We start from the raw sequence: 111,359 nt of genomic DNA on the forward strand, positions 1-111,359 counted from the left end.
GCACAAACGAGTCAGCATGACGGAAGGGGCGAGCGACGGACACAACCTTCCCAACCGTCACCCTGAACTTGTTTCAGGGCCCATCCCGCCACCCGCACGGAGCTATCGGCTCAAGCGGCGTGGCCCCGCTTCGCCGGCGGGCACCGAAAGCGCGGCGCGATGGATGCTGAAACGAGTTCAGCATGACGAGAGGGGCAAGCGTTCGTGCCGAGCGACGTCGAGACACGCGGCGCGGCGTGTCTCGACTACGCTCACACAAACGGAGAGGGTTGCCTAAGAGATAGCTGTCAGAGCCGCGCCGGAGCCCCGTCCAGCAGGATCGTCTTGGTCTCGAGATATGGCCAGAGCCCTTCCTCGCCGCCTTCGCGGCCGATGCCGGACTGCTTAAAGCCGCCGAACGGCATGCCGAACTCCATGCGCATGCCGTTCTGCCCCATCACGCCGGTGCGGACGCGCCGGCTGATGTCGTAAGCGGCCTGCGGATCGGCGGTGAAGACCGAGCCGTTGAGGCCGAAGCTGCTCTCGTTGGCGATGCGGATCGCGTCTTCCTCGTCCTCCGCCGGGATCAGGCAGAGCACGGGGCCGAAGATTTCTTCCTGAGCAATGCGGCTCTGGTTGTCGACGTTGGCGAACAGGGTCGGCTCGATGAAGTAGCCCTTGTTCATATGCGCCGGACGCTGGCCGCCTGTCACGAGGTCGGCGCCGGACTTCTTGCCTTCCGCGACGTACATCTCGACCCGTTCGAGCTGGCGCTTCATCGCCAGCGGCCCAAGCTGCGTTTCTGGGTCGTCGGAGTTGCCGATCTTGATGCCCTTCATCACCTTGGCGATGGCCTCGGCCAGTTCGTCGTGCCGATCGCGGGTGACGATCGCGCGGCTGAGCATGGCGCAGACCTGGCCGCTCATCACGGTGATCGTGTTGCCGAGAATGTTCGCCGCTGCCTCGATCGGGAAATCGTCGCGCACGATCGCGGCCGACTTGCCGCCGAGCTCCAGCGAGCAGCGGGCGATGCGGCTGGCGCAGACTTCGGCGATGCGCTTACCGGCCACGGTCGAGCCGGTGAAGCTGACTTTGTCGATACCGGGGTTGTGGACCAGGTGGTCCGACGCGTCGCGGTCGGCCGGCACCAGGTTGACCACGCCCGCGGGCAGGCCGGCCTCTTCGGCGGCTTCGGCGATGATGTAGGCTTCCAGCGGGGTTTCCGGCGAAGGCTTCATCACGATCGTGCAGCCGGCGATCAGCGAATAGGCGACCTTGTTGAGCATGATGCCGAACGGCGCGTTCCACGGCGCGATGCCGGCCACGACGCCGACCGGCTCGCGCGCGATGATCGCCGTATCGACCGCCTGGCCCTTCTTCTGCTCGACCCAGTCGAAGCTTTCTCCCAGAGCTGCGATGCCCTTCATCTGCATCACCGCGCCGCCGTGCATCATCGGCGCGAAGCTGGCGAGGCCGCCGACTTGCGCGGTCCACGCGGCGGCCAGTTCGGGCACGCGCCGTTCCAGGAGCTCGGCCATCTTCATCAGCATGGCGCCGCGTTCGGCGGGCGGGGTGGTCGGCCAAGGGCCGTGGTCGAACGCCTGGCGCGCGGCCTCGACCGCCCGATCCATGTCGGCCTTGCCGGCCTCGCCGACGCGGGCGACGACTTCCTCGCTGTTCGGGTTGACGATCTCGATGGAGTCGCCGCTGAGCGGGGCGACCCACTCGCCGCCGATGAACAGCTTGTCGGGGTGCCGGATGAAAACGCCTTCGGGGGTCATCTGAAGTCTCCTGTCGTACGCCAGCAAGGAATGGCGCCGGGTTCGGTCCTAGTAATTGCTCAAGATGGTCAGGCTGCGGGAATCGAGCGGTTCGCCCCGCCGCTGCAGTTCCAGTTCGCGCGTCCGCAAGTCGCCCTGAAGGCTGATCAGGTAGGCGTGGATCGCCCGCACCTGTTCCGGACTCAGCCGGTCGTCCCAGCGCGGCATTCCGTTCGGCAGCAGCAGGCCTTCGAGCACGATCTGGTCGAATACCTCGTGGATGTTCGGCGCCATGCGGCGGAGATCGGGCAGGCCGGCGCGCGGCTGGTTGGAATGGCAGATCGAGCAGTTCTCGGTGAACAGCGCCTGCCCTTGCGCCAGCATCGCGGGCGTGACGCCTGCGAGTTGCGAGGGCGGGGGTGGCGCGGGCTCGATCGGCGGTAGTGGCTTGGGCATCGGCACTTCGCCGCCGCCCAGCTTGAACACCAGCAGGCGGTTGGCATTGCCGCGCTGATAGGCGGCCGAATAGCCCGGCACGAAGCCCCAGCCGCCGCCGCCGAAGCCGGTCTGCACGGCGACGTACTGCACGCCGTCGACGCGGTAGGTCATCGGCGCGGCCATGATCGAACTGCCGGTGTCGACCTTCCAGAGCTCTTCGCCGGTCTCCGCATCGCGGGCGACGAGCTCCCCGGCGAGGTTGCCGTGGAACACCAGGCCCGCGGCCGTGGCGAGCACCCCGTAGCGGTCCTGCCACCCGGCGCCGGGCACGGCCCACTTCGTCCTGCCGGTCATCGGGTCGATCGCGCGCAGTTCGTTACTGAACGGCTTGTCCTGGACCCACTGCCACTGCTCGGTCGCCTCCAGCGCCTCGCGCACCGGCGGCGGCAGGCCCGGAGCGGCTGCCTCCAGGTCCGAGGTGAAGATCAGCGCCGAGCCGGCGTTGAGCATCTTCTGCTGGCGCGTCGCGCCCTCAGGTGGCCCGGTCAGGAACATCAGGTTCCCCATGTCGAGCACGTGCGCGAAGTAAGTGTTGCGGCCGGGATCGTAGGCCGCCGGGTACCAGTTGCGGGCGCCCGGGGAGCCGGGGAAGACGATCTTCGCGCCGTCAGTGTAGTCGGATGCTTCGGGCGTCAGGTTCGGCTTGCCAGTCTCCAGGTTCCACCCGTCGGCCCAGCTCGTGCGGACGATTGCGTTCGCGGCCAGCGGCTTGCCGGTCTCCCGGTCGACCACGAAGAAGAAGCCGTTCTTCGGCGTGTGCAGCACCACCGGGCGGACATTTCCGCCGCCGGTGTCGACTTCGGCCAGGATCATCGGCTGGGTGGCCGTGAGGTCCCAGTTGTCTTGTGGCGTCTCCTGGAAATGCCACTTGAGCTCGCCGGTTTCACGGTCGAGCGCGACCAGCGAGTTGAGGTAGAGGTTGTCGCCCCCGCCCGGCGAGCGGATCGCCTGCGGATAAGGCCCGCCGTTGCCGACGCCGACGATCACCTGGTCGAACACCGGATCGTAAGTGATCGCGTCCCAGGCCGTCCCGCCCAGGCCGATGTCCCAGGCGCTGTCCTTGCTCCAGGTCTTCAGCGCGGCTTCCAGCGCCTTGCTTTCCTGCGGCCCTTCGGCCGGGTTGCGGGGCACCGTGTAGAAGCGCCACTCCTCGTCGCCGTCGCTCGTATCGTAGGCGGTGACATAGCCGCGGGTGTCGTATTCCGCACCAGCATTCCCGATGATCACCAGGTCCCCGGCGATCTCCGGCGCGCCGGTGATCGTGTAGCCGCGGCTCTTGTCGACGATCGTATCGACTTGCCACTCCACGGCCCCGGTCTTGCCGTCGAGCGCGTAGAGCACGCCGTCCAGCGCGGCGACGAACACCTTTCCGTCATGCACCGCCACGCCGCGGTTGGCCTGGTCGCAGCAGGCCCAGCGGTTCACTTGCATGTCCACTTCAGGGAGGAAGGTCCACAGCTCCTCCCCGGTCGCGGCGTTCAGCGCGTAGACCCGCCCGAGATTGCCGGAGGTGTACATCACCCCGTCGATCACCACCGGCGTGGCTTCCTGCACGCGCGAGGTGCCGAGGTCGTACTCCCAGGCAAGGCCGAGCTCGCCGACGTTCGCTGCCGAGATATCCGTCAGGCGCGAGAAATGGCTTTCCGCCCAATCGCCACCGGGATTGTTCCAGTCGTCGCCGGCGCCATAGACGCTGGTGTCGATGTCCGGCGCCGAGCTGCCCGAGCAGGCGGCCAGCGCGAGCGACGCCGCAAGAAAAAGCGCCCTCATATCGGCCAGGTGCTCCGGTACTGCTCCATGACCGACCGCAAAGTGCGCGGCTTGCGGCCGGTAATGCGCTCGACGTCGTCGGACTCGATGTCCATGAAGCCTTCGCGGATCGACTGGCCGAACGTGACCATGCCCTCGCTCGCCCACGGGATCGGCCCGTCCGGCACGACGTCGGACGCTTTGCGCGCCACGCCGAGCGAGTCGAAGTAGGCGTACATGCCTTCGTCGTCGACCATCTCGACTTCGATCGGCTTGCCCGCCATGTCGGAGACTAGCGCCATCGCATCGGGCAGGGTCCAGAGCTCCGGCCCGGTCACGTCGTAGGCCTTGTTCTCGTGCCCCTCCTGGGTCAGCACGCCGACCGCGATCGCCACGCAGTCGTCGCGGCTAACGATCGGCACGCGGCCTTCGCCGGCGTTCTCCGGCTTGTGGCCGGCCTGAAGCGCCGGGATCGCCATCGCCGTGGCCACGGCTTCGGCGTAGAGACAGTTGCGCAAGTGCGTCCAGGCCAGGCCGGACTGCTCGATCATCCGCTCGGTCGCGAGGTGGTCGAACTGCTCCACCGAAGGGTTGTTCGGCGCACCGCAGCCCAGGATCGACGTGTAGACGACGTGCTTCACGCCCTCCGCCGCGGCCGCCTCGACCGCATTGGTGTGCTGCTCGACCCGCGTGCCGACCCGCGTGGTCGAGATCAGCAGCATCCGCTCGCCGCCCGCCATCGCGGAGCGCAAGCTGGCAGGATCGTCGAAATCGGCGCGGCGCACATCCGCGCCCTGCTCGGCGAACTCGCTGAGGCTCTCCGGCGTGCGCGTCAGGAGGATCAGGTCCTCGGCCGCGACCTTCTCCAGCAGCAGCCTGGCTGCCGCAGTTCCGAACTGCCCGGACGCCCCGGTGACGATGATCTTGCCCAACGAATCTCTCCCGTGCGGACATCCCAAGCCCGCTTGGCGGCAATCATAACGAGTGTTACGGTTGAGGCAACTGGAGGAGGATAGCCGTGACCAAGATCGCCATCGAAGACCGCCTTGCCCTGCAGGACCTGATCGCCGCCTATAGCTGGGCGCTCGACACCGGCGATACCGACGCGCTGGTCGAATGCTTCACCGAAGACTGCGTCATGAGCGAAGAAGTCTTCGAAGATCCCGACATCTGGGAAGGGCACGAGGGCATCCGCGGACTGATGAACCACTACGCGGGCGCCCCCGGCTTCCCCGGCCGCCAGCACCACGTGACCCAGGTGCAGTACGTCCCGCAAGACGACGGCAGCGTGAAGATGCGCGGCTTCGCTTTCGTCACCGAATGCGAAGGCGAACCGCCCTACGTCCTGCGCTTCACCGGCTGGTACGACGACCACGCGGTCAAAGGCGCTGACGGCCAGTGGCGCTTTCGCCGCCGCACGGTGCGCCTGTGGGATGGCGAAGTGCTGCAGAACTTCCCCGGCCGCGGGCAGTGGGTCGCGAGGAAGCGGCCGGAGTCGCTGATCATTCGGAAGTAGATGGGTCCGAAACAGAGGCGATAGCGCTCGGAGCAGCGGTAGGTTCGGTTATCGTGATGCGATGCCGATCCACCGGATCAGTCCTCATGCTCGCGTCTTGCGCCGCAACCCCACTGAGGTGGAGAAGCGGCTCTGGCGGCACTCGCGCAATCGCGGGCTCGGCGGGTTCAAGTTCCGCTTTCAGGCGACCGTCGGGCCGTATGTCGCGGACTTCCTCTGCGCCGAGAAGCGGTTGATTGTGGAGCTTGATGGGGGGCAGCATGGCGGCGCATGCGATGTGGCGCGGACTGCGCGGCTGGAGCGGCTTGGGTATTGCGTGATCCGGTTCTGGAACTTCGAGGTGAATGAGAACCTCGATGGGGTGCTGGAGCGAATCCTGGCCGAATGCGAAGCGCGGCCTTCGCGGTTTCGCCCGCCGCCACCCCCGCCCTCATCCAAGCTTCGCTAGCTCGCTTCGCTCGCAAGCTGCGCTATCCTTCTCCCACCAGTGGGAGAAGGGGTCCGGGCAGCACACACTTCCTACTCGACACCCCTTCTTCTACCACCAGTGGGAGAAGGAGTTAAGGCTATCACTTGTCGGCACCACTTCTTCTCCCACTCGTGGGAGAAGGATACGGAGGCTTGGCAACTTGTTGCCTAGCCGAAGTTGGATGAGGGCTCCGGCGCTACCTCAGCGGCGCCAACACCCACCCGAGCACCAGCCCAGCATCGCTCCGCCCGGGAGCAACACTACCAAGCATCGCTCCGCCCGCCGCACCCGGCTTCACCGCAAACTCCGCCAACGCCTCGACCCATCCCTGCCCCGCAGCACTCGCCAACCGCCCAAGCGACTGCCAGCCGGGCGAGCACTCGTGCCCAGCACACTGCCCGACCCGACCATACACCGTCGCAGCAGACCGATATCTAGCCTCGCGCGCGACATCCTCGATCAGGATGAAGTCGGCGTGGCGGCTCACCCCGGCGATCAGAGCCGGCCGCTCCGCGAGCAGGCCTTTCGCGAAGCGCACACGATCGCCCTCGATTGCCCGCACCTCTCCACCGCGCTGCTCGCCCGCCGCAGCGAATCGCCGGCCCGCCTCCAACGCCGGATCGTGCAGCAAAACCGAGCGCTCCCCATGCCGCCAGCGCCAGTGGGCGAGCCCCGCGACCGTCGGCACTGCCAGCGCGCCGGCGAGCGCGCCGCGCCTTGTCACGCGGATCATCGCGCCGCCTCGTGCGGGCCGGCTGCGAGGTAATCGGCGATGGCCTGCAGCTCTGCGTCACTAACTTCGCCGCGCGGGATCGGCGGCATGTTGCCGATCCCCCGGCGGGCGGCGACAATCACATACTGCGCGGCGAGGTTGTCGCGCGCTTCGAGAAGCGCCGGCTGCACCCGCCGTGCAAGCAGGCCAGTGCCCATGCCGTTCGGGCCGTGGCAGCTCATGCAGTGCTCGACGTACAGCGCCTCTCCGCCACTCGCGCCGGAGCGGCTCGCCAGGGTGATCGGCTTGGGAGCGGGCGGCGGCCCACCGGCGGGCGGCGGGGCGGCGGCGTTGGCGTGGGGCGCCGAACCGGTGGGCTGCTCGCCCGCAGCCGTTTCCGCTCCGCCGTCCTGCGCGGAAGCCGCGCATCCGGCCAGAGCCAGTGCAGCCAGCACAGCCGTCGTCCCGGACCTGATCCGGGACCGCTGGCCCCGTGGTGCGTTCAGCAGGGTTCCGCCCGGAAGCCCGCGATCCCGGCGTTCGCCGGGATGACGATCGATGTTCATGCCCTGCCTCCGAGGCCCTTCGGCCAAATCCCGTTCTTGCCCGGCGCGAGGATGCCGTTCGGATCGAGCGCGTCCTTCACCTTGCTGTTGAGCTTGCCGAGCGCGCCGCCGTTCCAGTCGTAGCTGTCCGCCACCAGGTCCATGTAGTCGAGGTGCGTGCGGTACTCGCCGTAGCCTTGCGCCTTCGCGTCCGCGACGAGCTGGCGGAAGAACGGATCGACTTTGGCCATCATCGCCGGATCGTCCTTGTTGAACAGCATCGCGTTGACGTTGGTCAGGTGCCGCTCGCCGAAAGCGAAGCTGCCCTGGTAGTCCATGCCGTATTCCTTGTAGCGCGCATAAGTCCGCTGGAACTGGGCGAGTGCCGCGCTGCCGCTCTGCGGGATGATCGGGCTGAAGCCGATGTGCCCGCCGCGTCCGCCGTACCAGTTGGCGTTCTGCATCGGGAAAGTGATCGGCGTGCCGGTCCAGCCGGAATACTCCATCGGCTCGCCCTTGCGCCAGGTGGTCGGCTTGATGAGCATCGGGTTGATGTCATTCATCGCCTTCTCGAGCACTTTGTAGGCCGCCTTGTTGACGTCCTCGCGCCCGTAAAGCCGCAGCGAAACGCCCCACCAGCCGAGCCCGAAGCGCTTGCGGATGGCATCGATCACGTGATCTTCCAGCGCGCCGGGCTTGTCGGTCCACTCGTCGCGCGTGGTCGCCACGGCAGCGGCGCGCAGCCAGTTGCCGATGCTGGGGCTCTGCTGCAGCACCCGTTCACGCCGCAGCGGCCCGATGGTGTCGACCATTGCCTTGAGATCCTCGGGCCGGTCGAACTCGACGTCCATGCCCATCAGGCTCTCGGGCTCCGGCATCAGCCACATGCCCATCTTGGTCACGACGCCGAAGTTGGATTGCACGAACATCTGGTCCCACCCGGGGCCGAAGCCGAACGGATAGGCCTGCCACGTGGGCGCGTTCGAGAAAGCGCCCATGCCGGTGCGCACCACTTCGCCGGTCGGCAGCACGACCTCCAGGCCGCAGATGTTCTTGGTGTGCTCGCCGTAGGGCGTGTAGCCTACGCCGCGGTCGAGCGCGTTGCCGACGACCGAGCCCCACGAGTTGCCCGGGGTCGACAGCCAGTACGGCAGGTTGTTCGCCTGAATGTAGTCGTAGAGATCGTAGAACCCGACGCCGGGTTCGAGCAGCACGGTGCCGAACTCCTCGTCGAACTCGATCTTCTTCATGCCCGAAAGGTCCATGACCACGCTGCCCGACAGCAGCGGCGCGCTGCCGCCGTAGCCCAGGTTCTTGCCGCGGCTGATCGGCCACAGGGGCAGGCGGTACTGGTTAGCGACCTTCAGCGCCGCCTGCACTTCCTCCACTGTCGTCGGCGCGATCGCGCCCGCGGGAAGGTGGGCGCTGTCCTGGACGGCGAACTTATCCTGGTAAGTGACTCGGTCGAGATCCTCGAAGAACACTTTGCCGGCGCCGAGCGCGCTCTCGAACGCGCGCTGCGCCTGCGTCAGCTTCTGCAGCGTGAAGTCCGGTGGAAGTGGGGCGTCTGCCATGATGAAGTGCCTTCGTGTCCTTTCCCGCGCCGTGGCCGCTCCATCGCGACTTTAACGGTCGTTACTTTTCAGCTACCGCTTGCCGGAGTCAAGTCAGCCCTCGCATAAGAGGGGGACGAGGGGAGGATTGCATTGGCCACGCGCGATGAACTCTACGCTGCGCTCGACCGCTATCTGGACGCGCTCCTGGCGCACGATCCCGGGCCGCTCGACTGGACTTCGGATGCGCTGACGACCGAGAACAACGTCGCGCTCGAGCCCGGCGACGGGCTGTGGAACACGATCACGGCACGCGGCCCTTACGACTTGCGCTTCGCAGACGAGGTGACCGGCCAGGTCGCGCTGTTCACCACTGTCACGGAGACCCGCGACACCTCCGGCGCGTGCATACGGATCGGCCTGCGCGGCGACGCGATCGCCGAGGTCGAGACGATCGTCGTGCGCCAGGCGGACGAGGCGCTGGTCTTCCCGGACCCGAAGTTCGAGCGCAAGCCGGTAATGGAAACCCCGGTGCCGGAAAGCGAGCGCTGCTCGCGCGCCGAGATGATCGCGCTCGCCGACGGATATTTCTCCACGCTCGAGAAGAACGACGGCTCGATCCACACGACGTTTCACCCCACCTGCAACCGCATCGAAAACGGCGTGCAGACGACCAACAATCCCGACTTCTTCGTGCCGGTGGCCGGCCTGCCATGCGAAGAGCAGCTCCGCCTCGGCAACTACCGCTACGACGACCGCCTGCGTGCCCGCCGCTTCCCGCTGGTGGACGAGGAGCGCGGCATCGTGTTCGCCCACGGCTTCATCGACCACTGCGGCACACTCGGCGAATACGAGCTGACCGACGGCACTAGGGTGAGCAGTCCCATCCGCCGGCCGCACACGTTCTACCTCTCCGAAGCCTTCAAGATCCGCTCCGGCGCGATCGAGCAGATCGAGGCGAACTTCATCACCGTCCCCTACCACATGCCCTCTCCATGGGATGCGCGATGAGAACGAACCGCTTTCCCTGTTCCGTTCGCCCTGAGCTTATCGAAGGGCAGTCCTTGCTTTCGGCGCTGCGCCTGAAGAAAGAGCGGTCCTTCGACAAGCTCAGGACGAACGGGACTATGTGCGGTTCGGTTTGGGCGAGGACGGTATGACCGGCACCCACCGCTTTCTCCCCCTCGCCCTTCTCGCCGTCGTCATGCTGATCGATGGCTACGATCTCAACGCGATGGCCCTGGCGATTCCGTGGCTCGCGCCGGAGCTGGGGCTGGCGCCGACCGCGTTTGCCGTCGTGCAATCGGCCGATCTTCTCGGGCTCGGTATCGGGGCGCTGCTGGTCGCGCCATTGGGGGACCGGATCGGCCGCAAGCCGATCATCGTCGGCGGCTGCTTCGGCATCGCCGTAGCCACGCTAGCTACGGGGCTATCGAACGACACCACCGCATTCGCGATCTGGCGCCTGCTGACCGGGACGGCCCTGGGCGCCTGCCTCGCCAACGTCTCCGCGCTTTCGGCGGAGCTCGCGCCGGCGGGCCGGCGGTCGACCGTCATGGCGATCGTTTCGGCCGGGATCGCGATCGGCGCGATGCTGGCCGGGTTCACCGCGCCCGAAGTGGTCGGGCTGGGAAGCTGGCGGATGCTGTTCTTCCTGCCTGCCGCGCTGGCTTTCCTGCTGGGTCTGGCACTGATGGTGGTGCTGCAAGGCGGCCGGCCCGCTCACACGCGCGCACCCTCGGCCGCCAAAGTTCCACTGGTGGAGCTTCTCCGCCCGCCGCTGCTGTTCCCGCTCATGGTCTTCGCGATGACCTACATGATCAACGCGATCGCGCTCTACATGCTGGTGCGGTGGACTCCTGTGCTCCTGCCGCAGGCGGGGTTCAGCGTGGACCTGGCCGCGCGCATCCAGGGGCTGCTGCAGGGCGGCGGACTGGTCGTCGGGATCGGCCTCGCCTTCCTGCTCGACAGGTGGAAGGCCGGGCTGACTCTGGCGCTCGGCTATGCGGTCGTCGCGGCCAGCCTCCTGGCGATCTGGGCGACCCCCGCGCAGGCGCTGACCTGGGGGGTTCTCCTGCTGGTCGCCGGCGGAGGCATCACCGGCATCCACACCGCGCTGATGGCGCTGAGCCCCAAGCTGTTCCCCAGCCGCGTGCTCTCCACCGCCATCGGCGCCGCGGTGGCGATTTCACGGATCGGGGCAATCGCCGCGCCGGTCATGGGTGCGGCCCTGATCGACCGGGGCATCTCGCCGGCCGGCTATTTCCTGGCGCTGGCGATCCCGGTCGTGATCTGCGCGGGTCTGGTTCTGCTGGTGCCGCGAGCCATCCGGGCCGGCGGCGCGGAACCCGTCACGGCCTGAAGTCGAGCCCGCCCACCCGCTCGGCGAAGCGCCAACCTTCCGCCGTGCGCACGATGCGGTCGCGGAACGTGCCGATCAGCGGAGACTTCGGATCCATGGCCGGCAATTCGCCGGGCTGCGCCGGTTCACCCTGGTAGAGCACGATCACGCTGAAAGCCCGCGCGGAGTCCGGCCCTTCGACGTCCACCACGGTGTTGGCGATCACGTGCCGCTGCGCCCGCGCCGGGCGCGCCAGGAAGCTCTCGAGGATCGCCGCCCGCCCCTCCACGAACGCGTCCGGCTTGCTCGGCCGGGCGAAGCGCGCATCCTCGGTGTAGAGCGCAGCGACCGCCTGCCAGTCCTGCGCGTCGTTGAGATTGACGTAGAGCTTGATCAGCCGCTCGCAATCCGCCTCGATGGCGCGGCGTTCGTCTTCGGTCATGCGTCCTGGTCCTCTGCCGGCTTGGTGCTCTCGATGAACAGCGAGCGGCCTTGTTCGTCCTGGGCTTCGAGCCGGGCGATCAGCTTGCCCAGCAGCTCGTCGAGCTTGGCGATATCGGCTTCGGGCAGGCCGTCAACCAGGTAGTCGGCCACGAGCTGCGTCTGCGGGCGCATGACCTCGTAGAGCCGTGCGCCCTCCTCGGTCAGGCGCAGGACCTTGCGGCGGCGGTTGCTCGGGTCGGTCTCCACCTTGATGCGCCCGTTGCGCTCGAGCGTGGCGACCGCGCGGCTCACGCTCATCGCGTTGACGCCGGTGTGCTCGGCCAGTTCGTGGCTGGCGCTGGCTCCGGTGCGGCCGATCGCCATCAGCAGGCGGAACTCGTTGAGGCTGATGTTGTAGCGGTGCGACAAATGCGTCGAGAACGGCGCCATCAGCCGGTTGGTCAGCTTGAGCAGGCGGTGCAACGTGCCGACCCGGCCGGCCGGTTCGCTGATCCCCGGCTTCCGTTCCGCGACAGCATCGCGGTTCTCTTCCTTGCTGGCCAAACCCCGCTCCCCGGTTGCGTTCGCTCAAGCCGAACCTTGTCACCAATGTAACAGGTGTTACGGTTCGGCGCTAAAGAATCAAGGGAGACCGGGGCCATGGGTGCCTTTCCGCAGACGATCCACTTCATCGGCAGCAACACCCCGCGGCGACTGGAGATTTCCGTCCGCAATCTCGACGTCGAGGGCCAGATCCCGCGCGAGATCGAAGGGGCGTTCTTCCGCGCAGTGCCGGACAGCGCCCATACCCCGATGTTCGAGGACGACATCGCCCTTAACGCCGACGGAATGGTGGCGCGGTTCAACTTCGAGAACGGCGCGGTCGATTACGACATCAGGTACGTCGAGACCGAGCGCTACAAGGCCGAGAAGAAGGCCCGCCGCGCGCTGTTCGGCCGCTACCGCAATCCTTTCACCGACGACCCGAGCGTCCAGGGTGTCGACCGCACCGTCGCCAACACCACGCCCGTGTGGCACGGCGGCCGCTTGTTCATGACCAAGGAAGATGGCCGCGGCTACGAGATCAACCCGCACACGCTCGAAACGGCGGGCAAGTGGGACTATTACGGCGCGCTCCGCTCGGAGACGTTCACCGCCCACCCGCGCATCGATCCGGAGACGGGCGAGATGTTCTTCTTCGGCTACGAGGCCGGCGGCCTGTGCAGCCTCGATGTCGCCTACGGCATCGCCGACAAGGACGGCAACCTCACCAGCGAGCAGTGGTTCGAGCAGCCCTATTGCGCGACGATCCACGACTTCGTGATCACCGGGAAGTACGCCATCTTCCCGATCTTCCCCACGCTCGCCGACCTCGAGCGGCTCAAGGCCGGCGGCCCGCACTGGGCCCACCATCAGGACCTCGAAAGCTGGATCGGGATCATGCCGCGCTACGGCAAAGTCTCGGAAATGAAGTGGATCAAGGGTCCGCCGGGCGTCTCCTCTTTCCACCAAGTCAACGCCTACGACGACGGCGACCTCGTCCACATCGACTTGTGCCTGACCGAAACCAATGCGTTCGGCTTCATGCGCGAAGCCGGCGGGATCGACAAACCCCAGCAGGAAATCCAGGGCGCGCTGACCCGCTGGACGATCGACATGTCCCAAGCCGACCCGCAGATCCACGAGCGGCCGCTCGGCCCTCCGGGAGACCTGCCGCGGCTGGCGGACGCCGACCAGGGGCGGCCCTACAGCCATGCCTGGTACCTCAGCATGAACCCGCAAGGCGGACCGCCGATGCCCGGCGGCCCGGTCGGCGCCAACTTCAACGCGCTGCTGCGGATCGAAGTCGGCAACGGCCGCCTCGAACTGATGGGCGTGCCCCCCGGCGCGGCGATCAGCGAGCCGGCCCACGTGCCCTCGAGCGAGCCCGGCCATGACGGCTGGCTGCTGAGCGTGATCGACATCCCGAACCACCCCGACCCCTCACAGCAAGTGCCGGGCGACTACACGTCCGAGCTGTGGATCATCAATGCGGGCGAGGTGGCGAAAGGCCCCGTCGCCAAAGTCCGGACCGGCCTGCCCCTGCGCAGCCAGGTCCACGGCACCTGGGTCAGCCGCGAAAAGCTGAACGCCAGCAAGCTGCAGGCGTAAGGCCTGATCCAAATCCTCCCGCCCCCTCCTCTTCAGAGGAGGGGCAGCGAGACTTGGTGAGCCGCAGGCGAACCTAGTCGCAGCGGGGTGGTGGAGGCGTCTCGCGGGGCTTGTTTTATGCGCTCGCAGAGGCGCAGAGGCGCGGAGGGAAAGTTGTGAACCTCTCCCCCAACGTCATTCCCGCGAAAGCGGGAACCCAGGGTCCATGGGCCCCCGCTTTCGCGGGGGTGACGAGCTGTGAGACTTGCCGGCTTGAGATGATGAGCGTCTCGACATTCCTCTCTGCGCCTCTGCGCCTCTGCGAGCGCGAAATCCTCCGCGTCTCCGCGTGAACACTAAGGCGGAGTCGCACTGCGCCTCCACCACCCCCAACCCCCTCCTCTTTTCCCGCGCTTACTCAACGGCAACCTTCCGAAGGCCCAGACGCAGAAAAGGCCCCGCCGGATGAGCCGGCGGGGCCCTTCTCGTTTGCAGCGAGGATCAGACCGCGGTGGCTTCGGCCGACGGTGCGTTCTTCTTGGTCAGCGCGTTGGCGAGCATTTCGGAAACGTAGCCAAATGCGGCGCCGATAATCACCGAGCAGACGACCGGCAGGAGGGCTTCCTGCGGGGTCCGCTCCTGCAGCAGGATCGGGCCGGCGATCGAGGCGAAGCCGTAGACGCTCGCCGGGATCGTCGAAAGCAGGCCGACGGCCGAGGACAGGCAGATCAGCGCCGCGCCGAGGCCGACCGCGATCGGAGCGGCCATCGTGCCGAGCCCGGCGAACGCCCCGCCGGCGAGGATCACCGCGACCATGCCGACCAGCGCGCCCCAGGTCATGCAGGCCACCGTCGTGGTGCTGCCCTTGACGCCGCCACCGGAGTGGAAGTGGCAGCCCCAGGCGATGAACGAGATCCAGACGAGCCCCGCCAGGCTGGTTGCGGCAAGCGGGCCAACATAAAGCCAGGTGTCGATGACGGCGAGCACGCCGACGGACAAGGCAAGTGCGAAAAGTGCAGGCATATTGAACTCCCCCGAGCGACATTTTTGTCGTTGTCGTTGTGTTTGTCTGGTCGCGGCTCTCCCCGGACCGGGGCCGAGACTATCGCTCCCGAGCGCCCGCGTCCAGCCGCAGCCGCTCGCCGGTTTGGGTTTGTCCGGGTGCCTCCGGTTCTGTCACCCTGAACTCGTTTCAGGGCCCATTTCTTCGCCTGCGCGGAGCCCGCGGTTGAAGCGGCCCGACCGCACGCCAGCGCCAACCGGCGCGCTCCGAGCTTGCGGCCCGATGGATGCTGAAACGAGTTCAGCATGACGATGGTGGCTGCAGGCGCCAAGCCTGCTCCACCTCTCCCCAACCGTCACCCTGAACTTGTTTCAGGGCCCATTTCTCCGCCCGCCCGGAGCCTGCCGTTACCGTGAGCCAGCGACACCCGGCACGCTCCGGAACAGACGGCGCCGAGGATACCGCCAGTCCCTTCAGACCAGCGCGTAGTACCGCAGCAGGTTGCCGTCGCTGCGCCGCTCGCCGACGCCGATGAAGACGTGCTTGGTCAGCCAGTCGTGTTTGCCCACGGGGCATTCGAACGTCGGGTTGCCGCGCAGGTAATACTCCTCGTGCGGCACGGGTTCGCCGCCCTTGAAAGCCCAGTCGCGCAGGCGCTCCATCGTGTCCGGCTTGCGCCCCCACAGGAAGCCGCGGTTGTTGAGGAGGATCACGGTGCCGTCATCCTCCTCAAGCAGATAGCGGGCGTCGAACACCGCCACATCGTCGGGCCGGAAGTAGGCGTAGTCGCCGCCCGATCCGGGGATCGCCCGCCCCTTCAGTTGCGGGCCTTCGAACGTGCCGCCCTTCACCAGAACGGCCGTGCGCATGCCGCCGCTGGGGTGCGGCGCGATCGTATGGACCTCGGGGAAAGTCAGCCGCACTTCCATCGCGAGTTCGAGCCGCGGGTTGTCGATGTCCGAGAACGGCGGGGTGAATGGGGTCGTGTCGTTAAACTCGGGCATCAGCGCAACTCCAGCAGGCCGCCGTCGACGAACAGGTTGGCGCCGGTGATGAAGCTGGCGTCCTCGCTGGCGAGGAACAGCACGGCTTTGGCCACTTCCTCGCTCGTCCCCATGCGGTGCATCGGGATATTCTCGATCATCATCTCTTTCAGCTTTTCCACGTCGGCGTCGCTCATTCCCGGATTGCGGTAGAGCAGCGGCGTCTCGATCGGCCCCGGGCTGACCATGTTCAGGCGGATGCCTTCCGCGACCAGTTCCTTGGCGAAGACCTTCATCGCCATGTGGAGCCCGGCTTTCGCCGCCGAGTAAGTGCCGTTGCCCTCGATCGCGCCGTGCGCGCCGATCGAGCCGGTGACCACGATCGAGCCGCCCTTGCCCATAATCCTCAGCGCCTTCTGCACCGCGAACACGCAGCCCTTCAGGTTGATCGAGTGGACATGGTCCCAATCCGCTTCGGTGATCCCGCGCAAGGGCGCGAACCCGCCGACCCCTGCGTTGACGTAGAGCACGTCGATGCGGCCATCCGCCGCTTCAACCTGCGCCACCACCTCCTCGGTGGAGCCGACATCGGCAATGTCCGATTGGTGCCCCGTGCTTCGCGGGATCGCGGCCGCAGCCTGGTCGATCGTCTCCCGATTGCGCCCGGTGAGATGGACCCTCGCCCCCTCCGCCGCGAAAGCTTTCGCCGCCGCCAGCCCCATACCGCTGTTGCCCCCCAGCACGAGTACGACTTTGTCCTTGAACCTCATATCACTCCCCAGACCTGCTCACCACGATGCAGGTACCAAGCCTGCACCCACCTCTCTCGAACCGTCACCCTGAACTCGTTTCAGGGCCCATTCCTCCGTCCGCACGGAGCCGGCAGTCGAAGCGCACCCCGCTGAAAGCAAACGCCAGCCACCATGCTCCGCGCTCGCGGCCCCATGGATGCTGAAACGAGTTCAGCATGACGAGTTTGGCAGGAGTGGCGGTTCATTTCCCTACCCACAGCACCCACCACTCCCCTCCCGTCACCCTGAACTCGTTTCAGGGCCCATTCCTCCGCCCGCGCGGAGCCCGCAGTCGAAGCGCGCCCGGCCGAAGCAAACGCCAGCCATCGTGCTCCGCGCTCGCGGCCCGATGGATGCTGAAACGAGTTCAGCATGACGAAACTTTGGCAGGGAGACTTCCATCAAAACTGCGAGATCGGGTTCGGCCCGCCATCGACGACGTCCTGCATCACGTCCCAGTGCTCCGCAATCATCCCGCCTTCGATGCGGAAGATGTCGATCACCGCCCAGCCCGGATCGCCCGGCCAGCGGCGCACGTGGTAGTGCACCGTGACATGGTCGCCATCGACAAACGCCCGCTTCACGTCGTGCACCGCTTCCGGCGTCTGCTCGCGGATCATGTCGAGGAACGCCTTCAGCGCCTCGCGCCCCGGCGCGGCCATCTGGTTGTGCTGGATGTAGTCCGGCGAAATGAACCGCTCGACGGCGGCCGAATCCATCGGGTTCAGCACGTGCTCGAACATATCGAGCACCAGCTTGAGATTCGCCTCTTCCTGCGCCGTGCGGCTCATGCGGCCTCGCGCCGGCGGGGCAGTTCGGCGGCCGGAAGCACTCGGCCCTTGATCAGGTCGGCCGCTTTCTCGCCTACCATGATGCACGGCAGGTTGGTGTTGCCGCCGGGCACGGTCGGCATGATCGAGGCGTCGGCGACGCGCAGGCCCTGGACGCCGATCACGCGCAGTTCGCTGTCGACCACCGACTGCTCGCCCATGCCCATCGCGCAAGTGCCGACGGGATGCTGGGCCACATAGCAGCTCGCGCGGATATAGGCGTCCAGCTCGTCGTCGGACTGGACTTGCGCGCCCGGCGTGCGCTCATCCCGCAGCAGGTCCGCCATCGGCGCAGTGCCGTAGATCTTCCGCGCCGCGCGCACCGCATCGCGCATCTGCGCCCGGTCGCCTTCGGTATCGAGAATGTTGAGCGTCACCGCAGCGACTTCGCGCGGGTCGGCGCTCTTCAGCTCGACCCAGCCGCGGCTTTCCGGATGGAGCTGCACCAGCCCGGCCCAGAACACGTGCTCCTGCACCGCCTTGATGCCCGGGAACCAGGTCTGCGCGTCGAAGCGGATCGGGTTGACCATGATCTGCAGGTCGGGCCGCTCCAGCTCCGGCCGGGTGCGGATCACCACGTTGCAGCTATTGACCTGGTAGGCCATCGGTCCGGTGCCGAAAACCGCCCAGCGCAGCGCGTTGAGCGCGATCCGGTCCCACCGCAGCTGGTTGAGGAAAGTGACCGGCTCCCGCGAATTCCACTCGAGCGAGGCGGTCGGATGTTCCTGCAGGTTGCGGCCGACGCCCGGGCTGTCGTGGACCACGGCGACGCCGTGCTCCTTCAGGTGCGCCGCCGGCCCGACGCCAGAAAGCATGAGCAGGTGCGGCGAATTGTAAGCCCCGCCGGAAAGGATCACCTCCTTGCGCGCGCGGATCACCTGCGGCCCGTCTGGCCCTTCGATCTCGACACCGACGCAGCGTTTCCCTTCGAACACCACGCGGTGGACGAGCACGCCGGAGCGCACGTCGAGATTGCGCCGGCCGAGCGCCGGCTTGATGTAAGCCGATGCCGCGCTGACCCGGCGTCCCCGGCTGTCGACGGTCATCTCACCCCGGGCAAAGCCCTCGGCCTGATCGCCGCAGAGATCTTCGCTGGTGGCGAACCCGGCCGCTTCGGCGGTCTCCATCATCCGCTCGTGGTGGAGGACGTCGAGGTCGATCGGCTTGATCTGGACCGGTCCGCCCTTCCCGTGGAACGTCCCCTCGCCGCGCCAGGAATCCTCCAGCTTGCGGAAGTACGGCAGGACATCGGCGAACGACCAGCCCCGCGCGCCCATTTGCGCCCACTGGTCGTAGTCACCGGGGTGGCCGCGCATCGCGAACATGCCGTTGATCGAGCTCGACCCGCCCATCACCTTCCCGCGCGGAAGCGGCAGGCGCCGTCCGTCGAGGTTCGGCTCCGGCTCGGTCATATAGGTCCAGTTGAAGCGCGGATCGGGCATCGCTTTCAGGAACGCGAGCGGCATCTTGAGGTACGGATGCTCGTCGCGCCCGCCGGCTTCCAGCAGCAGCACGTTGGTGCCCGCATCCTCGCTCAGGCGCGCCGCCACGACGCACCCGCTGCTGCCCGCACCCACCACGATGTAATCGAAACAATCGCCGCTCTGCTCGGCCATTCACGCTCTCCCGCGGGGCTCCCGTCCACGGGCCGCCTTGCCTCCTTGCTAACGGTCGTTACTATCATGTGCAAGGAGAGCGATCATGACCCGCGAAGATTACGAGCGCTACGCCGCCGCCTTCAACGCACGCGACTACGATACCGTGTTCGACTTCTATGCCGAGCGGCCGAGGATGGCCTTCTTCAAGGTGGAGATCACCACGCGCGAGCAGTTGAAGGATTTCTACGGCTTCCTGCACCAGTTCGTGAAGGAGACCGTCACCGTGGAGCGCTTCGCCGGCAGCGACGAACTCGCGGCGGTGGAGGGGATCGTGCGGGTCGAGGGCATCGCCGACCTGACGCCGGAAATCCTTGCGGGGCGCGGGCTCGGCCAGTTCTTCCCGATCGCGAAGGGAGAAGTGCAGGAGATGCGGCAATACATCCACTACCACCTGAAGGACGGCAAGATCGAAAGCGTCGGCTGTGCGCTCGTCGCCTAGAGCTTTTCACCCTTGCGGAATTTTCGCATACCTGAAATACCGGCCAGGATGATCAAGACCACACACGTCGGCAGCCTTCCGCGCGGCCCCGAACTCGTACCGCTGCTTCTCGCCCGCGACAAGGGTGAGGCCTACGACGAAGCCGAGTTCGACCGCGTGGTCCAAACCGCCGTCGATTCCGCCGTCGCACGGCAGGTGGAAGCCGGCGTTTCTGTCGTCAGCGACGGCGAGCTCGGGAAGGTGGGGTACTCCACCTATATCATCGAGCGCCTCTCCGGCTTCGGCGGCAACACGCCTCGCAAGCCGGCCAAGGACCTCGCCCAGGTGCCGGAGCTTGCCCAGAAGCTGTCGCACATCATGGGCGCCCAGGAATTTACCCGCGCCAGCGCCATCGCCAAAGTCGAGCTGGTCAACCTCCAGCCGCTGCACGACGACATCCGCCGCTTCCGCTCCGCGCTCGACATGCACGGCGCCAAGGGTTCTGGGGGCGTCGAAGCGTTCATGAACTCCGCCAGCCCGGGCCTCATCACAGCGTTCCAGCCGAACCAGTTCTACCCCAGCCACGAAGCCTACCTGGCCGACCTGGTGGACGCGATGCGCCCCGAATACGAAGCGATCGTCGCGGCCGGCTTCCAGCTCCAGCTCGACTGCCCGGACCTGGCGATGAGCCGCCACACCGGCTACCAGGACCTCTCCGACGACGAATTCGTCAAGGTCGCTCACGCCAATGTCGAGGCGCTCAACGCAGCGACCGCGAACATTCCGCCGGAAATGCTGCGGATGCACGTGTGCTGGGGCAACTACGAAGGCCCGCACGACTTCGACATCCCGCTCGAAAAGATCATCGACGTGGTCCTTGCCGCCCGCCCGGCCACGATCCTGTTCGAAGCCGCCAACCCGCGCCACGAGCACGAATGGACCGTGTGGAAGGCGGCCGACACCAGCGGCAAGATTCTCGCTCCCGGGCTGATCGACAGTTGCTCCAACTACCTCGAAACTCCCGAATTGATCGCCCAACGTATCGAGCGTTTCGCGAGCTTCGTGGGCAAGGACCGGGTCGTCGCCAGCAGCGACTGCGGCTTCGGGACGTTCGCCGGATACGGCAAGATCGACCCGGTCGTCGCCTGGAAGAAGCTCGCCGCCTTGCGCGAAGGCGCTGATATCGCAGAGAAACGGATCGGATAGCGGCATGGCCACCATCGAGCAGTCTGGCGTCCAACCCGGCATCCAGTCCAGCCAGGTGAAATCGGCCACCCGAACGCTCGACATCATCGAATACGTCGTCGCCCACCCGCGCCCGCTCGTCGCGCAGGAGATCGCCACCGCCCTCGGCATCCCGGTTTCGAGCCTGTCCTACCTGCTGGCCACCCTGGTCGAGCGCAACTACCTGCTGCGCGAAGGGCGCCGCTATTCGCCCGGCCCCGGGCTGCAGAAGCTGCAGATGCATGCCGAGGCATACTCGCTGGCCGACCGCGCCGCGCCGCTGGTGCGCACCTTGCGCATCCAACTCAACGAGACGACCACCTTCTGGGTGCGCGAAGGCTGGGACGTCGAAGCGCTGGTCACCGAGTCCAGCGAGCAGGCGCTGCGCTACGCCGTCCCCACCGGCAACCGCGTGCCGATGCACCCGCTTGCTTCCGGCAAGGCGCTGCTCGCCGCGCTCAGCGACGAGGAGCTCGACCGCTACTTCGCCGAGACCGAGCGCAGCCGCTTCACCGCCAACACGATCACCGCGGAAAAAGCCCTGCGCAAGGAAATCGCCGAGACCCGCAAGACCGGCTTCGCCTTCACCGACGAGGAATTCAACCTCGGCATCTTCAGCATCGGCCGGGTGGTCACGATCGGCGGCGAAGCGGCCGGCGCGCTCTCGGTCGCCATCCCCAAAGTCCGCTGCGACCAGACCATGCGCGGCCGTGTGATGGACCTGCTCGAACGCACCGCCGGGCTGCTCGAGACGCCTTGAGACGCGGGTAAGCCCCCTCCTGTTGTCCCTTCGGGACAGCTTCGCTTCCAGAGGAGGGGGTTGGGGGTGGTGGAGGCGCGCGAAACGTTTCGCCAACCGCAGCACCACCCCGCTGCGACTAGGTTCGCCTACGGCTCACCAAGTCCCGCTGCCCCTCCTCTGAGGAGGAGGAGCGGTCCTTTACGGCCGGGCCCTCGCCAGCACGACTCTCTCGTCGAGGTCAGCGCCTTGTTGGCCGGTGATCTCGTAGAGGGTCTCGAACGGCGCACCGTCCTCCACCAGACCGGCTAGCGCCTCCGGATGCTCAGCGGACACGGCCAGCGGGGCCAGGCCTCGCAGCCCGGTATCCCGCTCGGCGGCGACGACCGCCACGAGCGCTCCGCCGGGTTCCCGGAAGCGGGCGAGATAGCCATAATCGCGATAGTACCGACCTGAGGCGAGCGAGCGGGCTTCTCCGCTCACGTAGCGGCGGCCGGATTCGACGTCGATCAGTTCGTCGTAGCTCTCGCCCACGGCGAAGCCGGAGGTCATGAAGTTGACGTCCTCGATCAGCCCCATGCCGCTGATCAGGCCGATGTAGACCACGTTGAAATCCTGGAACGTACCGCTGGTCACTTGCGAAGCGGGCATGACGGCGACGGGCTGCGGATGCTGCGCGAGGACAGGCATCAGCGCCTGCAGGGCATAGGCGCTCGAGAACGGCAGGTAGTTGAGCCCCATATCCTGGCTCGCGCCGTAGCGGTCCGGATCGGCTTCCTGCGCGCGGGCGAGGTCGGTCGGAGTATCGATCGCGAAGTCGCGGATCAGGCGGCCCTCTTCCGGCCGTAGCGGATCGATCTCGCCAAAGATGTAGTAGTCGCCCACGGCGATCATGATCGGCCGCTCGGATTCGAGGAACGGCTGCCAGATCGCGTTAGCCTCGGTCTCGTCACCACCGCCCGTCAGGCTGCGGCCGGCAAGGAACGCCGCGGCGAGCGCGAGCAGCGCCAGCACCGGGATCAGCCAGCGGCGGGAGCGCGAGCGGGGTTCAGGCGGCGCTTCCGTCTCCGCCGCCCGGAAATGGAGTGCGTAAGTGCCGGCGGGCAGGACCAGCCGGCCGCCGGCAGTGCCCTCACGATCGTAGAACTGCTCGAGGCGCTTGCGCAGCCGGTGGATGTAGACGCGGGCGGTCGCGTCGTCGGCATCGGCACCGTCATGGCCGAACACGGTCTCGGCGATCTCGGCCTGGCTGGCCGGAGCGGCATCCGGTCCGCGAGCGGCAAGAAAGTCGAACAGCTCGCGCAAGCGCCCGGCGCGGCCGACCAGCCCGCTTGCGCGAACCCGCTCCACCTCCCTCGCAAACCCGGCCTGCGCCTCGTCCATTTCCCCTCTGCCCACTGTAACGTGCTGTTACCGCGCATTACCGTAATTAACTTGGATTGGCGAGGACGGCTCGCGATTGTCGCTTCGAACACGACATCGCCTGATCGGACTTGGACTTGAATATCGCAGTTTTCCGCCGCGCAACAGCGCGTAACACCCTGCCGCTCCTGGTCGGAGCGGTGCTCGCCGGCATGCACCCGACTTCCGCCTCGGCACAGGAAGCCGACCAGTCGTCAGATGGTGAGCCGGCCGAGCCCACGATCATCACGGACATGCCGCAGATCATCGTCTACGGCCGCGGGGAGCAGCGCATCGGCCAAGCCATCGCCGCCAGCGAAGGCGGCATCGCCGGCGCGGACATCGAGATCCGCCCGCTGCTGCGCCCGGCCGAGCTGCTGGAGGCCACACCAGGCCTGATCGCCACCCAGCATTCCGGCGGCGGCAAGGCCAACCAGTACTTCCTGCGCGGCTTCAACCTCGATCACGGCACCGACTATGCCGTCTACATCGAGGACATGCCGATGAACTTCCGCACCCATGGCCACGGTCAGGGGTACCTCGACGTCAACGGGCTGATCCCCGAGACCGTGCAGCGGGTCGATTACCGCAAAGGTCCCTACCGTGCCGACACCGGAGACTTCAGCTTCGTCGGCTCCAGCTTCATCACCACGCACGACACGATGGAGCCGTTCGCCCTCGCCGAGGTGGGAATGTACGATTACCGCCGCTTCGTGGCCGGCGGCTCGGCGAAAGTCGGCGGCGGCAACCTGCTCGCGGTCGGCCAGGCCAAGTTCTACAACGGCCCTTGGGCCTTGCCGGAGGATTTCGACGGCTACTCCGGCCTGCTCAAGTACTCCGCGCCGCTCGGCGCCGGCAAGTTCCAGGCCTCGCTCAACGTCTTCGACGCGAGCTGGGCGCCGACCGAGCAGATCCCGGAGCGGGCCATCGGCACGCTAGTGGAGGACGCATACGGCACGCTCGACCCGACCTTGCGCGGCACCACCGAACGCCAGGTCCTGACGCTCGGCTACCGCGACGCGGACTGGAGGCTGACCGCCTGGGCGCAGCACTACGACTGGAGCCTGCTCTCCAACTTCACCTTCTTCCTCGACGATCCGGTGAACGGCGATCAGCTGCGCCAGTACGAGGAACGCTGGACCCTCGGCGGGCGGATCGAGCGGACGTTCGACCTGACCGACCGCGTCTCGCTCCGCTTCGGCAGCGAGCTGCGGCACGACATGATCGACCCTGTCGGCCTGGACGAGACGATCGCCGGAGAGACCGAGTTCACCGCCGGCGCCTTCAAGGCGGACGAGAGCAGCATCGGAGTCTACTCCGAAGCGATCGTCCGGCCGGTCGACCGCCTGATGCTGATCGCCGGGCTGCGCGGCGACTGGTACCGCTTCAAAACCGAAGCCCTGGCCGGCGCGAACAGCTGGAGCGGGCTGGAGAAGGACCACATCGTCTCGCCCAAGTTCGGGCTCAACTACGAAGTGGCGGACGGCGTCGCGCTTTATGCGAACTGGGGCGAAGGCTTCCACTCGAACGACGCGCGCGGGGTGACCAGCCCGACCGACCCGGCCCCCGGCCTAGTCGAAGGCACTATGAAGGAAATCGGCGCGCGCGTGGAGCGCGGCGGGCTGATCCTGACCGGCGTCTACTGGTGGAGCAAGATCGATAGCGAGCTGATCTACGTCGGCGATTCCGGGGCCGTCGAGCCGAGCGATCCGGCGAAGCGCCACGGGTACGAGTTGACCGCCTTCTTCAAGCCCAACGAGTGGCTGGCGGTCGACGCAGTCTGGACCGGGTCCGACGCCCGCTACCTCGGCCTGCCCGAAGGCGAGGACTTCGTGCCGGGCGCGCTGGAAAGCGCGGGCGAGTTCGGCGTCTCTGCGATCTTCCCGGACTGGAACGCCGCCGGGCGGGTCCGCTATCTCGGGCCGCACCCGCTGATCGAGGACAACTCGGTCACCGGCGAGGAGACGCTTCTGGTCAACTTCCGCGCCGCCTGGACCGGCTTCAAGGGCTGGGAGCTCTACGGCGAGCTGCTCAACGCGTTCGATTCCGACGCCCACGACATCGATTACTTCTACGCAACCCGCCTGCCGGGCGAACCCGCCGGCGGCATCGAAGGCCGCAACAGCCGCGTGGTCGAACCGCGCCAGGTCCGGGTCGGCATCAAACGGACGTTCTAACCTCCCGACCGGGGTTTCCTGATACGCACCCCCGGTCCACCAAGGGCGGCTCCTGGCAGGGGGCCGCCCTTCTTTTCCCGACGCTCGCGGCCATAAGCCCCCTCCTGTTGTCCCTTCGGGACAGCTTCACTTCCAGAGGAGGGGGTTGGGGGTGGTGGAGGCGCGCGCAACGTTCCGCCAACCGCAGCACCACCCCGCTGCGACTAGGTTCGCCTGCGGCTCACCAAGTCTCGCTTCCCCTCCTCTGAAGAGGAGGGGCGAAAGCTCTACCGCCCGGGTGGCAGGTTGAAGGTTTCGGCGGGTGCGGCTGCCGGGGGCGCTTTGGCTGGGACCGGGCGGGCATAGACTTTGCTCTCGTCCCATGGCCCGATCCGGGCGCCAGGCGCGACGCGCTTGAGGGTGTAGGGCGCCAGGTCGGTGCCGACGTAGACCAGTTCCGCCGTGTCCGGGGTCAGCAGACGGAATCGGAAAATGTCGGGGATGGCGCCGGGCCGCGGGTCGTTGAAGCTGAGCTCGACCTGGTCCTCGACCTCGATGCCGGCCATCGACTTCACCTGTTCGGGCGGTCCCTTGAGCTTGGCGAAGCGGTTGCCGTCGCTGGCCAGCGAGGAGGGGCGGTTCCAGGTGCCGCGCCATTCGCCTTTCTTTGCGGCAGGCGCGATGTCGAAGCGGAAGATCGCCGCGCCGCCGACTTCCATCGCCCACGATCCCTCCAGCGTCTTGCCGGCGGGCGCTTGCGCTGCGGCGGGAAAGGGGAGGAGCAGGGCGAGGATGAGCAGGATGCGGGCGACCATTCGCCGGACTTAGCGGAAAACCGGACGGTGCGAAAGGAAAGCGCACAAAAAGAAAGGGCGGCTCCCGCGAAGGAGCCGCCCTCTCTTGTGGCTGCCGCCGGGTGGCGGAAAGCGCGATGCCTTTAGGCAGCGACGGTCGAAACGCCGACGCCCTTCGCACGCCACGAGTCGGCGTAGGAATCGCGCGCGGTTTCCGAGTACGGAACCGGCGAGACGATCGCCTTGATCTCGACCTGCTCGTGCGGCTCGACGGTCGGCTTGCTGGTGCCGCCGTTCGGCTCGCCCCAGACCAGCGTCACTTCCTTGCCCATTTCGACATAGGCCGGGTCGATCATCGCCAGCGAAAGCATGCGGCCTTCGTTGGAGCTGTAGCCGATCCAGGTGGAAACACCGATCACCTTGCCGTCGACCTTGACCTCGTCGAACGGGTGCATCGAGTACACCGCGCTCGGGAACTCGAAGTACTTGGCGCGGCCGCCCTTGGCGAACATCGAGCTCATGACGCGCAGAACGTCTTCGTTGTCGAGAGCCAGCGTGACCTTGGTCTTGTGGGTCTCGTTCGCCATGCGCTCGAGAGCCTCGCGGCCGACGAAGTCATGGTCGAACTTGACGATGTGGCCGTAACCGATGTCCCACGGCGTGAGGTAGTAGCCTTCGATGCTGTCGGGAACGTAGCTGCCGCCGATCGAGCACTTGCCAGCATAGGAGTCGGCACCGGCCCAGGCGCGGAAGTCCTTCATCATCTGGCTGTCGCCGGTGTAGGTGGCGGGCAGCGGCGAAGGCAGCCAGCCGGATTCCAGCGTGTTCGACGAATAGGCGCGGCCGCCGACGAGCGTCAGACCGTGGTCCTTGCCGGCTTCGACCAGCGCGGAGTGCACGGCTTCGTAGTCCGCCCACGGGCCGAACAGCTCGTAGCCAGGCTGGCCGGCCATGCCGTGGCGAAGGGCGATCACGTCCTTACCGTTGATGTCGACATGCGCCATGTTGAAGAACTTGAGGTCCGGCGGGGTCTGTCCCATCGCCTTCTCGAGGATCTTCATCGCGTTCGGGCCCTGGAGCTGGAAGCGATAGTTCTTGCGCTTGCCGTCGGTGCGCAGCGCGGTGCGCTCGTCACGCTCCACGGTCACGTCCCACTTGCCGCCGTCCGGCTTGGTGTACTGGGCGTGGAATTCGACCCACTCGATCGCGGGCGCGCGGCCGACCAGGCTGAACTCGTTCTCGGCCAGGTAGAACAGGATCACGTCGCCGATGACGTAGCCGTCCGGGGTCACCGGAACGTACTGCTTCGCCTTGTTGACGGTGAAGTTCTTGAAGCTGTTGATCGCGGTATACTCGAGCAGCTTGAACGCATCCGGACCGCGCACGTAGAGCTCGACCATGTGGTAGCTCTGGTTGAACAGCACGGCGCTGTCGGCCCATGCCTTCTGTTCGTTGCGCCAGTTGGAATATTCCGACGGCACGCCGGGATAGACGTTCGGGCCGACCTGCTGGTTGCGCAGGAGCTCGACGACGTCGCCAGCCGAGTCCAGCTTCTGCTGAAGGTTCTGTTCACTCATTGGTTAAGCCTCTCCGATTGAATAGAGGTGGTTGACGGTGGGTTTGATCTCACGCTGGCCGTTCGAGCCAGCGGGCGATGGCGGTGTTGACCGCATCGGGCGCTTCGATCTGGATCATGTGTCCAGCGCCCGGAACGATCACGAGTTCCGAATTCGGCAGGGCCGCGGCGATCTGCCGGTGCTGCTCGGGCCCGGCCCAGGTGTCGCGCTCGCCGGTCATGACCAGCGTGGGGCAGGCAATCCGCGGCAGCAGGCTGTCGACTTCGGGCCGCCCCAGCAGCGCGTGGATCTGCGCATCGAACACGGCCTGCCCGGCTTCTATGCTCATCTGCCGCAGCGGCGGGTAGATCGCGGGGTCCGAGCGGTTGGCCTCCGCCACCATCGGCGGCAGCCATTCGTCGATCAGCGCCTCGAACCCGTTCTCCCAGCCGATGGCCTGCAGCTCGCGCCGCTTCTCCGGCTCGCCGGGGCGCAGCGGATGGATGCCGGTCGACACAAGGGCCAGCCGGCGGACGCGTTCGGGCGCTGCACGGTAGACTTCCAGCGCGACTCGCCCGCCCATCGAATGGCCCAGCAGGTCGAAAGTTTCGGGTGCCTGGTCAAGCGCGATCCGCGCCATTTCCTGCAGGGTGTCGGCGGTTCCATAGCCGTTCACCGCCCGCGAATCGGGGAAGGCCGCGAGTTGCGGCTGATAGATGCGTGCGTCGCACGCCAGACCGGGCAGGAACAGCAACATGGCGACTGAATCGCCTCTCCCATGAATTCGCAGGTATGAAATTTTCGTCTATACGAATAAACGGGCTTGCGCTAGGGACTTTTCGCAATGGTTCCACGGGCCTAAGAGCCGCCCGCCGAGAGAGGAGATTCACCCCGATGTCGTACGCCGCGATCCACCCGAACTGGGAGCAGCCGCGCAGCAACATGGTCGACGGCTATTCGCTGGAAATGACCGCCAAGGAACTCGACGGGCTGCGTGAGGCCGCGCCGCTGATCCGCCCGAACACGCAGATCGCGGTGACCTTCCTCCCCGGCGAGGAAATCGAGCAGCGGGTCGAGGCAGCGGTGCTGGTGCGCGAGCTCGGCTTCGAACCGATCGTCCACCTTTCCGCCCGCCGCCTGCAGTCGGAAGAGCAGCTCGACAACTACCTGCGCGACATCACCACCAAGGCCGGCGTGAAGCGCGTCTTCATCATCGCCGGCGATCCGCCCCAGGCGGAAGGCCCCTACGAGAACTCGCTGCAGATCATCGAGAGCGGCCTGCTGGAGAAGCACGGCATCGAGATCGTCGGCGTCGGCGGCCACCCGGAAGGCCACCCGAACAATACCAAGGAAGAGCTGTGGGATTGGATGGAGCGCAAGCTCGCCGCTGTCCGCGCCCATGGCATGGTCCCGCTGGTCGTCACCCAGTTCGCCTTCGACGACGACGCGATCATCGAATGGATCGCCGAAATGCGTGAGCGTGGCATCGACGTGCCGGTGCGTCTCGGCGTCCCCGGCCCGGCCGGCATCAAGCGCCTGCTCGGTTTCGCCAAGCGCTGCGGCGTGGGCGCTTCGGCCAGCGTGATGAAGAAGTACGGCGTCTCGATCACCAACCTTATCGGCAGCGCCGGCCCAGACAAGCTGGTGAACTCGCTCGAGAACGGCCTGACCGAAAAGCACGGCCGCGTGCGCCTGCACTTCTACCCGTTCGGCGCGCTGAAGGCCTCCGCCGAGTGGATCAACGCCCACGACGCGAAGCACTGATCGGAACGCACCGGCCCCGTTCGTCCCGAGCTTGCAGAGGGACGAACGGGCGGGCAGGGGCGTGACCTCACCAGATCACCACGAGCGGCAGGCGCCGGTCGTGACCGGAAGGATACAAGGACCGATGGCGGACATCATCGACGGGCGCGTGGTCGCCCGCAATCTCGACCAGGAAACCAAGGCAGCCATCGATGCAATGGTCGCAGCCGGCGCCCCGCGCCCCGGCCTTGCCGTGGTCCTGGTGGGCGAGGATCCCGCCAGCGAGGTCTACGTCGGCCGCAAGATCAAGAAGTGCAAGGAAGTCGGCCTGCGCAGCTTCGAGCACCGCCTACCTGTGAACACGACGCAGGACGCTCTGCTGACCCTGATCGCCCGGCTCAACGCCGATCCGGAAGTCCACGGCATCCTCGTCCAGGTGCCGCTGCCAGCCCACATCGATACCGGCGTCATCCTCGGCGCGATCGATCCGGAGAAGGACGTCGACGGCTTCCACCCGGTCAATGTCGGCCGCCTGTCCACCGGCACCGGCGGCATCGTGCCCTGCACCCCGCTGGGCGTCACGAAGCTGCTCGACACCGTCTATGACGACCTGACCGGGCTTGACGTGGTGGTGATCGGCAAGTCCAACATCGTCGGCAAGCCGATCGCCATGCTGATGCTGGAGCGGGAGGCGACCGTCACCGTCACCCACATCGAAACCAAGAACCTGCCCGACGTCTGCCGCAAGGCCGACGTGATTATCGCCGCCGCCGGCGCTCCGCGCCTGGTCAAGGGCTACTGGGTCAAGCCGGGCGCCGTGATCATCGACGTCGGCATCACCCGCATCAAGGGCGAGGACGGCAAGACCGAACTGGTCGGCGACGTCGCGTTCGAGGAAGTCCAGCACGCCCGCGCGGTCACCCCGGTGCCAGGCGGCGTCGGTCCGATGACCATCTCCTGCCTGCTGGCGAACACCGTCCAGGCGGCCGCCGAGCAGCTGCGCGGCGGGGCCCATGCGGATTCGAAGATCGACTGGGATCAGCTCCCCGATCGCACGATGATCGGCGCGCCGAACGCCTGACCGCGCCACGCGGGCCGAAGCAAACGTGTCACGGCCATCCAACACCGGTGACATGGCTTGTCCCGTGTGCCACCGTGGGCGTTCTGCGGCGGCCACGGAGGCGGCGTGACATTGGCATCCGAACGCATCTGGACCGCGGCCCTGGTCGTGATCGGCGACGAGATCCTCTCCGGCCGGACGGAAGATCGCAACATTGCCCAGGTCGCGCGCTGGCTGCAGGTCCAGGGCATTCGCCTGATGGAAGTGCGCGTGGTGCCGGACATCGAAGCGCGCATCGTCGAGGCGGTGAACGCGCTGCGGACGGCGCACGACTATCTCTTCACCACCGGCGGCATCGGCCCGACGCATGACGACATCACCGTCGATGCCGTGGCGGCGGCGCTCGGCCGGCCTGTCGTCGTGCACCCCGAAGCGCGGCGCATCCTGGAGGATTACTACGCCAGCCGCGGCGGCCTCAACGAAGCGCGCCTGCGCATGGCCCGCGTGCCTGATGGCGCGGAGCTGATCCCCAACCGCATGTCCGGAGCGCCGGGCATCAAGATCGGCAACGTCCACGTGATGGCGGGCGTGCCGCACATCGCCGCGCAGATGCTCGACGCGCTCACCGGAACGCTCGAAGGCGGCGCGCGGCTGCTGACGGAAACGGTCGGCTGCTGGGTCGCCGAAAGCGAGGTGGCCGACATCCTGCGCGAGGTTGAGAAGGCACACGAGGACTGCCAGATCGGCAGCTATCCGTTCTTCCGCGAAGGGAGGGTCGGCGCCAACTTCGTGATCCGCTCGACCGACGCGGAAGACTTGCGCAGCTGTGTCGACACGCTTTGCGACGCGCTCGGCACGGCCGGGTACGACTTCACACCGGGAGGGATCTGATGGCGAACCGCGGACGTCTACAAGCAGCGCTCGACGAAGTGCTCGACCTGGCCGGCAACGGCGAGGCTGCCGCCGTTCTGGGCCGCGCCCGCTATACCGAGAACGGGCAGGAACTTCCCGTTGGCGAAGGCCTCTGGTCCACGGCGGACAAGCTCGGGCCTTATTGCCACACCATGCTGGACGAAGAGAGCGGCCAGGCGGCCTGCTTCGTTACCTTGACCGAGGGGACATCCCGCTCGATCGCGGCGCTGCGGGTGAGCGCGCCACTGGGCCGGGCCGAAGAGATCGAAGCCGTCGTCGCCCGCCCTGCCCTGTTCGGCGGCGCCGGCGCGTTCGGCGACGGGCCCGATGCGCTCGACAAGAGCGGCGGACCGGACTCGGAATGGCTGAAGGAGATCCACCCGTCGGAGCGAATGGGCCGGGCCGAGCTGGCGGCGATCGCCGACCTCTATTTCGCCGGGCTGGAGCGGAACGACGGCCAGGGCACGTACCCGTTCGCCGACGCTTGCGTGCGGGTCGAGAACGGCTTTCGCACTACGAACGTGCCGCCCGACCCGTCAGCGGGCAAGACGCCTTATGCCGAAGCCTTCCGCGCGCTCTCGGCCAAGCAGCAGTTCGAAACCGGCTACTTCCGGTTCGTCGACCGCATCCGCGATCGCCGCTTCCCGGTGATCGACCCATCGCGGGGAATGGTTTTCAGCCTGGCCTTCTTCGACCATTCGGGCACCGTGCGGGAATACGACCTGGCCGACGGAACGCCGATCCGCTCCGCCGTCGACCGCCCCTTCAGCTGGATGATCGCCGAGGCTTTCCGCATCGAGAACGGCCTCATCACCCGCATCGAGGCGCTGATGACGGAATGCCCCTACGGCATGCGCTCAGGATGGCCCAACCAGGCGCTCTAACCAGACCCGTTCGTCCTGAACCTGTCGAAGGACGGCCGCGCCGCGCCAACGTGGTTCGACAAGCTCACCACGAACGGAGGTGGGGAGGTACAATGATCCGTTCGTCCTGAGCCTTTCGAAGGACGAGAGCGAAGCGCCAGCGTGGTTCGACAAGCTCACCACGAACGGAGGTGGGGAAGTACAAAGATCCGTTCGTCCTGAGCCTGTCGAAGGACGCGAGTGCAACGTCTCGGGGATCGGCTCAGCGCGTCCCCTCCTGCTCCTCTTCGCGAGCGATCTCGTCGCGCACCTCGCGTGCGCCGCGTTCCGCCCGGGCAACGTTGGCGGCGGAGCCGCCCTTGTTGCGGCGAAATGCGTAGATGATGACGCCGATCAGCAGGAGCGGGCCGGCAACGACGGCGAACAGCCACAAGGATTCCATAAGTCGATACCTCCTTTGAGGCACCAACGCCCGAATGGCCCGTTCCTTTCCGCAGGCTCGCGCGAAACTTAGTCCCGCGGCTTCAGAACGATGTGCCCGACTGCCGTATTCGAGGCGGGCACGTGGTAGAAGCGGTGCAGTTCCTCGACCTTTTCGCCGAGCGCCGCGCGCATGACCAGCCACATGATCAGCTCGATCCCCTCGGATCCGGCCTCGCGCAGGAAGTCGAGCCGCGTGATCTTGCGGAGCTCGTCGGTCTGGTCGGTCAGCTTGTCGAGGAAGGAGACGTCGAACTCCGGATTGATCAGTCCGGCGCGCGGCCCCTGGAGCTGGTGGCTCATCCCGCCGGTACCCCAGACCTGCACTTTCAGGTCTTCCGGGAAGGCGGCGACGGCATCGCGGATCGCGGCGCCGAGCTGCCAGCAGCGGTCCGCCGAGGGCGTTGGGAACTGGGTGACGTTGATCGCCAGCGGGATCACGCGCACCGGCCACTGCTCGGGCTGTCCGAACAGCAACGACAACGGCACGGTCAGGCCGTGGTCGACGTCCATGTGGTTCATGATCGTGAGGTCGAATTCGTCGATCACCAGCTGCTCGGCGAGGTGCGCGGCGAGCTCGGTGTGACCGTACACCGTCGGCACCGGGCGCGCGCCCCAGCCTTCGTCGGCCGGCTCGAACTCTTCGGCGAAGCCGAGCGCGAACGTCGGCACGATGTCCAGCATCATGGCCGAGGCGTGATCGTTGTAGACCAGGATCACCACGTCGGGCATCTCGCCCTTGATCCATTCCTTGGCCCATTCGTAGCCGGCGAACACCGGCGCCCAGTATTCCTCCTGGGTCTTGCCGAGATCGATCGCCGCGCCGATCGCCGGCACGTGGCTGGTGGCGATTCCCGCCGTTACGCGAGCCATTTAGTTCTTGTCCCTTATCGAGCGCAGCCCCGCAGGCGGACGCCCGCCCGCGCGCATCATCGCCGCGTATTCGTCCGGCGTCATGTCGGTCATCGAGCCGACCGCGCGCTGCGCGCTCCACCCGTCGGTGTTCGACAGCTTGACCAGGAAGTAGATGTTCCCGCCAAGCTCGATCAGCCGGTTGAAGTCGCGGTCGAGCACGGCCTGCTTCTGCTCGTCGCTCATCCGGAAGCGGTCGAGATAAGCGCGCTCGTCCGCCTTGAAGGCGTTGCGGTTGTCCTTGTCCATCAGGGACATGCAGAACTTGTGCAGGTGATAGGCCTGGCGCGAGCGCGCGGCGGTGAACACGGTGGTGCCGGGAATGTCTTCCAGGTCTTCGAGCGGATAGAGGCGCTGGCGCATGAAGCGGCCTTTCGTTGCGGAGCCGTCGCTAATAGATACGAAAGGGGCCGGGAAGGTTCCCCTCCCGACCCCCTTCTGGTGATCTCCCGGAGTCTAAGGCTTAGGCGCCTTCGACCTCCGCGGTGTCGATCTTCAGGCCCGGGCCCATCGTCGAGGTCAGCGAGACCTTGCGGACGTACTTGCCCTTCGCGCCGCTCGGCCGCGCCTTCACGATTGCGTCGACGAACGCGCTGAAGTTCTGCTTCAGCTGGTCGTCGGTGAACGAGATCTTGCCGATGCCGGAGTGGATGATGCCCTGCTTCTCGACGCGGAACTCGACCTGGCCGCCCTTGGCGTCCTTGACCGCCTGCGCGACGTTCGGCGTGACCGTGCCCAGCTTCGGGTTCGGCATCAGGCCCTTCGGACCCAGCACCTTACCGAGACGGCCGACGACACCCATCATGTCCGGGGTCGCGATGACGCGGTCGTAGTTGAGGTTGCCGGCCTGCATGTCTTCCATCAGGTCCTCGGCACCGACCTTGTCGGCGCCCGCCTTCAGGGCTTCGTCAGCCTTGTCGCCCTTGGCGAACACGGCAACGCGCATTTCCTTGCCGGTACCGGCCGGGAGCGAGACCATGCCGCGGACCATCTGGTCGGCGTGGCGCGGATCGACGCCCAGGTTCAGCGCGACTTCGACGGTCTCGTCGAACTTCTTGCTGGCGACTTCCTTGAGAGCGGCGAGCGCCTCGTCGAAGCCGTACAGCTTTTCGCTGTCGAACTTCTCGGCCAGCATCTTCTGCTTCTTGCTCAGCTTAGCCATCGAATCAGCCCTCCACCACTTCGAGGCCCATCGCGCGAGCGGAGCCTTCGATGATCTTGGTCGCCGCTTCGATGTCGTTGGCGTTCAGATCCTTCATCTTCATTTCGGCGATCTCGGTCAGCTTGGACCGGGCGATCGTGCCGGCGGAAACCTTGCCCGGCTCCTTGGAGCCCGACTTGAGGCCGGCGGCCTTCTTGATCAGGAAGCTGGCCGGGGGAGTCTTGGTGACGAACGTGAAGCTGCGATCCGCGTAGACGGTGATGATGGTCGGAATCGGCATCGCCTTTTCCATCTCCTGCGTGGCGGCATTGAACGCCTTGCAGAATTCCATGATGTTCACGCCGCGCTGACCCAGCGCCGGACCGATCGGCGGCGAGGGGTTTGCAGCGCCTGCCGGCACCTGCAGCTTGATGTAGCCTTCGATTTTCTTGGCCATTGCTGGCCTCCTTTCTCACTGTCGCCCCGGCAAGCCAGGGGCTCATGGTAAGCGGTTCAAGCGGATTGCCCCAAAACTCTCTGGGGCGATCCTCCCGCACGGGTCCCGCGGCCGCGAGGCTTCGGGAAGCGGCGCCCCTAGTCGAAGGGCCACCGGAAATCAACTCGAACGTGACCCGTCACCCACTTGAGCGATGGGGACCGGTTCGCTCAGCCCCCTCATCCGAAGGCGCTGTCGGCACGATGGATGCTGAAGCGAGTTCAGCATGACGGGTGAGGCGGGATGACCGTTCCGACTCTTTTTTCGTCACCCTGAACTTGTTTCAGGGCCCATTTCTCAATCTGCGCCGTCGATACAGGAGGCACGATGGATCCTGACCTTCGTCAGGATGGCGGCTCGGGGCCGTAACACGGCCTAGGCCGTTACTTCGCCAGCTCGACCTGTTCGAAGTCGAGCTCCACCGGCGTCGCGCGGCCGAAGATGGAGACGCTGACCTTGACCTTGCTCTTGTCGAAATCGAGTTCCTCGACCACGCCGTTGAAGCTGGCGAAGGGTCCGTCGAGCACCTTGACGCTGTCGCCGATCTCGTACTCGACGTGGATCTCGCGCTTGGGGGCGAGCTTGGCTTCCTCGACACCGCCGAAGTAGCGCGCGGCTTCGCGCTCGGAGATCGGCTGCGGCTTGGCGCCGGAACCGAGGAAGCCGGTCACCTTCGGGGTGTTCTTGACGAGGTGGTAGACGTCGTCGGTGAGGGTCAGCTTGGCCAGCACGTAGCCCGGCATGAACTTGCGCTCGACCTGGACCTTCTTGCCGCGCTTCACCTCGGTCACGGTCTCGGTCGGCACTTCTACCGCCTCGACAGCTTCCGACAGGCCCAGCCGTTCGGCCTCGGCGATGATCGAATCGCGAACCTTGTTCTCGAAGCCGGAATAGGCGTGGATGATGTACCAGCGGGCCATGTGATTAGCTTTCCCTGTGTCTCGTTGGAGCGGGCTCAGGCGAGAGTCAGAAGCCAGCGCACCGCGGCGCCGAACATAGAATCGATGCCGAGGAAGAACAGCGCGAGGATGGTCATCAGTATGGCGACGAAGATCGCCGTTGTGACGGTTTCCTTGCGCGTGGGCCACACCACTTTCGACCCTTCGGCGCGGATCTGGCGGAAGAACTCGCCCGGGCTGGTCTTGGCCATCGTTGTTGAGCCTCGCGTAAAATCTGACGAACGCCTTTCGCCATAGGACCATCGCCGCCCCGGTCTAGGTCCGGGAGGGGCTGGCTGGCTCCGATGTCGGAAGTCGGTGGCGATGTAGCGACGCCTCCGCGCATTGGCAAGTCCGCGGTTCCGGGGGGCGCAGAAGCGGAAGACTGCGGATGATTGCGGATGAGACTTTCCTGCTGGCGCAGGCGATCCTCCGTCGCTAGCGTGCGCGCCTAGAGGGTACGCCAGAGGGAAAAGCGCACATGGCAGCAGGGGAAGCATGGGTTCAGCCCGTCTCCAACGTCTCGGACTTCATCTGGGCCGGGCAGTGGGAGGGCGCCGAAGTGGTCCCCTTCCCGCCGATGACGATCGTCCTGCTCGGCGTCGGCCTGTGGATGATGATCGGGCTGCGCTTCTACCCGATCGTCAAGCTGATCAGCGCGTTCCGCGGCCTGTTCGCCGGTCGTAAAGGATCCGGCGCCGGCGAGATCTCGCCGTTCGCCGCACTCTCGACCGCCCTCTCGGGCCAGGTCGGCACCGGTAACCTGGCCGGCGTGGCCACTGCCATCGCCCTCGGAGGGCCGGGCGCGGTGTTCTGGATGTGGATCACCGCCTTGTTCGGGATGGCGCTGGCCTTCGCCGAAGGCAGCCTGGCGATCCGCTACCGCGAGAAGACCTCCGACGGCGTCTACCGCGGCGGCCCGATGAGCTACATCATGCTCGGCCTCGGCCCGAAGTGGACCTGGCTGGCGGTCGTCTTCTGCCTCGGCACGCTGTTCTCCGCCCTGGTGACCGGCAACTCGATCCAGTCGAACGAAGTGGCCAGCGGCCTCAACGAGCTGTTCGGTTTCGAGCGCTGGCTGGGCGGGCTCATCGTGGCGCTCGCCGTGTTCGTGGTGATCATCGGCGGCATCAAGTCGATCGGCCGCGTGGCCGAGGCGGTCGTGCCGTTCATGGCCGCCGCCTACGTGGTGATGGCGATCATCGCCCTGATCCTCAACTTCGGCGACCTTCCGGAAACCTTCGGCCGCATCTTCGCCGGTGCCTTCAACACTCAGAGCGCGACCGGCGGCTTCGCCGGAGCGGCGATCATCATGGCGATCCGCGCCGGCGTGGCGCGCGGCCTGTTCTCCAACGAAGCCGGCCAAGGCTCCACCCCGATCGCCCATGCCGTGGCCCAGACCGACGATCCCGAACAACAGGGCCGCATGGCGATGATGGGCACTTTCATCGACACGATCGTGATCTGCTCGATGACCGCTCTCGTCATCCTCACTGTGCAAGGGGATTTCACTCACAACGGGCGCGCGGTCGAGCACGTCTGGCAGTCTGACCTCGGCACCACGGCGATGTCCGGGTTCGTGACCACGTCCGGCGCCTTCGCAGCGGCGTTCCCTTACGAGATCGCCAGCGTTCCGATCGGCACTCTGATCGCCAGCGTCGCGCTGATCCTGTTCGTGTTCACCACCCTGCTCACGTGGTCCTACTATGGCGAACGGGCGATCACCTTCCTCTACGACCGCATCCCTGGGTCGACGCGCGGTGGAGAGAAGGTGCTCCACATGGTCTGGCGGGTGATCTGGTGCATCGCCATCTACGTGGGGGCGACGCAGCCCTCGCAGCTCGTCTGGCGGCTGGGCGACATCTCCAACGCCGCGATGGCGCTGCCGAACCTGCTGGCCCTGGCGCTGCTTTCGGGTGTTGTGTTCAAGCTATCGCGCGGCGATCGCACCGCGGGCAAAGACCACAAGAAGGAAACTCCGGAAGAGCCGGTCGAATACTGACCGGCTCTTCGAAACGCAGCTTCCGTCAGTGCCAGCCGAACAAGCGCGCCAGCAGGCCGGGCTCTTCCATCGGCTGGATCGGCCCGTGCTTCATGTAGCGTAACGATGCGTCCTGATGCGGCCGGGGTTGGATCCAGCCATCAGGGCGGCTGCTGCGAAAGCTCAAGCTCGACATTAGCTGCTCCTCGAACCAAATCCCGTCGTCGCGAACAATGAACGGTTCGCCGATGCGGTTCCGGCTGGAGCGCGCAACTCGTCGCAAAGTGGCAAGCGCCAATGCCGGCGCGAGAGCCGAGGCGAGGAAATCCGCCGGGTTCCCGCCTTTCGGGTTTATTTCTGCTGAGCGCCCGATCGGACCGGAGCGCGCGTCCAGAGCAGCCAGAGCAGCACCCCGGCTGCCAGCGGCATCAGGTTCAGACCCAACGGCAGCGCCACTGCGCGTGTGGCATAGGGCGCGAACCACAGCGCCACCAGTAGCGCCTTCTCCCACGGGCGGAAGCCGTGCCGCAGCCCTTCGCGCACCAGCCACAGGATCGGCAGGATCAGGAACGGCAGGTCGTAGTTGAACAGATAAGGCGATGCGAGCGCGGTGGCTGCGAGCATCACCGAGCCTGTCGCCATGCCGTTCTGCCCGAAGCGCTTCCAGCTGGCCATGACCAAGCCGATCATCGCCAGGGCGAGCACCAGCGCCGCACCGTTTGCGAAGACCTGCCCTGCATGGATCCTGAGCTGGGCGTACAGCGTGCTCATCCGCAGCAGGAAATCGGCATCGGCCTCGCGCATGATGGCCGCGCTGGCGTCCCAGCTATCGGTGTAGGCGAGCATAGTCGCGGTGCCGAACACCAGCCAGCTCAGCGCCAGCAGCCCTGCCGCGCTCGCGCTGGCGGAAGCGAACGCGCGCCACCGGCCACCGGCGGCGAGCCAGAACGGCACCAGCAGGGCGAGATGCGGCTTCACGATCAGCGCGCCGAGCAGGGCGCCGGCCAGCATCGGACGGCGGTCGAGCAGGGCCACGCCGCCGACCAGCAGAGCGCCGGTCACGAAGCCGTTCTGTGCGTGGCCGGCGGCGATCAGCGCCCCGGGGAAGACGATCGCCAGCGGCCAGAGCCGGGGAAAGGCACGAACGGACGCCCAGGCCCAGGCCCCATATGTCACCGCCACCCAGGCGATCCAGGCCAGTGGGAAGGGCAACGCGCCGAACGGCGCCGTCAGGAACAGGAATGGCGGCGGATTGACGAACGCGAACCAGCCGGTGGGCCCCGCCCCGGTCTGCACCCGTTCCTGCCACTGCAGGTCGTAGGCAGCCGAAGGCACCCCTTCCAGAACGGCCCGTGCCGAGCCCCAGAAGGCCAGGAAGTCGCTCCCCTCCGGGCCCATGGCCTCGAGCCAGGACGCGATCAGCAGACCGGCGCTGGCGATGGCCAGCAGCACGGCATAGCCCCGCACCCGGCCTGCATCGAGCCAGCGCGCTTCGCGGATGAAATTCAATGCGCCCGCCGCCATACCCTATCGCCCCCCAGGGGGCGTTCTGCCGCCGGTGGGGCAGCAGCGCCAGCAACGGCGGCGGCGGTGTCGGGGAAAAGACTGGCAGGAGTGGAGGGACTCGAACCCACGGCCCTCGGTTTTGGAGACCGATGCTCTACCAACTGAGCTACACTCCTGCGGGTCGTGCGCGCCTCTAGGCGCAGCATGCGCGCTTGGCAAGGCAGTGGTGGCGGGAATATACTGCATGCACCCGTCATGCACAGCCCTACCGAACCGATCATCCAGCCGGAAACGCTGCTGCTGGCTTACCGCAGCGGGATTTTCCCGATGGCCGACGGGCGTGACGACGGCGAGATTTTCTATGTCGAGCCCCGCCGGCGGGCGATCCTGCCGCTGCAAGGATTCCGCTGCTCGCGGTCGCTGGCCAAGCTGCTGCGGCAGGAGCGCTTCCGGGTGACCTGCAACGCCGATTTCGGCGCGGTGATCGCCGCATGCGCCCAGCCGCGGCCGGACCATCCCGAAACCTGGATCAGCCGCCGGATCGAAGCCAGTTACCGGCGGCTTCACCTGGCGGGCTTCGCCCATTCGATCGAGGTGTGGGACGGGGAGCAGCTGGCCGGCGGCCTCTACGGCGTCGGCTTCGACGGGGTGTTCTGCGGCGAAAGCATGTTCAGCCGGGCCGACAACGCTTCCAAGGTGGCGCTGGCTTGGCTGGTCGCGGCCATGAAGCGCGCGGGGATGAGCCTGCTCGACTGCCAGTTCATGACTGGGCACCTCGCCTCGCTCGGCGCGGTCGAGATCAGCCAGGAGGAATATTGCGCGCTGCTGGCGCGCGCTCAGGCGTCCTCGCCTGCTTCGGGCGCGGCGGCCGGAGCAGGGGCTGGCGCAAGGGCCGGAGCTGCCGCCGGCGAAGGTGCCGCGGCCGGCGCCCTGGTGCGGGCCGGCGCATTGCCGCTGCCCGAAGGGTTCGCGCTGCTTTCCGCAACCGGCGACTCCTCGCCCGGGAAGCTCATCTCGCAGCTCTTGACCCACACGTCGTAGATCGGGTGCTCGACGACGTTTAGGCTGGGCGAGTTCTTGAACAGCCAGCCCGAGAACACGCGCCGCCATTCGGCTGCCCTGTTGGCCGCGGCGCGTTCCTGCACCAGGACCTGAACGAAGGCGCCTTCCTCAGGAACGGTCTCCCAAGGCGCGGTCTTCTCGCACGCCGACAGCCGGACGATGACGTTGCCGATCCGGCGCGTCTCCCCCGGCTTCATCTCCAGGTCCTGCGAGATATTGTTGCGCTTGTTGAGCAGGCCGAGCGTGGCCACCCGTTCCGCCATCGGAGTGCCGATGGAATCCTCGGCAGCGACCGCGGGCGGAACGCTGCGGGCCAAGTCCTCCGGAACCTCGGTCTCGACCGGCTGCGGCTCGGGCGCCTCGTTCTCGCAGGCGGACAGCGCCACCAGGAACGGCAGAAGCGCGGCAGCGCGCATCGTCAGGCGTCCGGCGTCCAGGCTTCGTAGTCGCCCGTGGCCCCGGCTCGCTTGCCGCCGCGCTCGAGCGCGCCTTGCGGGCGGTATGCCCCGGCGGTGCCGGTGGCGTTGGGCGTGTAGTCCGTTTCCCAGATCTTCGGCGGCGGCAGATGGCTCTCGGGCAGTTCGTCGTAAGTGTGATGCAGCCAGCCATGCCATTCGGCCGGAACGCGGCTGGCGTCGTTGGCGCCGTTGTAGATGACCCAGCGGCGCTCCAAGCCCTCGGCCGTGCCGCGGCCCCCCTTCTTCGCGCGGAAGTACTGGTTGCCCAGCCCGTCGGTGCCGACGTGCTCGCCGTTGAGAGCGCTGAACAGCGAAGTGCCGACCGTGGCGCCGTCCCACCAGGTGAAGATCTTGGAGAGGATTCCCATGCCGCGCCGATAAGGCCTGTAGTCAGGACTGGCAATGGTCGTGATCGCCCTCAGGAGCCCGCTGGCAAGGAGCGCCGCGCAGACGCGTAGCATCCGCTACGCGCAAGCAAGCGACGACGTCCAGCGGGCTCCTGAGGGCGACCGCGAAGCGGCGGGCGGAGTTTGGCGCACGGCGGCGTCGCTCGTCGGTCACGAAGGGAAACCATCGCTCCCTCCTCGCTCCTTGCCCTGCGCCAAACTCCGCTCCGTCACGGCCGTTGCCAGTCCTGACTACAGCCCTGAGCCGTTTCCGCCCGCCGGTGGCAAGCGCGCGATCACCAGGTGACGCGCGCGCCCGGCCTGATGCCCAGTTCGGCCGCGCGGCCGCCGTTCAGTTCAAGCACGGCGATGGCCGGCCCGGAGGACGGGATCGGCTCGAGCGTATAAGGCACGGCATTGGCGGCGATATTGGTGATCCGCCCGTCGGGGCCGACGAATATCAGGTCCAGCGGGATCACGGTGTTCTTCATCCAGAAGCTGCGGGCCTGCGGCCGCTCGGTGGGAAACAGCATCCCTTCGTCGGGCCCCATCTCCGTGCGGAACATCAGTCCCCTGCCCTGCTCCGCATCGGTCTTCGCCACTTCGACCCGGAAGCGGTGCTCCTTGCCGTCCTGGCTGATCGTGAGCGGGATTACCTCGAGGCCGGACACAGGGTGGACCGCGGCCGATGGGCTCTCGGCCGCCGGAACGGGCTCTGCCGCCTGCGGCGCGCAGCAGGCGATCGAAGCCGCGAAAAAGGCACCCAGGATCATCGTCGGCCAGCGCATAGGCTCACTGCTCCATCTCGTCCGCCGCCTCGGCGACCCATCGCTCCGCCTCGGCGGGGCTCTTTGCATCGACCATTTCGCGCACGCTGTCGAGCGAATGGCCGGCCCGCAGCATGGCCGCGATCTGCTTTTCCCGTAAGGCCTTGTCGATCGGCCCGGCCGCGAACGGGCCGAAGCGCCGCCGGCGGGCCAGGACCAGGAGAGCCTGGCGCGCGGCCAGTTCGCCGGGGCGGACCTTCTCGCGCAAGCTTTCGTCGATACCCGCCTCGCCGAGCGCCTGGTGCACGCGGCGCGCGCCATAGCCGCGCCGCATCAGGCCGCCCGTCTTCGCGCGGGCGAACACCTCGTCGTCGATATACCCCAACTCGACGTACCTGTGCACGAGCGATGAAATCGGCGGTTCGCCCTCGCCTTCCCAGCCCCGCTCGCGTATCTTGCGCAGCAGATAGCGCTCCAGCTTCGCCGCACTGGTGGAAAACCGAGCCACGTAAGACAGCGCCAATTCCCCTAAACGCACGGAATCAAGCGGCTTTGCAGGCCTCTTGCGCTGCTTGCCGGAGGGGCTATCGTCAATCATCGGCCTTATTCGTGCCACAGTCCGGCAAGATGGGGAAAGGCCGTATGTGGGAGCAGGGGGAGGATTTCGCTCTAAAGGCCCCATTCACCCGCCGCCGCTCAAGCGCCGGCTATGACAGAACAGACGGGTAATACGCACGACCGTATGGAACACGACGCCGCCTCCAAGCCGACGCCGAACCGCTGCGCGCTACCGCGCCGCTTTTCCGACTTCGCCACTTTCGGCGAGGCGCTGGATTATGCCGCGCAAGGTGCGCGCGGGCTGAACTTTCACGATCCGCGCGGCCAGCTGGTCCGCGCCTATCCCTTTGCCGAGCTGCGCGAGGATGCGCTGGCCATGGCGCGCCGGTTCGTCGGCGCAGGCGTGAAGCCCGGGGAGCGGATCGCTCTTGTGGCGCAGACCTGCCCTGAGTTCGCCGCGCTGTTCTGCGGCGCGATCTACGCCGGCGCGCAGCCGGTCCCGCTGCCCTTGCCGACCAGCTTCGGCGGCAAGGACAGCTATATCGACCAGCTTTCGGTGCAGTTGCAGAGCTCGGAGCCGCTCATGCTGCTGTTTCCAAGCGAGATCGCGGAAATGTCCGGCGCTGCCGCCGCGCGCCAGGGCTGCGAAGGCCTGAGCTTCGAGGATTTCGCAGCGCTGCCGGATGACGGCGCCGCGCTGCCCTCCCCCGATCCAGACGACATTTGCTACCTGCAGTATTCCTCCGGCTCGACGCGTTTTCCGCACGGGGTCGCCGTGACGCACCGCGCGCTGCTCAACAACTTGCGCGGGCACGGCATCGGCATGGAGCTGGTGGAGACCGACCGCTGTGTCTCCTGGCTGCCGTGGTACCATGACATGGGCCTGGTCGGCTGCCTGCTCTCGCCGATCGCCAACCAGGTCTCGACCGACTACCTCAAGACCGAGGACTTCGCGCGCCGCCCGCTCGCATGGCTGGACCTGATCAGCCGCAACGAGGGGACGACCCTCTCCTACTCGCCGACGTTCGGCTACGACATTTGCGCGCGCCGCATCTCCAGCCAGTCGCCCGTAGGCGAACGCTTCGACCTGTCGCGCTGGCGGCTTGCCGGCAACGGCGCCGACATGATCCGCCCCGACGTGATGCAGAACTTCGTCAACGCCTTCGCCGACGCCGGCTTCAAGGCCAGCGCGTTCCTGCCGAGCTACGGCCTGGCCGAAGCGACGCTGGCGGTCACCCTGATGCCCCCGGGCGAAGGCATTCGCGTGGAACTGGTGGAGGAAGAGCGCCTTTCCGGCAGCCCGCGCGATCTCAGCCGCCCGGCCCGTTACCGCGCCATCGTCAATTGCGGCAAGCCGGTGCTCGACATGGAAGTCGAGATCCGCGGCGAAGACGGCCACCGGCGCGGCGACCACATCATCGGCAAAGTCTGGTGCAAGGGGCCGAGCGTGATGCATTCCTACTACCGCGACCCGGAGGCGACCGCCGCCTGCCTGGTCGACGGGTGGCTCGACACCGGCGACATGGGCTACATGGCCGAGGGATACCTGTTCATCGTCGGCCGGGCGAAGGACATGATCATCATCAACGGCAAGAACCACTGGCCGCAGGATATCGAGTGGGCCGTGGAGCAGCTACCCGGGTTCCACCAGGGCGACATCGCCGCCTTCTCGGTCGAAACCGAGAACGGCGAGGAAGTGCCCGCGGTGCTGGTCCATTGCCGCGTGTCCGATCCGGAAGAGCGGCTGCGGCTGCACAATCAGATCCGGGAAAAGGTCCGCTCGATCACCGGCATGAATTGCCTGGTCGAGCTGGTCCCGCCGCGCACGCTGCCGCGCACCAGCTCGGGCAAGCTGTCGCGGGCGAAGGCCAAGAAGCTCTACCTTTCGGGTGAGATCGAGCCGTTCAAGCTGGCGGCTTAGCCGAAGATCAGGATCGCCAGCACGACAAGTATCGCCACCGTGGCGATAGCCCACGCCAGGCTCCGCCAGCCCTTTACGCCCGACCAGTAGAGCGGCAGGTAGATCGCCCGGCCGGCGAGCCAGATCCACGCGCAAGCCGCCGTCAACTCGCTCGCCTTGCCAGTCAGCACGACGCCGAACAGCGCGATGATCGCGATGGGCAGGGTCTCGAGGAAGTTGTCGCGCGCCCGTTCGAGCCTGCCGACCACCGGGTCCGGCGGCGGCATCTCGCCGTCGCGCGCGCCCATGTTCCAGCCGAGCCCGTACTGCTTCGTCTTGAAGCGGATTGCGAGCTGGATGTGCGCCACCAGCAGAACCGCGGCGAGCGCCAGGACGAGGATTTCGGCTTCCATCGATCGTCTCCTGCTGGTCCATGGCTTAACCGCTGGCGCCCCTATGCAAAAGCGCTTTGTCCCTGGAACCGCTGCAGTCATACTGCGGCGCTTGAAACACGTGTCTTGCGCCACTAATACAGTGGAAGTCCTACGGGAGTTACCGAGAGCATGGCCGAAACCGCACCCACGACGACCAAGAGCGCGACGGATCTGAACCTCACCCCGCCCGATCCCGTGCCCCACGTAGCGCCGGAGAAGGCTGCGGGGCTGGTGCCGGTGGATGAGGAGAAGCGCTCCAAGCTGGACGAGAAGGTCGATGGCTTCGTCAGCGAACTCGTGGCGCTAGACGCCAACTCGCCTGACTTCGGCAAGAAGGTCGATCAGATCACCAACATGGGCCGCAAGGAAATCGCGGCGGCCGCGCAGATGTCGAACCGCTTCCTCGACCGGCCCGTGCGGGCAATGGACCAGGAATCCGGAGTCGGCACCAACCTGGCCGAGCTGCGCCGCACGGTGGAAGAGCTCGACCCCGGCCGTCAGGGCAAGCTCTCCTCCGGCCGCAAGCTGCTCGGCATCATCCCGTTTGGCAACCGGCTGAAGCGGTACTTCGACAGCTACACTTCGGCCCAGGGCCACATCCAGGCGATCCTCGCGCGCCTCGCCAGCGGCAAGGACGAGCTGCTGATGGACAACGCCGCGATCGACGTGGAGCGGCAGAAGCTGTGGGAGGCGATGGGCAATCTGGAGCAGATGATCCACATCGCCAAGACGCTCGACCAGAAGCTGGAGGACACGGCGGCCGATCTCGACGCGACCGATCCGGCAAAAGCCAAGGCGATCCGCGAAAGCGCGCTGTTCTACGTGCGCCAACGGACGCAGGATCTCTACACCCAGATGGCGGTCAGCGTGCAGGGCTACCTGGCGCTGGACCTGGTGAAGAAGAACAACGTCGAGCTGGTGAAAGGCGTCGATCGCGCGAGCACGACCACGGTCGGCGCGCTGCGCACTGCCGTGACCGTAGCCCAGGCGATGACCAACCAGCGGCTCGTGCTGCAGCAGGTCACCGCGCTCAACCAGACCACCGCCGACATCATCGATTCGACGGGCAACCTGCTGCGCGAGCAGACCGGCAAGATCCACGAGCAGGCGGCCTCGAGCACGATCCCGCTGGAGACGCTGCAGCGCGCCTTCCAGAACATCTACGACACGATGGACGAGGTCGACGAGTTCAAGGTCAAGGCTCTCGCCAGCATGAAGCAGACGGTCGAGACCCTGTCCGACGAAGTCGAGAAGTCGAAAGGCTATATCGCCCGTGCCGAGGGTCAGAACCAGGCGGCCAGGGCGGCCAGCGAGCCCTCGCTGCTGAGCCTGGAAGCGTGAGCCGGACGAACTGATGGCCGGCGAATCCCACCAGCACCAGCAGATCATGGCTCAGGCGCAGCGGTCGCTCGCCGATCAGCGCGCCGGTGGCCGCCGCCGTTCGGGTTCGATCGGGCGCGGTTCGGCCGAGCTCCGTCGCAGGAACTTGATGACCCGGATCAAGCTGATCACGGGGGCGATCGCGGCGATCGTGCTGGCGGCGATCGTGGCCGGGATCGTCATCGACGGGATCGGCTTCACCGGGATCATGATCGCCTTCCTGGCGGTCGTCGCGGCCACGTTCCTGTTTTCCAACTACCCGAAGGTGAAAGTCCCCCGGCGCGCCGATCTCAACACCGGCGACGTTCGCAACATGGTCGCGCGGACGGAGCTGTGGCTCGAACACCAGCGTCCGGCCCTGCCCCCACCGGCGGTCACCCTGGTGGACAAGATCGGCACCCAGCTCGATGCTCTCGGGCTGCAGCTGGAGCTGGTCGATCCGGTGCATCCGGCGGCCCAGGAAACCCGCAAGCTGGTCGGCGAGCACCTGCCGGAGATGGTCGACGCCTATCGCCGCATCCCCGCCCATCTGCGGAAGGAAAAGCGCGTCGGCGCGACACCGGACGAGCAGCTGGTCGAAAGCCTCGGCAAGATCAGCGGCGAGATCGACGCGGTGACACGTCAACTCGCCGACGGCGCGCTCGACGACCTGGCGATCCGCACCCGCTACCTCGATTACCGCTACGGCGCAGCCGAAGAACCCGGACCGGAGAAGACCTGATGCGCGTGGCCATTCCGCACGACCTCGACCGGGAAACGGTTCGCCAGCGCCTCCGCTCGCGCAGCCACGAAATCGCCGATCACATCCCCGGCGGAATGGCCCAGGTCGAGACCGCCTGGCGCAGCGAAGACGTCATGACCATGAGCGTGCGCACGCTCGGCCAGGAACTGCGCGGCGACATCGAGATCGAAGAGGGGCAGCTCGTCTTCAACATGATCCTGCCGCCGGCGCTCGGCTTCCTCCAGCCGGTCCTGGAGAGCGCGATCAGGCAGCAGGGCCAGAAGCTGATCGCGCCTCCCGGCGCCGCCTAAAGCTTGCGCCCGAGTTCCAGGAACGTTTCCGGGATCCTCAGCACCGCGGTCGCCTCGCGCGTCTCGCGCAGGAAGTGCAGCAGCGAGGCCATCAGCAGCGACAGCGCGGCGATGAACACCGCCGCGACGAACGGCCGCAGGTTGATCGCGGCGAACTCCTCCACGAACAGCAGGACGACCACGATGCCGATGCCCAAGGCGGCCAGCACCATCAGCAGGATCGCCCGGCCGATCAGGTGGATGCGCCGGTCGACCAGGCGGATCTCGCGCACGATCTCGTCGTGCTCCGTCCCCGAAGTCGTGGCGTAACGTTCCTGCAACAGCCGTGAACGGTCGACGACTCTGCCGAGACGCGTCGACAGCAGGTTCATGATATTGCCGATCGCCACCAGCACGAACACGGGCGTGAGCGCGAGCTGGATGGTCTGGGCGATCATGGCGTAGTCCTCCGGCTGGTGTGGAAAGTTCGTAAGTCTGTGGAACGAAACGAGGTCTTGTCGATTTGGACCCGGACGGTGAACTGCGATAACCGCAGATCCGCCGTGTCGCAATCAGGGGGATGCGCCATCTTGAACAACGATCTGGGTGACCCGGCCAGGGCGGTTCCGACAGGTGCCGATGCCGCGCCCAATCCGGTGCGGCGCGTGCTGCTGGTGGAAGACAGCATGCTCATCGCCCTTGATGCGGAAGAGACGCTGATTCAAGGCGGCATCGACGATGTCGCCGTGGCCGGCAACGTCGCCGCCGCGCTTGCGCAAATCGAGAAGCAGATGCCCGATTTCGCGCTGCTCGACTTCAACCTCGGCAACGAGACGAGCGAAGCCGTGGCCGAAGTGCTGACGAACGCCGGCGTCCCCTACTGCTATGCCACCGGCTACGGCGACGCGCTGGAACGCATGTCGCTCGCCCCGCCCTGCGGCGTGCTGACGAAGCCTTACAGCAAGGACGACATCATGCGCGCAGTCGCTCGCGCCGCGGAGCTTATCAGCAAAAGCTAGGATAGATCCTCTTCTGCAAGGCTGAATGTGGATGTGGGCTGCCGGTGCGCGCGAGTCGGCGCCTGCGCACGGCTGCCGCATGGGCCCTGAAACGAGTTCAGGGTGACGATGGGGGTAGGGGCAGGCCTCGAAAATCTCGTCATCCTGAACTTGTTTCAGGATCCATCTCGCCCCAGGCGCAATTTCCGCTGGGGCGAGCGGAGGCCGCTACTGGTTCGCCGCGCCGCCGAGCTTGCCGACTTTCTGCGCCCCTTCCATCGAGGTCACCAGGACCTCGTCGCCGTCGACGACGATCGCCACGTCCTGGAGGCCGATGACCGACACGCGCGGCCCGTCGCTGTCGACCAGGACACCGCGGCAATCGACCAGCTCGGCGCGGCCGCGGACGGAGTTGCCGTCGTGGTCGCCGTCGGTGGCATCGCGCAGGGCGGCCCAGCTGCCGATGTCCGACCAGCCCATCGAAGCCGGCACCATCGCCGCCCGGCCGGTCTGCTCCATTACCGCATAGTCGACCGACTCGCTCACGATCGCGGCGAACGCGGCGGCATCGGGGTGGAACCGCGCGCCGTCCTCCCGGCCCCCCGCAACGGCGGCCTGCACCGCTGCGGCGAGCGCCGGCCGGTGGCGGGCAAGTTCTTCGAGGAAATTGCCCGCGCGAAAGGCGAAGATGCCGCCGTTCCAGCTGTAGTTGCCGTCGGCCAGGAACTGGCGCGCGCGGTCGAGGTCGGGCTTCTCGACGAAGCTCTCCACGCGATACCCGCCCTGCAGCGCTTCGCCGCGCCTGATGTAGCCATAGCCGGTCTCCGGCGCCGTCGCGGTAATGCCGAAAGCCACCAGCCAGTCCTCGGCGGCGAGCCGGGCGGCGGCGGCCGCGGCGGCGCGGAAGGCCTGCTCGTCGGCAATATGGTGATCGCTCGGGCAGACCAGCATGACCGCGTCCTGCGGCAGCCGTGCTGCGGCGAGAGCGATCGCCGCGGCGGTGTTCTTCGCCTGCGGCTCCACAATCACGGTGGCTCCCGGCGCGGCCTTGCTCTGGTCCTCGACATGCTCGAGGTGGTCCGTGCCGGTCACGACTACCGGCGGCGCGAACTGCGCGGCATCAGCGCAGCGGCCAAGCGTCGCCTCGAACATCGTGCGCTCCCCGATCAGCGGCAGGAACGGCTTCGGCTTGGTCTTGCGGCTGCGGGGCCAGAGCCGGGTGCCGCTGCCGCCGCAAAGAATCACGGGTACGATCTTGCTCATGTCATTCCCTTCGAAAGAAATCCTGCCGCCAGCCATAAGTCGCCGGCACCGGGTTTCCGTTCGCGTCCGTCGCCGGTCTAAAGCGGAAACGCTCGACGGCAAGCTGGCACACGAGCCGGTCGGCGGCGGGGTCGTTGCTTGGCTTCGCGACACGACAGTTCGTCGCCCGGCCATCGGTTCCCACGGTCATCGCCACGATCACCGACTGCCCTATGCGGCTCTCCCGGCCGCCGGGCGGCACCGGGAAATCGTCGATGTCGCTGTCATCGATATTGCCCGCGATCTTCACCGGCGGGGCGGCCGGGACCCCGCCGCCGGTGCCGCTGCCGGAGCGGCCGCTGCCGGTGCCCTCCCCCTCGCCGCCGGCGCCGCTGCCTTGCCCCCGCTCGGCCGCGCCCGAGGTGTTGGCCGTGCCTGTGGACCGCACGCGCGGGGCGGGCAGGGTCACGGGGCGCGGCACAGGGGGCGCGGTCACCTCGCGCGGCGTGGCCCGGCGGCCTTGCTCGCCGGCCGCGCCTTCGTGCGGCGCCGGATCGGCGCGCGGCTCCGGCGGAGGCGGCGGCGGTGTGAAGACGGTAACCGTGACCAGCGAGGCCGCCTGCTCGGCCACGGCCCGCGGCAGATCGGGCGCGAAGGCGCGCACCAGTCCGGCCAGTACCGCCACGTGAAGCAGGCCGACGAGCAGGAGCGTCCCCCACTTCGGCCGATGCTTCCGCTCGGTAAAACTCGCGGCATCCCGCAATGGCAATCCCCAGCCCTGTCCGAGTTGTTGAACGATCACACGCCGCAACGGGTCCCACTGCGATAATGGTTCATTCAAAAACCATTAGCTTATGAACTATCTTGCGTCATGGGCGCGAGGCAGCTAGCGTACGGCACATTGCGGAGGGAGAAACACGCATGCGACGAAGCCGCCTCACCACGATCCTGACCGCGCTGGTGCTGCCCGCCGCCGCACTTGCGCAAGGGGGCGGGGAAACGCCTGCGCCGGGCGACTGGCCACGTTACGCGCGCGACCTGGGCGGTACGCGCTTCTCCCCGCTGGACGAGATCGACACCGGCAACGTGGCGCAGCTCGAGCAGGCCTGGAGCTACCGCCTGCGGCCGGACGGCGGAGCGGGCCTGCTCGGCGGCACGGTGCCGATCGTGATCGACGGTGTGATGTACACCCCTCTGGGCAACGCGGTGGTGGCTCTCGAGGCGCACACCGGCAAGGAGCTGTGGCGGCACCCGGTGCAGGGCGGGCTCGTGCGCAGGGCGGTGAGCTACTGGCCCGGTGACGGTACGATCGGGCCGCGCCTGTTCTACTCGATCGGTTCCGCGCTTGTCGCGCTCGACCCTGCGACCGGCGCGCTCGACACGTCCTTCGCCGGAGACGGCAGCGCCGAGATCGAGGGCACGCCTTACGGCTACCCGCCGACGATCTTCGGCAACGTCATGATGATTGGCGCCAGCAACGCCGAAATGCCGCGCGGCCCCGCCGGCAACACCCGCGCCTACGACGCGCGCACCGGCAAGAAGCTGTGGGAGTTCAACTCCGTCGCCCAGCCGGGCGAAGTCGGCCACGAGACCTGGCTGGACGACGGCTGGAAGGACCGTTCCGGCACCAACATGTGGATATGGTACACCACCGCCGATCCCGCGACCGACACGCTTTACATGACCATCGGCAGCCCTTCGCCGAACTACTATGGCGGCGACCGGCCCGGCGCCAACCTGTTCGGCAACTCGCTGGTCGCGGTCGACGCGCAGACCGGCAAGTACAAGTGGCACTTCCAGACGATCCACCACGACTTGTGGGACTGGGACCTGCCGGCCCCGCCGGTGCTGTTCGACGTCACGGTGGAGGGCAAGCGCGTCCCCGCCCTCGCCCTGACCGGCAAGCCCGGCCTGATGTACATCCTCAACCGGGAAACCGGCGAACCGGTCCACGGCGTCAACGAGCACTTCGTCGCTAGCGCGGACGTGCCGGGCGAATGGTACTCGCCGACCCAGCCGATACCGGTGAAGCCCGCGCCGCTCTCCCGCATGCACTGGAACCCGGAGGACATCGTGTCGGCGCAGGACACCACGCCGGAACATGCCGCCGCCTGCCGCGCCTTGCTGGACAGCTACGGCGGCACGTTCTTCAACGCCGGCCCGTTCACGCCGTTCTTCCTGCACGAGCCCGGCGATCCCCCGCGGGCGTCGATCAACCTGCCGCACAACGGCGGGTCCAACTGGGGCGGCAGCGCGGTGGACCCCGCCAGGGGCATCGTCTTCGTCAACACCAGCGAAAGCGGCAGCATCGGCTGGATCGAGAAGCGCGATCCGAAGGGCGACTACGGCCGCGGCACGGCGGACTCGAACCAGCTTTACGATCGCGGCAGCCTGGTCGGGCCGGGCGCATACTCGTCGTTCTCGGCCAGCTTCAAGACGGAGGATGGGCGCACCGTCAACTTGCCCTGCATCCGCCCGCCATGGGGGCGCCTGCATGCCGTCGACGGCAACACCGGCGAGATCCTCTGGTCGAAGCGCCTCGGCATCACCGAGGACTTGCCCGAAGGGAAGCAGGAGACCGGCGCCAACAACACCTTCGGCGGCCCGATCGTCACCGCCGGCGGGCTGGTCTTCATCGGCGCCACCTCCGATCGCCGCTTGCGCGCGTTCGACGCGGCGAGCGGCGAGATCCTGTGGCAGAAAGAGCTCGAATACGCGCCGATGACCGTGCCGATCACCTATCGCGGCAAGGACGGGAAGCAGTATGTTGCGGTGCTCGCTTCGGGCTCTTCGTTCGCCGGACCGCCCCCGCGCGGACCGGACGGCAAGCCGCTGAACAACGAATCGCTGGTAGCGTTCGCGCTGCCCGAATGAAGGCCGCAGGCATGGGAGAGAGACATATGGGACGCTTCGCTACAATCGCGGTCGGCGCCGCCAGCATCGCGCTGGCGAGCTGCGCCGCCGCCCAATCGAACACTGTCACCACGCCCGAAGGGGCTGTGATGCAGGTGAACAGCGATCTCGCTTACAAGCCCGGTGAGCTGACGCAGGAGCAGCTCACGAGCTCCACCCGCGATCTGTTCGCGCAGGATTCGATGAACGTGTTCCGGCGCTTCCCGCGCGGAATGACGGAGCAGATGATCGCGTTCTATACCGAGGCGCTGGCGCTCCGGTCGCTGAGCCCGATCCAGCTCACGTCCTCGCAGCAGATGATCCTGACCGGCGTGGGTAGCGGCCAGATCAAGCTTTCGGCCGGCCAGCAGGGCAACCGCAAGTACAACATGGAAGGCGGGGTCAAGGGCGGCACCGGCATCCGGTTCTTCACACTGACTTATCCCGACAAAGCGACCGTGGCAGCACGGTTCACCGCCGCCGGCCTCCCCGCACCGCAGTTCGTCGCCCAGGGCGACGGCACCGAGGCGGCGCTAGTGACCGATCCCGGCGGCTTCCCGATCCAGATCGTCGTCAAGCCGGGCGCGAAGGACGGTTCCAACGACGGTGTGGGCGTCGGCATCAACGCTTCGAACCTGGAGGAGAGCCGCGCGTTCTACCGCGAGTTCGTGGGCCTGGACGAACTTCCGCCGGTGACCGACAAGCTGCTCGGGATCACCAAGTACCCCTACCGCCACGGTGAGACGACGATCTACCTCTACGACACGGGCGACAACCTGCCGGCCGACAACGGCAGCGCGGGGATCCAATATGTGGTGAGCGATGCGCCTTTGGCCGATGCGAAGGCGAAAGCGCGCGGGATCGCGGTGGAGACCCCGCTCAACAAGCTCGGAGGGTTCGACCTGATCACCGTCTGGCTCAACGATCCGGACGGGGTGACCAATTACTTCGCGCAAGTCGGGCCGAACAGCCGCACGGCACAGGCCCGTCGTTCCGGGAACTGAAATGACCAAATCCTCCCCCTCTGAGGAGGATTTGCGCAAACCAAAATCCTCCCCCTCTGGGGGAGGTGGCATCGCGTAGCGATGACGGGGGGGGGGCGCGGCCTGGCTCAACCGTTCCTCCAGGCCAGCCCCCTCCACCGTCTTCGACGGTCCCCCTCCCCCAGAGGGGGAGGATTTAAGAGGAGCGGTTTACTCGGCCGTTTTGTTGGCGGAGACGATGTAGTCCGCCAGCAGGGCGATTTCCTCGTCGGGGATTTGCCCACCGAAGCTGGGCATAGCGCCCTGGCCGTTGGAGATGCGGTCGATGACCAGCTCGCGGGTGAGCTTCGGGTTGTCGAGCGTCGGGCCTACACCGCCCGATGCGTCCGCGTCGGCCAGCGCATGGCAGGCGCTGCAGGACCAGCTGTGGAACATTTCGCGCGCGGCGTCGGTATTCACCGCGGGATCCTCGGCATTGGCGCGCGAGAAGCCGGCGCTGCCTGCCGCGAGGCCGCCGACCAGCGCCACGGCCGCGAGTGCCGGGGTCAGGAATTTGCGCTTGCTTGCTGCCTTGGTCACCGTGATTCGCTCCCGTTTGTTGATTCTGTCCAAAACTCTGGACCTGCGGCCTAGCTATTGCCGTCGCCGCCGATGTCAATCGCACAATGGTTGACGCGCGATGAAGCGCAGTTGAATATGATCGCCAGCCCGCCGACAGCAGCCGGCAGAATTGGGGAAAGAGATGACCGTCCGCGCTTCGAGTTTGACTTTGTTCGCAATGGCCGTGGCGCTGGCCGGGTGCAACGGCTCCGAGGGCGGCGAGCAGGGCGCGACCGGCGAACCGCGGTATCTCAAGGCCCACAGCGCACAGCAGTTGATGGCGCAAGTGGTCCAGCCGACGGCGGAAGTGTTCTGGAATTCGGCCGGCTATGTGATGGACGAGACCGGCGAGCACGACCTGACGCCGACGACCGACGAAGGCTGGCAGGCCACCCGCACCGCTGCGGCGACGATCACTGAAATGGGCAACCTGCTGATGACCCCGGTCTATGCCGAGGGGCGCGGCGCGGATTGGATCGAGTTCTCCAGGGCGCTGGTGGAAGTCGGCCAGAAGGCCGAAGAGGCCGCCGCCAACCGCGACAGCGAGGCCGTGTTCGAAGTCGGCGGCACGATGTACAACGTCTGCACCGCCTGCCACCAGGCCTACCTGCCCGAAGAGCAGGCGGCCGCGGCCAATGCCTCGCAGCAATGATGCTTTGACCACTGCGGCCCGCCTGTGGCCGCTGGTGCTGGTCGCCGGGCTCGCCCTCGTCGCCGGCCCAGCGCTGGCGCACGACGTGTCGGAGGCGGACCGGGCCGCCGTTCAGGGGATCGACGGGCCGGCTTTCATCCCGTTTCTGTACCTAGGGGCCAAGCACATGGTCACCGGGTACGACCACGTGCTGTTCCTGATCGGCGTGGTGTTCTACCTTTTCCGGCTGCGGGACGTGGTGATCTACGTCTCCATGTTCACCATCGGCCATTCGCTGACGCTGATGGGCGGAGTCCTGCTCCGCACCGGCGCCAACCCTTACCTGATCGACGCTATCATCGGCTTGTCGGTCGTCTACAAGGCGGTCGAGAACCTCGGCGGCTTCCGCCGCATCGGCGTCCTGATCGACCCGCGCCTGGCGGTGCTGGTGTTCGGCCTGTTCCACGGGATGGGCCTGGCGACCAAGCTGCAGGACCTGGCGCTTTCCGAGGAAGGCCTGCTGGTCAACCTGGTCGGCTTCAACATCGGCGTCGAGGTCGGCCAGGTGATCGTGCTCGCGATCGTCGTCTCGGCGCTCAACGTCTGGCGCAAGTCGGCAAGCTTTACCGCCGGCGCGCGATACGCCAACGTCGCGCTGGTCGCGGCGGGGCTCGCCCTCACCGCATATCAGATTGCAGGATGGATGCAGGAATGAACGAACCCCAAACCGCTCCCCGGCCCTCGCGCACCAAGCCGCTGATCTGGGGCGGCGCCGCCCTGCTCGCGGCGGCGGCGATCGTGCTCGTGTTCGTGCTGCCGGCGGAGTTCGGCAAAGACCCGACCGGCCTCGGCCGCGCGCTCGGCCTTGAGGTGCTGTCGACCGAGGGGATGAACGAGGAGCAGATCCGCGGGGCCAAGCGCGAAGGCGTGCTGGCAGAGCTGCCCGGCGGCACCGTAGCCAATCCGCAGGACCGCTACACCATCGAGCTCGCCCCGTTCGAATCGACCGAGTTCAAGTACACCCTGAAGGAAGGCGAGCAGATGCGCTTCGCCTGGACCGCCACCGGGCCGATCGACTTCGACATGCACGCCCATCCGTTCGAAGGCGGCGAAGAACTGACGGAAAGCTACGCAATCACTAAGGCGCCGGCCCAGAGCGGCATCTACACCGCGCCGTTCACCGGCATCCACGGGTGGTATTGGCAGAACCGCACCATGGACAATGTCACGCTCACCCTCGACGCGTCGGGCGCCATGACGACTTCGACGATCTTCGATCAGTTCGGCGATCATCCGCGCGAACTCGCCCCACCCGCGCAAGCCCCGGAAGAAAGCTGAACTAGGGTCTGACAGAATAATTTTTCGGATATTGTCAATCTAACGCATTTTCCGGCCTTGTTGTCGCCGACAAATCTCGGCTAGGCTGAGGGCTGGGAGAATGCATGTGACAAGACTGCCTGGGGCAATTTCCGAGTACCGCCGTTTCCAATCGCGCCGCACCGCCGGCCTCGTTGCCGCGTGCGCCGCCGCCTTGCTGGCGTCCGCCTGCACCACCGCACCGGGGGGCTCGCTCGCGGCCAAGTCGGCAGTGCCGACCGTAGCAAGCTATGACTACACCGGGTGGGATTCCTATCTCGGCGGCGCGGAGTCGTCGCAGTATTCCTCGCTGGACCAGATCAACAAAGCCAATGTGAGCCAGCTCGAAGTCGCCTGGACTTACGAGACCGGACCGGGGGCCGCCCCGTCGTTCAACCCGATCAAGGTCGGCAACATGCTGATCGTGCTGAAGGGAACGAGCACGCTCGCCGCGCTCGATCCGGCGACCGGCCGAGAGCTGTGGAGCCGCGAGTACGAAGGCCGCCTGGGCACCCGCGGGATCAACTACTGGCAGAGCGCCGACGGAACCGACCGCCGCCTGTTCGTGATCAACGACGGCATGCTGCGCGCGATCAACGCCGCCAACGGCGAACCGATCGCCACTTTCGGCGCCGACAGCAAAGTCGACATCCGCGTCGGCCTGCCGGGCGACACCAGCGCGATCCGGCCGCTGCAGACCAGCAACCCCGGCCGCATCTACAAGGATACGATCATCGTCTCGCTGCCGGCGGCGGCTTACGACTTCGCGTCCGCGCCGGCCAACATCCACGCCTACGACGTGCGCACCGGCGCCATGAAGTGGGCCTTCAACATGGTTCCGCAGAAGGGCGAGTTCGGCTACGATACGTGGCCCGAGACGCCGGACCGCCACAACTATGGCGGCGTGCACAACTGGTCCGAATCGACCGTCGACGAAGAGCTCGGCCTGGTCTTCATCCCCACCGGCACGGCCCGTTACGACTTCTACGGCGGCAACCGTAAGGGCGACAACCTGTTCGGCAACTCGATCGTCGCGCTGAATGCGGAGACGGGCGAGCGCGTCTGGCACTTCCAGACGATCCACCACGATCTCTGGGACCTCGACCTTCCGCAGGCGCCGAAACTGATGACGATCCGCAAGGACGGCGAGGACGTGCCGATCCTGATCCAGGCGGTGAAGCACGGCTATGTCTTCGTGTTCGACCGCCGCACCGGCGAGCCGATCTGGCCGATCGAGGAGCGCCCCGTTCCGGCCTCCGACGTGCCGGGCGAGGAAGCGTCCCCGACGCAGCCGTTCCCGACCTGGCCCAAGCCCTATGCGCGCATGACCTTCACCGAGGACATGATCAATCCGCACATTCCGGAAGCCGACCAGGCCAAGCTGCGCGAGCTGTTCAAGACGGTCCGCAACGACGGCGAGTTCACCCCGCCGAGCCTGCAGGGCTCGATCGGCATGCCGGGGCACAACGGCGGCACGAACTGGGGCGGATCGGCCGTCGATCCGGTCCGCAAGCGCTTCTACGTGAACTCCAAGCAGATCCCGGTTCTCAACAAGCTGACGCTCGACAAGCGGCCCGAAGCGCTGGAGGCGATGCCCAACAGCGGCGGCGACGTGATGCCGTACAAGGAAGCCGTCGACTTCATGCTTCAGTCGAACGGGCTGCCGGCGATCAACCCGCCCTGGTCCACGCTGACCGGCTACGACATGGAGAGCGGCGAGATCATCTGGCAGGTCCCGAACGGCGAAGTCATGATGCTGGCCGAGAAGGGCATCCGCAACACCGGCAGCACGGCTCCGCGCGGCGGCCCCGTGGCGACGGCAGGCGGCCTGATCTTCATCGGCACTTCGTCCGACCGCAAGGTCCGCGCGCGCGACGCCGACACCGGCGCCGTGCTGTGGGAGCACCAGCTCGACGCGGCGAGCGAAGGCGTGCCGGCGGTCTACGAGGCCGGCGGCAAGCAGTACGTCGTCTTCCCAGTGGGCGGTGACGGCCTGTTCGCTCCACGCCTCGGACAGCCGAAGCCGGGCGCCAACCGCTACGTCGCGTTCGCCTTGCCGACGGGAGCCGGCCAGTGATCGCGCGCGGCACTATCGCGGCGCTGGCGCTCGCCTGCTGCTCGGCGAGCAGCATCCCGGCCCTGGCGCAAGACGTCGACCTGACGGTGCTGCCGCCGGCGCAGAACGGCTACAAGCCGGCGATGACCGAATGGGGCGAGCCGGACTTCCGCGGCGGCTGGCCGATCGATCACCTGAACGGCCGCACGCCGCTGCAACGCGATCCCGCGCACGGCAATCGCATCTTCCTGACGGACGAGGAGTTCGCCGAACGGGAGGAAATGGTCGCCGAGCTCGAGAAGCGCTACGAGAACGAGGACACGCAAGGCAAGATGGGCATCGGCCACTGGGCCGAAGTCGCCGCCGCGAACCGCCGCACGAGCTGGATCGTCAGCCCGGCCAACGGGCGGCTGCCGGAGTACACGCCCGAAGGCAAGCGCCGCTCCGCCGCGATGCAATCGAGCTGGCGCCAGGGGCAGTTGTTCGACTGGGTGACCGACTTCGACAGCTGGGACCGCTGCATCACGCGCGGCCTACCCGCGTCGATGATGCCGTTCATGTACAACAACGGCATGCGCATCTTTCAGTCGCCGGGCCTCGTCGCCCTGCAGATGGAGATGGTGCACGAGACGCGCCTGATCCCGACCGACGGCAGCCCGCCGATCCCGCGGCAGATCCAGCACTGGCTCGGCGAAAGCCGCGGCCGGTGGGAGAACGGCAACACGCTGGTGGTCGAAACGACCAACTTCATGCCCGGCCCTTCGGCCACCAACATCGGCACGACCGGATCGCCCCCGGCGAACGACACGCCGGTCAGCGCCGAAGCCAAGCTGGTCGAAACGTTCACGATGACCGGGCCCAACTCGATCGTCTACGACTTCACCTGGACCGATCCGGTGGTGTTCACCGCGCCGTGGTCCGCCCGCCTCGACTGGCAGCGCGACGACGATTTCCAGATCTTCGAATACGCCTGCCACGAAGGCAACGTACAGATCCGCAACTACATCACAGCATCGCGCGCCGAACGCGCGCAAGAGAGGGAGGGCTCCCAATGAAATCCCATAAGACAACGCTTCGCCTGGCGGCAGCTTCGGTGCTGCTCGCCACGGCGGCTCTCGGCAGCGCCGCGATCGCTCAGCAGGCGCCCGCCGACCCGACCGTGCTGCAGCCCGTGCCGGACGATTACCAGCCGAAGAAGACCGCCTGGGGCGATCCCGACTTCACCGGCACCTGGCCGATCGACAACATCGCCAGCATCTTCTTCGAGCGCAACGACCGCTACGGCAACCGGTTCTACCTGACGGCTGAAGAGCTGGCCCAGCGTGCCGAGCAGGCGAACGCCTCCGCTGAGCGCTACAAGGAAGAAGAAGAGCAGGGCAAGATCGGCATGGGCCACTGGGTCGAATCCGACGTGTCGGGCGCCCAGACCGCGCTGCTGGTCGATCCGCCGAGCGGCAAGCTGCCGGCGTTCACCGAATACGGCCAGACGATGTACAAGGCCGGCCGCTCCAGCTGGGTCAACGGCCAGCCTTTCGACTGGGTCAGCGACTTCGACACCTGGGACCGCTGCGTCACCCGCGGCTTCCCGGCTTCGATGCTGCCGTTCCGCTACAACAACGGCATCCGCCTCCACCAGGCGCCCGGCTACGTGACGATCGAGCTGGAGATGATCCACGATTCGCGCATCGTCCGCGTGGTGCCGAAGGCACAGTGGGCGGAGCTGCAGAAGACCCGCTGGCCGGCCGAAGTGCGCACCTGGATGGGCCAGTCGCTCGGCTACTGGGATGACGAGAACACGCTCGTGATCGAGACGACCAACATCAAGGCCGGCGACAGCGTCGTCGGCGATCGCCTCGCGCGCGGCCCTTCGCCGCTCAACATGGCGACGATGGGCGTTCCGCCGAACAACACCATCCCGACCAGCGATGCGGCCAAGGTGGTCGAGCGGATCACGATGACCGGCGACGATTCGATCATCTACGAGATGACCTACTCCGACCCCAAGGTCTTCACCGCGCCGTGGACCGCACGCCTGCCGTGGACGCGTGACGAGGAATACGGCTTCTTCGAGTACGCCTGCCACGAAGGCAACGTGCAGGTGCGCAACTACATCAACTCCTCGCGCAGCGAGCGCGGGCTGACGACCAGCGGTGTCGGCGCCCATGAATCGGACGAACGCGGGGCGCCCGGGGGCGTTCAGTGATCGCAACGCGCTTGCGGGCAACCGCAGCCGCCCTGCCGCTGGCGCTGGCCCTTTCGGCCTGCGCCACGGCCGGAAGCGTGGAGCCGGCAGCTTCGGCTGACCGGCCCGCCGCCGCCGCAACCGCCTCCACCGGCTTGCTCGCCCCGGTTCGGACCCAGCAGGGTCTCGTCCAGGGCGCGCCGGGCAAAGTGCAGGGCGTCACGGTGTTCAAGGGCATTCCCTTCGCCGCCCCGCCCGTCGGCGAACTGCGCTGGCGCCTGCCGCAGCAGCCCGCTTCCTGGACCGGCGTGCGCGACGCGACGCAGTACGGCGACGTCTGCGTCCAGCCACCTGCGCCGGAGCGTTTCCCGCCGAATTCGGCGACCGACATTCCGGAAAACTTCACCGGCATGTCGGAAGACTGCCTCAACCTCAATATTTGGACGCCCGCCAAGGTCGCCGGCGAGAAGCTGCCGGTCATGGTCTGGCTCTATGGCGGCGCCTACAACGAAGGCGGCGGCAACGCGCCCTTCAGCGAAGGCGACAACCTGGCCGCCAAGGGCGTGGTCATGGTCACGCTCAACTACCGCGTAGGGCCGTTCGGCTTCCTCTCGCACCCTGAGCTGACCGCGGAAGAACCGGTCGGCGCCTCGGGCAACCAGGCACTCGGCGACGCGATCGCGGCGTTCAAGTGGCTCAAGGCCAACGTTGCCCAGTTCGGCGGCGACCCCGACAACATCACCCTGTTCGGCGAAAGCGCCGGTGCGGCGATGAACGCCGGGCTGGTCGGCGCAGCGGGCGCGGCAGGCACGTTCGAGCGGGCTATCGCCCAGAGCGGCGGCTGGATGGGCCTCGGCATCGGCCTGATGCCGAAGCGCGATGACATGGAGAAGCGCACGCTGGAAGCGGCGGAGAAGGCTTTCGGCAAGACGTCTCTCGCCGAACTGCGCCAGCTTCCGCCGAGCGAAGTCGCCAAGCTGCGCGGCCAGGGCATGATCGTGGACGGCCACATCATCCGCGACGACCTCTCCAAGGTCTTCGCCGAAGGCCGGCAGAACAAGGTCGACGTGCTCGTCGGCTCGAACGCGGACGAAGGCTCCTTCACGCGCAGCTTCGGCCCGCCGACGACGCTGGAAACGTGGAACAATGGCGCTGCGCAGCGTTGGGGCGATCTCGCCGAGCTGGGCCGCGCGGCCTATCCGGCCAGCACGGACGCAGAAGCGGCGGCGATCGCCAGCATGCCGTTCTCCGACACGCTGGCCTGGCACATGCGCCTGTTCGCCGATCTGCAGGCGAAAGCCGGCGAGAACGCCTGGTTCTACTTCTTCACGCACGAACCGCCGTTCGATCCGGAGCGGCCGGACCTCGGCGCCGGACACACCGCGGAAATCCCGTACGTGTTCGACAACCTGGCCGCCCCGCGCACTTATCCCGCGGGCAGCTCGGTCAAGCTGATGGCCGGCAACGCGCGGGAAGAAGCCCTGGCGGACCAAATCTCGCAATACTGGGTGAACTTCGCCCGGACCGGCAACCCGAACGGGTCCGGTCTGGCGACCTGGCCCACCATAGCCGAACTGGGGCCGAGCGAGGCGATGATCCTCGATGCGGACGGCTCGGGCAAGGGCCCGTGGCTTAGCGCGGAGAAGATCGCGCTCTATCGCCAGATGTGGGAGCAGCGGGTGGCGAAGCCGCTCGGCATCCAGCTGGCCAAGTAACAAGCAAGAAGACGAAAGACCGATTGGGAGGAGTGATGGCAGTGTCGTTCAAAGGGCGGCGCTTGCCGCTCCTCCTTTCCGTCGCGGGCTGCGCCGCGCTCGGCGCCGCCGCGCTGGCCCAGAGCGACGCGCCGGAGCCGGTGCGCAAGCAAGTGGCACAGGCCGCGGACATCTATGCCGCCCAGTGCGCCTCCTGCCACGGGGACAACCTCGACGGCGGCCAATTCGCCCAGTCGCTCTCCGACGAGGCGTTCAAGGCCAAGTGGGCCGGCAAGAACGCGCAAGCGCTGTTCGAATACATCCGCAGCGCCATGCCGCCCGGCAATGCTCGCAGCTTGCCCGACGATGCTTACGCCGCGCTGACCCAGCTGATCCTGTCGCGCAACGGTATCACGGCGCAGGATGCGCTGGCGCCCAATTCCCCGGTGATGATCCGCACGCAGTTCCCGCTGGCCAGCGAAGGTCAGCCGGACGTGGGCGGGATCGGCGGCCTTTCCAAGCGCTACCCCAACCCGCCCTGGCCCAAGGCGCCCGACCGCTTCGCCAGCTACACCCCGGTGACCGAAGCGATGCTGCAGACGCCGGCGCCGGAGAACTGGCTGAGCTGGCGGCGCAGCCACCAGGGGCTCGGCTTCTCGCCGCTGACCCAGATCGACAAGCGCAGCGTCAAGAACCTGACCGTTGCCTGGTCTCAGGCCCTGCCGGCCGGGCCCAACATGGCCGAGCCGCTCGTGCGCGACGGGGTGCTCTACGTGTTCGGCTATGGCGACGAGGTCTTCGCCTTCGACGCGGCCGACGGCCACCTGCTGTGGCGCTACACCCGCGACCTGCCGAAGGACACGGCGCTCACCTCCAAGAAGACGCTGGCGCTCTATGGCGACAAGCTGTTCGCCGCGACGAGCGACCTGCACATGGTCGCGCTCGACGCGCGCACCGGCAAGCTGGTGTGGGACAGCGAGATCATCGACGATCCCGAGTTCCGCAATCCCGGCGGCCCGCTGGTGGCCGACGGCGTGGTCATGCAGGGCCTGACGACGCAGAAGACCGGCGGATCGATCATCGTCGGGCTGGATGCCGAGACCGGCAAGCGGCTGTGGACCTTCAACACCATTCCTTCGCCCGGCACGCCCGAAGGGGACACCTGGAACGGCTTGCCGCAGGACAAGCGCCACGGCGGATCGGTCTGGACGTCCGGCACTTACGACGCCGAGACCGGCCTCGCGCTCTGGGGCGTGGCCCAGACGTACGACACCGGCCCGCTGCGCGACCGCAAGCCCGGCATGAACAACGACGGGCTCTACACCAACTCCACGCTGGCGTTCGAGCCGCGTACCGGCAAGCTGGCCTGGTACTTCCAGCACATGAAGAACGACCAGTACGATCTCGACTGGGTGTTCGACCGGGTGATCGGCACTCTGGACGTGAACGGTAACCCAACCCGCGTGGTGATGACCGGCGGCAAGGAAGGGCTGTTCGACGCGCTCGAACTGGCCACCGGCAAGTACGTCAAGACGGTCGACATGGGACTGCAGGACTTCATCGAATCGATCGATCCGGTGACCGGCGACAAGCACGTGAAGCCGGAGAAGATCCCCGGCGCGGACAAGGGCGCCGTGGCTGTCTGCCCGCACGCCGGCGGCGGGCGCAACTGGAGCCCCACGGCGTTCGTGCAGGAGACCGGCCTGCTCTACGTCAGCGCGCGCGACGTGTGCATGGACATGGTCCCTTCGAAGACCGGGTTCCTGACCACCGGCGTGAACATCGAATACATGCCCCCGCCCGACGGCGACGGGAACTACGGCCTGCTGCAGGCGATCGACATGCAGGCGGGCAAAGTCCGCTGGGAAGTGCGCCAGCGTGCGCCCTACAACATGGGGGTGCTAGCGACGGCCGGGGACGTGCTGTTCACCGGATCGATGGACCGCAAGGTCAAGGCATACGACCAGGCCACCGGCGACCTGCTGTGGCAGAGCGGCGTGGCAGGCGTGCCCAACGCCTCGCCCATCACCTATGCCGTCGACGGCAAGCAGTACGTCGCCATCGTCACGGGTGCCGGCAATCCGCTGGCCTTCGGTCTTCCGCAGGTGACGCCGGAACTGGCGCTGCCGCCGGTCAACAGCTCCTCCGTCGTGGTCTTCGCACTACCGGAGGACTAGCGCGCCCGGACGAGGGGCGGAAACGCCGACCGGTTTGGACTGACTGCGCCGAATGTGGTATCTGGACCGGAGGAGGCCGGTCCTATGAACACGCTCCTTTTGTTCTCCGCCCTGGCGTTCGCTCAGGCCAGCGCCGCGGAAGGCCACGACCATGGCGGGCACGGCGAAGTCACTTTCCAGACCACCTGCAGTCCTGCGGCCGAGGCGACCTTCCTGGATGGCGTCGCCTGGCTCCACTCCTTCGAATACGAGGAAGCTGGGAAGAGCTTCGACAAGGCGGCCGCGGCCGATCCGTCCTGCGCTATCGCGCATTGGGGCACGGCGATGAGCCTCTACCACCCGCTCTGGGCCGCTCCGAACGCCGCCGAGTTGAAACGGGGTCGCGACGCGGTCGCCAGGGCGCAAGCCACGCCGGCGAAGAGCGAGCGCGAGCGGGGCTATGTCGACGCCGTTGCCGCGTTCTACCAGGGCTCCGAGTCGCTCGACCACAAGACCCGCGCCGAAGCTTACAGCGCGGCGATGCGCGAGTTGCACCGGCGCTACCCCGATGACTTGGAAGCCGGCGCGTTCTATGCCCTGACTCTGATCGCCGCCGGCACTCTCGACGACGACCCGGCGTTCGCCCGGGAGCGCGAAGCGGCCACGATCCTCAATGCCGTCATGGAGGCTCAGCCCGACCATCCCGGCGTGGCCCATTACCTGATCCACAGCTTCGACTATCCGCCGCTGGCCGAACTGGCCCTGCCCGCGGCCAAGCGTTACGCCGGGATCGCTCCGGCATCGCCCCACGCACAGCACATGCCTTCGCATATCTTCACCCGGCTGGGCATGTGGTCCGACTCGATATCGTCCAATCTGATGTCGGCGGCCGCAGCCCGCGACGCAGTGAAGAGCAAGGGCTTCGACGGCGCCTCGCGGGAGGAGCTGCACGCGATGGACTACCTCGCCTACGCTTACCTGCAGACTGGGCAGGACAAGGCGGCGGAAGGCGTTCTGTCCCACCTCAGCGCGATGCGACGGGTCGACGATCCGATCTTCTCCGCCGCCTATGCCGCCACTGCCATTCCCGCGCGCATCGTTCTGGAGCGCCGGCAATGGCGCGAAGCGGCGGCCCTGGAACTGCCCGCGAATGTACCGGGGCTGGTTCCGCTCGAGAACTTTGCCTGGAGCGAGGCCCACATCCATTTCGCGCGGGCGATCGGTGCTGCGCGCTCGGGCGATGCGGCGGCGGCACGCAGGGAGATCGCGAGGCTGGCCCAGATAGAGCAGGCGCTCAGCATTCCTCCGGGCACTTACGACTGGCGGGCGCCGATCCGGGTCCAGCGCGGGATCGCCGCCGCGTGGGTCGCCCACTCCGAAGGCAAGCGCGACGAAGCGCTCGATCTGATGCGGCAGGCCGCCGATCTAGACGATTTGACGGAGAAGCACCCGGTGACACCCGGCGCCATCCTTCCGGCGCGCGAGCAGCTCGGGGAGCTGCTGCTCGAACTGGGCCAGGGGAAGGAAGCGCTGACCGCGTTCGAAGCATCGCTGGAACGCTCACCGCGAAGGTTGAACGGCCTTTACGGCGCCGCCCGTGCGGCGGCTCTCGCCGGCGAGACAGCGAAGGCGCGGGAGTACCAGGCGGAGCTGGTGGAATTGACCAGGGACGGCGACCAGACCCGGGCCGAGCTCAAGGACATCCGCCTCAGCCTGGCAGAATAGTCGGCGGACAAAAAAGGGCCGGCAAACTGCCGGCCCCTTCTGTCACTACGCGGATCGGACGATCAGTAGAACATGCCGAGCGTGAAACCGATCGCGCGGCCGAAGAACACCACCAGCAGCCAGAAGATCAGCGACAGCGCGCCGGCGACCTTCACCGACACCGGCATCGTCGCGTCGCGATCCCAGTGCGAGACAGTGCGGTAGGTGATGAAGTGGAAGTACATCATGTTGAGGCCGGCCAGCGCCAGCATCGCCATCTTCCACAGGAAGTAGGGGTTGATCACATAGCTGCTCGCCTTGCTGACGAACAGCAGCGTGCCGGTGATCGCCGCCAGCACGAACGCGCCCCAGGTCCACGGCAGGATGTCGTTGGACGTCTTCGTCACGGCAAACTTGTTCGAGGTCAGGCCGAGCATGCGCAAGTCGACCACGAAGATGGTGCCGAGCACCGTGACCAGCGCGATGACGTGGAGCGTCTCGAGCGTGGGGAACATCCAGGTCGATTCGGCCACCATCGTGCCGAAGCTCGAATACTCGAGGCTTTCCCAGATATTGGTCGGTTCAGGATACATCGAATTTTCCCCTCAGACCGGCGCGTATGCGATCCAGCGGCCGCACAGCATTATGACGCACCACAAGATGATGATGAAAATGGAACCGGCCTTGATGCCCCCGGTGACGGCGCCGCCGCCGGCGAGCCGGCGCATGACCTTGCCGTGGAACACCAGGCTGACGATCACCGCGAGCACGATCAGGACGACCTTGATCCAGAAGATCGGGTTGATCAACTCGCGAACCGGTTCGCCGATGATCAGGCCCAGTCCACTGAGCAGGAGCACCAGCAGCGCGCCCCAGACCCAGCCGATGTAGCGGCGCTCGGTCTCGGCCATCGTGCGGTCCGTGCCGGCAAGCTCGAAGATCCGCAGCGTGACCATCAGGACCGCGCCGAAGCCGGCTGCGATCGAAAGGATGTGAATCACCTGGATGATCGGGATCGCCCAGAAGTTGGTCTGGATCCACAGGCTCAGCGATGTTTCGGAAATCCAGAGCGCGAACTCCGTCAGCGGCGTCGAGCGCAGCCAATCCGTAAAGCTGTATAACAAATCACCCATCAGAAACGCTTCCCCTATCAATCGCCGGCCTTACCGGTCGCTCAGGATCCGTGGACAAAAGCAGCGGGTTCGCCGAGTAAATTACTGTAACGGACGGGTTACACGCCGCCGTTCCCCCAGCTCAGCCGGCCCCGCTGGTGCGGTATCCGCCAGGTCCCGTGTCAAATGCCCCCGGGGGCGCGGAGACAGAAAAGAACCTTGCGGCCGGCGCAGGCTTTTCGATTCGTATCTGCTTATCCTTCCCCGGATGCTGCGCCCGGTAGCGCAGGCTACAAACCGTTGTCAAAGCCGCATATCCCTTCTAAACCGGACAAAGTCATGCAAGGCGGAAACATCCGCGCTTACCTGGAAACGAGTGGAGGGGAATCGGATGCGCGCTGCGGGAGGCCTAGGACTGGCCGCAATCTTGGCTTTGGCTGCCCCCGCGACTGGCCAGCAGACCGACTCGATCCCGGCCGGCGACTGGCGTTCGATCAACCGCGATCTGGCCTCGACACGCTTCTCTCCTCTGGACGAGATCAACAAGTCCAACGTTTCCAACCTGGTTGAAGCGTGGTCGTACCCGCTGCGCGGCTTCAACACGGCGGTGCCGGTGGTCGTCGGCGGAGTGATGTATTTCCCTGCCGGCAGCCGCGTCGTGGCGGTGAACGCCGATACCGGGGCGGAGATCTGGTCCTACGAGCACCCGCGCCCCGAGGGCGCAGCCGCGGGCGCCGGCGGCGTTTCGGGCCGCGGCGTCAGCTACTGGCCCGGCGACGGCACGCTGGCCCCGCGCATCATGGCTATGGCGGGCTCGCAGATGATCGCGCTCGATGCCGCAACCGGGCAGCCGGTCGCCGGCTTCGGGCAGAACGGCACGATCGACGTGGGCGTCCCATACGGCGGTACGCCGACGATCTTCCGCAACGTGGCGGTAATCGGCGCGGCGACGCTGGAGAACCCGATTGGCGTGCCCGGCAACCCGCGCGCGTTCGACGTGCGCACGGGCGCCAAGCTGTGGGAGTTCCAGACAGTCCCCAAGGCGGGCGAGCCTTATAACGAGACCTGGGGCAACGGCTGGAAGGGCCGCTCCGGCGCGAACATGTGGGCTTTCGCCGCCCCGGTCGATGCCGAGCGGGGCCTGATCTACCTGCCGATCAGCGGCCCCGCAGCCAACTACTACGGCGGCGATCGGCCCGGCACCAACCTGTTCGCCAACTCCATCGTCGCGGTCGACATCGAGACCGGCGAATACAAGTGGCACTACCAGACGGTCCACCACGACCTGTGGGACATCGACATGCCGACCGCCGGCGCGCTGCTGAACGTGACCGTCAACGGCCGCAGCGAGCCGGCCATCGCCCATGCCGGTAAGAGCAGCTACTTCTACTTGCTCGACCGCGAGACGGGCGAGCCGCTGCATCCGGTCGACGAAGTGCCGGTGCCGGTCGGCGACGTGCCGGGCGAATACTACCACCCGACGCAGCCGATCCCGCGGGTCACCCCGGCGCTGAGCCGCACGACGCTGACTTACGACGATATCGTCACCGCGGAAGATACCACTCCCGAACACGCCGCGGCCTGCCGCAAGATGTGGGACGATGCCGGCGGCTATCTCAACTACGGCCCGTTCACGCCGTTCTTCTTCCACCGCAAGGGCACTCCGCCACGCTCCACCATCCAGCTTCCGGGCGGCACCGGCGGCGTCAACTGGGGCGGCGTGGCGGTCGACCCGCAAAGCGGCACGGTGTTCGCCAACGCGCAGGCCACTTCGCTGGTCGGCTGGGTGGAGCGCAAGGAAACGACCGAAAGCTACAGCTTCGACGCCAATGACACCAACCAGGCCTACGATCGCGCCAGCGTCAACGGCAAGGGACCGTTCTTCTCCTTCTCCGCGCCGGTTTCCGGCAAGTATGATGAGAACGGCCGCGCGGTCGGCGCGCAGGCGCCCTGCTACCGGCCGCCGTGGGGCCAGCTGACCGCGGTCGATGCCGCCACCGGCCAGATCAAGTGGCAGGTACCGCTGGGCGTCATCGAGGAACTGCCGGAAGGCAAGCAGCTGGTCGGCAACTCCGGCAGCGCCGGTCCGACCGTCACCGCCGGAGGGCTGGTCTTCGTCGGCGCGACCAACGACAAGCGCTTCCGTGCCTTCGATGCAGGCACCGGCCAGCAGTTGTGGGAAGCGCAGCTGGGCAACAACGCCAACGCCAACCCGATGAGCTACCGGGGGCAGAGCGGAAAGCAATACGTCGCGATCAACGCCGGGGGCACGATTGTCGCCTACGCGCTTCGCTGATAGATCACTTAGAATTAGGGTACTCAAGGTTCACAAAGAGGACATTATTGGGATGGGCAAATTGTTTACGTTGGCCGCGGCAGCGGCATGTCTTTTCGCCGGAACCAGCGCCGTGGCGCAGGCTCAGGCACAGACGCAGCAGCCGGCGACGATCGACGGCAAGCCGAACCTCAACGGCATCTGGCAGACGATGAATGGCGCCAACTGGAACCTCGAGCCGCATTCCGCGGTCGCGTCGCCGGATGAGCGCGTGGATCGGGCGGTCGGCGCCTGGGGCGCGGTTCCGGCCAGCCTGGGCGTGGTTCAGGGCGGCACGATCCCTTACCGTCCCGAAATTCTCGAGCAGCGCAACACGCGCCGGGCCGAGGGCAAGGATCCGGAGAAGGCCTGCTACCTGCCGGGCATTCCCCGCGCGACCTACATGGGCCTGCCGTTCCAGATCATCCAGGGCGGCGGCGACATCCTGATGGCGTACGAATACGCCTCGGCGAATCGCGTCATCAACATCGGCGAAGTGGAAATCCCGCCGATCGATACCTGGATGGGCACCTCCTACGGCAAGTGGGAGGGGAACACCCTGGTCGTCACCACGTTGGCGCAGAACGGTGAGTCCTGGCTCGACCGGGCCGGCAACTTCGTCGCGCCGACGACCACGGTGGTGGAGCGGTTCACGCCGATGGGCCCGAACCACATCGACTACCAGGTCACGTTCGACGACCCGGAGCTCTACACGCGCCCGTGGACGATCAAGATGCCGCTTTACCGCCGGATGGAGGAGAACGCCCAGCTGCTTGAGTTCAAGTGCGTGCCGTTCGCCGAAATGTATCTCTACGGAGATCTGTACGAAACGATGGACGACGAGGCCAAGGCCCGGCTCGGCGTCCAGAAGTAAAGTGCGCGCGATAAGCGCACCCAAACACTGAAGAGAGTTACGAGGAGTATCAACATGCGTATCAAGACCTGGCGCAACGCCGTGATCGGCGCCGTGCTGGCGGTGGGTACGGCGGGCGCTGCCATCGCCCACCATTCCTTTGCCGCCGAATTCGACCGCAACAAGCCCATCAAGCTTCAGGGCGAAGTGGTGAAGTTCGAGTGGGTGAACCCGCACTCGTGGATCCACATCCGCACCACCCGCGCCGGCAAGTCCGAAGTGTGGCGCGTGGAAGGCGGCGCCCCGAGCGCGCTGCTGCGCCGCGGCTGGAACAGGAACTCGCTGCCCGCCGGCACGAAGATCATCGTCCAGGCCTTCCAGGCCCGCGACGGCGACACCCGCGCCAGCGCCGCCGAGATCAGCTTCCCAGACGGCCGCGAGCTTTCGCTCGGCAACCCGACCACCGAAGCGGTGGCGGCTGCGGCGAAGCGCGCCAAGAACTAAGCGGCCGCCCCGCCTTAGGGCGGGCTGCCGTTGGCAGACACGTGGATGCCGTGGCCGATTCCGGCCGCGGCATCTGCTTGTAAAGCCACACAGGAAGTACCGTTCCGCCCGGCTTGAGGGGGCCGCGGAACACGACATGACCGGCCCGCTCGTCTAGGCTGGGCCAATGCGAATCGCCCCGCGCACAGCGCCGGCGAAACCGCCACTACAGGGAGCTTGTTAATGCCGTTGGTCAACATGAAGCCGCTGCTGCGCGATGCGATGGATAACGGCTATGCCGTCGCCGCCTTCAACCTCGTCGATTATGGAACGACCAAGGCGATGGTCGCCGCCGCCGAGGAGTTGAACGCTCCGGTGATCTGCCAGACCAGCGCCAAGACCATCCAGTACTGGAGCCACAAGGAGATCGTCTCCTGGGTGCGCACCGCGGCGGAAGATTCGCCGGTGCCCGTGGTTCTTCACCTCGATCACTGCAAGGATCTGGCGATGATCGAAGCCTGCGCGCAGGCCGGCTGGACCTCGATCATGATCGACGCTTCCGAGCTGCCGTTCGAAGAGAACCTCGAACTGTCCAAGCGCGTGCGCGACATCGCCGACAAGTACGGCGTGGGCATGGAAGCAGAGCTCGGCCAGATCATGGGCGTGGAAGACGACATGGTCGTCGCCGAAGAGGATTCGGTCCTGACCGATCCGGAAGACGCCAAGCGCTTCTGCGACGCGCTGGACCTCAGCGCCTTCGCCTGCGCCGTCGGCACGGCACACGGCTTCTACAAGGGTGAGCCGGTGGTCGATTTCGACCGCATCGAAGCGATCAACAAGCTGACCCGCACGCCGATGGCGCTGCACGGCGGCACCGGCCTGTCGGACGAGACGTTCGCCAAGGCGATCGCCCGCGGTTCGGCCAAGGTGAACATCTCGACCAACCTCAAGCACGTGTTTGTCGAAAGCTTCGTCAAGTACCACACCGAGAACCCGAAGGACTTCGAGCCGCTGCGCGTGATCGACGCGCAGTACAAGGCGTGCAAGCAGATGTTCTCCGGCTTCATCGAGAAGTTCGGCGGCAAAGACAGGGCACAGCCGTTCCTCGCTTCCCTCAAGCAAGCTGCCTGAGGGACCGTAAGAGAATGCTCAAAGCCATCATCTTCGACTGCGACGGCGTCTTGGTCGATACCGAGCGGGACGGCCACCGGGTCGGCTTCAACCGCGCCTTCGCCGGATTCGGCATCGATGCCGAATGGGACGTCGAGCTTTACCGCAAGCTGCTTCAGGTAGCCGGCGGCAAGGAGCGCATGCGCGCCTACTTCGACGAATACGGCTGGCCGGAAGGCCGCGAGGAGTCGAAGGACGATCTGATCGCGGCCCTGCACAAGACCAAGACCGGCATCACTGCCGCCCTGGTCGGCGAAGGCGCGTTGCAGCTTCGCCCCGGCATCAGCCGGATCGTCGACGAAGCGATCGCCGCCGGCGTCACTCTCGGCGTGTGCACCACGTCCAACCCGCGCTTCATCGACGCCGTGCTCGACCTGTTCGGGCCGGAGCGGAAGGCGAAGTTCGCCTTCGTCCATGCGGGCGACTGCGTGGCCAAAAAGAAGCCCGACCCCGAGATCTACGAGCTCGCCAAGGTCTCGCTCAAGCTCCCCGTCCACGAATGCGTGGTGATCGAAGACAGCCGCAACGGCCTGCTCGCCGCCAAGGGCGCGGGCCTGCCCTGCCTGATCACCACCAGCACTTACACGGTGGACGAGGATTTCACCGAAGCCGACCGGGTCGTTTCCGAACTTGGCGACGAACCCAACGTCAACATCACGCTCGCGGACCTCGGCGAGCTGGCCGCCGAACACGCCGCGGCCTGAGGGAGGATAGCATGACCGACATTTCCCAGGAGCGTATCGAGCGCGCGATCAGGACCACTTGCGCCACGGTGCTTCGCAACGAACACTACTTCTCCGACCTCGACGGCCTGGCCGGCGATGGTGACTTCGGCACCTCGCTGGCGACCGGCTTCCGCGTGATCGACAAGGAATGGGACGAGATCCCCAAGACCGACATCGGCGCGATGCTGCTGAAGATTTCGATGCTCGTCAGCAAGCACGTCGGCGGCAGCTCGGGCCCGATCTGGGGCACCGGCTTCATGAAGGCGGCAATGCTGACCCGCGGCAAGACCTCGATCACCCTGCAGGAACTGGCCGACATGCTCGGCTCCGCGATCGAGGGCATCCAGGCCCGCGGCGGCGCCAAGCTGGGCGACAAGACCCTGCTCGACGCGCTGATCCCGGTGCACGAGAAGCTCAAGGAGCATGCCGCCGGTGACGGCGATGTCTGCGCCGCCCTGTGCGAGGCCGCCGCTGCCGCCGACAGCGCCGTGGACGAGACCCGCAACCTTGTGGCCCATCGCGGCCGCGCCAGCCAGGTTGGCGAGCGCAGCGCGAACACCCCGGATCCGGGCATCGTCGCCATCGCCACGATCCTGCACGACTGGTGCAAGGATTGCGGCCTCGCCCAGACCCCGAACGCGGCCGAAGTCGCCAAGGCCACTGCCTGATCACCCTATCGACGGAGAGGACCGAACCATGAAGAAGTTTGTCAACGATCCCGCACAGTTCGTGCCCGAGTTCATGAAGGGCATCGCCCTCGCCAACCCGGGGCTGCTGGACTTCAATGCCGAGTTCCAGATGGTTACCCGCAAGGGCGGCGTGGACAAGTCCAAGGTCTCGATCGTCCAGGGCTCCGGCTCGGGCCACGAGCCGGCGCACGTCATGGCCGTCGGCCCGGGCATGCTCACCGGCGCCTGCCAGGGCGCGGTGTTCGCCGCCCCGCCGGTCGACGCCTGCTACGAGACGATTAAGGCCTGCAACTCCGACGCCGGCGTGCTCGTCCTGGTCAACAACTACCAGGGTGACCGCATGGCCTGGGACATGGCCACCGAACTCGCCACGGCCGAAGGCATCAACGTCCGCCAGTTCTGGATCAACGACGACGTCGCGGTTGAGGACAGCCTCTACACCGTCGGCCGCCGCGGCGTGGCCGGCAACTTCTTTGTCATCAAGGCCTGCGGCGCCGCCGCCGAGCAGGGCAAGAGCCTCGACGAAGTCGAAGCGATCGCCAAGAAGGTCAACGACAACGTCCGCACGATGGGCGTGGCGCTGACCAGCTGCATCCCGCCGGCCAAGGGCACGCCGATCTTCGACCTGGGCGAAGACGAGATCGAAGTCGGCGTGGGCATCCACGGCGAACCGGGCCGCCGCCGCGAGAAGATCCAACCCGCCGACCAGATCACCGAAGAGCTGTTCGAAGCCGTCGCCAGCGACATCCCGTTCAACTCGGGCGACCGCGTGGCGATCATGGTCAACGGCCTTGGCGGCACGCCGATCACCGAGCTTTACGTGATCTACGCCAAGGCCCACGAACTGGCCGAGAAGGCCGGCTTCACCGTGGTGCGCAACTACGTCGGCGAATACTGCACCTCGCTGGAAATGGCCGGCGCGTCGCTGACCATTCTGCGCCTGGACGACGAGCTCGAAGCCCTGCTCGACGCACCGGCCGAGACCGCCGCGCGCATCTTCTGAGCCGGCGCAAGCTGCACGATAAGGGGGCGCGGTCCGCAAGGATCGCGCCCTTTTTCGTTCTCGGCGCGAAAAATGCGCGGCGGGCCCTCAGGCCTCCGAGCCCGGTCAATCTGCGAAGAAGTTCAATTCCAGCAGCACGTTGTTGGGATCGGGGGTGAAGATCTGGCGCAAGTTGATCGCGCTGACCAGGTTCTCCTGGTACTCGGCACCCATGGCGTCGAGGCGGCCTTTGACCTCGTCGTAACCGACGCACTTCAGCGCGACGTGGTGCAGCGCGCCGGTCAGCGAGCCGGGCTCCACTTCGCGGTCGTATGTGCGGTAGCAGTCGAGCGAATTGATGTGGATAATCGCCCGGCCCGCTCCATCGAACATCCAAGTGGCGGTTTCCGGCGTCAGCGGCGGGGGCGCATCGCGCCGCTCCAGGCCGAGCAGTTTGCCGTAGAATTCCGCCGTCTCGTCGAGCCGATCGGTGATGATGTTGACGTGATCGAGCGCTTCGACGTTCATGCCTCTCGTCCTCTCGTTTGGGGCCGCTTTCCCCTTGCATGCCATGCCAGATATTGTATGCGCCGCATACAATTTTCGCGTATGTGATTCATTCACAAATGAGAGGAATTTTGGATGGCTGAGAATCTGGATCAAGTGCTGGCGAAGGCAAATGGCGACATCGTCGGCCAGCTGCGCAACAACAAGATCGGTGCCTATGTGTACCCGGTCGTCGCGCCCGAGTTTTCCAACTGGCGCAGCGAGCAGTGGGCCTGGCAGCACGGCGCGGTCCTGTTCGACCAGTCGCACCACATGTTCGACCTCTACATCAACGGCCCGGACGCGCTGAAGCTGCTGTCCGACACGATGATCAACTCGCCGGCCGGCTGGCAGGTCAACAAGGCCAAACAGTACGTCCCGACGACGCCGTACGGCCACGTGATCGGCGACGGCATCATCTTCTACCTGGCTGAGAACGAGTTCGTTTACGTCGGCCGCGCGCCGGCTGCTAACTGGCTGATGTACCACGCCGAAACCGGCGGCTACGACGTCGAAGTGATCAACGATCCGCGTTCGCCGAGCCGCCCGATGGGCAAGCCGGTGAACCGCATCTCCTGGCGCTTCCAGATCCAGGGCCCGCAGGCCTGGAACGTGATCGAGAAGCTCAACGGCGAGCCGCTCGACAAGCTCAAGTTCTTCAACATGAGCTCCATGAAGATCGGCAACAAGACCGTCCGTACGCTGCGCCACGGCATGGCCGGTTCGCCGGGCCTCGAAATCTGGGGTCCGTACGAAGAGCAGGAATACATCCGCGAGGAAATCCTCAAGGCGGGCGAAGAGTTCGGCCTGATCCCGGTCGGCAGCCGCGCCTATCCGTCGAACACCCTCGAATCCGGCTGGATCCCCAGCCCGCTGCCGGCGATCTACACCGGCGACAAGCTGGCCGACTACCGCAAGTGGCTCGGCGCCGACAGCTACGAGGCGACCGGCTCGATCGGCGGTTCGTTCGTCGGCGAGAAGATCGAGGACTACTACCTCAATCCGTGGGAACTGGGTTACGGCCCGTTCGTGAAGTTCGACCACGACTTCCACGGCGCCGACGCGCTGAAGGAAATCGATCCCGCCGAGCAGCGCAAGAAGGTGACGCTCGAGTGGAATGCGGACGACATGAAGAAGATCGTCGGCTCCATGTTCGACCCCGAGGGTGAGCAGTACAAGTTCTTCGACCTGCCGCTCGCGAACTATGCCAACTCGAACTACGACAAGGTCGTGGACGCAGACGGCAACACCATCGGCCTGTCGATGTTCACCGGCTACTCGTTCAACGAGAAGAAGGCGCTGAGCCTCGCGACCGTCGACCACGAGCTTCCGCTCGGCACCGAGATCGGTGTCGTCTGGGGCGAAGAGAACGGCGGCACCGCGAAGACCACGGTCGAGCCGCACAAGCAGATCACCGTGCGCGCGATCGTCTCGCCGGTGCCCTACAGCAAGATGGCAGCCGACACTTACGCCCAGGGCTGGCGCACCAGCCGCAAGTAAGCGGTCGCCAGATCAGGAAAATGGGGGAGGCGCCGCGAGGCCCCTCCCCTTTTTCTTGTCCGCCGTCCGCCCCTCCGGCATCAAGCCGGCAGACAAGGGAGAGATGTGCAGATGGCGAATTACGTTCTCGTCCACGGCGCCTGGGGCGGCGGGCAAAGCTACGACCAGACGGCCGAGGACCTGCGTGCCGCAGGCCACGCGGTGCTCGTCGCGCAGTTGGCCGGTCTCGGCAGCCGCTCAGGCGAGCTCCATCCTGGCATCACCCTGACCGACCATATCGACGACGTCTGCGGGCAGGTGGAGCAGGCCGGCTTCGACCGCTTCATCCTGGTCGGCCACTCTTATGGCGGGATGGTGATTACCGGGGTCGCCGCGCGGCTCGGTGCGCGGATCGACGCAATAGCGTACCTCGACGCTTTCCTGCCGCTCGACGGGGAGTCCCTGTGGGACATTACCGGCGAGTACGAGCACGCCTGGTACATCGACAGCCAGAAGTTCACCCCCGGCCTCGTCGCGCCGATCGGCACGGTCGGCTTCGAGCCGGTGCCGGGAATGGTCGGCCGCCATCCGCTGCTGACCTTGCTGGAGGCGGTGCGCTACACCGGCGAAGAGGCGAAGATCCCACGCCGCGCCTATGTTTTCGCGACCGACTGGCAGCCGACGCCATTCGCGCGCTTCTTAGCGCATGCCCAGGCGGAGGGCGGCTGGGACTGCCACGAGAGCAAGGCGAGCCACTACGTCATGGCCGACCAGCCGGAGCAAACGCGGGAGATCCTGCTGGGGCTGGCGGCGCCCCGCACGGGGTGAAGCGCTACCGCGAGAGACAGCGCGGAGAGCGAGCTTAACGCCGGCTCAGCGCCGCTTCGCTCTCCGCCATCAGCGTGTCCATGATCTGCGCCACGGGCTCTTCTTCCTTGACCATGCCGACCGATTGGCCTGCCATCAAGCTGCCGTTCTCGATGTCGCCGTCGATCACCGCGCGGCGCAGCGCCCCGGCCCAGTAATGCTCGATCTGCAACTGCGCCTCGGCCATCTCGATCGCACCTTCGTCGAGGGTCTTGGCGACTTCGCGCTGCTTCGCTGTGAACAGCTCGGTGCCCTTGTTCTTGAGCGCGCGCACCGGGATCACCGGCAGGCGCGGATCGACCTGGACGCTCGCGACAGCGTCCCGCGCGCCGGCGCGGAAGAAGGCCTTCTTGAAGTTCTCGTGGGCGATGCTTTCGACCGCGCAGGCAAAGCGCGTGCCGAGCTGCACGCCGACGGCGCCCATCTCCAGGTACCCGGCCATCGCCTCGCCCCGGCCGATCCCGCCGGCGACGAACACCAGGTGCTCCTCGCTCAGCGCCGGGAGGAACTCCTGAGCCAGAACGCTGGTCGAAACCGGGCCGATGTGGCCGCCGGCTTCCATGCCTTCGATCACCAGGGCGTCGCCGCCGGAGCGCAGCAGCTTCTTGGCCAGCGCCAGGGTCGGCGCGAAGACCACCACCTTGGCGCCGAAGCTCTTGATCGCTTCGACGCTGCCCTTGGGCGGGATCCCGCCGGCGAGCACGACATGGCCGACGCCGTGCTTGCCGCAGACCTCGATCAGCTCGAACAGCATCGGGTGCATGGTGATCAGGTTGACGCCGAAAGGCTTGTCGGTGAGCGCCTTGGTCCCGGCGATCTCGGCGTCGAGCAGGTCAGGCGTCATCGCTCCGCAGGCGATCACGCCGAAGCCCCCGGCATTGCTGATCGCGGAGACCAGGTTCCGCTCCGAAACCCAACTCATCGCCCCGCACATGATCGCATATTCGGTGCCGAGGAATTCCGCGCCGCGGCGCATCAGGGCTGTGGTCTTGGGGTAAGCGGTCATCGGGGCTCCATCGGCTGCGCCATCGCGGGTTCCGCGCTTTAGAGTCCAGACACATAACGGGCAAGCGCACCGAACTTCGCCATGGAGGTTACGGTTTGGCAAGGTGACGGCGCTAGAACGGCGCTTCGCGAAGGAGCCGTGCCGAATGAAGTCGCCCGCTGGACCATCCGGCAGATCCGCATGGCTAGCGGCCGCTGCGCTCATGCTGTTCGGCCTGGGCTTCGCGCTGGCCGACCGCTTCCAGCTCACCCACGGCGTGCTCTACCGGGCGGCCGCCAACGACCCGGTATCCGCAGGGCGCAACCTGCTGTGGCTAGCGCTGCAGGCGCTGGCGCTGTTCGCCGCGATCGCGCTTGTCGGGCGGCGCATGTTCGCGGGGATCATGGTGCTGGCGGGCGCATCGATCCTGGTCAACCTGGCCTATGGGCAGACGCTTGGCGATACGGTCGATCCGGGCAAGCTGGCCTGGCTCGCCGCCGAGGCGAGGCAGGGCGGCAACGCCGCCGCCGAATTCACGGCGCCCCTGGTGCTCGCGGGACTGCAGGGGGCGGCGGCCGTCTTCCTGTTCATCGCCACGCGCCGGGCTCTGCACAAGGGCGGCTGGGTCTCCTCGCATCGGTTCGCCCCGGCCCTGGGGCTCGCGCTGCTGCTGTTGCCCAGCCTTGCCGCCGTTTCCCCGGCCGCGGCCGAGCGGAACGTCTACTCGGCGGCCGTAGCCCTCGCGCTGGCCGAGCCGCCCCCGCCGCGTGAGCCGGTCACGCTGGAACCGCAGTCCGCCGGCGCGCCGCGCCACATCGTCTGGCTGGTGGACGAAAGCGTGGCCCATGCCGCCTTCGCGGACCTGATCGCCCCGGAGCTCGCCCCCTTCCAGCCGATCGACTTCGGCGCTGCCGCCTCGCTCGCCCACTGCAGCGCACCGTCGAACCTCGCGCTGCGTTCCGGTGTGGACGTGCGCCGCGCAGGACCGCGCATGGATTTGCGGACAACCTCGTCGATCTGGGGCTATGCGCGCAAGTCCGGTTACCGCACGATCCTGATCGACGGCCAGACCACCGGCGCGCCGCAGAACCTGCTGCTGCAGCCGGAGCGCGCGTTGATCGACGAAGTCCGGAGCGCGGCGGGCGGTATCGACACGGACCGCGAGATCGCCCGCGCGCTCAATCGCCAGCTACGCACCGATGGCCGCACGTTCACCTATGCCGTGCTGCGCGGCGTGCACTTCCAGTACCGCGACCACTATCCTCCGGGTGCCATCCCCGCCGCCAGCCCGACCCGGCTGCATTACGAAACCGCGCTCACCCACTCCAAGGGAGGCTTCTTCGAAGTGCTCTTGGCCGGCGTCGACCGCGAGAACGTGGCGATCGTCTATACGTCCGACCACGGACAGAACCTCTCGGAAGGCGCACTGCCGCATTGCAGCCCGCAAGCCGTGGCCGACGAATTCCTCGTACCGCTGCTGGCGTTCCTGCCGGAGCGGCTTCGCGCGGCCTATGCGCAAGCGCCGCGCGCTGGCCATTCCGCGAGCCAGATCTTCCCGGCGACGCTGATCTGGATGGGGTACGATCCGGCGGCGGTCCAGCGGCGCTACGACAACGACCTCGGCGCCCCGACGGCCCGCTACGTCCAGTTCGATCGCAATGTCGTGCCGCTCAGCCCCGGCGAGGCCATCGGCATCCGGGTCGACGCACCGTTCCCCGTGGCTCAATCCGCCGCAGCGAGGCGCACGTCTTCGTCGAGGCCGTAGGGATCGTCGCGGAAGGCGATTGCCGTACCGTCCGGGGATGCGGTGAGGTAGGTGATGTAGATCGGCACGGGCTGGGAAAGCTTGACCAGCTGCTCGGCGTCCTTGACCTTGGAGGGCAGCGGCTTGCCCATCAGCCAGCGGTGCATCCGCTCGGCATCCTCGAGCCGCACGCAGCCGGAGCTGAGCTGCCGCTCCTTCAAGTTCATCAGGTGCTTGTCTGGCGTGTCGTGCAGGTAAATGCCCTGGGGATTTGGGAATTCGAACTTCACTTTGCCCATGAAGTTGTCCCCGCCCGGCAACTGCCGCACGTGCACGCTGGCGAGCCCCTCGCGCACGGCGTGCCAGTCGATCTCCTTGGGGTCGAGCGTCGGCGCGTCCTCGCGCCAGTCGGCCAGCACTTCGTAGCGGCCCTGCTTGAGATAGCTCAGCCCGCGCTCGATCACATTGGGCGCGATGGTGGTCTGCACCAGATCGTTGGGGATGTTCCAGTACGGGTTGAGGATGGCGTGGCGGATGTAACCGGACATGATCGGCGTCTGCAGGTCGGGCTTGCCGACTACGACTTTCATCGAATCGACCGGCCTGCCGTCCTCGTACATCCACAGACGGGCGCCGGCGGCATCGACCAGCACGTGGCGGCCTTCAGGGATCGCCGGGATCGCGCGGATCCGGTCGAGATTGCGCCAGATCTGCTGCCGTTCGCTCTCGCTGAAGCGCGGATTGCTCATCGCCTCGCGCATCGGTGCGTAGAGCGGATGCATCCAGCGCATTTCGGCGACGTACTGTTCGAGGGATTCCGCCCGCGCCGCGGTCTCCAGGGCCTCGCCGACGCTCGGCACGCTGGGGCGCAGGACCTCGTTCTCGTAGATCATGTCGCTGTGCTTCACCGCGCGCATCTGCCTGACATAGTCGGCGAACGCTTCGGAGAGGGCGACTTCCGCCTTCGCGGCGTCGTCTTCGTCGCCGCGCCGGGCGCGGTCGAGCAGCCTGGCCAGCTTGTCGGTCTCGAAGTCGTCGGGCTCGAGCCCGTCGAACTCCGCCGAGCGCAAACGCAAGAGCAGGAGCGTTGCCGCATCCGACGGGCGGCCCAGATCATCGACCCACAGGGGTTGGTTGTCGCGCGCGCGGTAGAAGGCCCGCAGGTCCTTGCCCACACGGTCGCCGATCTCTTCGCGAATCAGCGCCTGGGTGCTGCCGCTGGGCTCCTCGCGCCAGTCTTCCGATTGCGCGGCGGCCACGCCCGGCATTGGCGCGAGCAAAGCCGCCGCGAAGATCGGTAGAAGCAGGCGGAGTGCCCGCGTGGAACGCTTCATACTCCGCCTGCTCACTTCCATTCGTTACCCGCGTTCGCCCGTATAGGACGCCGGGACCGACTGCACCACGGGGCCGCCAGAGTAGTACTGGCCTTCGCGGATGTAGCCATCGACGCAGCCGTCGTTGTTCGAGTCGGCCCAGACGGCACCGGCGATACCGCCGACGGCAGCGCCGATCGCCGCACCCTCGAGTATTCCGAGGCCGCCGACGAGCGCGCCTGCGCCTGCACCCGCTGCGGCACCGAGACCGGCGCCAGTCACGGCCGAACCGCCGACGGACGGGCAGTTACGCGGCGCCATTCCGGCAGACTGGGTGGGAGCGCCCTCGTAGTACTGGCCATTGTAGACATAGCCATCGGCGCGGCCGTCGTTGTTGCGGTCGGCCCAGACTGCGCCGGCCAGACCGCCGACGGCAGCGCCGATCGCCGCGCCTTCGAGAACGCCAAGGCCGCCGATAGCGGCGCCCGCGCCGGCACCGAGGCCCGCGCCGATTGCTGCTCCGGTCCCGGCCGAAGCCAGCGTGTCGTCATTGGCAGTGGAAGTGCAGGCGGACAGGGGCAGTGCCGCCGCCGCCATCAGAGTGATTATTGCCTTGTTCACGATGCTTCTCCTTCGACGCGCCATCGGCTGCGGTACGCCGCCCCTCAGGCACAGGGATTGGCCTCCCGCGCTCCCAACGAAAAGACCTTCGCCGGGTTCCATACCCTGGGCGGATCGAAAGTTGCGCGGTGCCAACGCAAGCTGAACGCACCAAAGGCCGAATCAGGTCCAAGGCTCGCGCGGAGCCGAGCGCACGGGATCAGCGCGGCTCCCAGGTGAAATTCGTCCGCAGTTCGTATTCGACCGCCTGCCCCCGTGCGTCGCGCGCCGGCCTGAAGCGAAAGCGCTGCTCCACTAGGCGGCACGTCGCCCGATCGAAGACATCGAAGCCGCTCGACCGGACCACGCGGCAGCGGTCCACCGCACCGTCGATGCGGACCCGGAATGCGATGAACACCGTGCCGGCGGCGCCCGCCGGTGGGTTCGCCCTGGCATAGTCTGCATGGCTCAGCGCCCCGGCAATGCGGACGGGCGGGGTGAACCCGCCGCTGCCTGTGCCGCTGCCGCCCGCGCCCGCCCCGCGGCCGCTACCCTCGCCGCCCCGCCCTGCTCCCGATCCGGCGGCGACACCCGAACCGCTGCCGGAGTCGCTGCCCGGATCGGGCGAAACCTCGGCCGGCACGGGGGTCTGCAGCGGAGCCGGCGGCTCCGGCGGTGAGGGGGCGTCGTCACTTTCGCCGCGGCTCGGCGGCGCGGCGGCGCCTTCTTCCTCGTCGACCGGTGGAGGCGGCTCGGGCGGAAGCGGCTCCGTCGGCAAGACCGCCACGAGGTCGCCCTCGGGCTTTGGCGGGACCGACGGATCGGCGGCAAACAGGACCAGCAAGGCCACCGCCGCAACGTGCACTCCGACCGCCGCGGCCAAGCCAAGCGCACGGTTGCGGTTCCCCAGCGGTTGTACGGCCATCGCTCACCTGCTTGTGCTGGTGATTCAATGATCGATCGGCCCGCTGGGTCCGAGGTCTAGGCCTGCTGCGTCTCCTGCGCCTGGCCCGCACGCGCCGTACCGCGCTCCATACCGGGCCGCAGGATCACTTTGGTCCATTCGTCCTGCTTGTCGTGGAAGTTGCGGTATCCTTCCGCAGCATCCTCGAGCGGCAGGTGATGGCTGATCAGGAATGTCGTATCGAGTTCGCCCTTCTCGATCTTCTCCAGCAGCATCTTGGTGTACTTGTGGACATGGGTCTGCCCGGTGCGGACCTTCAGCGCTTTTTCCATCAGCGCGCCGGTCGGGAACTTGTCCGCCAGGCCGCCATAGACGCCGGGGATCGAAACGCGCCCGCCCTTGCGGCAGGCGAGGATCGCCTGGCGCAGCACGTGGGCGCGGTCGGCGCCGATGCCGACTTTCTGCTTCACCGCATCGGCCAGGTTGTCGGCGGCGAAGCCGTGCGCTTCCATGCCCACCGCGTCGATCACCGCGTCCACGCCGAGGCCGCCGCTCATCTCCATCAGCGCCTGCAGCACGTTGCTTTCGCGGAAGTTCACGATCTCAGCGCCGAGCTTCTTCGCCAGCTCCAGCCGGTGCGGGTAGTGATCGATCGCGATCACTTTGGCGGCGCCCATGGCGATCGCCGATTGCACCGCAAACAGGCCGACAGGGCCACAGCCCCACACCGCCACGGTGTCGTCCGGGCCGATCTCGGCGTACTCGGCCGCCTGCCAGCCGGTCGGCAGGATGTCGGTCAGGAACAGCACCTGGTCGTCGGTCAGGTGATCGGGCACGACCACCGGGCCGACGTCGCTGAACGGAACGCGGACATATTCCGCCTGCCCGCCGGAGTATCCGCCGGCGAGATGCGAGTAGCCGAAGATGCCGGTCAGCGGATGGCCGTAGAGCGGGGCGGTAAGGTCCTGCTTCTCCACCGGGTTGGAGTTCTCGCAGCAGGAGAACTGCTCGATCGTGCAGTGGAAGCACTGCCCACAGGCGATGGGGAAGGGCACGATCACCCGCTGCCCTTTCTGCAGCGTGCTGCCGGGGCCGGTCTCCACGACCTCGCCCATGAACTCGTGGCCCAGGATGTCGCCGGGCAGCACGCCGGGGATCACCCCGTCGTACAAGTGCAGGTCCGAACCGCAGATCGCGGTAGAGGTGATCTTCAGGATCGCGTCGCGCGGGTTGATGATCTCGGGATCGTCCACGGTCTCGACGCGGACGTCCTGGTGTCCTTGCCAGGTAAGGGCGCGCATCTCAGGCCTCCTCTTCCATCTTGGCTTTGCGGGTCTGGTCCTTGGTGCGCGCGGAGGTGGCGATCTCGCCGGTTTCCATCAGCATCTTGAAGCGCTTGAGATCGTGCCGCGACTGGATCTGCGGTTCGCGGCGGAAAGCCTTGGCGAAGATCCGCCCCATCGCCCCGGCCGGCGGCTTGTAGCCGATGATCAGCGAGACGCGCGTGCCCCGCGAGCCCGGAGCGTCGGTGAACGTCACCCGCCCGGTCGTCTCGATCTCGGAGCCCTCGACGGAGCGCCAGGCGATGACCTCGCTCTTGCGGTCCTCGGCCACTTCGGTGACCACGTCCACCATGTGCCCTGCCGGCGCGCGGATGCGCCAGTTCGCCTTGTCCTGCCCTTCGACAGGGCGGACCTCGAGCAGGTTCTCCATGAACTTCGGCAGGTTCTGGAAGTCGCGCCAGTGGTCGTAGAGTTCCTGCCGAGGCTTGCCGATGGTGACGGTGCAGCCTTCGACGTCCATCTCGCCGGAAGCATGGCGCCCGGTGTAGTCGGGCGCATCGTCGGGTGAGGGCTTGGTGGCCCTGGCGCGGGCGGTCAGCAGCGCGCCGACGCCGACCGCGCCGAGCGTCAGGGCCAGGCCGACGGCCTTCTTCGCCGTGGAGTTGTGGTTCATCGGTTGATCTCCCAGTGCTGGCTGACCAACACGCCGGATCGATCATCCGTTCCGGCAGATCACCGTGAGCAGAGTGCGCCCTGCCCGGACGCGCCGGGCAGAGTGCATAGTCGGAACGTCGGCCCGCCGATTAGGCGGCTGCGTCTTCCGCATCGAGACCGTAGGCCGTGTGCAGCACGCGAACTGCGAGTTCGGTCTCGTCCTCGTCGATCAGCACCGAGACCTTGATCTCGGAAGTGGAGATCGCCTGGATGTTGATCCCACGGTCGGCGAGCGCCTTGAACATCGTCGCCGCGACGCCCGCGTGGCTCTTCATGCCGACGCCGACGACCGAGATCTTGGCCACTTTGCTGTCGGTGATGATGCGGTTGAAGCCGATCTGCTCGCGCTTGTCCTCGAGCAGAGCCTGCGCGCGGACGAGATCGGCCTGGGGCACGGTGAAGGTCACGTCGGTCTCGCCCTTCTCGCGGCCGACGTTCTGGATGATCATGTCGACGTTGATCGAAGCCTGGGCGAGCGGCTCGAAGATATGCGCCACCGCGCCGGGCTTGTCCGGCACACGGGTGAGCACGACGCGCGCCTCGTTCTTGTCGTGGGCGATGCCGGTGACCAGTTGGCGTTCCATGTCGATACCTTCCATTTCCTCATCGGAGACGATCATCGTGCCGGGCAGATCATCGGCGGGCGGGGCATCGTCGCCGATAAAGCTGGAGAGCACCTGCACGCGCACGCCGCGCTTCATCGCCAGGCTGACCGAGCGGGTCTGCAGCACTTTGGCGCCGACCGAGGCCAGCTCGAGCATTTCTTCGTAAGTGACGTACTTCAGCTTGCGGGCGCGGGCGACGATCCGCGGGTCGGTGGTGTAGACGCCGTCGACGTCGGTGTAGATGTCGCAGCGGTCGGCCTCGACCGCCGCCGCCACGGCCACTGCCGAAGTGTCGGACCCGCCGCGCCCCAGCGTGGTGATGCGCCCGGCGTCGGACACACCCTGAAAGCCGGGGATGACGGCGATCTCGCCGGCCCTCATCGCGGCGATCAGGGCTGCGGAATCGATGTCCGCCACCCGCGCGTTGGCATGGGCCTCGACCGTGCGGACCGGCAGCTGCCAGCCGAGCCAACTGCGCGCCTTGCAGCCCATCGCCTGCAGGGTGAGCGCAAGCAGGCCGCTGGTGACCTGTTCGCCGCTGGCCACGACGACGTCGTATTCGGCCGGATCGTAGAGCGGATTGGCCTCGCGGCAGAAGTTGACCAGGCGGTCGGTCTCGCCCGCCATCGCGCTGACGACCACGGCCACTTCGTGCCCGGCAGCCTGCTGCTTGCGGACGATCTGCGCCACGCGCCGGATGCGCTCGGTCCCGGCCATGGACGTGCCGCCGAATTTCATCACGATGCGGGCCACGTGTCTAGTTCCCCTGCTGGCAAGCGGTGTCGCGCGCTGTTAGGGACAGCGAATGTCCGATGCAACTGTAACTGCGGCAACCATCCGCCCGGAAGAAGCGGCCCATTTCGGCAAGCTGGCGAAGGACTGGTGGGACCCGAAAGGCTCCTCCGCGATGCTCCACCGGCTGAACCCGGTGCGGCTCGCCTTCCTGCGCGAGGCGATCGACGGCCACTGGGGCGGCGACACCGAGAATGTGAAGCCGCTGGCGGGCAAGACCGCGCTCGATGTCGGCTGCGGCGCCGGGCTGCTGACGGAGCCGCTCGCTCGGCTCGGGGCGCAAGTTACCGGCGTCGACGCGGCGGCGGAGAACGTCACCGCCGCGCAGATGCACGCGGCGGGGTCGGGCCTCTCGATCGACTACCGCCACGGGGAGCTCGCACGGCTCGGACTCGGGCAGTTCGACCTCGTCACCACGATGGAAGTGATCGAGCACGTCGCGGACAAGGCCGCCTTCGTGGCCGAAATGGCGCGGCACCTCGCCCCCGGCGGGCTGATGGTGCTCTCCACCCCCAACCGCACGCCGCGGTCGCGCCTGCTGATGATCGGCCTCGCCGAGACGGTCGGTGCCATTCCGCGCGGCACGCACGAGTGGGACGATTTCGTCACGCCCGACGAGCTGCGCGAGTTGCTCGGCGCAGCGGGGCTGGAGATGGGTCCGCCGCGCGGGATCGCCTATTCGCCGCTCAGGGGCCTGCACCTTTCGAGCGACCTTTCGCTCAACTACCTGGTCACCGCACGGGCGGCCTGAACCCCGCCCCTCCCGCATCATGATCGTCCGCGACACGCCCCGCCCGCTCGACCTGATCTTCGCCTTGCGCGGATCGATCGTGCCGGCGATCGCCCCGCGCATCGCGGTGCTGATGCTGTTCGCGGCGCTGATGGTGGCGGTGCAGGAGCGCTTCGGCTTCCTGCCGTCGGTCGGCGGCCTCGCCTTCACCGTGTTCGGCATCGCGCTGTCGCTGTTCCTCGGCTTCCGCAACAACGCGGCGTACGAACGCTGGTGGGAAGCGCGCAAGCTGTGGGGCGGGCTGCTGGCGGACTTGCGCTCCTTCGCCCGCGAGGTGGACCTGTTCGTCACCGACCCGGTGCTGCGCGCGCCGATGCTGCGGCAGGCGCTCGCCTTCCTCCACCTGCACCGCGCCAACTTGCGCGGCCTGAAGGACGATCCGGCCGCACGCCAGCTCGGCGGAGAGCTGGCCGATGCTGCGCACCCGCCCGACGCCGCGCTAGACGCGCTCGCCGCGCAGCTCGCGGCGGCGCAGCGCGGCGGAGCTGTCGACGGCTTCGGGATGCGCGCCCTGGCGGAGCGGCTCGGCAGCATGGCCCTGCAGCAGGCCGGCTGCGAGCGCATCGCCGTCACCCCGCTGCCCTACGTCTATTCGCTGCTGGTCTACCGCACGACCTATCTGTTCTGCCTGATGCTGCCGCTGGCCCTGATCGGGCCGGCCGGATGGCTGGCGCCGGTCTTCGTCGGCATCGTCGCCTACGTCTTCCTCGGCCTCGCGGAAGTGACGGAAGAGCTGAGCCATCCGTTCGGCCTCACCGCCAACGGCTTGCCGCTCGACGCCATCTGCCGCCAGGCGGAGATCAGCTTTGCCCCGCACCTTGGCGAACCAGCGCCGGAGCCGCTGCAGCCGCGCGACTATTTCCTAAGCTGAGCGGGCAGTCCGATCGCCAACCCAATCCTCCCCGGGACGGGGGGGGGGGGGGGGGGGGGACCATGCGAAGCATGGTGGAGGGGGCCCGCCGCAGGCACGACGCACCAGGAGGCGGGCCCCCTCCGTCAGCCCTACGGGCTGCCACCTCCCCGTCCCGGGGAGGATTTAGAGGAGGGCCGCTTCCCACTCCGCCGGATCGAAGCCGACCAGCAGCCCGCCCGGGTACTCCACGACGGGCCGCTTGATGGCGGACGGATACGCCTCCATCAGCGATACTGCCTTCGCCGGGTTAAGATCGGCCTTGTCGGCCTCGCCCAGCTTGCGGAAGGTCGTGCCGCGCCGGTTGAGCACCGTCTCCCAGCCCGCCTCCTCCACCCACCGGCGCAGCTTGGCCGGATCGGCGCCCTGCTTCTTGTAGTCGTGGAAGCTGTATTCGACGCACATTTCGTCGAGCCACTTGCGCGCCTTCTTCACCGTGTCGCAGTTGGGGATGCCGTAGACGGTAACGCTCATTCGTGGTCCTTGAGAGTGAAGTGGTGGATGCGCGGGTCGGCGCAGGCGAACATGGTGTAGCTCTCGTAATAGGCCGACCGGCCGCGCTGCTGCGCCGCCCGATGTTCGGCCACCCTGCCCCATCCTCGGGACGAGGCTTCGTCCTGCCATTCGGACAGAGCGATCACCTCGCCATCTTCGGAAGCATAGGACTTGAACGAGAGGAACCCCGGCTGGGCACGGGCGAGTTCCTCCATCCGCTCGGCCTCCGCATCGTAAGCGGCCTGGTCGATATCGCCGCGCTTGCGGTTGCGGAAGACGACCAGGAACATCAGCTACCCCCTAAACCAAAACCGTTCGGGCTGAGCTTGTCGAAGCCCCGCTTTTCTTCAGCGCCGCGCTAGAGGAAAAAGCGGCCCTTCGACAAGCTCAGGGCGAACGGGGAGAGCCAGGCTGACTAGCGGCCTCCCAAATGCGCATCGGCGATCGCCACGGCGAGCGCGTCGGCGGCGTCGGCCCCGCCGATCACCGCGCCGGGCAGCAGCACTTTCAGCATCGCCTGGACTTGCGTTTTCTCCGCCGCGCCGGTGCCGACGATCGCCTTTTTCACCAGCCGCGCCGCGTGCTCGGAAACCGGCAGCGAGGCGCGCCCGCAGGCCGCCAGCACAGCGCCGCGCGCCTGGGCGAGCTTGAGCGTCGACTGCGGGTTCTTGTTGGCGAAGACTTCCTCCGCCGCCGCCCGGTCGGGCCGGTAGGCGCCGATCACGGCGAAGATCGCGTCGTGCAGGTGGTGCAGGCGTTCAGCCATCGGCGCCTTGGGGTCGGTCGCGACTTGCCCGTTGGCGACGTGCGCCAGCCGCGATCCCTCTGCCCGCACGATGCCCCAGCCGGTACAGCTCAGCGAGGGGTCGAGGCCGAGGATCAGCGTCACAATTCCTCCCCGGCACGGGGAGGGGGACCATGACGCGAAGCGGCATGGTGGAGGGGGCCCTGCCACAAGCACCGCGCTGGCGGAGGACCTCCTCCACCACTCGCTGCGCGAGCGGTCCCCCTCCCCGTGCCGGGGAGGATCAGGAAAGCTTCTCCATCACCTCGTCGGAGACTTCGTAATTGCCCCAGACGGTCTGCACGTCGTCGTCGTCCTCGAGCGCATCGACCAGCTTGAACAGGGTCTGCGCGTCGCCTTCGCTCACTTCCACGGTGAGGTTCGGCTTCCACGCGAGCTTGACGCCCTGCGGCTCGCCGAGGGTCTTCTCCAGCGCGGCGGCGACTTCGTGCAGGGCTTCCATCTCGGTCCAGATGGTGTGGCCGTCTTCCGAGCTTTCGACATCGTCGGCGCCGGCTTCGATCGCGGCTTCGAGGACCTGTTCCTCGCCGCCCGCGCTGGCCGGGTATTCGATCATGCCCTTGCGTTCGAAGCCGTGGCTGACCGCGCCGGTCGCGGCCAGGTTACCGCCGTTCTTGCTGAACGCGGTACGCACGTTGGTGGCGGTACGGTTGCGGTTGTCGGTCAGCGCCTCGACGATCAGCGCGACACCGCCGGGGCCATAGCCTTCGTAGCGGATTTCCTCGTACTCATCGCCTTCGTTGGCGCTGGCCTTGTCGATCGCCCGCTGGATGTTGTCCTTGGGCATCGACATCGCCTTGGCGTTGTTCACCGCCAGGCGCAGGCGCGGGTTCATGTCGGGGTCGGGCATGCCCGACTTCGCCGCGACGGTGATTTCGCGCGAGAGCTTGGAGAAGGCCGCCGAGCGCTTCTTGTCCTGCGCGCCCTTGCGATGCATGATGTTCTTGAATTTGGAATGGCCGGCCATTGGGTGGTCTCGTTCCCGTCTTGATCGTGATTTCAGGGGGCCGCATTAGCCTTATGACAGGGCAACCCACAAGCCTCGGCTTGGCGTCGCGCGCGCCGGGCGAATGGCGATCGTTCGCGGCCTTCTTGCGCCGGCCGGCCTTGCCGGACCGAGCGAGCCGGCCGGGGCCGGCGGCATTCCGCGGGCTGGCCCAGTTGCTGGCACTCGACCTGCTGCTGATGGCGGTCCTGATCGGCGGGATGGCTGCCCTGACCGCGCTGGGCCTCAGGCTGCCCGGGCACTTGCTGCAAGACCTGGAGTTAAGCCTGCCGCTGATCGCTCTGATCGTAGTCGGCGCGCCGTTGGGCGAGGAGTTGGTGTTCCGCGGCTGGCTATCGGGACGGCCCGGACACGTGGGGGCCTCGCTGGCGATCCTTGCCGCCGCGGTACTGGGCTGGGCGGCGCTGCTGCTGCTTCCCGGGGCGCGCGGCGCATTCGCTCTCCTGGCGCTGGCGGTGATCGGCACGATCGCCGCCGCTATCCTGCTGTGGCGCAAGCGAAGGCGGCCGCCGATGGCCTTGTTCGCGCGCCACGCCCGCTGGTTCTACCTGTTCAGCGCACTGGCGTTCGCGAGCGTCCACCTCGCCAACTTCACGGAAGGGAACGCCGCGATCCTCCTCCCGCTGACGCTGCCGCAGTTCCTGCTCGGCCTGATCCTCGGCTACGCGCGCGTCACCTTCGGCCTATGGGCCGGCATCCTGCTGCACGCCTTGCACAACACGCTGTTCATCAGCCTGGTACTCGCGGGCGCGGGGTAGGAAAGATCCTCCCATGTAAACCGCTCGCCTCCGCCAGAACTTCGCGCGCGGCGAGATGGATCCTGAAACGAGTTCAGGATGACGAGGGTTTCCAGGACGGCCCCATCACTCATCGTCACCCTGAACTCGTTTCAGGGTCCATGTGGCAGGCAGCGCAGGAGCCTGCTGGCAGGCACCGGTAGCCCAGATCCCCCTAGCTTCCCACAATCGTTCCACCGTTCGGGTGGAGGACCTGGCCGGACATGTAGCTCGAATCCTCGCAGGCCAGGAACAGGAAGCTCGGCGCCACTTCGTTCGGCTGTCCGACGCGGCCGATCGGGGTGTCCTCGCCGAAGTGCTCGACCTTCTCCGGCGGAGCGCCGCCGAAGGGATTGAGCGGGGTCCAGATCGGGCCCGGCGCGACGCCGTTTACGCGGATGCCGTCCTTGATCAGGCTTTCCGAGAGCGAGCGCGTGAAGGCCACGATGGCGCCTTTAGTGGCGCTGTAGTCGAGCAGCCCGGCGGAGCCTTTGTACATCGTTACGCTGGTGCAATTGATGATCGCCGCACCCTTCTTGAGATGCGGGCGGGCCGCCTTCACGAGGTAGAACATCGAGAAGATGTTGGTCTGGAAGGTGCGCTGCAACTGCTCGACGGTGATGTCGGTGACGTCTTTGTCCGGGTGCTGCTCCCCGGCGTTGTTGACCAGCACGTCGAGCCGCCCCCACTTCTCGATCACTTTGTCGACCAATCCCTGGCAGACGTCTGGTTCGCCGAGATCGCCCGGATGGAGCAGCGCCTCGCTGCCCTCCGCCTCGATGGCGTCGGCGGTGATCCGCGCGTCGTCGTCTTCCTCGAGATAGGCGATCGCGACTTTGGCGCCCTCGCGCGCGAACAGCACCGCCGTCGCGCGGCCGATGCCGCTGTCGCCGCCGGTGACGATCGCCACTTTGCCGGCAAGGCGGCCCGATCCGGGGTAGCGCGGCTGCCACTCGGGCTTGGGGTCGAGCTCGGTCTCGTGGCCGGGAAGTCGCGGCTCCTCGCCGATCTCCTCGACATAGGCCCGCTCGACCGGCTTGGTGTCGTCCGCCATGACGCTGTCCTTCCGCAATGGGTTTGCAGCCGGAATGAGCGGGACTGGCGAGCGTTCCGGCAAAAGCTCCCGCCTGTGGAGCGGATGCAGGTCTGGCGCATTTGTCTGCCGTGAAGATCGCCACTTACAACGTGAACGGCGTGAACGGCCGCCTGCCGGTGCTCCTCAGGTGGCTCGAACAGCGGCAGCCGGAGATCGTCTGCCTGCAGGAGCTGAAGGCGCCGGACGAGCGCTTCCCTATCGATGCGATCCGCCGCGCCGGCTACGACGCGATCTGGCACGGCCAGCCGCGCTGGAACGGGGTCGCGATCCTCAGCCGGATCGGCGAGATTCACGAGACCCGCCGGCGGCTGCCCGGCGAAGGCGAGGACGCGCAGAGCCGCTATCTCGAAGCGGCGGTAAACGGGGTCCTGATCGCCGGGCTCTACCTGCCGAACGGCAACCCGCGCCCGGGGCCCAAGTTCGACTACAAGATGCTGTGGTTCGAGCGGCTGATCGCCCATGCGCGGGAGCTGCTCGACAGCGGGCTGCCGGTGATCCTGGCGGGGGACTTCAACGTCATGCCGACGGAACGGGACGTCTACAAGCCGGAGCGCTGGGTGGACGACGCGCTGTTCGCGCCCGAAGCCCGCGAGGCCTGGTTCCGCCTCGTCGGCCAGGGCTGGACCGATGCCGTGCGGCATCTGCATCCGGACGAGACGGTCTATACCTTCTGGAAGTACTTCCGGAACGCGTTCGTGCGGAATGCCGGCCTGCGGATCGACCATTTCCTGCTGAGCCCGGGGCTCGTCGACCGGCTGGTCCGGGCGGAAGTGGACCTGGAACCGCGCGGCTGGGACAAGACCAGCGACCACGCCCCTGCGTGGATAGAGCTGGCTGCCGGATAGCAGCTGCCTAGCGCTCCGCTACTGTGGCTGGCCGGTGGCCTGCTCGACCGCGATGCCGGCGGTGAGCCCGTGGATCGCCGTCGAAAGCACGATCGCGAAAGCGACCGTCGCCCACAGCGCGCCTTCATCGACCAGTTCGACGTGGTGCCCGGCATAGGCGAGGTAGTAGATCGAACCGATCCCGCGAACGCCATAGAACGCGACGACCGCGCGTGAGCGCCAGCCAAGGTCGGTTCCCCACAGCACGAACCACGCGGCTACCGGTCGGATGACGAAGATCAGGGCGAGCCCGATCACGGCCTGGGGCCAGCCGAAGTGGGGCCACAGGCTCGGCAGCGCCGCACCCAGGGCGACGAGCAGAATCGCCGTCAGCGTATGCTCGAGCGACTGGCTGAAATCGTGCAGGCGCTCGTGAAACCGGTCCTCCGACTCCTCCCGCCGCAGCACCAGCCCCGCCACGAAAGCGGCGATGAAGCCGTAGCCTTCCAGCAGCTCGGTAAAGCCGTAAGCGAAGATCACCCCGGCGAAGGCGACGACGCCGGTCTGGGTCTTGGACAGCGAATTCTCGCGCGGCCAGTCGAACAGCACATGGCCGAGCAGCCATCCGCTGGCAGCGCCGCCGGCAGCGCCGACAACGATCCGGTAGATCACGTCACGCAGCGCCCATTCCAGGAACAGGCCGGACGTCAGCACCCCCGCCGTGGCGACCAGCACGCCGAGGTGCACGAAAGGAAACGCCAGTCCGTCGTTGAGGCCCGCTTCCGTCGTCAGGGCGTAGCGGACCGGGTGCTCTCCGCCTTCCAGAGGCGGGCCGACCTGCACGTCGCCGGCCAGCACCGGATCGGTGGGAGAGAGGATCGCCCCGAGCAGAAGGCCGCCGGCGAGCGTCAGCCCGGCAAGCCACCAGCCGACGAAGGCGAGCGCGATGATCGTGGCCGGCATGGCGAGCACGAGCAGGCGGATCGTCGGCTTCCACAACCCGTGGCCGGTCAGCTTGTCGATTCTGAGGCCGGTGCCGAACAGGCCGATGATGACGCAGAGCTCCGCCGTCACTTCCCACAGGCGCGGCGCACTGGTGGGGTCGATCGCCGCGGGCATGCCCGGCACCCAGGAGAACGCCGCCAGGCCGGTCAGGACCAGGAGCGCCGAGGCCGCCGGCTCGCGGCCGGAGAAGAACCTCGGCCACCAGTAGGAGGCGATGATGGCCGAACCCGCCGCGGCGAGCAGGACATGGTAGGGATCAAGCTCGAACAAACGGCCTCGCTGCACTGGAGCGGAATTGCCCGCCAGGCAGGCAACTCCCCAGCCGGCCGAAGTGTCCTCCGGCGCAGCGAGCGCGGCGGCCTTTCGGCCGGGCCGCGCTCTTCAGCGGAAGGCGCTCAGCCGAGGCCCAGCGCGGCCTTGTAGGTGTCGAGGATCGCTTCCATCTCGGCGCGGTCGTCGGGCTTCATCTTACGCAGGCGGACGATCTGGCGCATGATCTTGACGTCGTACCCGACGGCCTTGGCCTCGGCATAAACGTCGCGGATATCGTCGGAGATACCCTTCTTCTCTTCTTCGAGACGTTCGACGCGTTCGATCAGCAGGCGCAGGCGGTCGTCGGTGGATTCGGCCATGAATAGCTCCGGTCAGTAAGGTGGGAATCGGGTTCCCGCGGCTGATAGCGGCGCGCGCCGGACCGGTGAAGGCGGCTATCCACAACCTGCGGCCACAACCTGCGGAGGTACGGATCAGGTCCCTTGGTTCCGCGCCAGGCTCGCCTCCATGCGAGCGATCTGTTCCGGCGTCGCCTCCCCCTGGAAGTTGGCCTTCCATTCGGACATGGGCATGCCGTGGATCAGTTCGCGGGCGTCGGTCTTGTCGCCTTCGTAACCGGCATCGCGGATCCAGTCGGCGAGGCAGTTGCGGCAGAAGCCGGCGAGGCCCATCAGCTCGATGTTCTCCGCATCGTGCCGGTGGCGCAAGTGCCGCACGAGCCGGCGGAAAGCGGCGGCGGCGACGGCGTCCGGAAGGGCGTCGAGCGGATCGGGTCGGTCGGTCATGTCGCATGTGTCCTTGTCTTGTCGCGCGGCTCTGGCATAGCGCGGCGCCATGTCAAAGCCTCACTCGCCCAAGCTGAATCCGCGCGGTCGCAAGATCAAGATCCTCGCCACGGTCGGACCGGCCAGCGCCGATCCCGACATGCTCCGCCGCCTGCTGCGCGCCGGGGCAGATGCCTTCCGCGTCAACCTCAGCCACGGCGACCACGCGACTCATGCCGAGACGATCAAGAACGTCCGCGCGCTGGAGAAGGAGTTCAACCGCCCGATCACCGTGCTGTGCGACCTGCAGGGCCCGAAGCTGCGCGTCGGTTCGTTCAAGGATGGCGAAGCGCGCATCCCCCACGGCGGCCGCTTCACGCTGGACCGTAACGAGACGCCGGGCGACGAGACCCGCGTGTTCCTGCCGCACCCGGAGCTGTTCGGGCTGATGGCCAAAGGCCACCGGCTGCTGATCAACGACGGTAAGATCCGCCTGCGGGTGGAGACGGCCGATGCCGAGGCGATCGTCTGCACGGCGGAGATCGGCGGTGTGATCTCCGACCGCAAGGGCGTCAACGTGCCCGACGCGGAAGTGCCGATCCCGGCGCTGACCGATAAGGACCGCCGCGATCTCGCCTTCGCGATGGAGCACGGCGCCGACTGGATCGGCCTCAGCTTCGTCCAGCGGCCGGAGGATCTCGCCGAGGCGCGCAGGCTGATGCACGGCCGTGGTGCGCTTTGCGCCAAGATCGAGAAGCCGCAGGCGATCAAGCGGCTCGATGCGATCCTCGAGCTGGCCGACGGCGTCATGGTCGCCCGCGGGGACCTGGGCGTCGAGCTCAATCCCGAGGAAGTGCCGCCACTGCAGAAGCGGATCGTCTATGCCGCGCGCAGCCTGGGCAAGCCGGTGATCGTGGCGACGCAGATGCTCGAATCGATGATCGAGAGTCCGGCGCCGACCCGCGCCGAAGTGTCCGACGTGGCCAACGCCGTCTACGACGGCGCCGACGCGATCATGCTTTCGGCCGAGACCGCAGCGGGCATGTGGCCGGAAGAGGCGGTGGCGATGATGGACCGCATCGCCGTCCAGGTCGAAAACGACGAAAGCTACGCAGCGCGGGTCCACTTCCACGAAACGATCCCCGACACGACCACGGCCGATGCGATCAGCCACGCCTGCATGACCATGGCCGCCACATTGCCGATCAAGGCGGTGGTGGTGTTCACCGATTCGGGCTCGACCGCCCGACGCGTGGCTCGCGAGCGCCCGCAGACCCCGCTGATGGTGCTGACGCCTTCGGTCAAGACGGCGCGCCGCGTGGCTCTGCTGTGGGGCGCCCATGCGGTGACCACGCGCGACATCGGCAGCTTCGAGGAGATGGTCGCCAAGGGCAAGCGCATGGCCCTGCGGCACGGCTTCGGCCAGGCGGGATCGAAGCTGATCATGGTCGCCGGCGTGCCCTTCGGCGTCCCGGGTGCGACCAACCTGATGCATGTCGTCACCCTCAGCGGCGACGAGCTGGACGGGCGCTGATCCCGCAAAAGCGCGGTAATCGCATTTCCTTGGCCGTGCCGCTTGCGGGGGGACAACCCCTTTGCTAAGGGCCCGCTCCTACCCCGGAGGGAGCCGCCAAGTCGGCTCCTTTTTGCGATGATGCGGTCGTGGCGGAACTGGTAGACGCGCAACGTTGAGGTCGTTGTGGGCGAAAGCCCGTGGAAGTTCGAGTCTTCTCGACCGCACCATAAGTCCGAGTGTCCAAGGACATGAGAGGCCGCGGAACCTGCGCCTGGATGGCGCGGTTCCGCGGCCTCTTGCTTTGGCACTGGGAGCGCGGACCGGCTTTGCGCTACAGCCCCCGCGCCCTTAGCCAGCCTTCGATGGCGGCGGCGACATCGTCGCTGTTGCTTTCGAGCTGCATGGCATGGCCGTTTCCGTGGACGCCCTGGTCCTCCAGCCGCAAATGCCCGACGTCGCACCCGGCCTGGACGAGGAAATCGACCATCCCGTGGTTGTCCGCCGCCATCCAAGAGGCTTCCGCGGTGACGACGACCATCGGCACGCGGGCGAGGTTCGGCAGCCGGCGCGCGGGCTCCTTCTGCACCTTGCAGGCGACCAGCCCATCGCGCGGGGCCGGGCGCTCCTGCCATTCGAGCGCTTGGCCTTCCGCCAGCGGCGGATCGTAAGTCAGCGGCGCATTGGCGATGCCGAAAGGCAGCGGGCCGCTGAGCGCGGTGAACGGCGGCCCGAGCGGCTCCACCGCGACTAGCGCCCGCACGAGTTCCGGCCGGGCATCGGCGATCAGCCAGCCGGGCGGGCCGCCGGCCGAATGGGTCAGCAGCACCGCCGGCCCGATCAGGTCGAGCAGTTCGGCCCCGGCGCGCTGGGCGTCGCGCTGGCTCCGCGCGGGGTCGGCGAGCGTCGGGCCCGTGCCGGCGAGGAAGCGCAGGAACGCGGGATCGTCGATGCGCCCGCTGCCGGGCCATTGATCGTGCAGCGCGGCTTGCGGGTAGTTGTCCGGGAAATCGGCCGGGCGGGTGAACATCCGCTCCAGGAAGGCGGTCGGCGGCACCCCGCCCATTTCGCCCTGGACCGCTGGGTGGAACGGGGAGCGGCCGTGCTGCGGCCGATCGACGACGTAGACCGCCCAGCCGCGCCGGACGAACCAGTGCACCCATCCCTCGCGCCCGTCGGCGGTGCCGAGGAAGTCGGTCCCCTGGCCGCCGCCGCCGTGGATCATCACGATCGGCACGGCGTGCTTCAGGTCCCGCGGGATCCAGTATTCGACATATTGCTGCCCGCGCATGACCGGCCCGGCCGTCTCGTGCTCGACCAGCTCGCCGCCGGTCCAGAAGAACCCCTGCGCGGCAAGCGCTAGCGGGCAGGCAGCGCCGGCGGCGTGAAGGTCGGCGGGGCGATAGCTGCGGGCCATCAGTGGATCTGCCCCTGCCGTCCGGCGATGTCGAGCGACACGCGCGGGGTGGGATCGGCGTCCTCCCAGCGCGAACCTGCGCGCAGCACGTCGCCGATCACCTTGTAGGCGAACAGCATCAGCATCGGGCCGGATTCGGGATCGTCCGACAGCGCCTGGATCGCCGCGAGGTCGTTCCGCCGCTGTTCGGGGTCGCTCTCCTGCAGCATGCGCTTGTTCTCGGTCGCGGCCGGGCTGACAACCTCCCAGAAGACGCGCCGCCGCTCGTCGGAATAGCGGTCGAGGATAGACTCGCCCTCCTCGCCGCGCAGCACGGCGGCGAGGATGTCGGCCAGGACCATGCCGGTCCACACGCCCGACGTGAGGCCGAGACCGCCGCAAGGGTTCGTCGCATGGGCGGCATCGCCGGCTAGCAAGACGTGACCCTTGCGCAGGGTCTCGGCCGCGCGCTGGTGCAGCATGTAGGGGCTGGAGGAGACGATCTCGTAATCGCGCGAGCCGCGCATGAACCACTCGTAGCGCTTGTGGATGCGCTCTTCGTAGCTGCTCAGCGGCAGGGCCGAGTCCTCCATGTAGGTGCAGCGCCACAGGCCGCTGCGATCGAGCTGCGCGATCACCGCCATGTTGACCGGATCGCAGACGAAATTCGCCTGCTGGTAGCCGAGCTGCGAGAAATCGAAGCGCACGTTGGTGGCGACGAAGCGTTCCGGCCATGTGTGACCTTCGAACGCGATGCCGGCGAGCCGGCGGACGGTGCTGCGCGCGCCGTCCGCTCCGACGAGCCATTTCGCCGCCAGCCGCTTCTCTCCGTCCGGCGTTTGGACGGTGAGGGTCACGCCGTCTGCGCCATCTCCGATCGCCGTGAGGCGGTGGTCGAACAGGACTTCGACGCCGAGCTTCCTGGCATGCTCCATCGCAACGCCGGCAACTTCGTGCTGCCCAGCATGGAGCTGGTAGTCGTAGGCGACACCCTCGACCGGCTCCATCGTGACCACCGAGGAGTAGCCGAATTCCGGGACATGCGTGCCGAAAGTGCGGTTCGTGAAGCCGATCGCGAGCAAGTCCTGAAGCAGCCCCAACTCCTCGAGGACCACGAGCGTCGAGGGAAAGTAGACCGCAGCCCGAGGCGAATTGACGATCTCGCGCTCCTGCTCGATCACCGTCACTCGCGCGCCGGCCTGCGCCAGCGCCAGCGCGGTGAGCATCCCCACCGGCCCCGCGCCGACCACGATCACGTCCTGCTGTTCGATCATTTGCGACCCTCTCCCTGTGCGCATTCGTATCGGGAGAATTGATTCAGGCAAAGGCGCATCTGTGCGGAGCGCGTGCGCCTGCCGCAGCACCACCCCGCTGCGACTAGGCTCGCCTGCGGCTCGCCAAGTCCCGCTGCCCCTCCTCTGAAGAGGAGGGGTGATAGGGAAGCCCCCTCCTCTTCAGAGGAGGGGGTTGGGGGTGGTGGAGGCACGCGGAACGTTTCGGCTAGCGCCACCGCCCTCCGCATCAGCCGCGGGAGATCTCGGTTTCCTGTTCGGTGATGAATTCCACCAGCGCCGGCTGACCCGCTTCGGTTGCGGCGATCGCGCGGCGCAGGGCGGGGACGATCTCCGCGGCGTCGGTCACCCGCTCCCCGTGGCAGCCGAGCGCACGGGCGAACGCGGCGTAGTCGCCAGAGATGTCGGTAGCGCGGTACTTGCTCGTGGCGACGGGCATGATCGGCAGCTCGATGGCCATCGCCTCGTTGTTGAGCAGGATCGAGAGGATCGGGATCCGCTCGCGCGCGGCGGTTTCGAGGTCGGTGCCGGTGAAGCCGATGGCGGCGTCGCCCCAGACATTGAAGCACAGGCGGTCCGGGTGGACCAGCTTGGCCCCCATCGCGAGGCCGAGACCGTAGCCGAGCTGGGTCGACTTGCCCCAGCCGATGTAGCTGTGCGGCGTCGTGCTCTTCCAGAACGGCACGAGCTGGTCGCGCGGGCTGCCGGCGTCGTGGGTGATGATCGTGTTCGCCACGTCGACGGTCTCGTAAAGATCGCGCAACACGCGGTACGGCGAGAGCGGCGCGCTGTCCTGCGAGCGCTTGGCTTCCCACTTGGCGAGCCAGGCGGTCTCGGTATCCTTGATCGCCTGCGCCACCGGCGAACCGTCCCGCTTCTCCGGCACCCGCCGCCGCACAGCCTCGAGCAGCGCCGCGAGTGTCAGCCTGGCGTCGCCGACGAGCGCGACTTCGCAAGGCACCGACTTGTCGATGTCGAGCGGGTCGAGCGTCGAGTGGATCACCCGCTTGCCGGTGGGTATCGCCAGTCCGAACGAAGTCGCCGTGAAGCTGCAGCCGACGCCGAACAGCACGTCGCATTCGTCGAGCCACTTGCGCACGCCGCCGTTGATGCCGTTGCCGCCGGAGCCGAGCGCCAGCGGGTGGGTTTCGTCGAACGTGCTCTTGCCCGGCAGGCTGGTCATGACCGGGATCGCCAGGTGCTCGGCCAGGGCGCGCAGATCCTCGTAAGCTTCGGCCCAGTGGACGCCCTGCCCGGCGTAGATGGCCGGGTTGTTCGCCGCGAGCAGCACATCGGCCGCCGCTTCGATGTCCGCGTCGTCCGGCCGGGAGCGCACCACTTTGCCCGGCGCATAGTCGAGCGCGCCTTCGAACGGACGGTCCAGCACGTCATAGGGCAGCTCCACCAGCACCGGCTGCGGGCGGCCGTTGCGCAGCATGGCGAAGGCGCGGCGCAGGACCGGGACGACGTCCTCGCCCGAAGTCAGCGGCTCGGCGTGCTTGGTGACGCTCGCCATCGAGCGGACCGAGTTGAAGTTGTACGGAACGTGGGCCTGCGACAGGGTGTAGCCCTGCGGCATGACCAGCACCGGAATGCTGTCGGCATAAGCCTGCGCGACGCCGCCAAAGGCGTTCTCCGCCCCCGGCCCCTGCTGCATCACGAACACGCCGATCTGCCCGCCCTTGCTCATCCGGCTGACCGCGTCGGCCATGTGCAGGCCGGTGCGTTCCTGCCGCACGATCACAGTGCGAATGTCGATCCGCGCCGCGGCTTCGAGGATCGCGTTGCGGGGGTAGCCGAAGACGATCTCCACCCCTTCGCGCTTGAGCACCGCCGCGATGGCGTCGGCGACGGTGCCGTTCGTGTGCACCGCCTGATCGGCAAGTCCGTTGCCCTGTCTCATGCTTTCTCCCAAAAGGCTCTGGACCGGCTAGAACAGCCGGCGGGAGAGAGCAATGAAGCCGATCGAGCTTGGGCGGATGCGCGTCCACAAGGTGCACGAGATGGACAGCCCGGTGCCGCTGCTGAGCCAGCTGCCCGGCACCACGCGCGCCGACATGGAGCGCCTGCTGGCCTGGTACGACCAGCCGGACGAAGTGAACGGCGACCCGGAGACCAGCTTCATGACCTTCTCGGTCCACAGCTGGGTGATCGAGATCGACGGGATGACGATCCTGGTCGACACCTGCGACGGCAATCACAAGAACCGCTCGCTGGAGGCGGTCCACCGGCTCGACACCGATTACCTCGGCAATCTCCGCCGCGCCGGGTTCGCGCCGGAAGACATCGACCTGGTGATGTGCACCCACCTGCACTTCGACCATGTCGGCTGGAACACCCGGCTGGAGAACGGCAAGTGGGTGCCGACGTTCGCCAACGCCCGCTATCTCTTCGGGCGGCGGGACTACGAGTATTTCCAGGCCAATCCGGCGGGCGAGGAGCTGCACTACGAAAGCTTCCTCGACTCGATCCTGCCGGTGATGGACGCCGGCAAAGGCGAGCTGGTGGACGAGAACCACGTCGCCCACCGCGAGATCGGCGACGGTGTGTGGCTGGAGCCGGCCTTCGGCCATTCGCCGGGCTGCTGCACGATCAACGCCCAGGCCGGCGGCGCGCCCGCGCTGTTCTGGGGCGACGTGGTCCACCATCCGGTGCAATTGATCCGCCACGATCTGCCGTTCGCATTCGACATGGACGCGGCCATGGCCAGCGCCACCCGCAAGCGCACGCTCGAACGGGCGGCGGACGAGGACCTGCTGTGCTTCCCGGCCCACTTCCGGCGGACCAGCGCCGGCCGCGTGAAGCGAGACGGCGATGCATTCCGGTACCAATGGGTCGGGTAATTCCGGACAGCGCAAGAAATCACTTTCCTACACGGGTCGGAAGGGGGCATGAGCCGCGCTTCCTGGCTTTTTCGCCGCCGCTCGCCGATCGCCACGCGAGAGGAGGCGCTGATTTCTCACTGTGCGGTCGCGCCGCCGTGGAGGGTTCAAAGTGCTGGCTTCCAATGACAAGATCGAAGTTGCGTCGGGTCCCGGGCGTGCCGCCGGAGTTACCGGAAGGAGCGATCCGGCAAGCGGCCCGGCGCGAATCGACCGTTCCGCCCTCCGCGCCGCGTTCCGCATGGACGAGGAGGCCTGCATCGCCGAGCGGATGCGGCAGGCGGCTCCGGCCACGGCCGTGCACGGCGATGCCGCCGCGCTGGCGGGCAGGCTGATCGAGGGCGCGCGGGCGCAGAAGGCGGCCGGCCTCGACGCGTTCCTCAGCGCCTATGGCCTCGCGACCGAGGAGGGCATCGCGCTGATGTGCCTGGCCGAAGCCCTGCTGCGGGTGCCGGACGCGGAGACGGCGGACGCGCTTATCCACGACAAGCTCGCCGGGATCGACTGGGGCGAGCATCTCGGGGAAAGCAGCTCGACGTTCGTCAACGCGGCGACTTTCTCGCTGATGCTGACCGGCCAGGTGCTGCGCGGCGGGCGCGAGGCCGAAGCGGGCATGGGCAAGACGCTGCGCCGCGCGGTCGGGCGGCTTGGAGAGCCGGTCATCCGCCAGGCGACGATGCAGGCCATGCGTATCCTCGGCGGGCAATTCGTGTTCGGCCGCACGATCGACGAGGCGCTCAAGCGCGCGGCGCCGGAGCGGAAGCGCGGGCTGACGCACTCGTTCGATATGCTCGGTGAAGCGGCGATGACGTTCGCCGATGCCGAGCGCTACCGCGCATCGTACGCCGGCGCGATCGCGCGGCTGGCGAAGGAAGCCAGGGACGGCGTGAAGGCCAGTCCGGGCATCTCGGTCAAGCTCTCGGCGCTGTATCCCAAGTACGACTTCTTCCATGCCGAGGCGGCCCGCGCCGCGCTGATCCCGATGGTGCGCGAACTGGCGCTGGCCGCGCGCGCGGCGGACATCCACTTCACCATCGACGCCGAAGAGGCCGAACGGCTCGAGCTGTCGATGGACATCATCGAGGCGCTCGTCGCGGACGACGACCTGTTTGAAGGCGGATGGGAGGGCTTCGGCCTCGCCCTGCAGGCCTATCAGAAGCGCGCCGTGCCGCTGTGCGAGTGGGTCGCCGCGCTCGCCCGCCGCCACGGCCGCAGGCTGATGGTGCGGCTGGTCAAGGGCGCCTATTGGGACAGCGAGATCAAGCTGAGCCAGGTCGGCGGCTACGCGGACTATCCGGTCTTCACCCGCAAGATCGCCACCGACGTCTCCTACCTCGCCTGCGCCGCGAAGCTGTTTGCTGCCGAGGATGTCATCTACCCGGCCTTCGCCACCCACAACGCCTACACAATCGGCGCGATCAAGGCGCTCGCCGCCGGACGCGAGTTCGAGTTCCAGCGCCTGCACGGCATGGGCGAGGACGTCTACGAGGCGCTCGCCGAGCGGGAAGGCGACCGGCCGACGCGAGTGCGCATCTACGCGCCGGTGGGCGGGCACAAGGAACTGCTCGCCTATCTGGTCCGCCGCCTGCTCGAGAACGGCGCCAACTCCAGCTTCGTCAACCGCATGGCCGATGCCGAAGTGCCGGCGGCCGAGCTGACGACCGATCCTGTGCGCGATCTCGCCGCGCTGGAGCCCAAGCGCAACCCGGCGATCCCGCTGCCGGCGCAGATCTTCCCGGGACGGCGGAACAGCGCGGGCGTGGACCTGGCCGATCCGCTGGTGCGCGAGCCGCTGCTGGCGAAGCTCCAGTCGCTGGAAATGCGCGAGTGGGCGGCGGTTCCGACGGTCCTGGCGCGTCCTTCGACAGGCTCAGGACGAACGGCTGCAGGGTCAGAGGCGGCAGACAGCACGAACGAACCACAGCCCGTTCGTGCTGAGCTTGTCGAAGCACGCATGGTGCGCTCCCCGCAGGACGGTACGACCGTCGGACAGGCACTGGATGCCACGCCGGCCGATGTCGATCTCGCCTTCGCCCGCGCAGTCGCCGCGCAGCCCGGCTGGGACGCGCTCGGCGGACACGCTCGTGCCGATTTGCTCGACCGGGCCGCCGACCTGTTCGAGGCCAACACGGCCGAGTTCATCTCGCTGTGCCAGTGCGAGGCGGGCAAGACGCTGCTCGACGGCGTGCTGGAAGTGCGCGAGGCGGTCGATTTCCTGCGCTACTACGCCTGCGAGGCGCGCACGCTGTTCGGCGCGCCCAAGCCGCTGCCGGGTCCGACAGGCGAGGAGAACCTGCTGCGAATGCATGGCCGGGGCGTGTTCGCGACGATCTCCCCGTGGAACTTCCCGCTGGCGATCTTCACCGGCATGGCCGGCGCGGCAATCGCGGCCGGCAACACGGTGCTCGCCAAGCCGGCCGAGCAGACCCCGCTCATCGCCGCGCTGGCGGTGCGCCTGTGCCACGAAGCAGGCATTCCGGACGACGTGCTCCAGCTCGTGCCCGGCGACGGGAAGGTCGGTGCCCTGCTTACCTCCGACGCGCGCCTGTCCGGCGTCGCCTTCACCGGCTCGACGGACACGGCCCACGCGATCAACCGTACGCTGGCCGCCCGCTCCGGCCCCATCGCGACGCTGATCGCCGAGACCGGCGGGCAGAACGCGCTGATCGTCGACAGCTCGGCGCTGCCGGAACAGGTCACCCGCGACGTGATCGCCAGCGCCTTCCAGAGCGCCGGCCAGCGCTGCAGCGCCCTGCGCGTGCTCTACCTGCAGGAAGACATCGCCGATCCAGTGCTGGAGATGATCCGCGGCGCCTTCGAGGCGCTGGTGATCGGCGATCCCACCCGGCTTGCGACCGATGTCGGCCCGGTGATCGACGCCGAGGCGAAAGCGGGCCTCGACCAGCATGTGGCGGCGATGCAGCAGGCCGGGCGCACGGTCTTCCGCCGCGAGCTGCCTGGCGAAGTGCAGGCCGGGAGCTTCGTCGCCCCGGCGATCGTCGAGATCGGCTCGATCGCCGACCTGGCGAAGGAGAACTTCGGCCCGGTGCTGCACGTGGTTCGCTGGAAGGCGGACAACCTCGCCGGCGTGATCGAGGACATCAACGCCACCGGCTTCGGCCTGACCCTCGGCCTCCACAGCCGGATCGACGCGGTGCGCCGCTTCGTCGAGGCGCGGGCGCGGGTCGGCAACCTCTACGTCAACCGCAACCAGATCGGCGCGGTCGTCGGCAGCCAGCCGTTCGGCGGCGAAGGCCTCTCCGGCACCGGACCCAAGGCCGGCGGCCCGCACTACCTGGCCCGCTTCGCCATCGAGCGGGTGACGACCGTCGACACCACCGCCGCGGGAGGCAACGCGACGCTGCTGGCCGGGGGATGACGCTCGAATACCCCTTCTCTTCGGAGGAGGGGGATAACTGCCCCGCGCCGCTTGCCCCCTGACGCCGGTTCCGGAATCCCTCCCCCATGAGCATTCTCAGTGACCGATGGATTCGCGAGGAGGCCGCGCGCAGCGGCATGATCGAGCCGTTCGTGGAGCGGCAGCAGCGCGAGGGGTGCATTTCCTACGGGCTGTCGTCCTACGGCTACGACGCGCGGGTGTCCGACGAGTTCAAGATCTTCACCAATGTCGACAGCGCGATCGTCGATCCGAAGAACTTCGCCTCCAACAGCTTCGTTGACCGCAAGACCGACGTTTGCGTCATCCCGCCGAACAGCTTCGCGCTGGCCCGCACGGTGGAATACTTCCGCATCCCGCGCGACGTGCTGGTGATCTGCCTCGGCAAATCGACATACGCCCGCTGCGGGATCATCGTGAACGTCACCCCGCTGGAGCCCGAGTGGGAAGGGCACGTGACGCTGGAATTCTCCAACACCACGCCCCTGCCCGCGAAGATCTACGCCAACGAAGGCGCGTGCCAGTTCCTGTTCCTCAAGGGCAACGAGCCCTGCGAGGTGAGCTATGCCGACCGCGCGGGCAAGTACATGGGCCAGCGCGGGGTGACGCTGCCCAAGCTCTAGGCGGGCCTCCGACGAACGGATGGAGGGAAGGGAATGGTATCCCCTAGCCCCGTTCGGGCGGGGGTGAGATAGGCCCTGAGCACGCGCTCCTCCCCTATGGGACTGGCGTTACTACAGGCTCAGCCTCACGCTCAGCTTGACGTTGCGCCCGGCCAGCGGGACGAAGTCCTTGGTGAAGCTGGCGTGGCGGCGGCCGTCCACGTCGAACACGTTGTTAGCCTGGAGCAGCACCGTCACGTTCTCGCCGCCGCGGAGCGGCTTCCAGGCGAGCGAGAGGTTGGTGTGAGCGAAGCCGTCCGTCGGGGTTTCGAACGAGGCGATGCGGTCCTGATCGTCGAACCACTGCACTTCGGCGCGCGCGTCCCACCGGTCCGACTGCAGTTCCAGCCCGCCGAGCAGGCTCAGCGGCGGGATGCGCGGAACGGGTGAGCCGTCGTCGAGCGTGGCGCGGATGTAGTCGCCCTGCACGTCGCCGACCAGCGACATGCCGTTGCCCCGCCAGAGCGGGAAGCTGGCCTCCGCCTCGACCCCGAAGTAGCGCGCGTCGTCCTGCAGGTATTGGAAGACCGGCAGTTCGTCCTCGGTCAGGCCGGTGTCCTGCAGGTAGACGAACCCGTCGAACCAGTTGTGGAATACGGCGGCGCTGAAGGTCGTACCGCCCAGGGTTCCCCGGACATAGCCTTCCAGGCCCCAGGCCGCTTCCTTCCGCAGGTCGGGGTTGCCGCGCTCGAACTGCTGGGTGGCGATGTGCGGCCCTTCGGCGAACAGCTCCTCGGCCGAAGGGGCGCGCTCGGTGCGCGAGCCGTTGATGCCGAAGCGAAGGCCTGCTGGGGTTTCGTAGGACAGGCCGAGCGCGCCCGAGAACGTGCCGAAGCTGCGCTCGCGGCCGAGGGTCGGCGCCTCTACGGACGTGTTTTCGTAGCGTCCGCCCAGCTCGAGCTCGACTGGCGCAAGGTCGAATTCCTGCAGGGCGAAGACGGCGATCTGGTCCGTGGTGTTCGGCGGCACGAAAGCCTCGGCCCCGACGGCCGAGAAGTCGCGGTGCATGTACTGGGCGCCGATCGAGCCGCGCCAGCCGCCGCGGTCGCGCTGGAGCAGCTCGACGCGGCCTTCGACGCCCTCGACATCGAACACGGTGCCGACCTCGTCGCCTTCGAATTCGGTGTGGGTGTAGTCGGAATAGCCCCAGCGCGTGGTCAGCTCCTCGAACAAGCCGCCTCCCAGAGCAAGCGACCCGCGCAAGTCGGCGCGGAACTGCTCGAGGCCGATGGTGACCGCCTCCTCGCCGTGCTCCTCCTCGCCTTCCTCTTCGCCCTCTTCCTCTTCGCCGTGGTGATGGTGCCCGGCGCCGGGCCGCATCGGCACGCCATAGGCGGTGTCGTAGTATCCGGCGGATACGCCCAGGCTGCCGCCGCTGCCGATCCAGGCCAGGCCCGCGCCGAGCGACTTCGTTTCGGTGGCGCTGTTGGGCAGGACTCCGCGCCGGTTCGCCGCCTCGCGCAGTTCCTCCGCTTCCTCGAGGTGCCCTTCCTCTTCCTCCTCGGCCGCATCGGCGAGTAGGTCGGCCCGCAGCGGGGCAGCCAGGGTGTAGCCGGCGACTTCGAGATCGTCCGTCTTCCGGTACGATCCGTCCAGGTGCAGGGCGATGGTGCCCGACAGCGGCACGTCGAACGAGGCTCCGCCTTCGCGCAGATCGTAGGCGCTGTCGATCGCGGCGAAACCGTCGACGTGGATGGGTTCCTCCGGAACGCGGAGGGGGATGCGCTTGTCGATCACGTTGACCGCGCCGCCGATAGCCGAGCTGCCGTAGAGCAGCACGGCCGGGCCCCGCAGGACTTCGATCCGGTCGGCGGTCAGCGGATCGATCGTCACCGCATGATCGGCCGAAGTGTTGGAGGCGTCGATCGAGCCGATTCCGTCGACCAGCACGCGCACCCGTTCCCCCTGAAAGCCGCGCAGGACGGGGCGGGAGGCGCCGGGGGAGAAGCTCGTGGCGGAAACCCCCGGCAGATGCGTGAGCACTTCGCCGATCTGCCCGTCGAGGTGGCGCTGCAGCTCGATACCTTCGACGACCGACGTGCCGGCCAGCATGTCGAGCCGCTCGAGCCCGCCGGCGCGCACGACGATCTCGCCATGGAAGTCGTCGTCGCCGCGCGTCGCCGGGCGGGCCGGCGCGGCCGTCTCCGCACGCTGCGCCGTCGTCCCCTGCGCGTGCACAGCGGAAAGCGGCAGGAAAGCTACGCTGCTGAGCAGCATTATGCGGATCATGGGGTGCGCCTCATTGATGTTATGATGTAACATCGCCGATAGCGAAGCGGCGGCGCGGCGCCACGAGGGTGCGATGAGTGGAGGCGCTGCCGCGACGAAGCGATCCAGCGGAGCCGGCCTGAGGAGGCTTGGAGTCGGAAGTCGCCGGCCAGCTCCGGCACCGGCCATATGCCGGTTTCCGGTAACGAATGGAGCGGGCGAAGGGATTCGAACCCTCGACCCCAACCTTGGCAAGGTTGTGCTCTACCCCTGAGCTACGCCCGCTCACTGGCGTTCCGGCGCGCTAGGTGCGCCGGTTGGGAGGCGCGCGGTTAGCACCCGACCTGCAGGGCCGCAAGGGAAAATCTACCGTGCTTGCGGTGTTCGTTCGTGCCCTTCACAATCGGCCGCAAAGGCCCACATTGGGCGCTTCGCAAAACCGGCGGCAACAGGAGCATACCTTTGGCGAGCATGGGCCTCAGCATCGACGAACAGAAGGCGGTCGAACGCTTCCAACAGGCGGTCGTCGCCCCTTCCCGCGACAAGCTGGTGATTCTCGACTTCTGGGCCGAATGGTGCGGGCCGTGCAAGGCGCTCTCCCCGCTGCTGGAGAAAGTCGCCGCCGAATATGCCGACAAGGGCGTGGTCCTGGTCAAGCTCGACGTCGACGAAGAGCAGTTCATCGCCTCGCAGTTCCAGGTCCGCTCGATCCCCACGGTCTACGCGATCTTCCAGGGCCAGCCGATCGCCGACCTGACCAGCGCGCGCAGCGAATCGCAGCTCAAGCAGGCGCTCGACCAGATCCTCGCCAAGCTCCCTGTCCAGGGCGGCGCCGGTGCCGGCGGAGACCGGCAGGCCGATCTCGCCCAGCTCGTGGCGATGGGCGAGCAGGTCATGGCGGAGGGTGACGCGGAACGCGCCGCGTCGATCTTCCAACAGATCATAGAGATGGAGCCCGGCGAGGCGGGGGCGCACTCCGGCCTGATTCGCGCCTTGCTCGGCGCAGGCCGCAAGGAAGAGGCGCGCGCCGCCTTCGATGCAGTGCCCGAAGACCTCAGGGAAGACCCGCTCGTGGCACAGGCCGGCAAGACGCTCGAACTCGCCGGCACCGAAGTCGACCAGGGCGAACTCGAAGCCTTGCGCAAGGCTGCGGCCGAGCGCCCGTCGGACATGCGGGCCCAGTTCGACTTCGCCCAGGCCGCATTCGCCGCGGGCGAGCGGGACAATGCGACCGACACTCTGCTCCGCATGGTGCAGAGCGATCCCGAATGGGAAGAAGGCGCGGCCAAGGCCAAGCTGCTGCAGATCTTCGAGGCGGTCGGCCTGGAAGACCCATGGGTCGCATCCCAGCGCCGGCGGCTCTCGCTGCTGCTGTTCGGCTGACCAGGTGGCCGCGGTCCGCCTCTCGATCTTTCCGCTGGCCGGCGCGATCCTATTTCCCGGACTGCAGTTGCCGCTCCACATCTTCGAGCCGCGCTACCGCGAACTCGTCGGCAGCGCGCTCGCGCGCGACCGGCGGATCGCGATGATCCAGCCCCAGGCGGCGAACGAGGGCGCTCCGCTGTTCCAGGTCGGCTGCATCGGCAGGATCGACGACGTCGAGGCGCTGGAGGACGGCCGCTACAACATCGTGCTGGAGGGCGAATCGCGCTTCCGCCTGCTGCGCGAGGTCGAAGTCGGCACGCCGTTCCGCCAGGTCGATGGCGAGCTCATCGCCGATCCCCCGTACGAGGGCCTGAGCGCCGTCGAACGGGCGAGCTTCGAGCGGGAGGCGCGCGATTTCGCGGCGCGGCAGGGCTACTCCGTCGATTGGGAGTCGGTCGCCCAGCTGGACGATGCCTCGCTGATCAACGGGGTCTCGCAAATCGCGCCGTTCGACGCGGCGGCGAAGCAGGCGCTGCTCGAAGCCTCCGACCTGGCGACCCGCTGCGAGTTGCTGGTCCAGCTCATGCAGTTCTTCGCCAGGGGCGACCCCGACGACGGACCGGCGACGCTGCAGTAAGCTACACGCCGAAGCTGCCGCGTAGCCCGTCGATGACGTACTGCGCGGCCAGGGCCGCCAGCAGCACGCCGAGCAGGCGGGTGATGACCGCTTCGACGCGCGCGCCGAACAGCTTCATCAGCGGGCTCGCGGCGAGCAGGGCCAGCAGCGTCAGCAGCAGCACGGTGCCGAGCGCGGCGAGCACGACGAGCGTGCCCTCGATCCCGCCGGCACCGCTTTCCAGCAGCATGACCGAGGCGATCGCGCCCGGCCCCGCCAGCATCGGCATGGCCATCGGGAAGACCGAGACGTCCTCCACCTCCGGAGTCGCCATGACTTTCTCGGCGCGTTCCTCGCGGCGCTGGGTGCGCTTCTCGAACACCATGTCGAGCGCGATCAGGAACAGCATCAGCCCCCCAGCGATGCGGAAGCTGTCGAGCTCGATGTGCAGTGCGCCGAGCAGGTCCTGCCCGACGAGGGTGAAGAGCAGCAGGATGATGCCGGCGATGAGCACTGCCCGGATCGCCATCGCCCGGCGCTGAACCGCCGTCGCGCCGTGGGTCAGCCCCGCGTAGATCGGCGCGCAGCCCGGCGGATCGATCACCACGAACAGGGTGATGAAGGCGGAGAGGAACAGTTCTATCATCGAACCGCCGGCGAGGCGGCCGTTTCCTGGAGCACCGTCTTCATCTCGCCGTCCTGCAAAAGGTTTACCTGCACCCGGCGGCTGCCATCCGGCGCGACCTCCACCGACCAGGACAGCGAACCGTCCTCGGCCCGCCCGTCCCGCCGGATCTCACCGGCCGCCGCCGGTGCAGCGACCGACCCCGCCGCCTTAGGAGTGCAATCGGCGACTGTCGCGCCGATCATCTCGGGCGCGGCAAGCGGCTGCGGCAGGGCATCGCCCTGGTCCATCGTCCATTTGTAGCTGCCGTTCCGCTGGCGCCGCCACACGGTCGTGAAGTAGCCGTTCGACCCGTCAGGGCGCTGCCAGGCGCCCTTCACCACCGACAGCGAGCCGTCGCAGCTCGACCAGACCTGGTGCGGCTGCCAGGCGACCGACTGCGGCGGGTCCTGCTGCTTCCTGAGCCAGTCCTGGGCGTCCACAGGCTGGGGCACGAACATCACCGCGTCGTCCGCTGCGTACTCCCGGAACGCGGTCCACTGGCCTTTCTCCCGCGCGGCACGGGCAAAGGCGAGTTCAGCGGCGATCACGGCGGTGGGATTGGCGGTGGGCCTCAGGGTCCGCGCCTCACGCCCGCCCGGGCCGCTGGCGCAGGCGGTGAGAGCCAGCAGGAGAACCGCAGCGCCTGTCTTGCGCATGAAACCAACTCCCGTCCGCCGGCTGTTCGCACCCGCCAAAGTCATAACGCATCCTCCGCCAGCGCGAGCCCCTCGCGGCGGTAGGCCGCGA

The 111,359-nt window shown here is 67.2% G+C and carries 110 protein-coding genes, 3 tRNA genes and 1 pseudogene (1 of these 114 cut by a window edge); 52 read left to right on the forward strand and 62 right to left on the reverse strand.

The genetic code is table 11. The features are described from left to right. Window positions 1–287 precede the first annotated feature (287 nt). From GRI75_RS10875 to GRI75_RS10885, 3 genes are read right to left on the reverse strand one after another with little or no spacing between them, the layout of a single operon-like run. Entirely contained in the window at window positions 288–1,760 is a 1,473-nt protein-coding gene (locus GRI75_RS10875; RefSeq protein WP_160747011.1) for an aldehyde dehydrogenase, read from the reverse strand. 48 nt (window positions 1,761–1,808) lie between these two features. Next, window positions 1,809–4,007: a PQQ-dependent dehydrogenase, methanol/ethanol family gene (locus GRI75_RS10880; RefSeq protein ID WP_160747012.1), complete on the reverse strand. Its 2,199-nt coding sequence runs from the start codon at window positions 4,005–4,007 to the stop codon at window positions 1,809–1,811. Then, window positions 4,004–4,918, reverse strand: coding sequence for an NmrA family NAD(P)-binding protein (locus GRI75_RS10885; RefSeq protein ID WP_160747013.1), 915 nt, complete (start codon window positions 4,916–4,918; stop codon window positions 4,004–4,006). Before GRI75_RS10885 ends, GRI75_RS10880 begins: the two co-directional genes overlap by 4 nt. An 86-nt stretch (window positions 4,919–5,004) precedes the next feature. On the opposite strand from GRI75_RS10885, the gene GRI75_RS10890 reads away from it, so the two are divergent. Continuing rightward, window positions 5,005–5,502: a nuclear transport factor 2 family protein gene (locus GRI75_RS10890; RefSeq protein ID WP_160747014.1), complete on the forward strand. Its 498-nt coding sequence runs from the start codon at window positions 5,005–5,007 to the stop codon at window positions 5,500–5,502. A 61-nt stretch (window positions 5,503–5,563) separates the two neighbouring features. After that, the gene (locus GRI75_RS10895) at window positions 5,564–5,950 is read left to right on the forward strand and encodes an endonuclease domain-containing protein (RefSeq protein WP_160747015.1); all 387 of its coding nucleotides are present in this window, start codon (window positions 5,564–5,566) and stop codon (window positions 5,948–5,950) included. A gap of 217 nt (window positions 5,951–6,167) precedes the next feature. Here the strand turns inward: GRI75_RS10895 and GRI75_RS10900 are convergent, their stop codons facing one another. The 3 genes from GRI75_RS10900 to GRI75_RS10910 are packed head-to-tail and all read right to left on the reverse strand — an operon-like array spanning window position 6,168 to window position 8,802. Further along, window positions 6,168–6,704 (reverse strand): hypothetical protein, encoded by a 537-nt coding sequence (locus tag GRI75_RS10900; RefSeq protein ID WP_160747016.1) that lies wholly within the window; start codon window positions 6,702–6,704, stop codon window positions 6,168–6,170. Beyond that, entirely contained in the window at window positions 6,701–7,249 is a 549-nt protein-coding gene (locus GRI75_RS10905) for a c-type cytochrome (RefSeq protein WP_160747017.1), read from the reverse strand. The genes GRI75_RS10900 and GRI75_RS10905 overlap by 4 nt, the downstream gene beginning before the upstream one ends. Further along, the gene (locus tag GRI75_RS10910; protein WP_160747018.1) at window positions 7,246–8,802 is read right to left on the reverse strand and encodes an FAD-binding oxidoreductase; all 1,557 of its coding nucleotides are present in this window, start codon (window positions 8,800–8,802) and stop codon (window positions 7,246–7,248) included. Before GRI75_RS10910 ends, GRI75_RS10905 begins: the two co-directional genes overlap by 4 nt. A gap of 132 nt (window positions 8,803–8,934) precedes the next feature. Here GRI75_RS10910 and GRI75_RS10915 point away from each other — a divergent pair, with 132 nt between their 5' ends. Beyond that, the gene (locus GRI75_RS10915) at window positions 8,935–9,792 is read left to right on the forward strand and encodes a hypothetical protein (protein ID WP_202389715.1); all 858 of its coding nucleotides are present in this window, start codon (window positions 8,935–8,937) and stop codon (window positions 9,790–9,792) included. Window positions 9,793–9,937: 145 nt separating this feature from the next. Beyond that, the gene (locus GRI75_RS10920; RefSeq protein ID WP_160747019.1) at window positions 9,938–11,143 is read left to right on the forward strand and encodes an MFS transporter; all 1,206 of its coding nucleotides are present in this window, start codon (window positions 9,938–9,940) and stop codon (window positions 11,141–11,143) included. On the opposite strand, the gene GRI75_RS10925 is transcribed toward GRI75_RS10920, so the two are convergent. After that, window positions 11,133–11,564: a nuclear transport factor 2 family protein gene (locus GRI75_RS10925; RefSeq protein WP_160747020.1), complete on the reverse strand. Its 432-nt coding sequence runs from the start codon at window positions 11,562–11,564 to the stop codon at window positions 11,133–11,135. The two genes, GRI75_RS10920 and GRI75_RS10925, sit on opposite strands and share 11 nt — an antisense overlap. Continuing rightward, window positions 11,561–12,109: a MarR family transcriptional regulator gene (locus tag GRI75_RS10930; protein WP_235911474.1), complete on the reverse strand. Its 549-nt coding sequence runs from the start codon at window positions 12,107–12,109 to the stop codon at window positions 11,561–11,563. The genes GRI75_RS10925 and GRI75_RS10930 overlap by 4 nt, the downstream gene beginning before the upstream one ends. A gap of 96 nt (window positions 12,110–12,205) precedes the next feature. Between GRI75_RS10930 and GRI75_RS10935 the strand changes: the two genes are divergently transcribed. After that, window positions 12,206–13,696 carry a carotenoid oxygenase family protein gene (locus tag GRI75_RS10935; RefSeq protein ID WP_160747021.1) on the forward strand — a complete coding sequence of 497 codons (1,491 nt, stop codon included), beginning with the start codon at window positions 12,206–12,208 and terminating at the stop codon, window positions 13,694–13,696. A gap of 480 nt (window positions 13,697–14,176) precedes the next feature. Here the strand turns inward: GRI75_RS10935 and GRI75_RS10940 are convergent, their stop codons facing one another. The 5 genes from GRI75_RS10940 to GRI75_RS10960 all read right to left on the reverse strand — a co-directional run bounded on the left by GRI75_RS10940 (window position 14,177) and on the right by GRI75_RS10960 (window position 18,898). Then, window positions 14,177–14,698 (reverse strand): DUF1097 domain-containing protein, encoded by a 522-nt coding sequence (locus GRI75_RS10940; protein WP_160747022.1) that lies wholly within the window; start codon window positions 14,696–14,698, stop codon window positions 14,177–14,179. Window positions 14,699–15,151: 453 nt separating this feature from the next. Then, window positions 15,152–15,682 (reverse strand): DUF3237 domain-containing protein, encoded by a 531-nt coding sequence (locus tag GRI75_RS10945; RefSeq protein ID WP_160747023.1) that lies wholly within the window; start codon window positions 15,680–15,682, stop codon window positions 15,152–15,154. Then, window positions 15,682–16,431, reverse strand: coding sequence for an SDR family NAD(P)-dependent oxidoreductase (locus tag GRI75_RS10950; protein WP_160747024.1), 750 nt, complete (start codon window positions 16,429–16,431; stop codon window positions 15,682–15,684). Before GRI75_RS10950 ends, GRI75_RS10945 begins: the two co-directional genes overlap by 1 nt. A gap of 422 nt (window positions 16,432–16,853) precedes the next feature. Next, a complete protein-coding gene (locus GRI75_RS10955; protein WP_160747025.1) occupies window positions 16,854–17,243 on the reverse strand; it encodes a nuclear transport factor 2 family protein in 390 nt (129 codons plus the stop codon). Continuing rightward, window positions 17,240–18,898 carry a GMC family oxidoreductase gene (locus tag GRI75_RS10960; protein WP_160747026.1) on the reverse strand — a complete coding sequence of 553 codons (1,659 nt, stop codon included), beginning with the start codon at window positions 18,896–18,898 and terminating at the stop codon, window positions 17,240–17,242. The genes GRI75_RS10955 and GRI75_RS10960 overlap by 4 nt, the downstream gene beginning before the upstream one ends. Window positions 18,899–18,983: 85 nt before the next feature. Between GRI75_RS10960 and GRI75_RS10965 the strand changes: the two genes are divergently transcribed. Genes GRI75_RS10965 through GRI75_RS10975 form a run of 3 tightly spaced genes read left to right on the forward strand, consistent with a single transcriptional unit; the run spans window position 18,984 to window position 21,342 of the window. Next, a complete protein-coding gene (locus GRI75_RS10965) occupies window positions 18,984–19,379 on the forward strand; it encodes a nuclear transport factor 2 family protein (protein ID WP_160747027.1) in 396 nt (131 codons plus the stop codon). A 48-nt stretch (window positions 19,380–19,427) separates the two neighbouring features. Further along, entirely contained in the window at window positions 19,428–20,564 is a 1,137-nt protein-coding gene (locus tag GRI75_RS10970) for a cobalamin-independent methionine synthase II family protein (RefSeq protein ID WP_160747028.1), read from the forward strand. 4 nt (window positions 20,565–20,568) lie between these two features. After that, complete coding sequence (locus tag GRI75_RS10975; RefSeq protein WP_160747029.1) at window positions 20,569–21,342, forward strand: IclR family transcriptional regulator; 774 nt, start codon at window positions 20,569–20,571, stop codon at window positions 21,340–21,342. A gap of 180 nt (window positions 21,343–21,522) precedes the next feature. Here the strand turns inward: GRI75_RS10975 and GRI75_RS10980 are convergent, their stop codons facing one another. After that, window positions 21,523–22,704 (reverse strand): hypothetical protein, encoded by a 1,182-nt coding sequence (locus GRI75_RS10980; protein WP_160747030.1) that lies wholly within the window; start codon window positions 22,702–22,704, stop codon window positions 21,523–21,525. 116 nt (window positions 22,705–22,820) lie between these two features. Between GRI75_RS10980 and GRI75_RS10985 the strand changes: the two genes are divergently transcribed. Continuing rightward, the gene (locus GRI75_RS10985) at window positions 22,821–24,899 is read left to right on the forward strand and encodes a TonB-dependent receptor (RefSeq protein WP_160747031.1); all 2,079 of its coding nucleotides are present in this window, start codon (window positions 22,821–22,823) and stop codon (window positions 24,897–24,899) included. Between the two features lie 266 nt (window positions 24,900–25,165). Here the strand turns inward: GRI75_RS10985 and GRI75_RS10990 are convergent, their stop codons facing one another. The 3 genes from GRI75_RS10990 to GRI75_RS11000 all read right to left on the reverse strand — a co-directional run bounded on the left by GRI75_RS10990 (window position 25,166) and on the right by GRI75_RS11000 (window position 28,027). Next, window positions 25,166–25,693, reverse strand: coding sequence for a hypothetical protein (locus GRI75_RS10990; protein WP_160747032.1), 528 nt, complete (start codon window positions 25,691–25,693; stop codon window positions 25,166–25,168). Window positions 25,694–25,815: 122 nt separating this feature from the next. Further along, window positions 25,816–27,249 carry a syringate O-demethylase gene (gene desA / locus GRI75_RS10995; protein WP_160747033.1) on the reverse strand — a complete coding sequence of 478 codons (1,434 nt, stop codon included), beginning with the start codon at window positions 27,247–27,249 and terminating at the stop codon, window positions 25,816–25,818. Window positions 27,250–27,298: 49 nt separating this feature from the next. Then, window positions 27,299–28,027, reverse strand: coding sequence for an alpha/beta fold hydrolase (locus GRI75_RS11000; RefSeq protein ID WP_407925144.1), 729 nt, complete (start codon window positions 28,025–28,027; stop codon window positions 27,299–27,301). A gap of 95 nt (window positions 28,028–28,122) precedes the next feature. On the opposite strand from GRI75_RS11000, the gene GRI75_RS11005 reads away from it, so the two are divergent. The 4 genes from GRI75_RS11005 to GRI75_RS11020 all read left to right on the forward strand — a co-directional run bounded on the left by GRI75_RS11005 (window position 28,123) and on the right by GRI75_RS11020 (window position 31,827). Then, window positions 28,123–28,992, forward strand: a complete 870-nt coding sequence (locus tag GRI75_RS11005; RefSeq protein WP_160747035.1) for a methylenetetrahydrofolate reductase — start codon at window positions 28,123–28,125, stop codon at window positions 28,990–28,992. A 124-nt stretch (window positions 28,993–29,116) separates the two neighbouring features. Continuing rightward, window positions 29,117–30,052 (forward strand): bifunctional methylenetetrahydrofolate dehydrogenase/methenyltetrahydrofolate cyclohydrolase FolD, encoded by a 936-nt coding sequence (gene folD, locus GRI75_RS11010; protein ID WP_160747036.1) that lies wholly within the window; start codon window positions 29,117–29,119, stop codon window positions 30,050–30,052. Between the two features lie 105 nt (window positions 30,053–30,157). Next, window positions 30,158–30,922 (forward strand): competence/damage-inducible protein A, encoded by a 765-nt coding sequence (locus GRI75_RS11015; protein ID WP_160747037.1) that lies wholly within the window; start codon window positions 30,158–30,160, stop codon window positions 30,920–30,922. Continuing rightward, window positions 30,922–31,827 (forward strand): hypothetical protein, encoded by a 906-nt coding sequence (locus GRI75_RS11020; protein ID WP_160747038.1) that lies wholly within the window; start codon window positions 30,922–30,924, stop codon window positions 31,825–31,827. Before GRI75_RS11015 ends, GRI75_RS11020 begins: the two co-directional genes overlap by 1 nt. Before the next feature lie 241 nt (window positions 31,828–32,068). Here the strand turns inward: GRI75_RS11020 and GRI75_RS11025 are convergent, their stop codons facing one another. The 7 genes from GRI75_RS11025 to secE form a co-directional block, all read right to left on the reverse strand. Continuing rightward, entirely contained in the window at window positions 32,069–32,248 is a 180-nt protein-coding gene (locus GRI75_RS11025) for a hypothetical protein (RefSeq protein WP_160747039.1), read from the reverse strand. A 68-nt stretch (window positions 32,249–32,316) separates the two neighbouring features. Further along, the gene (locus GRI75_RS11030) at window positions 32,317–33,159 is read right to left on the reverse strand and encodes a class III extradiol dioxygenase subunit beta (RefSeq protein WP_160747040.1); all 843 of its coding nucleotides are present in this window, start codon (window positions 33,157–33,159) and stop codon (window positions 32,317–32,319) included. Next, the gene (gene ligA, locus GRI75_RS11035) at window positions 33,160–33,561 is read right to left on the reverse strand and encodes a protocatechuate 4,5-dioxygenase subunit alpha (RefSeq protein WP_160747041.1); all 402 of its coding nucleotides are present in this window, start codon (window positions 33,559–33,561) and stop codon (window positions 33,160–33,162) included. 100 nt (window positions 33,562–33,661) lie between these two features. Further along, entirely contained in the window at window positions 33,662–34,360 is a 699-nt protein-coding gene (gene rplA / locus GRI75_RS11040; protein WP_160747042.1) for a 50S ribosomal protein L1, read from the reverse strand. A 4-nt stretch (window positions 34,361–34,364) separates the two neighbouring features. Further along, a complete protein-coding gene (rplK, locus tag GRI75_RS11045; RefSeq protein ID WP_160747043.1) occupies window positions 34,365–34,796 on the reverse strand; it encodes a 50S ribosomal protein L11 in 432 nt (143 codons plus the stop codon). Between the two features lie 422 nt (window positions 34,797–35,218). Beyond that, a complete protein-coding gene (gene nusG / locus GRI75_RS11050) occupies window positions 35,219–35,755 on the reverse strand; it encodes a transcription termination/antitermination protein NusG (RefSeq protein ID WP_160747044.1) in 537 nt (178 codons plus the stop codon). A gap of 35 nt (window positions 35,756–35,790) precedes the next feature. Further along, on the reverse strand, window positions 35,791–35,985 hold the full coding sequence (gene secE / locus GRI75_RS11055) for a preprotein translocase subunit SecE (RefSeq protein ID WP_160747045.1): 195 nt from the start codon (window positions 35,983–35,985) through the stop codon (window positions 35,791–35,793). A gap of 269 nt (window positions 35,986–36,254) precedes the next feature. Here secE and GRI75_RS11060 point away from each other — a divergent pair, with 269 nt between their 5' ends. Beyond that, window positions 36,255–37,775: an alanine/glycine:cation symporter family protein gene (locus GRI75_RS11060; protein ID WP_160747046.1), complete on the forward strand. Its 1,521-nt coding sequence runs from the start codon at window positions 36,255–36,257 to the stop codon at window positions 37,773–37,775. A gap of 25 nt (window positions 37,776–37,800) precedes the next feature. Here the strand turns inward: GRI75_RS11060 and GRI75_RS14455 are convergent, their stop codons facing one another. The 3 genes from GRI75_RS14455 to GRI75_RS11070 all read right to left on the reverse strand — a co-directional run bounded on the left by GRI75_RS14455 (window position 37,801) and on the right by GRI75_RS11070 (window position 39,436). Beyond that, window positions 37,801–38,052 carry a hypothetical protein gene (locus GRI75_RS14455; protein WP_202389733.1) on the reverse strand — a complete coding sequence of 84 codons (252 nt, stop codon included), beginning with the start codon at window positions 38,050–38,052 and terminating at the stop codon, window positions 37,801–37,803. 53 nt (window positions 38,053–38,105) lie between these two features. After that, window positions 38,106–39,263, reverse strand: coding sequence for a glycosyltransferase family 87 protein (locus tag GRI75_RS11065; RefSeq protein ID WP_160747047.1), 1,158 nt, complete (start codon window positions 39,261–39,263; stop codon window positions 38,106–38,108). A gap of 97 nt (window positions 39,264–39,360) precedes the next feature. Beyond that, window positions 39,361–39,436: transfer RNA gene (locus GRI75_RS11070), tRNA-Trp, on the reverse strand. A gap of 79 nt (window positions 39,437–39,515) precedes the next feature. On the opposite strand from GRI75_RS11070, the gene aat reads away from it, so the two are divergent. Further along, window positions 39,516–40,301, forward strand: coding sequence for a leucyl/phenylalanyl-tRNA--protein transferase (gene aat / locus GRI75_RS11075; protein WP_202389716.1), 786 nt, complete (start codon window positions 39,516–39,518; stop codon window positions 40,299–40,301). A 35-nt stretch (window positions 40,302–40,336) separates the two neighbouring features. On the opposite strand, the pseudogene GRI75_RS14770 reads toward aat, so the two are convergent. From GRI75_RS14770 to GRI75_RS11095, 4 genes and pseudogenes are all read right to left on the reverse strand, one after another. Then, a pseudogene (locus GRI75_RS14770) lies at window positions 40,337–40,738 on the reverse strand (DUF2155 domain-containing protein); the annotation flags it as partial. 2 nt (window positions 40,739–40,740) lie between these two features. Beyond that, on the reverse strand, window positions 40,741–41,148 hold the full coding sequence (locus GRI75_RS11085) for an NADH:ubiquinone oxidoreductase subunit NDUFA12 (protein WP_160747048.1): 408 nt from the start codon (window positions 41,146–41,148) through the stop codon (window positions 40,741–40,743). A gap of 314 nt (window positions 41,149–41,462) precedes the next feature. Next, window positions 41,463–41,954 (reverse strand): DUF192 domain-containing protein, encoded by a 492-nt coding sequence (locus tag GRI75_RS11090; RefSeq protein WP_235911475.1) that lies wholly within the window; start codon window positions 41,952–41,954, stop codon window positions 41,463–41,465. 4 nt (window positions 41,955–41,958) lie between these two features. After that, window positions 41,959–42,441, reverse strand: coding sequence for a regulatory protein RecX (locus GRI75_RS11095; RefSeq protein ID WP_328597974.1), 483 nt, complete (start codon window positions 42,439–42,441; stop codon window positions 41,959–41,961). 234 nt (window positions 42,442–42,675) lie between these two features. Between GRI75_RS11095 and GRI75_RS11100 the strand changes: the two genes are divergently transcribed. After that, window positions 42,676–44,412, forward strand: a complete 1,737-nt coding sequence (locus tag GRI75_RS11100; protein WP_202389729.1) for a fatty acyl-AMP ligase — start codon at window positions 42,676–42,678, stop codon at window positions 44,410–44,412. On the opposite strand, the gene GRI75_RS11105 is transcribed toward GRI75_RS11100, so the two are convergent. Continuing rightward, window positions 44,409–44,804 (reverse strand): MAPEG family protein, encoded by a 396-nt coding sequence (locus tag GRI75_RS11105; RefSeq protein WP_160747051.1) that lies wholly within the window; start codon window positions 44,802–44,804, stop codon window positions 44,409–44,411. The two genes, GRI75_RS11100 and GRI75_RS11105, sit on opposite strands and share 4 nt — an antisense overlap. A gap of 150 nt (window positions 44,805–44,954) precedes the next feature. Here GRI75_RS11105 and GRI75_RS11110 point away from each other — a divergent pair, with 150 nt between their 5' ends. The 3 genes from GRI75_RS11110 to GRI75_RS11120 are packed head-to-tail and all read left to right on the forward strand — an operon-like array spanning window position 44,955 to window position 47,237. After that, entirely contained in the window at window positions 44,955–46,166 is a 1,212-nt protein-coding gene (locus GRI75_RS11110; protein WP_160747052.1) for a toxic anion resistance protein, read from the forward strand. Between the two features lie 13 nt (window positions 46,167–46,179). Next, the gene (locus tag GRI75_RS11115) at window positions 46,180–46,926 is read left to right on the forward strand and encodes a hypothetical protein (protein WP_160747053.1); all 747 of its coding nucleotides are present in this window, start codon (window positions 46,180–46,182) and stop codon (window positions 46,924–46,926) included. Beyond that, window positions 46,926–47,237, forward strand: a complete 312-nt coding sequence (locus GRI75_RS11120; RefSeq protein WP_160747054.1) for a polyhydroxyalkanoic acid system family protein — start codon at window positions 46,926–46,928, stop codon at window positions 47,235–47,237. Before GRI75_RS11115 ends, GRI75_RS11120 begins: the two co-directional genes overlap by 1 nt. Here GRI75_RS11120 and GRI75_RS11125 read toward each other — a convergent pair. Then, entirely contained in the window at window positions 47,234–47,674 is a 441-nt protein-coding gene (locus GRI75_RS11125; RefSeq protein WP_160747055.1) for a DUF2721 domain-containing protein, read from the reverse strand. The two genes, GRI75_RS11120 and GRI75_RS11125, sit on opposite strands and share 4 nt — an antisense overlap. Before the next feature lie 132 nt (window positions 47,675–47,806). Here GRI75_RS11125 and GRI75_RS11130 point away from each other — a divergent pair, with 132 nt between their 5' ends. Next, window positions 47,807–48,235 carry a response regulator gene (locus tag GRI75_RS11130; protein ID WP_160747056.1) on the forward strand — a complete coding sequence of 143 codons (429 nt, stop codon included), beginning with the start codon at window positions 47,807–47,809 and terminating at the stop codon, window positions 48,233–48,235. A 207-nt stretch (window positions 48,236–48,442) separates the two neighbouring features. Here the strand turns inward: GRI75_RS11130 and GRI75_RS11135 are convergent, their stop codons facing one another. Further along, entirely contained in the window at window positions 48,443–49,477 is a 1,035-nt protein-coding gene (locus GRI75_RS11135; RefSeq protein ID WP_160747057.1) for a mannose-1-phosphate guanylyltransferase, read from the reverse strand. A 1-nt stretch (window position 49,478) separates the two neighbouring features. Continuing rightward, a complete protein-coding gene (locus GRI75_RS11140; protein ID WP_328597975.1) occupies window positions 49,479–50,258 on the reverse strand; it encodes a TonB family protein in 780 nt (259 codons plus the stop codon). A 119-nt stretch (window positions 50,259–50,377) separates the two neighbouring features. On the opposite strand from GRI75_RS11140, the gene GRI75_RS11145 reads away from it, so the two are divergent. Together GRI75_RS11145 and GRI75_RS11150 are read left to right on the forward strand one after the other, a co-directional pair. Further along, the gene (locus GRI75_RS11145; protein WP_160747058.1) at window positions 50,378–52,330 is read left to right on the forward strand and encodes an outer membrane protein assembly factor BamB family protein; all 1,953 of its coding nucleotides are present in this window, start codon (window positions 50,378–50,380) and stop codon (window positions 52,328–52,330) included. A 26-nt stretch (window positions 52,331–52,356) separates the two neighbouring features. Further along, window positions 52,357–53,352 carry a VOC family protein gene (locus GRI75_RS11150; protein WP_160747059.1) on the forward strand — a complete coding sequence of 332 codons (996 nt, stop codon included), beginning with the start codon at window positions 52,357–52,359 and terminating at the stop codon, window positions 53,350–53,352. Between the two features lie 189 nt (window positions 53,353–53,541). On the opposite strand, the gene GRI75_RS14775 is transcribed toward GRI75_RS11150, so the two are convergent. Then, window positions 53,542–53,910: a c-type cytochrome gene (locus tag GRI75_RS14775; RefSeq protein WP_160747060.1), complete on the reverse strand. Its 369-nt coding sequence runs from the start codon at window positions 53,908–53,910 to the stop codon at window positions 53,542–53,544. Between the two features lie 199 nt (window positions 53,911–54,109). On the opposite strand from GRI75_RS14775, the gene GRI75_RS11160 reads away from it, so the two are divergent. From GRI75_RS11160 to GRI75_RS11200, 9 genes are all read left to right on the forward strand, one after another. After that, window positions 54,110–54,583, forward strand: coding sequence for a hypothetical protein (locus tag GRI75_RS11160; RefSeq protein WP_160747061.1), 474 nt, complete (start codon window positions 54,110–54,112; stop codon window positions 54,581–54,583). Further along, window positions 54,567–55,277, forward strand: a complete 711-nt coding sequence (locus tag GRI75_RS11165; protein WP_160747062.1) for a HupE/UreJ family protein — start codon at window positions 54,567–54,569, stop codon at window positions 55,275–55,277. Before GRI75_RS11160 ends, GRI75_RS11165 begins: the two co-directional genes overlap by 17 nt. Beyond that, window positions 55,274–55,900, forward strand: a complete 627-nt coding sequence (locus tag GRI75_RS11170; protein WP_202389717.1) for a hypothetical protein — start codon at window positions 55,274–55,276, stop codon at window positions 55,898–55,900. The genes GRI75_RS11165 and GRI75_RS11170 overlap by 4 nt, the downstream gene beginning before the upstream one ends. Window positions 55,901–56,006: 106 nt before the next feature. Continuing rightward, on the forward strand, window positions 56,007–57,995 hold the full coding sequence (locus GRI75_RS11175; protein WP_160747063.1) for a pyrroloquinoline quinone-dependent dehydrogenase: 1,989 nt from the start codon (window positions 56,007–56,009) through the stop codon (window positions 57,993–57,995). Further along, window positions 57,992–59,029, forward strand: coding sequence for a hypothetical protein (locus tag GRI75_RS11180; RefSeq protein WP_160747064.1), 1,038 nt, complete (start codon window positions 57,992–57,994; stop codon window positions 59,027–59,029). The genes GRI75_RS11175 and GRI75_RS11180 overlap by 4 nt, the downstream gene beginning before the upstream one ends. After that, the gene (locus tag GRI75_RS11185) at window positions 59,026–60,177 is read left to right on the forward strand and encodes a hypothetical protein (RefSeq protein ID WP_160747065.1); all 1,152 of its coding nucleotides are present in this window, start codon (window positions 59,026–59,028) and stop codon (window positions 60,175–60,177) included. Before GRI75_RS11180 ends, GRI75_RS11185 begins: the two co-directional genes overlap by 4 nt. A gap of 11 nt (window positions 60,178–60,188) precedes the next feature. Beyond that, window positions 60,189–61,871 (forward strand): carboxylesterase/lipase family protein, encoded by a 1,683-nt coding sequence (locus tag GRI75_RS11190; protein WP_160747066.1) that lies wholly within the window; start codon window positions 60,189–60,191, stop codon window positions 61,869–61,871. Window positions 61,872–61,906: 35 nt separating this feature from the next. Next, a complete protein-coding gene (locus GRI75_RS11195) occupies window positions 61,907–64,027 on the forward strand; it encodes an outer membrane protein assembly factor BamB family protein (RefSeq protein WP_160747067.1) in 2,121 nt (706 codons plus the stop codon). An 84-nt stretch (window positions 64,028–64,111) separates the two neighbouring features. After that, the gene (locus GRI75_RS11200) at window positions 64,112–65,731 is read left to right on the forward strand and encodes a hypothetical protein (RefSeq protein WP_160747068.1); all 1,620 of its coding nucleotides are present in this window, start codon (window positions 64,112–64,114) and stop codon (window positions 65,729–65,731) included. A gap of 62 nt (window positions 65,732–65,793) precedes the next feature. Here the strand turns inward: GRI75_RS11200 and GRI75_RS11205 are convergent, their stop codons facing one another. Both GRI75_RS11205 and GRI75_RS11210 read right to left on the reverse strand, forming a co-directional pair. After that, window positions 65,794–66,303 (reverse strand): hypothetical protein, encoded by a 510-nt coding sequence (locus GRI75_RS11205; protein ID WP_160747069.1) that lies wholly within the window; start codon window positions 66,301–66,303, stop codon window positions 65,794–65,796. A gap of 12 nt (window positions 66,304–66,315) precedes the next feature. Further along, a complete protein-coding gene (locus GRI75_RS11210) occupies window positions 66,316–66,843 on the reverse strand; it encodes a hypothetical protein (protein ID WP_160747070.1) in 528 nt (175 codons plus the stop codon). Window positions 66,844–67,249: 406 nt separating this feature from the next. Between GRI75_RS11210 and GRI75_RS11215 the strand changes: the two genes are divergently transcribed. The 7 genes from GRI75_RS11215 to dhaK all read left to right on the forward strand — a co-directional run bounded on the left by GRI75_RS11215 (window position 67,250) and on the right by dhaK (window position 74,059). Then, on the forward strand, window positions 67,250–69,118 hold the full coding sequence (locus GRI75_RS11215; RefSeq protein WP_160747071.1) for an outer membrane protein assembly factor BamB family protein: 1,869 nt from the start codon (window positions 67,250–67,252) through the stop codon (window positions 69,116–69,118). Between the two features lie 52 nt (window positions 69,119–69,170). Beyond that, window positions 69,171–70,010, forward strand: a complete 840-nt coding sequence (locus GRI75_RS11220; RefSeq protein WP_160747072.1) for a hypothetical protein — start codon at window positions 69,171–69,173, stop codon at window positions 70,008–70,010. A gap of 54 nt (window positions 70,011–70,064) precedes the next feature. Further along, entirely contained in the window at window positions 70,065–70,493 is a 429-nt protein-coding gene (locus GRI75_RS11225; RefSeq protein WP_160747073.1) for a DUF6152 family protein, read from the forward strand. 222 nt (window positions 70,494–70,715) lie between these two features. After that, window positions 70,716–71,603 (forward strand): class II fructose-bisphosphate aldolase, encoded by an 888-nt coding sequence (locus tag GRI75_RS11230; protein WP_160747074.1) that lies wholly within the window; start codon window positions 70,716–70,718, stop codon window positions 71,601–71,603. Between the two features lie 14 nt (window positions 71,604–71,617). After that, entirely contained in the window at window positions 71,618–72,346 is a 729-nt protein-coding gene (locus GRI75_RS11235) for an HAD-IA family hydrolase (RefSeq protein WP_160747075.1), read from the forward strand. Between the two features lie 11 nt (window positions 72,347–72,357). Next, complete coding sequence (gene dhaL / locus GRI75_RS11240) at window positions 72,358–73,035, forward strand: dihydroxyacetone kinase subunit DhaL (RefSeq protein ID WP_160747076.1); 678 nt, start codon at window positions 72,358–72,360, stop codon at window positions 73,033–73,035. A gap of 28 nt (window positions 73,036–73,063) precedes the next feature. Next, entirely contained in the window at window positions 73,064–74,059 is a 996-nt protein-coding gene (gene dhaK, locus GRI75_RS11245) for a dihydroxyacetone kinase subunit DhaK (RefSeq protein ID WP_160747077.1), read from the forward strand. 105 nt (window positions 74,060–74,164) lie between these two features. Here dhaK and GRI75_RS11250 read toward each other — a convergent pair whose 3' ends face one another. Beyond that, window positions 74,165–74,566, reverse strand: a complete 402-nt coding sequence (locus tag GRI75_RS11250) for a VOC family protein (RefSeq protein ID WP_160747078.1) — start codon at window positions 74,564–74,566, stop codon at window positions 74,165–74,167. Between the two features lie 114 nt (window positions 74,567–74,680). On the opposite strand from GRI75_RS11250, the gene ligM reads away from it, so the two are divergent. Both ligM and GRI75_RS11260 read left to right on the forward strand, forming a co-directional pair. Then, window positions 74,681–76,084 (forward strand): vanillate/3-O-methylgallate O-demethylase, encoded by a 1,404-nt coding sequence (gene ligM / locus GRI75_RS11255; RefSeq protein WP_160747079.1) that lies wholly within the window; start codon window positions 74,681–74,683, stop codon window positions 76,082–76,084. 111 nt (window positions 76,085–76,195) lie between these two features. Beyond that, the gene (locus GRI75_RS11260) at window positions 76,196–76,891 is read left to right on the forward strand and encodes an alpha/beta fold hydrolase (RefSeq protein WP_160747080.1); all 696 of its coding nucleotides are present in this window, start codon (window positions 76,196–76,198) and stop codon (window positions 76,889–76,891) included. A gap of 34 nt (window positions 76,892–76,925) precedes the next feature. Here the strand turns inward: GRI75_RS11260 and GRI75_RS11265 are convergent, their stop codons facing one another. Then, entirely contained in the window at window positions 76,926–77,936 is a 1,011-nt protein-coding gene (locus GRI75_RS11265; protein WP_160747081.1) for an NAD(P)H-dependent flavin oxidoreductase, read from the reverse strand. A 145-nt stretch (window positions 77,937–78,081) separates the two neighbouring features. On the opposite strand from GRI75_RS11265, the gene GRI75_RS11270 reads away from it, so the two are divergent. Further along, a complete protein-coding gene (locus tag GRI75_RS11270; RefSeq protein WP_160747082.1) occupies window positions 78,082–79,680 on the forward strand; it encodes a sulfatase-like hydrolase/transferase in 1,599 nt (532 codons plus the stop codon). On the opposite strand, the gene GRI75_RS11275 is transcribed toward GRI75_RS11270, so the two are convergent. The 6 genes from GRI75_RS11275 to GRI75_RS11300 form a co-directional block, all read right to left on the reverse strand. After that, a complete protein-coding gene (locus tag GRI75_RS11275) occupies window positions 79,638–80,993 on the reverse strand; it encodes a L,D-transpeptidase scaffold domain-containing protein (RefSeq protein ID WP_160747083.1) in 1,356 nt (451 codons plus the stop codon). The two genes, GRI75_RS11270 and GRI75_RS11275, sit on opposite strands and share 43 nt — an antisense overlap. 24 nt (window positions 80,994–81,017) lie before the next feature. Then, on the reverse strand, window positions 81,018–81,593 hold the full coding sequence (locus tag GRI75_RS11280) for a hypothetical protein (RefSeq protein WP_160747084.1): 576 nt from the start codon (window positions 81,591–81,593) through the stop codon (window positions 81,018–81,020). Between the two features lie 199 nt (window positions 81,594–81,792). After that, window positions 81,793–82,497, reverse strand: coding sequence for an energy transducer TonB (locus GRI75_RS11285; protein ID WP_160747085.1), 705 nt, complete (start codon window positions 82,495–82,497; stop codon window positions 81,793–81,795). 56 nt (window positions 82,498–82,553) lie between these two features. Further along, a complete protein-coding gene (locus GRI75_RS11290) occupies window positions 82,554–83,777 on the reverse strand; it encodes a zinc-dependent alcohol dehydrogenase (protein WP_160747086.1) in 1,224 nt (407 codons plus the stop codon). 1 nt (window position 83,778) lies between these two features. Continuing rightward, window positions 83,779–84,432 (reverse strand): SRPBCC family protein, encoded by a 654-nt coding sequence (locus GRI75_RS11295; protein WP_160747087.1) that lies wholly within the window; start codon window positions 84,430–84,432, stop codon window positions 83,779–83,781. A 130-nt stretch (window positions 84,433–84,562) separates the two neighbouring features. Further along, on the reverse strand, window positions 84,563–85,831 hold the full coding sequence (locus GRI75_RS11300; protein ID WP_160747088.1) for an aspartate kinase: 1,269 nt from the start codon (window positions 85,829–85,831) through the stop codon (window positions 84,563–84,565). A 52-nt stretch (window positions 85,832–85,883) separates the two neighbouring features. On the opposite strand from GRI75_RS11300, the gene ubiG reads away from it, so the two are divergent. Continuing rightward, window positions 85,884–86,621, forward strand: coding sequence for a bifunctional 2-polyprenyl-6-hydroxyphenol methylase/3-demethylubiquinol 3-O-methyltransferase UbiG (gene ubiG / locus GRI75_RS11305; RefSeq protein WP_160747089.1), 738 nt, complete (start codon window positions 85,884–85,886; stop codon window positions 86,619–86,621). A 19-nt stretch (window positions 86,622–86,640) separates the two neighbouring features. Further along, complete coding sequence (locus GRI75_RS11310) at window positions 86,641–87,531, forward strand: bestrophin family protein (RefSeq protein WP_160747090.1); 891 nt, start codon at window positions 86,641–86,643, stop codon at window positions 87,529–87,531. 165 nt (window positions 87,532–87,696) lie between these two features. On the opposite strand, the gene GRI75_RS11315 is transcribed toward GRI75_RS11310, so the two are convergent. The 4 genes from GRI75_RS11315 to GRI75_RS11330 all read right to left on the reverse strand — a co-directional run bounded on the left by GRI75_RS11315 (window position 87,697) and on the right by GRI75_RS11330 (window position 89,837). Next, on the reverse strand, window positions 87,697–88,044 hold the full coding sequence (locus tag GRI75_RS11315) for an arsenate reductase (protein ID WP_160747091.1): 348 nt from the start codon (window positions 88,042–88,044) through the stop codon (window positions 87,697–87,699). Further along, a complete protein-coding gene (locus tag GRI75_RS11320) occupies window positions 88,041–88,355 on the reverse strand; it encodes an antibiotic biosynthesis monooxygenase family protein (RefSeq protein WP_160747092.1) in 315 nt (104 codons plus the stop codon). Before GRI75_RS11320 ends, GRI75_RS11315 begins: the two co-directional genes overlap by 4 nt. Window positions 88,356–88,480: 125 nt before the next feature. Next, entirely contained in the window at window positions 88,481–88,954 is a 474-nt protein-coding gene (ruvC, locus tag GRI75_RS11325; protein ID WP_160747093.1) for a crossover junction endodeoxyribonuclease RuvC, read from the reverse strand. 139 nt (window positions 88,955–89,093) lie between these two features. Continuing rightward, window positions 89,094–89,837 (reverse strand): YebC/PmpR family DNA-binding transcriptional regulator, encoded by a 744-nt coding sequence (locus GRI75_RS11330; protein ID WP_160747094.1) that lies wholly within the window; start codon window positions 89,835–89,837, stop codon window positions 89,094–89,096. Window positions 89,838–89,977: 140 nt separating this feature from the next. Here GRI75_RS11330 and GRI75_RS11335 point away from each other — a divergent pair, with 140 nt between their 5' ends. Further along, on the forward strand, window positions 89,978–90,634 hold the full coding sequence (locus GRI75_RS11335; RefSeq protein ID WP_160747095.1) for a CPBP family glutamic-type intramembrane protease: 657 nt from the start codon (window positions 89,978–89,980) through the stop codon (window positions 90,632–90,634). Between the two features lie 193 nt (window positions 90,635–90,827). Here GRI75_RS11335 and GRI75_RS11340 read toward each other — a convergent pair whose 3' ends face one another. Further along, the gene (locus tag GRI75_RS11340; protein WP_160747096.1) at window positions 90,828–91,706 is read right to left on the reverse strand and encodes an SDR family oxidoreductase; all 879 of its coding nucleotides are present in this window, start codon (window positions 91,704–91,706) and stop codon (window positions 90,828–90,830) included. A 110-nt stretch (window positions 91,707–91,816) separates the two neighbouring features. Here GRI75_RS11340 and GRI75_RS11345 point away from each other — a divergent pair, with 110 nt between their 5' ends. Beyond that, the gene (locus tag GRI75_RS11345; protein ID WP_160747097.1) at window positions 91,817–92,593 is read left to right on the forward strand and encodes an exodeoxyribonuclease III; all 777 of its coding nucleotides are present in this window, start codon (window positions 91,817–91,819) and stop codon (window positions 92,591–92,593) included. A gap of 18 nt (window positions 92,594–92,611) precedes the next feature. Here GRI75_RS11345 and GRI75_RS11350 read toward each other — a convergent pair whose 3' ends face one another. From GRI75_RS11350 to GRI75_RS11360, 3 genes are all read right to left on the reverse strand, one after another. Then, on the reverse strand, window positions 92,612–93,847 hold the full coding sequence (locus GRI75_RS11350) for a cation:proton antiporter (RefSeq protein ID WP_160747098.1): 1,236 nt from the start codon (window positions 93,845–93,847) through the stop codon (window positions 92,612–92,614). Between the two features lie 125 nt (window positions 93,848–93,972). Then, window positions 93,973–94,209 (reverse strand): DUF2312 domain-containing protein, encoded by a 237-nt coding sequence (locus tag GRI75_RS11355; RefSeq protein WP_160747099.1) that lies wholly within the window; start codon window positions 94,207–94,209, stop codon window positions 93,973–93,975. A 114-nt stretch (window positions 94,210–94,323) separates the two neighbouring features. Beyond that, window positions 94,324–94,635 carry a DUF1244 domain-containing protein gene (locus GRI75_RS11360; protein WP_160747100.1) on the reverse strand — a complete coding sequence of 104 codons (312 nt, stop codon included), beginning with the start codon at window positions 94,633–94,635 and terminating at the stop codon, window positions 94,324–94,326. Between the two features lie 49 nt (window positions 94,636–94,684). Between GRI75_RS11360 and pyk the strand changes: the two genes are divergently transcribed. Together pyk and GRI75_RS11370 are read left to right on the forward strand one after the other, a co-directional pair. Then, window positions 94,685–96,148: a pyruvate kinase gene (pyk, locus tag GRI75_RS11365; RefSeq protein WP_160747101.1), complete on the forward strand. Its 1,464-nt coding sequence runs from the start codon at window positions 94,685–94,687 to the stop codon at window positions 96,146–96,148. Between the two features lie 122 nt (window positions 96,149–96,270). Continuing rightward, window positions 96,271–96,357: transfer RNA gene (locus tag GRI75_RS11370), tRNA-Leu, on the forward strand. A 104-nt stretch (window positions 96,358–96,461) separates the two neighbouring features. On the opposite strand, the gene GRI75_RS11375 is transcribed toward GRI75_RS11370, so the two are convergent. The 3 genes from GRI75_RS11375 to GRI75_RS11385 all read right to left on the reverse strand — a co-directional run bounded on the left by GRI75_RS11375 (window position 96,462) and on the right by GRI75_RS11385 (window position 100,718). Then, window positions 96,462–97,544, reverse strand: a complete 1,083-nt coding sequence (locus GRI75_RS11375; protein WP_160747102.1) for an alpha/beta hydrolase — start codon at window positions 97,542–97,544, stop codon at window positions 96,462–96,464. Then, entirely contained in the window at window positions 97,544–98,797 is a 1,254-nt protein-coding gene (locus tag GRI75_RS11380) for an FAD-dependent oxidoreductase (protein WP_160747103.1), read from the reverse strand. Before GRI75_RS11380 ends, GRI75_RS11375 begins: the two co-directional genes overlap by 1 nt. Before the next feature lie 247 nt (window positions 98,798–99,044). Beyond that, window positions 99,045–100,718, reverse strand: coding sequence for a thiamine pyrophosphate-requiring protein (locus GRI75_RS11385; protein WP_160747104.1), 1,674 nt, complete (start codon window positions 100,716–100,718; stop codon window positions 99,045–99,047). Between the two features lie 52 nt (window positions 100,719–100,770). Here GRI75_RS11385 and GRI75_RS11390 point away from each other — a divergent pair, with 52 nt between their 5' ends. The 3 genes from GRI75_RS11390 (at window position 100,771) to dcd (ending at window position 105,717) form a co-directional block, all read left to right on the forward strand. Next, window positions 100,771–101,658 carry an MBL fold metallo-hydrolase gene (locus GRI75_RS11390; protein ID WP_160747105.1) on the forward strand — a complete coding sequence of 296 codons (888 nt, stop codon included), beginning with the start codon at window positions 100,771–100,773 and terminating at the stop codon, window positions 101,656–101,658. 280 nt (window positions 101,659–101,938) lie between these two features. Beyond that, the gene (putA, locus tag GRI75_RS11395) at window positions 101,939–105,076 is read left to right on the forward strand and encodes a bifunctional proline dehydrogenase/L-glutamate gamma-semialdehyde dehydrogenase PutA (RefSeq protein WP_160747155.1); all 3,138 of its coding nucleotides are present in this window, start codon (window positions 101,939–101,941) and stop codon (window positions 105,074–105,076) included. 86 nt (window positions 105,077–105,162) lie between these two features. Further along, window positions 105,163–105,717, forward strand: a complete 555-nt coding sequence (gene dcd / locus GRI75_RS11400) for a dCTP deaminase (RefSeq protein WP_160747106.1) — start codon at window positions 105,163–105,165, stop codon at window positions 105,715–105,717. Window positions 105,718–105,828: 111 nt separating this feature from the next. Here the strand turns inward: dcd and GRI75_RS11405 are convergent, their stop codons facing one another. Next, entirely contained in the window at window positions 105,829–107,985 is a 2,157-nt protein-coding gene (locus GRI75_RS11405; protein ID WP_235911476.1) for a TonB-dependent receptor, read from the reverse strand. A gap of 189 nt (window positions 107,986–108,174) precedes the next feature. Continuing rightward, window positions 108,175–108,249, reverse strand: a tRNA-Gly gene (locus GRI75_RS11410). 186 nt (window positions 108,250–108,435) lie between these two features. Between GRI75_RS11410 and GRI75_RS11415 the strand changes: the two genes are divergently transcribed. Both GRI75_RS11415 and GRI75_RS11420 read left to right on the forward strand, forming a co-directional pair. Then, window positions 108,436–109,347 (forward strand): tetratricopeptide repeat protein, encoded by a 912-nt coding sequence (locus tag GRI75_RS11415; protein ID WP_160747157.1) that lies wholly within the window; start codon window positions 108,436–108,438, stop codon window positions 109,345–109,347. A 4-nt stretch (window positions 109,348–109,351) separates the two neighbouring features. After that, complete coding sequence (locus GRI75_RS11420; RefSeq protein WP_160747107.1) at window positions 109,352–109,966, forward strand: LON peptidase substrate-binding domain-containing protein; 615 nt, start codon at window positions 109,352–109,354, stop codon at window positions 109,964–109,966. Window position 109,967: 1 nt separating this feature from the next. On the opposite strand, the gene GRI75_RS11425 is transcribed toward GRI75_RS11420, so the two are convergent. The 3 genes in view from GRI75_RS11425 to folD (GRI75_RS11435) are tightly spaced (at most 41 nt apart) and all read right to left on the reverse strand, a layout consistent with a single transcriptional unit that may run on beyond the window. Beyond that, window positions 109,968–110,591 (reverse strand): MarC family protein, encoded by a 624-nt coding sequence (locus GRI75_RS11425; protein WP_160747108.1) that lies wholly within the window; start codon window positions 110,589–110,591, stop codon window positions 109,968–109,970. After that, on the reverse strand, window positions 110,588–111,268 hold the full coding sequence (locus tag GRI75_RS11430) for a Cif family virulence factor (protein WP_160747109.1): 681 nt from the start codon (window positions 111,266–111,268) through the stop codon (window positions 110,588–110,590). The genes GRI75_RS11425 and GRI75_RS11430 overlap by 4 nt, the downstream gene beginning before the upstream one ends. A gap of 41 nt (window positions 111,269–111,309) precedes the next feature. Next, window positions 111,310–111,359, reverse strand: the final stretch of a protein-coding gene (gene folD, locus GRI75_RS11435; protein ID WP_160747110.1) for a bifunctional methylenetetrahydrofolate dehydrogenase/methenyltetrahydrofolate cyclohydrolase FolD. Its footprint extends 844 nt past the window's final position; 50 of the gene's 894 nt are visible here — the last part of the coding sequence; the start codon falls outside the window, past its right edge; the stop codon is at window positions 111,310–111,312.

It is taken from the genome of Croceibacterium soli, assembly GCF_009828065.1.
GTDB classification, from domain to species: domain Bacteria; phylum Pseudomonadota; class Alphaproteobacteria; order Sphingomonadales; family Sphingomonadaceae; genus Croceibacterium_B; species Croceibacterium_B soli.

Coding starts and splice junctions, on each gene's coding strand:
- GRI75_RS11405 (WP_235911476.1), bottom strand. CDS start 107,985: ATGATCCGCATAATGCTGCTCAGCAGCGTAGCTTTCCTGCCGCTTTCC.
- ubiG (WP_160747089.1), top strand. CDS start 85,884: ATGTCCGATGCAACTGTAACTGCGGCAACCATCCGCCCGGAAGAAGCG.
- GRI75_RS10975 (WP_160747029.1), top strand. CDS start 20,569: ATGGCCACCATCGAGCAGTCTGGCGTCCAACCCGGCATCCAGTCCAGC.
- GRI75_RS11340 (WP_160747096.1), bottom strand. CDS start 91,706: ATGGCGGACGACACCAAGCCGGTCGAGCGGGCCTATGTCGAGGAGATC.
- GRI75_RS11220 (WP_160747072.1), top strand. CDS start 69,171: ATGGGCAAATTGTTTACGTTGGCCGCGGCAGCGGCATGTCTTTTCGCC.
- GRI75_RS11090 (WP_235911475.1), bottom strand. CDS start 41,954: ATGCGCTGGCCGACGATGATCCTGGGTGCCTTTTTCGCGGCTTCGATC.
- GRI75_RS11195 (WP_160747067.1), top strand. CDS start 61,907: ATGGCAGTGTCGTTCAAAGGGCGGCGCTTGCCGCTCCTCCTTTCCGTC.
- rplA (WP_160747042.1), bottom strand. CDS start 34,360: ATGGCTAAGCTGAGCAAGAAGCAGAAGATGCTGGCCGAGAAGTTCGAC.
- GRI75_RS11430 (WP_160747109.1), bottom strand. CDS start 111,268: ATGCGCAAGACAGGCGCTGCGGTTCTCCTGCTGGCTCTCACCGCCTGC.
- GRI75_RS11160 (WP_160747061.1), top strand. CDS start 54,110: ATGGCCGTGGCGCTGGCCGGGTGCAACGGCTCCGAGGGCGGCGAGCAG.
- GRI75_RS10880 (WP_160747012.1), bottom strand. CDS start 4,007: ATGAGGGCGCTTTTTCTTGCGGCGTCGCTCGCGCTGGCCGCCTGCTCG.
- GRI75_RS11270 (WP_160747082.1), top strand. CDS start 78,082: ATGAAGTCGCCCGCTGGACCATCCGGCAGATCCGCATGGCTAGCGGCC.
- GRI75_RS11310 (WP_160747090.1), top strand. CDS start 86,641: ATGATCGTCCGCGACACGCCCCGCCCGCTCGACCTGATCTTCGCCTTG.
- GRI75_RS11185 (WP_160747065.1), top strand. CDS start 59,026: ATGAAATCCCATAAGACAACGCTTCGCCTGGCGGCAGCTTCGGTGCTG.
- GRI75_RS11390 (WP_160747105.1), top strand. CDS start 100,771: ATGAAGCCGATCGAGCTTGGGCGGATGCGCGTCCACAAGGTGCACGAG.
- nusG (WP_160747044.1), bottom strand. CDS start 35,755: ATGGCCCGCTGGTACATCATCCACGCCTATTCCGGCTTCGAGAACAAG.
- GRI75_RS11250 (WP_160747078.1), bottom strand. CDS start 74,566: ATGAACGTCGAAGCGCTCGATCACGTCAACATCATCACCGATCGGCTC.
- dhaL (WP_160747076.1), top strand. CDS start 72,358: ATGACCGACATTTCCCAGGAGCGTATCGAGCGCGCGATCAGGACCACT.
- GRI75_RS11295 (WP_160747087.1), bottom strand. CDS start 84,432: ATGAACCACAACTCCACGGCGAAGAAGGCCGTCGGCCTGGCCCTGACG.
- GRI75_RS10955 (WP_160747025.1), bottom strand. CDS start 17,243: ATGAGCCGCACGGCGCAGGAAGAGGCGAATCTCAAGCTGGTGCTCGAT.
- GRI75_RS11425 (WP_160747108.1), bottom strand. CDS start 110,591: ATGATAGAACTGTTCCTCTCCGCCTTCATCACCCTGTTCGTGGTGATC.
- GRI75_RS10910 (WP_160747018.1), bottom strand. CDS start 8,802: ATGGCAGACGCCCCACTTCCACCGGACTTCACGCTGCAGAAGCTGACG.
- GRI75_RS11025 (WP_160747039.1), bottom strand. CDS start 32,248: ATGGAATCCTTGTGGCTGTTCGCCGTCGTTGCCGGCCCGCTCCTGCTG.
- GRI75_RS11085 (WP_160747048.1), bottom strand. CDS start 41,148: ATGGGAATCCTCTCCAAGATCTTCACCTGGTGGGACGGCGCCACGGTC.
- folD (WP_160747036.1), top strand. CDS start 29,117: ATGGCGGACATCATCGACGGGCGCGTGGTCGCCCGCAATCTCGACCAG.
- GRI75_RS11030 (WP_160747040.1), bottom strand. CDS start 33,159: ATGGCTCGCGTAACGGCGGGAATCGCCACCAGCCACGTGCCGGCGATC.
- GRI75_RS10980 (WP_160747030.1), bottom strand. CDS start 22,704: ATGGACGAGGCGCAGGCCGGGTTTGCGAGGGAGGTGGAGCGGGTTCGC.
- GRI75_RS11115 (WP_160747053.1), top strand. CDS start 46,180: ATGGCCGGCGAATCCCACCAGCACCAGCAGATCATGGCTCAGGCGCAG.
- GRI75_RS10920 (WP_160747019.1), top strand. CDS start 9,938: ATGACCGGCACCCACCGCTTTCTCCCCCTCGCCCTTCTCGCCGTCGTC.
- GRI75_RS11285 (WP_160747085.1), bottom strand. CDS start 82,497: ATGGCCGTACAACCGCTGGGGAACCGCAACCGTGCGCTTGGCTTGGCC.
- GRI75_RS10940 (WP_160747022.1), bottom strand. CDS start 14,698: ATGCCTGCACTTTTCGCACTTGCCTTGTCCGTCGGCGTGCTCGCCGTC.
- GRI75_RS11145 (WP_160747058.1), top strand. CDS start 50,378: ATGCGACGAAGCCGCCTCACCACGATCCTGACCGCGCTGGTGCTGCCC.
- GRI75_RS11150 (WP_160747059.1), top strand. CDS start 52,357: ATGGGACGCTTCGCTACAATCGCGGTCGGCGCCGCCAGCATCGCGCTG.
- GRI75_RS10875 (WP_160747011.1), bottom strand. CDS start 1,760: ATGACCCCCGAAGGCGTTTTCATCCGGCACCCCGACAAGCTGTTCATC.
- desA (WP_160747033.1), bottom strand. CDS start 27,249: ATGAGTGAACAGAACCTTCAGCAGAAGCTGGACTCGGCTGGCGACGTC.
- dhaK (WP_160747077.1), top strand. CDS start 73,064: ATGAAGAAGTTTGTCAACGATCCCGCACAGTTCGTGCCCGAGTTCATG.
- GRI75_RS10945 (WP_160747023.1), bottom strand. CDS start 15,682: ATGCCCGAGTTTAACGACACGACCCCATTCACCCCGCCGTTCTCGGAC.
- GRI75_RS11330 (WP_160747094.1), bottom strand. CDS start 89,837: ATGGCCGGCCATTCCAAATTCAAGAACATCATGCATCGCAAGGGCGCG.
- GRI75_RS11385 (WP_160747104.1), bottom strand. CDS start 100,718: ATGAGACAGGGCAACGGACTTGCCGATCAGGCGGTGCACACGAACGGC.
- GRI75_RS11135 (WP_160747057.1), bottom strand. CDS start 49,477: ATGAGCAAGATCGTACCCGTGATTCTTTGCGGCGGCAGCGGCACCCGG.
- secE (WP_160747045.1), bottom strand. CDS start 35,985: ATGGCCAAGACCAGCCCGGGCGAGTTCTTCCGCCAGATCCGCGCCGAA.
- GRI75_RS11020 (WP_160747038.1), top strand. CDS start 30,922: ATGGCGAACCGCGGACGTCTACAAGCAGCGCTCGACGAAGTGCTCGAC.
- GRI75_RS11235 (WP_160747075.1), top strand. CDS start 71,618: ATGCTCAAAGCCATCATCTTCGACTGCGACGGCGTCTTGGTCGATACC.
- GRI75_RS10990 (WP_160747032.1), bottom strand. CDS start 25,693: ATGGTCGCCCGCATCCTGCTCATCCTCGCCCTGCTCCTCCCCTTTCCC.
- ligM (WP_160747079.1), top strand. CDS start 74,681: ATGGCTGAGAATCTGGATCAAGTGCTGGCGAAGGCAAATGGCGACATC.
- GRI75_RS11205 (WP_160747069.1), bottom strand. CDS start 66,303: ATGTATCCTGAACCGACCAATATCTGGGAAAGCCTCGAGTATTCGAGC.
- GRI75_RS11120 (WP_160747054.1), top strand. CDS start 46,926: ATGCGCGTGGCCATTCCGCACGACCTCGACCGGGAAACGGTTCGCCAG.
- GRI75_RS10950 (WP_160747024.1), bottom strand. CDS start 16,431: ATGAGGTTCAAGGACAAAGTCGTACTCGTGCTGGGGGGCAACAGCGGT.
- GRI75_RS11060 (WP_160747046.1), top strand. CDS start 36,255: ATGGCAGCAGGGGAAGCATGGGTTCAGCCCGTCTCCAACGTCTCGGAC.
- GRI75_RS11005 (WP_160747035.1), top strand. CDS start 28,123: ATGTCGTACGCCGCGATCCACCCGAACTGGGAGCAGCCGCGCAGCAAC.
- GRI75_RS11360 (WP_160747100.1), bottom strand. CDS start 94,635: ATGACCGACCGACCCGATCCGCTCGACGCCCTTCCGGACGCCGTCGCC.
- GRI75_RS11380 (WP_160747103.1), bottom strand. CDS start 98,797: ATGATCGAACAGCAGGACGTGATCGTGGTCGGCGCGGGGCCGGTGGGG.
- GRI75_RS11290 (WP_160747086.1), bottom strand. CDS start 83,777: ATGCGCGCCCTTACCTGGCAAGGACACCAGGACGTCCGCGTCGAGACC.
- GRI75_RS11225 (WP_160747073.1), top strand. CDS start 70,065: ATGCGTATCAAGACCTGGCGCAACGCCGTGATCGGCGCCGTGCTGGCG.
- GRI75_RS11260 (WP_160747080.1), top strand. CDS start 76,196: ATGGCGAATTACGTTCTCGTCCACGGCGCCTGGGGCGGCGGGCAAAGC.
- dcd (WP_160747106.1), top strand. CDS start 105,163: ATGAGCATTCTCAGTGACCGATGGATTCGCGAGGAGGCCGCGCGCAGC.
- pyk (WP_160747101.1), top strand. CDS start 94,685: ATGTCAAAGCCTCACTCGCCCAAGCTGAATCCGCGCGGTCGCAAGATC.
- GRI75_RS10970 (WP_160747028.1), top strand. CDS start 19,428: ATGATCAAGACCACACACGTCGGCAGCCTTCCGCGCGGCCCCGAACTC.
- rplK (WP_160747043.1), bottom strand. CDS start 34,796: ATGGCCAAGAAAATCGAAGGCTACATCAAGCTGCAGGTGCCGGCAGGC.
- GRI75_RS10960 (WP_160747026.1), bottom strand. CDS start 18,898: ATGGCCGAGCAGAGCGGCGATTGTTTCGATTACATCGTGGTGGGTGCG.
- GRI75_RS11375 (WP_160747102.1), bottom strand. CDS start 97,544: ATGGCCCGCAGCTATCGCCCCGCCGACCTTCACGCCGCCGGCGCTGCC.
- GRI75_RS11165 (WP_160747062.1), top strand. CDS start 54,567: ATGCCTCGCAGCAATGATGCTTTGACCACTGCGGCCCGCCTGTGGCCG.
- GRI75_RS11315 (WP_160747091.1), bottom strand. CDS start 88,044: ATGAGCGTTACCGTCTACGGCATCCCCAACTGCGACACGGTGAAGAAG.
- GRI75_RS11415 (WP_160747157.1), top strand. CDS start 108,436: ATGGGCCTCAGCATCGACGAACAGAAGGCGGTCGAACGCTTCCAACAG.
- GRI75_RS10935 (WP_160747021.1), top strand. CDS start 12,206: ATGGGTGCCTTTCCGCAGACGATCCACTTCATCGGCAGCAACACCCCG.
- GRI75_RS10895 (WP_160747015.1), top strand. CDS start 5,564: ATGCCGATCCACCGGATCAGTCCTCATGCTCGCGTCTTGCGCCGCAAC.
- GRI75_RS11230 (WP_160747074.1), top strand. CDS start 70,716: ATGCCGTTGGTCAACATGAAGCCGCTGCTGCGCGATGCGATGGATAAC.
- GRI75_RS11355 (WP_160747099.1), bottom strand. CDS start 94,209: ATGGCCGAATCCACCGACGACCGCCTGCGCCTGCTGATCGAACGCGTC.
- GRI75_RS10965 (WP_160747027.1), top strand. CDS start 18,984: ATGACCCGCGAAGATTACGAGCGCTACGCCGCCGCCTTCAACGCACGC.
- GRI75_RS11210 (WP_160747070.1), bottom strand. CDS start 66,843: ATGGGTGATTTGTTATACAGCTTTACGGATTGGCTGCGCTCGACGCCG.
- GRI75_RS10925 (WP_160747020.1), bottom strand. CDS start 11,564: ATGACCGAAGACGAACGCCGCGCCATCGAGGCGGATTGCGAGCGGCTG.
- GRI75_RS10905 (WP_160747017.1), bottom strand. CDS start 7,249: ATGAACATCGATCGTCATCCCGGCGAACGCCGGGATCGCGGGCTTCCG.
- GRI75_RS11320 (WP_160747092.1), bottom strand. CDS start 88,355: ATGTTCCTGGTCGTCTTCCGCAACCGCAAGCGCGGCGATATCGACCAG.
- putA (WP_160747155.1), top strand. CDS start 101,939: ATGGACGAGGAGGCCTGCATCGCCGAGCGGATGCGGCAGGCGGCTCCG.
- GRI75_RS11170 (WP_202389717.1), top strand. CDS start 55,274: ATGAACGAACCCCAAACCGCTCCCCGGCCCTCGCGCACCAAGCCGCTG.
- GRI75_RS11275 (WP_160747083.1), bottom strand. CDS start 80,993: ATGAAGCGTTCCACGCGGGCACTCCGCCTGCTTCTACCGATCTTCGCG.
- GRI75_RS11200 (WP_160747068.1), top strand. CDS start 64,112: ATGAACACGCTCCTTTTGTTCTCCGCCCTGGCGTTCGCTCAGGCCAGC.
- GRI75_RS11105 (WP_160747051.1), bottom strand. CDS start 44,804: ATGGAAGCCGAAATCCTCGTCCTGGCGCTCGCCGCGGTTCTGCTGGTG.
- GRI75_RS11100 (WP_202389729.1), top strand. CDS start 42,676: ATGGAACACGACGCCGCCTCCAAGCCGACGCCGAACCGCTGCGCGCTA.
- GRI75_RS11125 (WP_160747055.1), bottom strand. CDS start 47,674: ATGATCGCCCAGACCATCCAGCTCGCGCTCACGCCCGTGTTCGTGCTG.
- GRI75_RS10900 (WP_160747016.1), bottom strand. CDS start 6,704: ATGATCCGCGTGACAAGGCGCGGCGCGCTCGCCGGCGCGCTGGCAGTG.
- GRI75_RS11265 (WP_160747081.1), bottom strand. CDS start 77,936: ATGACCGCTTACCCCAAGACCACAGCCCTGATGCGCCGCGGCGCGGAA.
- aat (WP_202389716.1), top strand. CDS start 39,516: ATGCACAGCCCTACCGAACCGATCATCCAGCCGGAAACGCTGCTGCTG.
- GRI75_RS11110 (WP_160747052.1), top strand. CDS start 44,955: ATGGCCGAAACCGCACCCACGACGACCAAGAGCGCGACGGATCTGAAC.
- ligA (WP_160747041.1), bottom strand. CDS start 33,561: ATGCGCCAGCGCCTCTATCCGCTCGAAGACCTGGAAGACATTCCCGGC.